This window comes from Streptomyces asoensis, from assembly GCF_013085465.1.
GTDB lineage: Bacteria > Actinomycetota > Actinomycetes > Streptomycetales > Streptomycetaceae > Streptomyces > Streptomyces cacaoi_A.
Genome location: NZ_CP049838.1, coordinates 8066226 through 8181568 on the forward strand (window position 1 = coordinate 8066226; position 115343 = coordinate 8181568).

Sequence of the window (115343 nt, forward strand, 5' to 3'; positions counted from 1 at the left end):
GACATGGACGCGATGTGAAGGTCGTGTCCCGTTCCGGGTGACCCCCGGGACCGCCGGAAAACCTGGACGGGTGTTTGGCGTGGGGAGTCCGGGGCAGGCGCGCCACAGTGCTTCGGACCGGAGGCACGTCCGTGGGAGGCGCGACTTCGCGACCCCCGGCGGCCCGGTCGGGCTGCTGTCGCGTTTCCCCGGTGACCGGCCAACCCAGAGCACTTCCAAGGGAGTTGCCACACCCCATGCCGAACAGAGCAAACGCGAAGCGCCATCCGCACGACGACGCCCCCGACACCGCCGACGCCTTCCGCAGGCTCGCCACCCTGCCCCCGGGGCCCCAGCGCGACACGCTCCGCTCCCAGATCGTCGAGGCCTGGCTGCCCATGGCCGACCGTCTCGCCGGCCGCTTCCGCAGCCGCGGCGAGGCCTTCGACGACCTGCGTCAGGTCGCCGCGCTCGGCCTGGTCAAGGCCGTCGACCGCTATGACCCCGAACTCGGAAACGCTTTCGAGAGCTACGCCGTCCCCACCGTCACCGGTGAGATCAAGCGGCACTTCCGCGACCACATGTGGACCCTGCACGTGCCGCGCCGCGTCCAGGAACTGCGCAACCGGGTGCGCTTCGCGAGCCAGGAACTGGCCCAGACCGTCTCCGGGCGGCGGCCCACCGTCGCCGAGATCGCCGAGCGCGCGCAGCTCAGCGAGGAGGACGTCCGCACCGGGATGGCGGCGCTGGAGAGCTACACCGCGCTGTCGCTGGACGCGGAGCTGCCGGGCAGCGAGGACGGCTACTCGCTGAGCGAGGTGCTGGGGGCGGCGGACCCGGCGCTGGGCACGGTCGTCGACCGGGAGTCCGTCAGGACCCGGCTCGCCGCACTGCCCGAGCGGGAGCGGGCGATCTTGTACATGAGGTACTTCGAGGACATGACGCAGAGTCGGATCGCGGAGCGGCTGGGCATCTCACAGATGCATGTGTCCCGGCTGATCAACCGGTGCTGCAATCGGTTGCGGGAACAGGTTCTGAAGGACGTGGTGTAGCAGACGTGGTGTAGCAGGAGCACGCCGGCCCGGAGGCGTCGGCGGTCACCCGGTTGGTGGTCTGTGTCCCGCCAATGGCGTCCGGCCGCGCGCGGCCGGCGGGTCCTCGGGCTCTGATGGCTGTGGGGCGGCAACGCCCCGCCCGCAGCCGTCGGCCGAAGGAACCGTCCCATGCGTCGCACCGCCCACATCCTCTCCGCCCTCGCCGTGGCCGGCGCCGCCCTGGTCGCCGTCGGTCCGGCGGCGTTCGCGGACCCGGCGGCGGAGGTCAGCCCGGGCAGCGTCGCCCCGGGCGGCAGCGTCACCGTGTCCGTCTCCTGCGGTCCCCTCGGCACCACCGCGCCCGAGAGCCTCGACGCCACCTCGCAGGCCTTCGCCGAGGGCACCGTCAAACTGACCAAGGTCCCCGGCGCCGCCGGCGCCCAGTCCGGGACCGCCTACCGGGGCACCGCCCGTATCGCGCCCGCCACCGACCTCGAGGTGAGCCCGGAGGCGGTCGGACCCGACGCCGCCTGGACCGTCGACGGCACCTGCCCGGCGGCGCCCGGCGGACAGGGCAAGCCGTGGAGCGCGACCCTGGACGTCGCGCGTGGCGCACCGCAGCCGTGCGGGTCGGCGTCCGCCGCGTCCTGCGCCACCGGCCGGCCGTGTCCGCCGGCGCAGGGCACCTCCACGGAGCACACCGACACCTGCCGCACCGGCCAGCCGTGCCCCCCGCCCGAGCCCGAGCCCGAGCCCGAGCCCCAGCCCCGTGTCACCGAATCCCACGAGGACGGCTGCGCCCCCGCCACCGTCGGCCACGGCGTTCAGGCCGGTGAGGGCGGTGCCTTCACCGACTCCGTGCCCGCGCTCGCCGCCGGTGGTCTGCTGATCGCCGGCGCGCTCGGTGCCGCCGTGCACCGGCTGTGCCGCCGGGACCCCGAGGGCGGCGTCTGACCCGCCGGAGAGCCGGCCCGGCCCGCGCTGTGACCGGCGCAACGCGCGGGGACGGCCATGAGGGAAGGTCCCACGGGGTACTCAGAGCCCAGGGGCACGATCGGCCCCGTACGAGCGTCCGGCCCCGCAGGGCCGCCGGGCCCCGTACGGGACGTGACACCCCGCCCGGTCCACGACGACGTCCGACGACCGGGTACGGCACAGCGCCGCGGGCACCACACCCGGCACGGCACCAGGACCGGAGGCAGGGCACCAGGAACAGGCAGAGCACCAGGGACGGACTGCGCGGAGGACGACATGCGGCGGACGGGAGCGGAGGACCACGGGCCCGTCCGCTACGGCCCGCCGCTGCCCTCGGACGGCCTGCCGGTGCTGCCGGAACTCGTCTCGGTACTCGCCCGGGCCGCCGGCCGCGCGGAAAGCGAGCCGGTCGGCGGCGGCCCCGCCCTCCTCGACGCCGCCGGCGGCTACTGGGAGCGGCGCGGGACCCCCGCCGAGCCGGGACGCCTCGTGGCCGGGCCCGGCGCCCCCGCCCTGCTGCTCGCGCTGACCGCGGCCCTCGGCGGCGACGTCCTGGTGCCCCGGCCCTGCGCGGCCTGGTGGGCGCCGTACGCACGCCTGTTGGGAAGGCCCGTCTTCCATGTGGCGACGCCCGCCGAGTGCGGCGGCGTCCCGGACCCCTACGCCCTGCTGGAGACCGTGCGCCGGGTGCGCGCCGAGGGCGGCGATCCGCGGCTGCTGGTGCTGTCCGTCGCCGACGACCCCACCGCGACCGTGGCGCCGCCCGAGGTGCTCCACGAGGCGGTGGAGGCCGCCGCGGGCGAGGGCCTGCATCTGGTCAGCGACGAGACCTGGCGCGACACGCTGCACACCCCGCAGGACACCGTGCTGGTCAGCCCCTCGGAGATGCTGCCCGAGCAGGTCACCGTCGTCAGCGACCTCGCCGGTGCGCTGCTGCCCACCGGCTGGCCGGCGGCCGTCGCCCGGTTCCCCGACTCGGCCACCGGCGACGACCTGCACGCGCGCGTGCTCGATGTCCTCACCGCGCTCGGCGCGCGCGTGGCCGCACCGGTCGCCGCCGCGGCCGCGTACGCCCTGGCCGAGCCCGAGCCGGTCGCCGCACGCGTCGCCGCCGCCGTACGTCTGCACGCGCGTGTGGCGGACGCGGTGCACGCCACCGTGGTCGCCGCGGGTGGCCTCGCCCTCCCGCCCCGGGCCGGTCGTCACCTGTACGTCGATCTCGGCCCGCTGCGCACCGCGCTCGCCGCGCACGGCGTCGGCGACGCACAGGACCTGGAGGACTTCCTCTCCGCCCGGCTCGGGATGCCCGCGCCGGGCGGACACCGCTTCGGGGACGAGCTCGGGGCACTGCGCGTCCGGCTGTCCACCGGCATGCTGCTGGACGGTACGGACGCGCAGCGCACGGAATGCCTCACGTCACCCGCACCGTTGGAACTGCCACACGTGCAACGCGCGTTGATGCTCTTGAGGTCGGTCTTCGACGATCTCCGTGACGACGCTCAGCGATGGGAGCCTCCTCGATGACGCAGCAGTCCGAGTCGACCACCACCGGCACCGTGACCACCGAGGACGCCGACGCCCCGGCTCCCGTGTCCCCGGCCCCCGTGTCCCCGGCTCCCGTGTCCCCGGCTCCCGTGTCCCCGGCTCCCGTGTCCCCGGCTCCCGTGTCCCCGGCTCCCGTGTCCCCGGCTCCCGTGTCCCCGGCTCCCCTGTCCCCGGCCCCCCTGTCCCCGGCCCCCCTGTCCCCGGCCCCCCTGTCCCCGCTCGCGCCCCCCGCCCCGCCGCTCGCCGAGCCCCGCCCACCGGGGGAGCGGCGGGTGTGGCCGCGGACCTTCCACGACCGGCTGACCTCACCGCTGCCCGACCTCAAGGCCTTCGCCCGGTTCGCCCGTGAGGGTTCCGTGCGTCCCGGCAGGGACGGCCTCGCCGACATTCCCCTGCTGCCCTTCGCGCCCGCCCCGCTGCCCCGGGTGGACGCCCGTACGATCGCCGTCTCCTGGGCGGGCCACGCCAGTTGGGTGGTGAGCGTCGGCGGCCTCACCGTCCTGACCGACCCGGTCTGGTCGCGCCGTATCCTCGGCACCCCGGCCCGGATCACCCCCGTGGGCGTCCCCTGGGAGGAGCTTCCGCGCGTCGACGCCGTCGTCATCAGCCACAACCACTACGACCACCTCGACGCCCCCACGCTGCGCCGGCTCCCGCGCGACACACCCGTGTTCGTGCCGGCCGGGCTCGGACGCTGGTTCCTGCGCCGCCGGTTCACCCGGGTCACCGAGCTGGACTGGTGGGAGGCCGCCGAACTCTCCGGCGTCCGCTTCGACTTCGTGCCGTCCCACCACTGGTCCAAGCGCTCCCTCACCGACACCTGTCACTCCCTCTGGGGCGGCTGGGTGCTCACCGCCCCCGACGGACAGCGCGTCTACTTCGCCGGGGACACCGGCTACGGCCACTGGTTCTCCCGCATCGGACAGCGCCACCCCGGCATCGACCTCGCCCTGCTGCCCATCGGCGCCTACGACCCCCGCTGGTGGCTCAGTGACGTCCACTGCGACCCGGAGGAGGCGGTCCGCGCCACTCTCGACCTCGGGGCGCGGCGGATGGCCCCGATGCACTGGGGCACGTTCGTGCTGTCCGCCGAGCCCGTCCTGGAGCCCCTCACGCGCGTGCGTGCTGCCTGGGAGAAGGCGGGGCTGGACCGGGACGACCTGTGGGACCTGCCGGTGGGAGGCGCACGGGTACTGGAGTGACAGACACGGGTACCGGAGTGGCACGAGTACCGGAGTGGCACGAGTACCGGAGTGGCACGGTCGTACGGGTACCGGAGTGGCACGGGTACCGGTGTGACTCGGGTCCGGCGTCCCGCGATTGCCGGACCGGCACGGGCGCCGGACGGGCAGGGCTCCCGGGCTAGGCGGCCCTGGTTCCCCGGACCCGGCGCCACAGGCTCGGGGCCGCGCCGATCACCACGGTCAGCGCGACCGCGGCGACCACGCCCTCCCACGGCTCGGGGAACAGCGAGCCGCCGAGGATCCCGATCAGCTGGTAGGTCACCGCCCAGGCCAGACAAGCCGGGAGATTGCCCCGCATGAAGCGGCGCAGCGGCCACTTCGCCATCAGACAGGCCAGCATCACCGGTATCCGGCCCGCCGGCACCAGCCGGGACAGCACCAGTACGGCCGTGCCGTGGTGGGCGAGCTTGTCCTGCGCCTGCTCCAGCCGCTCCTCGGGGGCCCGCGAGCGGATCGCCTCCAGCCAGCGTGAGCCGTTCTTCGACCGCATCCCGCGCCGCCCCAGCCAGTACAGCGCCGCGTCCCCGCAGAACGCCGCGAGCGACGCCGTCAGGAACACCATCGCCAGCGCGAACGGCACCGTCTGATGGACGGCGACCGCCGCCGCCGTACTCACCAGCGCCCCCGTCGGCACCACCGGCACCAGCGCCCCGATCAGCACCAGCAGGAACAACGACGGATAGCCGAGGGCCTGCTGCGTGGCCTCCGTCGGCACGACCGTCACGGTCGCGGCGAGCCACCATTTCACCGGGAGACCTCCGGGCGCACGCTCTCCCCGTGCCCGAGCCGGTGCACCGCCACTCCCGGCGCACGTTCCGCCGCGAGCCGTACGAACTCCTCGCCGGGGGCATGGAATTCATGGGGGCGCACGGCGTCCATGCCGATCGGCCAGTACGTGCCGTAGTGCACAGGCACCGCGGTGCGCGGCGCCAGCCGGACCAGCGCCTCGGCCGCGCGCCCCGCGTCCAGGTGCCCCTCGCCGAGGTACGGCCCCCAGCCGCCCACCGGCAGCAGCGCCACGTCGACCGGCCCGACCTCCTTGGCCATGTCGTCGAACAGGCCGGTGTCCCCGGCGAAGTACGTCCGGGCCTCGCCCTCGACGACGTACCCGAGCGCGGGGGAGTGGTGCCGTCCGACCGGCAGCCGGCGTCCGTCGTGGCGCGCGGGCACGGCCCGTATCCGCACGTCGCCGACGGTGGTCTCGTCCCCCGGCGCCATCTCGCTCAGCCGCAGATGCCGCAGCCGGCGCAGCCCGGGGACGGCGCGCGGCGCGCCCCGGGGCACCAGCAGGCGCGTGCCCGGCGCAAGGCGCGCCAGCGAGGGCACGTGCAGATGGTCGGCGTGCAGGTGGGAGACGAGCGCCACGTCCGCGCGCCAGGCGCCGGGCGGGGGCAGCGCGCCCCGGCGGCGGCGCAGATGTGCGAGGCGGCGCGCGAACAGGGGGTCGGTGAGCACACGTACGTCCGAATCCTCGACCGTGCAGGTGGCGTGCCCCCACCACGTGATCTCCACCGCCACCTCTTTGCCTCCTTCGCGCGACTCCCCGAAGCCTACGGGCAGGAGTAGGGTCGGCGGCGAAACCCGGAGGTGAGGGGGACGCCATGGGACCGGTGCGGGTCATGCGGGTCACGGCGATCGCGAGTCTGACGCCGCTCGAGGAACTGGACGCCGATCCCTTCCTGGTGGACTCCCGCAGCCAGCACGCGATGTGCGCGCGGTGGGCCGCGGAGCGCGGCTACGTCGTCAGCCGGGAACTGCTGGTCCGCGGGCTGCGCGCCGACCACTGCGTGCTGTGGGACGGGATCCGGGCCGGCGTCGACCTGTTCGTCGCGCCCAGCCGCCGGGTGCTGGAGAGCGCGCTGTCGTCCGTGGAGGAGTTCTCCGCGGAGTGCGCGCGGCGCGGTGTACGGGTGGAGACCGTCGGCAGCGCCGAGCCCGCCTACGACGCGCAGATGAAGGCCCGGGTGCACCGGCGGCTGTCGATGCCGACGGCCGGCTACGACGGGCGGTAGCCGCGGGGTGCCTGTCACCGCGATATGACAGGGTGGAGGGCGGCCCCCGGGCGTCGGGGCCGGAACGCGAGGTGTACGGGGCGTGCGAGGGGTGCGGTGGCGGCGGGCTGTCAGCCAGGCCGGGCGGAGCGTCGCGGTGTGGGGCGTCTCCACGCTCACGATGCTGGTGCTCGCGGGGATCCTGCCCGACTTCCGGCTCCAGTCCGCCGACGGCGCCAGCGCCACCACCATCGCCATGACCGCCGCCGTCGGCGCCGGGGTGTTCGGTGTGCTGTCGGCCCTGGCCTGGCCCCTGCTGGTGCGCCTGCTGCTGCTCGTACCGGCGCTGGTCCTCGGCCTGCTGGTGTTCTTCCTCAACGGCTCGCTGCTGCTGCTCGCCCTGCGTCTGAACCCCTCCGGGCAGAGCGAGGCCGCCCCGGAGACCGCCGTGATCGTCGCCGCCGTGATGTCCGCCGTCGCCTCAGCGACGGGCGGCGCCCTGGCCGTACGCGACGACGACGCCTACCGCCGCCGGCTGTACCGGCTCGCCGACCGGCGCCGGAGAGGCGGCGCAGCCTGCCCCGCCACGCCCGGCACCGTCTTCCTCCAGCTCGACGGCGTCGGCCACGACGTGCTGGCCGCGGCGGTGCGCAAGGGGCTGATGCCGACCGTCGCCGGATGGCTGGGCAGCGTCCCGCAACAGGACCGTGGACAGGGCCGCGCCGCAAGCGGCGCGCCCCGCCCCAGCCACCGGCTCATCTCGTGGCACACCGACTGGTCCAGCCAGACCGGCGCCAGCCAACTCGGCATCCTGCACGGCAGCAACCACGACGTGCCCGCCTTCCGCTGGTACGAGAAGGACACCGGGGAGGTGATGGTCTGCAACCGTCCCACCAGCGCCGCCGAACTCCAGCGCCGCGCGGTCGAACGCACCGGCGACGGCGGGCTGCTGTCCGCCGACGGCGCGAGCCGCGGCAACCTCTTCAGCGGCGGCGCGGACGAGCAGGCCCTCGTGCTGTCCATCGCCACCCGCCGGCGCAGCCGGGAGACGCGGTCCCGGGCCGGCTACTTCGCCTACTTCTCCGACCCGGCCAACGCCGTGCGCACCGCGCTGTCGTTCGTCGCCGAGGTCGGCCGCGAGACGGGCCAGTCCACCCGCGCCCGGCTGCGCAGGGAACGCCCACGCGTCGGACGCGGCGGCCTCTACCCGCTCGTCCGCGCCTTCGCGACCGTCGTCGAACGCGACGTCGTGGTGGCCGCCGTGATGGGCGACATGCTCGCCGGCCGCACCGCCGTCTACGCCGACCTGGTGGCGTACGACGAGGTCGCGCACCACTCCGGGCCGCTCGGCCGGGACACCGAGCAGGTCCTCGGCCGCCTCGACCGGGCGCTCGCGCTGCTCGAGAACGTCGCCGAGCACGCCCCCCGCCCCTACCGGATCGTCGTCCTGTCCGACCACGGCCAGAGCCCCGGCGAAACGTTTCACGCCCGCTACGGCCTCACCCTCGGCGACCTGGTGCGGGCCGGCTGCGGGCTGGCCGTGTCGCGCAAGGCCGAACGCACCCACAGCGGCGCCGAGGCCCGGGCGGCCGTCCGCGCGGCGCTGCGCCGGCCCGTCGAGGAGGGCGGCGAACGCCACCGCCCGGCCGGCCGCCGCTCGGAACCGATCGTGCTGGCCTCGGGCAACCTCGGCCTGATCTCCTTCCCGGACGTACCGCACCGGATGAGCAAGGAGGAGATCGACGCCCGCCACCCCGCCCTGCTGACCACCCTCGCCAACCACCCCGGCATCGGCTTCCTCCTCGTCCGCAGCGAGGAGCACGGCGGGGTCGTCCTCGGCGCGTACGGCGCGGAGATACCGCTGGACCAACTCGACCGGACGCCCGGCCCGCTGGCCGCCTTCGGGCCCGGAGCCGCCGACGCCGTGCGCCGCACCCACTCCTTCCCGCACACCGCCGACATCATGGTCAACTCCTTCCACGACCCGGCCGACGGCGAGGTCCTCGCCTTCGAGGAGCAGATCGGCTCCCACGGCGGCCTCGGCGGCGCCCAGGCCAGACCGTTCCTGCTGTCCCCGCTCGCCCTGTCCGCGGCCGTCGAGGACGACGAGGAGTTGATCGGCGCGGAGCAGGTGCACCGCGTCCTGCGCCGCTGGCTGCGCGAGTCCAACGGGCCCCAGGTACCGCTCGAGACGGCACCGGAGGAGCGCGCCGCCTGAAATTCGGCTGCGCCGGGGGAGTCGTACGCACACACTGTCCGTACTGATCCGTTCGTCCGGATCCCGCGCACTCGCGCGCCCTTCCCGCATTCTCCCGAGGAGCCTTCCTTTGCAGGCTGCCGTCACGGTCACGCCCTCCCGTATCCCCGAACTGCTCCTCGGCCTCGCCACCGTGCGGCCGGTGTTCCTCTGGGGCGCCCCCGGTATCGGAAAGTCCTCCCTGGTCAGGGACTTCGCCGAGTCGCTGGGGCTGGAGTGCGTGAGCCTGCTCGGTACACAGCTCGCGCCCGAGGACCTGATCGGCGTACCCCAGATCCGGGACGGGCGGTCGGTGTTCTGCCCGCCGGAGGCCATCGCCCGTGACGAGCCGTACTGTCTGTTCCTGGACGAGCTGAACGCGGCCACGCCCGACGTCCAGAAGGCGTTCTACTCCCTCATCCTCGACCGGCGGATCGGCAACTACGAGCTCCCCAAGGGCTCGATCGTCATCGGCGCCGGGAACCGGGCCACGGACAACGCGCTCGCCCGGCCCATCGCCTCCGCGCTCGTCAACCGCCTCACCCATGTCCACCTCGAGGCGTCCGCGAAGGACTGGCTGAAGTGGGCCGCGGCCAACGACATCCACCCCTGGGTCGTCGACCACCTCACCGACCGGCCCGACCATCTGTGGTCCAAGCCGCCGAAAACCGAGGAACCGTTTTCCACCCCCCGCTCCTGGCACATGCTCTCCGACGCGCTGCACTCCTTCGGGCCCGACCTCGACGAGGACACCCTCACGGTGCTCGCGCACGGCACGCTGACGCCCACGCACGCCACCGCCTTCCGCGGCTACGTCAAGATCGTGCGCAGCCGGTACGGCATCGAGGCCATCCTCAAGGGCGAGGCCCCCTGGCCGCGCCGGGTCGAGGACCGCGACCTGCTCTACTACCTCGCCGACTCGTTCCGCGGCCGGCTCGTCAAGGAACTCCCCGCCGTCCGGGAGCACATGTCGGCGAAGGGCCGGCAGACCGCGTACCGCGCCAAGTCGCTGCTCGTGCAGCTCGCCGAGATCTCCGTCGAGGTCGCGCAGACCGTCATCGCCTCCGACACCGACGGCAACCCGGTGCTGCCCGCCTGGTTCCTGGTCGAGGCGGCCCGGGACATGCCCCGTCTCGTGGAGGCACGCCGGTGAAACGTGAGGACCGCGACAAGAAGAAGCGGGATCTCGCGGCGGAGGCGTTCGAGTCCGGGAGGCTGGCGCTGCGCGGCAACCCGGCGCTGGCCGCTGTCGACTTCGACATCTGCCGCCGCGAGGAGTGCACCATGGCTCCCCGCGACGGACTCGTCCGCGCGGACTCCAACGGCACCCTGCACGCCCATCCCACCCGGATCGCCGATCCCGCCGCCTGGGCCTGGTCCCTCGCGCACGCCGCCCTCCACCTCGGCTTCGGACACCTCCCGGCCTCCCCGCGCGAGCGCGCCCAGCCCGACCGGTACGACCTCGCCGCGCGCTGTATGGTCGTCAACCGTTTTCTACTGACGTTTCCGGTCGGCCGCGCCCCCGACGAGCTGCCGTCGTCGTACCCGGGCGGCGACGAGGAGCAGCTCGCCGCCCGCTGGCGGCGCAGCGGACTCCCGGCCGCCTACGAGCACTGCGGCACCGCGGGGACGGCCGCCGACCAGGTGCTCGTGCGCTGGACCTGGTCCGGGCGGCAGATGCCGGACTGGCCGCTGGCCTTCGCCACCGCCCTGACCCGGACCGTGTCCGCCGCGATGGACATGGCGGGCGGCCGCCGCGACTCCCTCGGCGGTGAAGTAGCCCCCCGGCGGCCCTGGGAACGCGCGCTGAGCTGGTTCGTCTCGTCCTACCCGCTGCTCGGCGGCCTCGCGGCCGGCATCAAGCTCGTCGCCGACGCCGAACTCGCCCGCGCGCACGGCATCTCGATCGCCGCCGTGAACGCGGAGGCGGGCGAGATCTACATCAACCCGCTGCGCCGCTACGAGGACGAGGAGTGGCGGTTCGTCCTCGCCCACGAGATGCTGCACGCCGCCCTGCGCCACGGCGACCGCTGCGGCACCCGCGACCCCTACCTCTTCAACGTCGCCTGCGACTACGTCATCAACGGCTGGCTGCGCGAGATGCAGGTCGGCACCATGCCCGAAGGGCTGCTGTTCGACGCGGAGTTGGCGGGCCTGTCCGCCGAGGAGGTCTACGACCGCATCACCGTGGACCTGCGCCGGATGCGTCGACTGGCCACCCTGCGCGGCAAGGGACTCGGCGACATCCTCGGAGCCCCGCTCGGCCCGCCCTGCGACTACGTCGACCTCGACGGCTTCTACCGCCGCGGCCTCGCCCAGGGCCTCGACCTGCACCAGCGGCAGGAACGCGGCTTCCTGCCCGGCGGGTTGGTGGAGGAGATCCGGGCACTCAGCCACCCGCCGCTGCCCTGGGACGCCCGACTCGCCCGCTGGTTCGACGAGTTCGTGCCGCGCCCCGAGCCGGTGCGGACCTACGCCCGCCCCGCGCGCCGGCAGGCCTCCACGCCCGACATCCCGCGCGCCGGCCGCTGGTTCCCGCCCGAGGAGATCGCCCGCTGCACCTTCGGCGTAGTCCTCGACACCTCCGGCTCCATGGACCGCACCCTGCTCGGCAAGGCGCTCGGCGCCATCGCCTCGTACGCCGAGGCCCGCGACGTCCCGGCCGCCCGGGTCGTGTTCTGCGACGCGGCCGCGCACGACGCGGGCTATCTGCCGGTCACCGAGATCGCCGGCCGGGTCCGTGTGCACGGCCGCGGCGGCACGGTCCTCCAGCCCGGCATCGACCTGCTGCACCGCGCCGACGACTTCCCGCCGGGCGCGCCGCTGCTCGTCATCACCGACGGCTGGTGCGACGTGCTGCGGGTACGGCGCGACCACGCGTACCTGATCCCACAGGGTCGTCGACTGCCGTTCACCGCGCGGGGGCCGGTGTTCCGGGTGCGGTGACGCGGAGTGTGATCGGATGGGGCACGGAAACCCGTGCAACGGGAACCCCATGCAGAACCCCATGCGAAAGGAAGAACCGTGGCTACCACGCGCTCCGCACACACGGTCTGGGAAGGCAACCTGCTCGAGGGCAACGGGGTCGTGACCTTCGACTCCTCCGGCATCGGTCAGCAGCCGGTGTCGTGGCCTTCGCGCGCCGAGCAGGCGAACGGCAAGACCAGCCCGGAGGAGCTGATCGCCGCCGCCCACTCCAGCTGCTTCTCCATGGCGCTGTCGCACGGCCTGGCCGGCGCCGGCACCCCGCCCACCAAGCTCGTCACCTCGGCGGACGTCACCTTCCAGCCGGGAGAGGGCATCACCGGCATCCACCTGACCGTGGAGGGCACCGTCCCCGGTCTCGACGACGACGCGTTCGCCGCCGCCGCCGAGGACGCCAAGAAGAACTGCCCGGTCAGCCAGGCGCTCACCGGCACGACCATCACCCTGTCGGCCAAGCTCGCCTGAGTCCGCCGCGTCGGGTCCGGGGCGCGGGAGCCGTACGAGGCCCCCGCGCCCCTTCGTGCCGCCCGGCCCTCGCCGGGCCGGGCCGGCCCGGCTCAGACGAGTCCCGTCAGCCCCCTGATCGCGGACTGCGCCCACTCCTGCGCCCCGAACGCCGTGCCGGCCGCGAGGCCGGTCGCGACGGGTGCCAGGGCTCCCTTGAGCATGGTCACCGAGCGGCGGAGCCTGCCCGGCTCGGGCGACTCCGGGCCGGTGATCTCGGCGAGGACCTCCTGGGCCGCGCTCTCGGCGTCCGCGCGCTCCTGGTCGCCGAGACCGGCCGCGGGCAGCTGCCGGAGCAGCTCGGTCACCAGCGTCGCGAGCGCCTCGTGGCCCGGGGCGACCGTGCTGTTGAGCTGCTGGTTCTGGGTGACCGTCTCGTTGTTCCAGGCGAACTGGGAGCCCGACACGGCCCCTTGGAACACCGGACCGTCGTAGTGGTGCTCCTGTTGCGGGTCGTTCATCGGCCGACTCCGTCCTGATCGCTCTCGTTGCTCTGATGGGTCTGCTGCTGGATGACGTTGGTGTTGTTCCACGCCAACTGGGCGCTGTGGACCGCCTCGACGAAGACCGGGCCGTGGTAGTGGTTGACGATCGTCGGCGGCGGGGCCGGCTCCGTGATCTCCCTGACCGGCAGCGACGTCCGGAGCGAGACCAGCTTGACGCGGCCGTTGTGCTGCACGGCCACCCCCGTCGTCCCGGTCACGGCACAGCCCGCCAGCCGGCCGCCGCACGCGTCGTCGCAGCGCACTCCCGTGGCCGCGCAGTTCTCGAAACGGCTGTCGGCGACGTCCAGATACGCGGAACCCGTGCCGCACAGGCCGTACGACTCCGCGCCGGTGACGGTGAGGTTCCGCGCGACGAGCCGCGCCGTGCCGAACGCCAGGGCCCCACCGGTGCTCACGGCCGAGACCTCGCTGTCGTGCACGTGCAGCTGCGCCTCCTCGCCGGCGCCGAACCCCAGCAGCCCGCGCTCCGCCGACACGCCCCTCAGTGTCACCCGGGACTGACCGACGGCGGCCACGGCGGCCATGTCGAAGTCGAGGATCTTCGCGTCGGTGAGCTCGGCCGTCGTACCGCCGTTGCCCCGCGTCTCCAGGCCGAACGGGCAGCGCTCGACGCGGACCTGCGCGAACTCGGCCTTGCTCTCGTCCCAGACCCGCAGCGCGACGCCGGTCAGGTCATGCACGTCGACGCGGGTGAAGTGGCCTCTGGCCTTGTCGGTGACGGCGATGCCGACATTGCCCGCCGAGACGCGGCAGCCGGTCACCCGCGGGGCGCCGCCCCGGGTCGACAGCACCGCGACGTTTCCCGCGCCGGTGATCTCGCAGTCCTCGAACGTGCCACGGCCCGAGTCCTGGACGTGGATGCCGGTGTCGCGGCAGTCGGCGAACACACAGCCGCGCACCGTCGGGTCGGCGCCGCTCGCCACCAGGATCCCGTTCTCGGCGTCGGTGACGCGGGTGCCGTGCACGGAGCCCCGGGACTGCTCGATGAAGGCCAGGCCCGCCATGTGCGTGGCGACGACCGTGCACCCCTCGACGGTCAGCTCCGCCCGTGTGTCCGCCATGACGGCCGCCTGCTCGGCACCGGTGACCTCGCACCCGACGAGGTGGGCCCAGGCGTCGCTGACGCGTACGCCGTGGATCCGGCTGCCGTCGAACCGGCTGTCCCGGACCAGCACCCGGGCGTTCTCGATCACCGCGAGCGCGTTGTCGGCGGCGTCGGTGAACCGGCACCGCTCGACATGCCCGCCGGCCCCGGCGAAGACGGTCCGGCCGTACCGGAACTCGCTGTCCGTCAACGTCACGGACGTGCTGGGCCGGGCGTGCGCACAGACCCCGTTGTGCGCCCGGATCGCCACCCGGTCGAGGGTGAGGCTTCCCGCGTGGCAGTCGACGACGCCGGCGTCGGCGTCCCGGCCGACCAGAACCAGGCCGCGGACGACGACCGACCCCGAGACGTCGAGCACGGTGCCCCGGGGAACGCTCACCACCACGGAGCCTGCGTCACCGAGCGCGGCCAGCTCGATCTCGCCCCGGACGGAGAGCCGTTCCTCGTAGTGGCCGGGGGTGATCTCCACTCGGGCGGCCCGGCCCCGCGCGGTCGCGGCGCGCAGCGCGGATCCGATGTCGGGGTGGGTGCCACGACCCCCGTGCGGCGCGACCACGTACCTCTTGACCATGCCTGCTTCCCCCGCAGCGCCCGCCCGTGACGAATCGTCGACTCCCGGTCACCGATGCTACCGGAGGGGGCGGTGGCGTCGGGGGTGCAGGCAGTGGCCTTCACCCGACCTCCCACCGGCCGGGGACGCGCCCCGGTACCGGCTCAGGGCTTGCGGGCGACCCCCGCGTACACCGGCACGATGCCCTCCGCCTGGACCGCCACGTCCTCCGGCTCCGGGCGCCAGCCGGAGACCGGGATCACGCCCGGTCCGAGCAGCTCCAGGCCCTCGAAGAAGCGGGCGAACTCGGCCAGGGAACGCGGGTAGAAAGGGGTTCCACCGCGCCGGAAGTTCTCCGCGGCCTTCTCGATGGCCACGGGGTTCAGATCCGGGGTGACCTGGGAGAGGATCAGCCAGCTGCCCGGCGCGAGCGCGGCGACGTACTTCTTCAGCAGGCCGTGCACGTCGTCGCCCGCCGGGTCGTCGCTCAGGTAGTGCGTGAGCGCCACCAGCGACAGCGCGATCGGGCGCGTGAAGTCCAGGGTGTCGGCGGCCCGGTGCAGCAGCGTGTCGAGGTCGCGGACGTCGGCGTGCGCATACCGGGTGGAGCCCTCCGCCGAACCGTGCAGCAGGGCCTCCGCGTGCCGCAGCACGATCGGGTCGTTGTCCGCGTACACGACCTTGGACTCCGGGGCCACACCCTGCGCCACCTGGTGCAGGTTGGGCCGGGTGGGGATGCCGGTGCCGATGTCGAGGAACTGGCGTATCCCGGCCTCGGCGGCCGTGCGGACGGCCCGCTGCATGAACCGGCGGTTGGCCCGCGCCCCTCGCAGCACCGTGCCGTCCACGGCGAGGATCCTGCGGGCCAGCTCCTCGTCCACGGGGTAGTTGTCCTTGCCGCCCAGCCACCAGTCGTAGACGCGGGCCGGATGCGGCCTGCTGGTGTCGATGCGGGCGGGTGCCTGCTCGGCCTCGGATCCGGTCATGCGGGTCTGCTCCTCTTGGTCTCGGAAGGAAGCTCGGGGTGACGGGGCGTGCTCAGAGGCTTGCGCGGGCGTCCCGCAGGATCTTCTTGGTGTGCTGCGCGGACGCGGCATGCGTCGTCATGTGGTCGAGGACCTCCAGATGCGCGGAGACCTCCTTGCGATCGTCGAGGTACAGAGCCCCGGTCAGGTACTCCGTGACGACCATGTCGGGCAGTTCGGGCTCGGCGAAACGGAACAGTGAGAACGGCGCGGACGTCCCCGGATGCGGGCCGGCCGCGAACTCGGAGACCTGGAGGGTGATCCGGTCGCGCTCGGCGAACTCCACCAGCCTGTCGAGCTGTTCGGACATCACGGCGGCGTCCACGCTCACCGGACGGCGCAGCACCGTCTCGTCCATCACCACCCACAGATGGGGCGGGTCGTCGCCCTCCAGCAGCCGCTGGCGCGCGAGGCGCAGCGCCACATGCCGCTCGATCGACTCGGGGGTCGTCTGCCCGACGGTCCCGGCCTCCAGCACGGCGCGCGCGTAGGCCTCCGTCTGGAGCAGCCCGGGTACGAAGTGCGGCTCGTACGAGCGGATCAGCCGGGCCGCGCCCTCCAGGCTCACGTACAGGCTGAACCACTCCGGCAGCACGTCGTGGTAGCGCTGCCACCAGCCGGGCCGGTTCGCCTCCTCGGTGAGCGAGACGAACGCCTCGGCCTCCTCGTCGCCGACGCCGTACGTCTCCAACAGCACCTGTACGTAGGGGACCTTCAGCGCGACGTCGGCCGTCTCCATGCGCCGCACGGTCGCCGGGGCCACGCGCAGGGCGCGGGCCGCCTCCTCGCGGCCGAGGCCGGCCGCCTCACGCAACTCCTGGAGCCGCCTGCCCAGTACCACCTGGCCCACCGTGGGTGCGGGCCGTCGCTCACTCACCCCACGTCTCCCCTATGCGTCGAGACACGCGGGCCAGTGTGTCATGTTCGGGCATCGCGATCACCGGAACGGAGTCGAACATTCATCTGGATTTGTGCCTGAGGCATCGTCAGTTGATCAGTGAGTGGAGGTACTTGACCGTGGCCGGATCCGCCGGGAGAAACGTCTCGATGGCCAGCTCCGCGACCGTCACGTCCATGGGGGTGTTGAAGGTGGAGACGGACGAGATGAAGGAGAGGACCTGTCCCTCGTGCTCGATCCGCATCGGCAGCGCGAAGTGCGGCACGGGATCCGCCGGTTCGTCTGCCGGGCCGCCTTCCGTGGACCGCCCGCTCTCCGCCACCGGGTAGGCGGCGACCTCCTCGTAGAGCTCCCGCAGCGGTGCCGATCGATACAGGGCGACCTGTCGCTCCATCTGCGCGAGCAGATGGCCGCGCCACTCACGCAGGTTGCGGATGCGCGGTGCGAGACCCTGCGGGTGGAGGGTGAGACGCATCGCGTTGAGCGGGGGCGCGAGCAACGACTCCGGGACGCCGTCCAGCAGCATCGTGATCCCGCGATTGGCCGCCACCACGTCGTACCGCGCGTCCATCACCAGCGCCGGATACGGCTCGTAGCCCTGGAGCAGCCGCTCCAGGCCTGCGCGCAGCGCGTCCAGCGCCGGGTCGTCCAGCGGGGTCTGCGGGTAGCGCGGGGCGTAACCGGCCGCCAGGAGCAGCGCGTTGCGCTCACGCACCGGCACGTCGAGGTGCTCGGCGAGCCGCAGCACCATCTCCTCGCTGGGCCGGGACCGGCCCGTCTCGACGAAGCTGATGTGCCGGGCCGAGGAGTCGGCGCGCAGCGCCAGCTCCAGCTGACTCATCCGCCGCCGCTCCCGCCAGACCCGCAGCAGCGGGCCGACGCCCTGACCGGCGGGGGCGGCGGAGTCGGCGTTCGTACCGGGCGAGACAATGGTCATACGTAGGACCGTAGTTGAGGAGCGTGTGGATGAACGACTGGCGGAAGTCCTCCCTGGAGTCGACGGCGGTGTACCGCGCCCGGGTACGGGGCTGCCTCCTCGGCGGGGCGCTCGGTGACGCCCTCGGTTACGCGGTCGAGTTCTCCTCCCTCGACCAGATCCGAGCGGCCCACGGACCCAGGGGCCTGACCCGGCTCGTGCCCGACGGCGAGGGCGTGGTCGGCCGTGTCAGCGACGACACCCAGATGACCCTGTTCACCGTCGAGGGCCTCCGTACGGCGGCCAGGAGGGCCCGGCTCAAGGGGATCGGCGGGGCGGAGACCGCCCTGGTACGCCAGGCGTACGGACGCTGGCTCGAGACCCAGCAGCGGCCGGGGCCGGCCGACGGGGTCGAGAGCGGTCTCCTCGCCGAGCGCTGGCTGTACGCCCGCCGCGCCCCCGGCAACGCCTGCCTTTCCGGGCTCGCCCAGAATCACGTTCCCGACCCGCGGGCCGAGCTGAGCGGCGCGCCCGGGCCGGTCAACCCCGGCTCCAAGGGCTGCGGCACCGTGATGCGCTCGGCACCCTTCGGTCTCGCCCACCCCTCCGCCGACTTCGCCTTCGGCATGGCCGCCCGCTGCGCCCAGACGACCCACGGCCACCCGACCGGCTACTACGCGGCCGGGGCGCTGGCCGCGATCGTGGCGTACCTGACGCGGGGGGAGTCCGTCGAGGGCGCCACCCTGCGCGCCCTGCGGCTGCTCGGCCGCCACCCCGGCCACGAGGAGACCTCGGCCGCCCTGAACCAGGCCCTCGACCTGGCCGCCGAGCGCGATCCGAGCCCCGAGAAGGTGGAGCGGCTGGGCGCCGGCTGGGTCGCCGAGGAGGCCCTCGCCATCGGGGTCTACGCGGCGCTGGTCACGCACCGGGTGGAGGACGCCCTGCTCCTGTCCGTGAACCACTCCGGCGACAGCGACTCCACGGGTTCGATCTGCGGCAACATCCTGGGCGCGCGGCACGGCGACGGCGGGCTGCCGCACGAGTGGCTGGAGCAGGTGGAGGGCCGGGCCGTGATCGCCGCGCTGGCGGACGACCTGGCGGCCGAATGCCTGCGCGACTGAGCCGAGAGCCGTCCTTCTGACCAGGGCCGTCACGGCTTTCCTGTGGCACGCTGGACAGGTACGCGACATCAGGAAGGGAGCCGTGCCATGGCCGTCGAACCGCTGTCGCAGAAGGAGATCGAGGACCGGCTGTCCGAGCTGCCCGGCTGGTCCCTGGACGGTGACCGCCTCACCCGCGTCTACCGGCTCGACTCCCATTTCGCCGCGGCCTCGCTGGCCGTCCATGTCGCGCGGATCCAGGACGAGCTCGATCACCACTCCGAGCTCACCCTCGGATACAACACGGTGTCCCTCGCCGTGAACACCCACAGCGCGGGCGGCTCCGTCACCGACCTCGACGTCGAACTCGCCCGCCGGGTGGAGGCCGCGGCCCCCGCACACGGAGCGCGCTGACCCGCGTGACCTGTGCTGACCTGTGCTGACCTGTGCGACGGACGAGGCGGGAGGGGCGGGCGGTGCGGGACTGTACGAGCAGGGGTGCGGCGGTCACGGAAGGGGGAGCGCGGGTGCTGGACTACGACGAGGAAGCCGAACGCTACGACGCCTGGCGCGGCGGCGAGCCCAGGGCGGCGGCCGCCGCGGAGGGCGTCCTCGGTCTCGTACCGGCCCGGGCGCGCAGCCTGCTGGACGTGGCCTGCGGCACGGGCATCGTCACCCGGCGCCTCGCGGCCGGGCGGCCCGGCCTGCGGGTGACGGGTCTGGACCGGGCGCCCGCCATGGTCGGCCACGCCGCCGCCCGGTTGCCCGGAGCGGTCGTCCTCGCCGACGGCCGCCGACTCCCCTTCCAGGAGGGGGAGTTCGACGCCGTCAGCAGCGTGTGGCTGCTGCACCTCGTCGAGGACCCCACGGACGCGCGGCGGATCGTCGCCGAGTGCGCCCGGGTGCTGCGGCCCGGCGGGGTGTACGTCACCACGGTCGACAAGGGCGCCTCCCACAACGTGGGCAGCGACATCGATGTCGTGCTGTCCTCGCGCCCGCAACGCCCGGCCTCCGACACCGCGGCGCTGGTGGCGTCGTACGCCGTCGAAGCCGGCCTGGTCCCGGCCGGGCAGGCCCGTTTCGCCGGGCGGGGGCAGGGCCGCAGCCCGCGCCGGGCCATCGCGGACCTGCGACGCGGCTGGTTCGTCACCCTGCCGCCCGGTCACCCCCTCGCCGACGAGTTCGCCGCCCGCCTCGCGGCCCTGCCCGACCAGGACCGGCCCCGCGCGGACCCCGCGTTCACGCTGAGCGCGTTTCGGAAACCGTTTCCCGGCCCGTTTCCCGGTTCGTTTCGGGACGGGTGAAGTCCATGACCCAGTTGGTCAGCCAGGTCTCCCCGCCGTCCAGCGAGAAGGCCTGCTCCCAGCGGGCGGAGGTGTCGCACACCCCGGACCAGACGAACCGGGCCCGCACGTCCTTGCCCTCGTGCGTGTCGTCGCCGTAGAACTCACCGCGGTCGCGGCCGCCGCCCTGGTTATCGTCGGCGTCGCCGAAGCCGCCGATCACCGGTGGGAACAGCCTGCCGCTCCGGCTGGACGACCAGTTCAGCGACCACTGGCCGCTCTCCGGGTCGAAGAGCCTCAGTGTCAGCCCCTTCGTGCCGAGGTGCGGCATGTCGATCTCGTCGATGTTCGCGGCCCCGTCGAACAGCGGCCGGCAGCGGGCTGTGGACGGGAACTCCTCCCAGTCGCTGTCGGGGTCGAGGAAGTCGGTACGCCGGCGGTGCTGGACCTCCCACACGCCGTGAAGGAAGTCGAAGTCGTGCGGGCTGCTCATGAGCGGTCTCCCGTCGTTCCCTCGGGCAGGGAATCGGTCAAGTAGGCGTCGAGGTCCGGTACTTCGGGAGCGGGGCGGGCAAGCATGTGCCGCACCCACGCGTCCCGTTCGTGGAGGATCGGCGGCAGTTCCCAGACGCAGCCGATCCAGGGCCTATCGATCGTGACGAAGTGGCTCGGGTCGTCGTCCGGGCAACCGAGCACCGACTGGCCCGCGGCCGCGCCCCGGAAGTGCAGGACGTTGTCCCACACCCAGCTGTAGGCGTTGAGATAGGCGCCGTCGTCGCCACCCCGGTGCAGCACGACGAAGGTGGCGGGCGGCGTCCCGTCCGGCGCCGGCAGCAGTTCGGGAAGGATCGCGTACGCCGCCTTCTCCACCTCGGGCGCGATGCCCGCCGGGTCGGACGTGACGTGGTAACGCTTGATCCACCGGCCCGCCACCTCGATCGGCGGGGGCGCCGTGAGCAGCTTCTCCACGAAGGGGAGCATGGGGGAGAGGGAGAGGGAGAGGGAGGGGGAGGGGAAGGGGGAGGGAGAGGAAGAGGGGGAGGGAGAGGAGGAGGGGGAGGAAGGGGCGGGGAAACGCGGATCGTGGGAAACAGAGGTCATGGGCAGGACGCTAGGCCCGCTTCACTGACATCCTGTGTCAGTGAAGTCCAGCCGACTCGTGTCGATCCTGCTGCTGCTCCAGACCCGGGGCCGGATGACCGCCGCCCAGCTCGCGCAGGAGCTGGAGGTGTCGGTGCGTACCGTCTACCGGGATGTGGAGGCACTGGGCGCGGCGGGTGTCCCGCTGTACGGCGACGCCGGTCATGCCGGCGGCTACCGCCTGCTCGACGGTTACCGCACCCGCCTGACCGGACTGACCGCCGACGAGGCGGAGGCCCTCTTCCTCGCCGGCGTCCCCGGTCCCGCCGCCCAACTGGGCCTCGGTCCGGTCCTGGCCGCCGCGCAGCTGAAGGTCCGCGCCGCGCTGCCGCCGGAACTACGGACGCACGCGGACCGGATCAGCGGCCGCTTCCACCTGGACGCGCCCGGCTGGTACACGGATGCGGGGACGGACGAGACGCCGTATCTGTCGGCGGTCGCCGACGCGGTGTGGAACAACAGGATTCTGTATATCGTATACCGTCGCTGGCGTGAGCCCACCGACGTCGAACGCCGGCTCGAACCCTACGGCCTGGTCCTGAAGGCGGGACGCTGGTACGTCGTGGCCGGCCCGGGCCCGCGCACCTTCCGGGTCGACCAGATCCTCGAACTCGCCGCCTCCGACGAGGTGTTCACCAGGCCGGACGACTTCGACCTGGCCGCCCACTGGACGGCGTACCAGCAGGGCTTCCACGAGCGCTTGTACAAGGACAAGGCGGAGGCGGTGGTGCGACTGGCCCCGGGGGTGACCCTCGCCCGTGCGGTGCGACTCGACGGACCCGCCGGGGCGGACGGCTGGACGGTGGCCAGGGTCCCCATCGAGTCCGTCGAGCACGCCCACGCCGAATTCCTGCGCCTGGGCGCGGACATCGAGGTGCTCCAGCCGCCGGAACTGCGTGAACGGATCGCCCGGACGGTGACAGAACTGGCCGCGGTGTACGGCAACTCGCCTGTCAGCGGCGGCAACTGAGAGACGGAACCCATCCGTCCCTCCCAGGAGGTACGTCTCGTGCAGCACCCGCATCCGCACCCGCATCCCCATCCGCACCCGGAGCCTCACCCGCACGCGGATCCCCCTCCGCACAAGCACCGCAGACGAAGGGTCGTCCTCTCCGCGCTGGCCGCCACCACGGCCCTGGTCGGCGCCGGCCTGACCACGCTCGGCGCAGGCACGGCCGAGGCCGCCACGGCCCGCCAGGTGGAGGCCCTCGACCGGGGCGTCGTCAGCGTGCACACCGACAGCGGCAACCTGGTCAGCTGGCGCTGGCTCGGCACCGACCCCGACAGCGTCTCCTTCAACGTCTACCGGGCCGGCACCAAGGTCAACTCGGCCCCGGTCACCGGCTCCACGAACTACTTCCACTCCGGCGCCCCGTCTCAGGCCGACTACACGGTGCGCGCGATCGTGAACGGCGTCGAACAGGCCGACTCCGTCCACGCGATCCAGTTCCGCACCGGCTACAAGGACGTCCCCATCACCCCGCCGGCCGGCGGCACGACCCCCGACGGCGTCGCCTACACCTACGAGGCCAACGACGCCTCCATCGGCGACCTGGACGGCGACGGCGCCCTGGACATCGTCCTGAAGTGGCAGCCGACCAACGCGAAGGACAACTCCCAGTCGGGCTACACCGGCAACACGATCGTCGACGGCGTCAAGCTCGACGGCACCCGCCTGTGGCGTGTCGACCTCGGCCGCAACATCCGCTCCGGCGCGCACTACACACAGTTCCAGGTGTACGACTACGACGGCGACGGCAAGGCCGAGATCGCCATGAAGACGGCCGACGGCACGGTGGACGGCGCGGGCACGGTCATCGGCAGTTCCTCCGCCGACTACCGCAACTCCAGCGGCTATGTGCTGTCCGGCCCCGAGTACCTGACCATGTTCAACGGCCAGAGCGGCAAGGCGATGCAGTCCGTCGACTACGTCCCGGCCCGCGGCACGGTCTCGTCCTGGGGCGACTCGTACGGCAACCGCGTCGACCGCTTCCTTGCGGGAACCGCTTACCTGGACGGTTCCCGACCCTCGCTGATCATGGCACGCGGTTACTACACACGTACCGTGATCGCCGCCTGGGACTGGCGGAACGGCGCCTTCACCCGCCGCTGGACCTTCGACACCAACTCCTCCACCAACACCGGCAAGGGCTACGACGGCCAGGGCTCGCACAGCCTCTCCGTCGGTGATGTCGACGGCGACGGCAAGGACGAGATCGTCTACGGCGCGATGGCGGTCGACGACAACGGAAACGGCCTGTGGACCACGAAGACGGGACACGGCGACGCCCAGCACCTCGGCGACCTCGACCCGTCGCACGCCGGCCTCGAGTACTTCAAGGTCTCGGAGTCGACCGGCCAGCCCGCAGAGCTGTACATCAACCCCGCGAACGGCACGGTCAACTGGCAGACGGCCGCCTGCTGCGACAACGGCCGCGGAGTCGCCGGTGACATCTGGGCGGGCAACGACGGCGCCGAGGTCTGGTCGGCCTCCGACACCTCGATCCGGGACGAGGCGGGCGCGACGAAGGGCCGCGAGCCGTCCTCCGTCAACTTCCTCTCCTGGTGGGACGCCGACCCCGTCCGTGAACTCCTCGACGGCACCCACATCGACAAGTACGGCACGTCCTCGGACACCCGTCTCCTGACCGGCTCGGGCGTCCACTCCAACAACAGCACCAAGGCCACTCCGTCGCTGTCCGGCGACATCCTCGGCGACTGGCGCGAGGAGGTCATCTGGCCGACCAGCGACAACACGGCCCTGCGCATCTATTCGACGCCGCTCGAGACCACGACACGCATCACGACCCTGCTCCACGACACGATGTACCGCACAGGCCTGGCCTGGCAAAATACTGCATACAACCAACCGCCGCACCCGAGCTACTTCCTCGGCAACGGTATGCAGACGGCACCCCGCCCGACGGTCTACACGCCCTGAGTGAGCGAAGGGTGCGCGTCCCGGTCCCCGGGGCGCGCACCCACGGTCGTCAGCTCACCGTGCAGCTCTGCTCACCCAGTCTGAACGCCGCCGGTTTCGTGTTCGATCCCGACCAGCTGCCCGTGAAGCCGAAGCTCACGGACGAACCGGCGGCCACGTTGGCGTTCCAGTTCACGTTCTTCGCCGTCACCGTCGAACCCGACTGCGTGTAGTCGGCGTTCCACAGTTGGGAGACGGTCTGGCCGTTCGGGAAGGCCCAGTTGAGGTTCCAGCCGGACCAGGCGCTCGTGCCCGTGTTGGCGAGCTTGACGTCCGCCTGGAAGCCGCCCGACCACTGGTTGGTGATGGTGTACGTCACCGCGCAGGCGCCGGTGGGCGTGGGGTCCGTGGGATCTGTCGGGTCCGTGGGATCCGTACCTCCGTCCCCGCCGCCGGTGTCGGAGGTGTCGCCGTAGATGACACCCCGGCCGTTCGTCGAGATGTAGACCCGCCCGTACACCCTCGGGTCGCCCGTGATCGCCGCTCCCGTCCAACCCCACTGGTGGACATCGTCGTTGATGCGGGTCCAGGTCACGCCCTTGTCCGTCGAGCGGAAGATGCCCCGCACTCCGGCGATCTTCGCGCTGGTGTAGAGGGTCTGGTACGACGCGCCCGCCGCCGCCTTGCCGAACCCGATCGTGTCGGCCTGCTCGACGCCCGACAGCTTGGTGAAGGTCGTGCCGGAGTCCGTGGAGTGCCACAGCCCGTACGCACCGTCGCTCGCCCCGCCCGCCAGCCAGACATCACCCTTCGTGCCCGGCAGCGCCTTGAAACGCACACTGTCCCCACTGGGCAGACCGGTCGCCGCGGACCCGGTGAAGGTCGCTCCGCCGTCCGAACTCACGTAGAACCTGCCCGACTTGAAGCCGTAGAAGGTCTTGGGGTCGACCCGGTCGGACTCGACGATCGCACCGGCCGGGATCCCGCTCGACGCCTGCCACGAGGTGCCGAAACCGGCGGTGTACTGCACGCCGGCGCCCGCCGGGCTCCAGACGAAGCGGCTGCCGTCCGCCGCCGCGGCGACCGTTCCGCCGCCGCTGACCCCCGAAGGGTCCGTCCCCGCGAACCAGTTGGCGCCGTTGTCCGTCGAGAACGCCACGTGCGGACCCGAGTCCAGGTTTCCGACGCGCACCACGGTGTTCGGGTTCGTCTCGGCGTAGTCCAGGCTCGTCGTCGACGTGAAGTTCGGGGAGGTGAACATCATCGACGGCACCTTCGTCAGGTCCGTGTGGCGGAAGCCGCCGATGTCGCCCAGCGCGCTGAGCAGAGGAGCGCCGGTCGGTGGCGAGGCGATGTCCAGGACCGCCGTCTCCTCCAGCCCCTGCACCATCGGCTTGATGGTGAACTGGCCCCCGCTGTCCCAGTTGGCCAGGTTCTCCGTGCCGTAGATCGTCGCACCCGTGCCGTACATCATGCGGCTGGAGTTGAACGGGTCGATCTCCAACGCCTCGGTCATCCAGCCGAGTTTGGGCGTCTGCTCCGGCGGCGACGGGTTGGCGCCCCAGGTCAGCCACGGCGACGACGAGACATCCATCGTGTACCGGTTCGCGCGGTTGGGGTACGACGTGTAGTCCCACGCCTTCGTCCAGGTGCCGCCGCTGTCCGTCGAGCGGAAGATCTGGGTGTCCGGCCACCAGGAACTGTAGGCGGTGGCCATGACGGTGCCCGGCTTCTGCCGGTCGATCGTCAGCCCGCTGAAGCCGTAGTACGTGTCGGCCTCCGCCACCGGACTGATGTCCGTCCAGGTGCCGGTCGCCGTCGCGTACCGCCACAACCGGCCCTTGCCGCCGTCGTACGGCCCGCCCTTGTCGCTGTATGCGATATACAGATAGCCGTTGACGGTATCCAGTACACCCTTGTGTGCCAGGTATCCCGTCGGCTGCCCGGCCAGCCGCGTCCACGTCGCGCCCGCGTCCGTCGACCGGTACACCGCGTTGTCCTTGTCCGCCACCCCGACGTAGATCGTCTTCGTCGCGGTGCCGGACGTCCCCGTGGACTCGTCGAAGGTGACCCAGACGATGCCCTGGTTGTCGGAGGCGTACCCGCTGGTGTCGGTCGGATCCTGCTGGTAGTTGCCGACGTTGGGGAAGTTCGTCACCTGCGACCAACTGACTCCCGAGTCCGTCGACCGCCACAGGCCCTTACCGCTCGGCGCGCCCAGATACAGCACGCTGTTCCTGTTCGGGTCGACCGCCAGCCTCTCGCCCATGCCGCGGCCGGGCATGTTGCCGCCCAGCTTGTAGGGCAGGTCCGTCTTCTGCCAGCTCGCGCCCCGGTCGGCGGAGCGCAGCACGGCCCCGTTGCCCGGATCCCAGCTGTTGGTGTACGTGCCGACCGCCGCGTACACCTTGTTGGGATCGACGGAGTCGGAGGCCAGGCTCACCACGCCCGTGTGCCCCCAGTCCGCCCAGCCGACCGAGTCCAGCAGCGGCGTCCAGGTCTTGCTCGACTCCTGCCAGCGGTACGCGCCGCCGATGTCGGTGCGCGCGTAGGCGAGGTTCTTCTCCTTGCGGTTGAAGACGATGCCGGGCACGAAACCGCCGCCGTCCACCCGGGCGTTCTTCCAGGTGTACGACTCTGCGGCCGGCGTCGTCCGCGGGCTGCCGTCCGCGGCCAGTACGGGCGGACTGCCCGCGATCAGGCCGGCGGCGAGCGCCGACACGGCCATGAGAATGCGGGTTCTTCGCACGGTGGGGGTCCTTCCTCGCGAAGCCATGTGTGCGGGGGATACGGGACGTGCGACTGCCGGGCGGCCCCCTGTGCGGGTGGGGGCCGCCCGGCCTGGGCCCCGTCGTCAGGTGACGGGGCCACGTACGCGGAACCTTCGAGCCACTCCGGCGAGGGGCGGGTGTCACCCCGCGCTCCCGAGCCCCGAAGGGGCGACCAGGGCGCGGGGAACTGCGCGACCAGCCACATCCGGCCCGCAGACGAACCCCGCCATACCCGCGGAGCGCTCAGCGGGGGCCTATTCGAGAAGCTCCGCGTACGAGCCCATGGCCAGGGCGATGTCCGCCTGGGCCCAGAAGCGGTGGTACGTGAACACGGGCGCGGCTCCGCCCGCGAGATAGCTCTCGATCTTCGACCAGGCCGGGTCGTTCTTGTAGAAGGACCGCAGCGAGGCGAAGGTCGAGGAGGAGTTGATCGTGTCGCCGTTCGGCATCTTGCCGCTGAAGGTGCTCGGGACGTACACGCCGTCGTCGAAGCGGTTGTAGTCGGCGCGGGTCTCCGGGACCGCGATGCCGAGGGCGTCCTGGTTGTTGGCCCACATACCGTCCAGGAGCGCCTTCGCGGTCGTCTTCGCCTCCGTGTCACCGGACTTGGCGGCGTAGTACGTCAGCGTCTTGGCGTACGCGGCGGCCACCCCGACGTCGTTGGTGTAGTCGGCGACGGTGACGTGAAGCCCCGTGTTGGCGCCGGGACTTGAGGCGTTCCAGGTGTCGGGCTGGCCCGACCACTGGAGCGTGGAGGGGATCAGGAAGGTGCCGTCCGGGTTGATCGTGGTCTTGGACAGCGCCCAGTCGACCCACTTGTCGAGGACCGCCTTGGCGCTCGCGTTCCCCGTCTGCTGGTAGTACTCGGCGACCCGCTCCATCGACCACGCCTGGAAGCCGAACCACTGGTTGGACGGCGGGTCGTGATAGACGGGCTGCTGGTCGTAGTACATGCCGTAGAACGTCGACGGGCCGGTCGGGGGAGTCGCGTAGCGGCCCGCCCAACTGTTCGTCGCCCCGCCCGCGATGGCGCCTTCGCTGGACTGCAACCAGCGGTAGAACTCCAGCTGCCGGGACAACGACTTCGCCCAGTCCGCCTGACCCGTCGTCGACTTGGGCTTCAGGTCGGCGTAACTGCTGAGCGCGTAGGCGGCCAGCGGGTTCTGGTAGCCGCCGTGGGTGTGACTGGACCCGATGCGCCAGGCCCAGCCGGCGCTGGTGTCCGTGGCGCCGCCCCAGGCGTAGTACCAGGACATCAGGTAGTGCGAGGCGTCCTTGCCGGTGCCGGCCGCGCAGGCGGTCGGTCCGACGCAGTTGCCGATCTTCTTGAAGTACTTGTCGTACATCGAGTAACGCAGGTAGTCGCCCATCTTCGCGGCCTTGCCGACGGTCGCGGAGACGTCACTGCCCTTGCCCTGCGCCTCGGCCCAGACGTCCGCCCAGTACGCGGCCTGCACGGCCCGCGCGTCGGCGTCCGGGGCGTTGGTGAACTTCCACTGCTTGGCATAGGAGGCGTCGCCGGTGAACAGGTCCAGATACCCGTTCGTGCCGCCGTACTTGAAGGCGTCGCAGGTCGGCTGCGGCACCGTCTCCCACACCGACTCCTGCGAGCCGCGCTGGAAGGTGTTGATGTACGACGGGCCGGTGTCGGTCGGGCCGGCCTCGCACTTGCCGGGCGCGTTGCCGTAGCCGTAGGTGTTGTCGACGTCCTGAAGCCAGTGCATACCGTAGACGTCGTCCGTACCGTATGCAGTCTTCAGTTCACCGGCTATGGGATCCGATCCCACGGACACACCGGTGTCCAGCTTCGCCGGATACTCGTTCGGCGTGTCCAGCTCGGGTGCGTACGTCGCCGGCTTGGAGGCGTTGTAGAACGAGTTGGTCGGCTGGTCGGCGTGGGTGGGGATCATGTACTTCTCCATGATGTCCCAGGCGCCGTTGAACTTGGTCCAGTCGCCGGTGATCTTCCCGTACATCGCCTGGAGCCAGAGAAGGTAGCTATAGGCCTCGGAGGTCGTCTCGTGCCCCTGGTCCGGGGCCTCGACGATCAGTGTCTCGACCGAGTGGTACGGGATGCCCTCGGGGGAGAAGTAACCGTTTGCCGGGTTGGTGATCTTGCCGTAGAGGTCGAGGAACCGGGCGTCGTACGCCTTGGTGCCGGCGATCTCGGTGGCCGTGACCGAGGCCTTCGCGTGCCCGGTGGCCGTCGACTCGAAGGTCGCGGCGCCCGTGCCGGAGGCGTTGGCCGTGATGGTCACGTTCTGGGCGGTGCTCCAGCTCGACGGCGTGAAGGTCAGGCTCGCGCCGCCCGTCACCGTCAGGCCCGTGTTGCCGGTGGTGCGGGCGGTCGTGACGGTCACATTGGCCGAAGGCTGGGTCGACAGCTTCAGCGAGTAGGTGCCCGTCTTGCCCTGCTGCACGGCGAGTTGGTTGGTGGAGGCGACCACGGCCGGCCCCGAGGCGACCGTGATGCCGACCGGGGTCGACGACGCCGACGCGCCCAGGCTGTCGTACGCCTTGGCGACGAGGGAATGGCTGCCCACGGACAACCCCGTGGCGGACAGGGTGTACGGCGAGCTCGTGTCCGTGCCCAGCAGGGTCGTGTCGTCATAGAACTCGATCTTGCTGATGGTCGCGTTGTCGGCGGCCGCGGCGGTCGCCGCGAGCGGCACCGCGTCCCCCTGCGTGTAGACCGCGCCCGCGGTCGGGCTGGTCAGCACGGTGACCGGCGGCTGGTGCGCGCCGACACAGGTGGTGCCGTTGACCGCGAAACTCGCGGGCGCGGCGTTCGTCCCGCTGTAGGTGAACTGGGCGCCCGTGCCGACCGCGGCTCCGGCGGCGATCGTCCCGTTGTACGAGGCGTTGTTCACCGTGATCTGCTGACCGGACTGCGACCAGCTGCCGTTCCATCCGTTCGTCAGCTTCTGGTTGCCCGCGTAGGAGTACGTCAGGGCCCAGCCGCTGATCGGGTCGGTGCCCCGGTTGGTGAGGGTCAGGTCTGCGGTGAACCCTGAACCCCAGTCATTGGTCTTGTAGTCCACGCTGCACTGAAGTGCGGCCGCCTGGGCGGGAGTTGTGCTCGTGCTCAGCATGGCGAGGGGAAGCGCGAGGGCCGCCAGGGCGGCGGTCCACAGGCGCCGCGCCCCGCGGCGTCTGCGTGAGGGATCCATGGTGCTGGTTCCTCCTTGCGGCTCGGAGAAGTGGGGGAGGAGCAACAAGCCTTGAACCAGTGGGAGCGCTCCCATAGTGAGGATGGGGGTGGGAAGGGTCAAGGTGCTTGAAGAGTCGAAAAGATTCGACGACGGATGTTGAGGGAAAGTCAGTGACGCCTCTGTTCTTTGCCAGCACTTGGCGCTAGCTTCGAGACACCAGTGGGAGCGATTCCATCAGTCGACGCGTCCGTTCACGACGCGCCTGATCTGCAAGGAGTCGCTCATGCGACACCCCCCGCGTTCAGTACTTTTAGCCGTCGCCGGCACGGTCGCCCTCGTTGCGGGCGCCCTGTTACCGGTCGTCACGGCGCAGGGAGCCGTGCCCGTGTGCACGGTGGAGTACTCGGTCACCGGCCAGTGGGACGCCGGCTTCCAGGGCGCCGTGAAGATCACCAACAACGCGACCGCGCTGAGCAGTTGGAACCTCACCTTCGACTTCGCGGACGGCCAGAAAGTCACCCAGGGCTGGAGCGCCAAGTGGTCCCAGTCCGGCAACACCGTCACCGCCGCGAACGAGAGCTGGAACGGCTCCCTGGGCACCGGCGCAAGCGTCAGCGCGGGCTTCATCGCCTCCGGTTCGAAGACGAACGCCGCACCGACGACGTTCAAGCTCAACGGCACGACCTGCAACGCCGGTACCGAACCGACCCCGACGCCCACCCCCACCACGCCACCTACGACGGACCCGCCGGACACCGGTGACGAGCCGCCCGCACTCCACGTCTCCGGCAACAAGCTCGTGGACGCCGACGGAAACACCCGCCGTCTGCTGGGCGTGAACCGCTCCGGTGGCGAGTTCATGTGCGTACAGGGGCGCGGCATCTGGGACGGACCGGTCGACGACGCCGCCGTCGAGGCGATCGCCGACTGGAACGTCGACACCGTGCGCATCCCGCTCAACGAGGAGTGCTGGCTGGGCCTTTCGAACATCAACTCCGCCTACGGCGGCACCAACTACGTCAACGCCGTCAAGGACCTGGTGGCCCGCGTCGAGGCGCACGGCATGACGCCGATCGTCGAACTGCACTGGAACTACGGCCAGTACACGGGAAATTCGGCCGGCTGCTCGGATGTGCACGCCAGCTGCCAGAAGCCGATGCCGGACATGCAGTACACCCCGTCGTTCTGGACCTCGGTGGCCAACTCCTTCAAGAGTGACCAGGCCGTCGTGTTCGACCTGTTCAACGAGCCCTACCCGGACCGCGCCACCTCCACGACCACCCAGGCGTGGCAGTGCTGGCGGGACGGCGGCACCTGTCCCGGCATCGGGTACGAGGTCGCCGGTATGCAGGATCTCGTCGACTCCATACGGGCGACCGGCGCCAGGAACGTGATCCTGGCCGGCGGGCTCGCGTACTCCAACGACCTGAGCCAGTGGCTGACGTACAAGCCCACCGACCCGACCGGCAATCTCGCCGCCGCGTACCACGTCTACAACTTCAACACCTGCGCGAACGAGAGCTGCTGGAACTCCACCCTCGCCCCCGTCGCGGCCCAGGTGCCGCTCGTGGCAGGGGAGATCGGGGAGAACACCTGCTCACACGGTTTCGTCGATCAGGTCATGAAGTGGTTCGACGACCGCGGCCTGTCGTACCTGGGCTGGACCTGGAACACCTGGGACTGCTCCACCGGCCCGTCCCTGATCTCCGGCTACGACGGGACGCCCACGGCGTACGGCGCCGGCCTGCGCGACCATCTGCGCGCACTCAACGGATAGGCGCCACCGGACCGATCAGCCGGACGATCAGCCGAGTCGGGCCGCCGGGCCGAAACCCGCTCTGGTCGACCGCAACTGACCACCGATCAGAACCACCGAAGGAAACGGACACCACCCGCAACCGAGAAGGAACCCGCACTCATGAGCCGTAGCAGAACAGCGGTACTCGCCGCGCTGGCGCTGGTCGCCGGCGCCTCCGGGACGGCGCTCGCCGTCGTCCCCGGCGATCCGGGCATCGCCGCCATCCCGTGCAGCGTCGACTACAAGGTGCAGAACGACTGGGGTACCGGCTTCACCGCCGCCGTCACCGTCACCAACAACTCGGCCGCGAAGTCGAGTTGGTCGGTGAAGTGGGCGTACGCCGGAACCCAGAAGGTCACCAACGGGTGGAACGCGAAGGTCACCCAGTCCGGTACGGCGGTCACCGCCAACAACGAGACCTACAACGGGACGCTGGCGACCGGCGGTTCGGTCAGCTTCGGATTCCAGGGCACCTACAGCGGCACCAACGCGATCCCGACGACGTTCACCCTCGACGGCGTGACCTGCAACGTCGACAGCGGTACGGGTGGCCCCACCGACCCGGGCCCGACCGACCCCGGCACCCCGTCCGCCAAGGTGGACAACCCCTACTCCGGCGCCAAGGTGTACGTGAACCCCGAATGGTCGGCGAAGGCCGCCGCCGAGACGGGCGGCAGTCGCATCTCCAACCAGCCGACCGGAGTCTGGCTCGACCGTATCGCCGCCATCAGCGGAGTGAACGGCGGCATGGGTCTGCGCGCCCACCTCGACGCGGCCCTCGCCCAGAAGGGCAGCGGCGAGGAGGTCGTCCAGCTGGTCGTCTACGACCTTCCCGGACGTGACTGCGCCGCCCTCGCCTCCAACGGCGAGCTCGGCCCGACGGAGATCGACAAGTACAAGACGCAGTTCATCGACCCGATCGCGACGATCCTCGCCGACAGCAAGTACGCCGGCCTGCGGATCGTCACCACCATCGAGATCGACTCGCTGCCCAACCTCGTCACCAACACGGGCAGCCGGCCCACCGCCACCGCGGCCTGCGACACCATGAAGGCCAACGGCAACTACGTGAAGGGTGTCGGTTACGCGCTGGACAAGCTCGGCGCGATCCCCAACGTCTACAACTACATCGACGCCGGTCACCACGGCTGGCTCGGCTGGGACGACAACTTCGCCCCCTCCGCCCAGCTCTTCTACCAGGCGGCCACCGCCGAGGGCGCGACCGTCGACGACGTGCACGGCTTCATCACCAACACGGCGAACTACAGCGCTCTGAAGGAGAACAACTTCACCATCAACGACTCGGTGGCCGGCAAGTCGGTCCGTGAGTCCAAGTGGGTGGACTGGAACCGGTACGTCGACGAGCAGTCGTACGCCCAGGCCTTCCGCAACCAGCTGGTCACCGCGGGCTTCAGGTCGAACATCGGCATGCTGATCGACACCTCCCGCAACGGGTGGGGCGGCAGCGCCCGGCCCGCCGGTCCGGGTGCGACGACCAGCGTGGACACCTATGTCGACGGCGGCCGTTACGACCGTCGCATCCACATCGGCAACTGGTGCAACCAGTCCGGCGCCGGCCTCGGCGAGCGCCCGCAGGCCGCACCGGCCGCCGGGATCGACGCGTACGTGTGGATGAAGCCGCCGGGCGAGTCCGACGGTTCCAGCTCCGCCATCGCGAACGACGAGGGCAAGGGCTTCGACCGGATGTGCGACCCCACGTACACGGGCAACCCGCGCAACGGAAACAACCTGTCGGGCGCCCTGGCGAACGCGCCGCTGTCCGGGCAATGGTTCTCGGCACAGTTCCAGCAGTTGATGCAGAACGCGTACCCGCCGCTGTAGGTCGGTGGGCCGATACGCGAGTCGCTCCGCACGGCAGTGAGGTGAGGCGACGGTGATCCGTCGGGGTCGGTGGTCGGCCCTCCCGGGCCGGACCGACCCCGGCGGTCGCGAACTCCACCGGCGAGCAGTTCCTGTCCGGTCGCTCCAGCTCGTCGGGAGCGGCCGGACAGGCGCGATCCGGCTTGCCGTCAGCATCCCGTTTTTTGCCGCACCGGCAACAAAGGTGGCCCCGGACCGGTGCGTCGGCGCACGCTGACGGCACACCGGACGAGAGGCTGACACCATGGCGCACCACCCGCACGAGTCCCACGGCGACCAGCACGCCCCGGGCCAAGGCCACACCCCCGGCCCTGCGCATGGCCACGACCACGGTCACGGCGACGGCACCGACATCGACTGGGCCGAGATGGCCCCGCATCTCGAAGCCCAGGCCGAACTGTTCACGCCCCTGTACGAGCGGGCCCTGTCCTGGCTCGGGAAGGAGGTGACCGAGCCGGGGCTGATCGTGGACGTGGGCAGTGGCCCCGGGGTCGTCTCCTGTCTGTTCGCCGAGACGTTCTCCGGTGCGCGGGTCACGGCGGTCGACGGTTCCGCGCCACTGCTGGAGCGGGCGCAGCAGCGAGCCGACCGGCTCGGGTTCGGCGACCGTTTCGACACCTTGGCCGGTGAACTCCCCGATGTGCTCACCGATTTGGACTACCCGGCCGATCTGCTGTGGGCCAGCCGCAGTCTGCATCACCTGGGCGACCAGCGCGCCGCTCTGGCCGCCTTCGCGGAGCGCCTCGCGCCCGGCGGCACGCTGGCGATCATGGAGGGCGGTCTGCCGGCCCGGTTCCTGCCGCGAGACCTCGGCTTCGGGCGACCCGGCCTGGAAGCACGGCTCGACGCGCTACAGGAGGAGTGGTTCGCGCGGATGAGGGCCGACCTGCCCGGCTCCGTCGAGGAGGCCGAGGACTGGACGGCGTTGCTCGGCGCGGCCGGTCTGAAGCATGCCCGCTCCCGCAGCTTCCTGCTCGATCTGCCCGCGCCCGCCTCCGACCGGGCCCGCGCCTACATCGCCGCGTTCCTGTCGCGGCTGCGGGACGTCTTCGGTGACACCCTCGGCGCCGACGACCGGGCTGTGCTGGACCGGCTGCTCGACCCGCAGGACGAGGCGGGCGTGCACCGCAGGACGGACGTGTTCGTGCTCGCGGCGCATACCGTGCACACGGCGGTGAAGCCGGTCCAGTAGACGGCCCGGTGGTCAAGTCGGCCTGACAGGACTTGACTTGGAGAGCGCTCCAAGTGATGGACTGCGTGCCGCGCACCGTACGTCGAGCAACGAGCAACACAACCCAGCCGACGTACGCGGCCAGCACGCGCAGCCGACGCAATGGGGGGGGCACACCATGAGCAACGTATCGGGCACTTCGGATTCTCCGGTCGCACTGATCACCGGCGGTGGCAGCGGTATCGGCGCCGCCGTCGCGCGACAGCTGCTGGACGCCGGGTACCGGGTCACGGTCACCGGCCGCGGCGAGGAGCGGCTGCGCTCCTTCGCCGCGGAACTCGGTGAGCCGAAGGGGTTGCTGACGGTGGCCGGGAACGCGGCCGACTACGACTGTGTACAGTCGGCGGTCGACCGTACGCTCGAGGCGTACGGTCGACTGGATACAGTCGTCGCCAACGCGGGGACCGCCACCCATGACTCGGTCGCCGAGGGTGACCCGGCCGGGTGGACCGACATGGTCCTGACGAACGTACTCGGCCCCGCGCTCCTCATCCGGGCGTCGATCGACGCGCTGAAGGAGTCCCGGGGACGGATCGTGCTGGTCGGCAGTGTCGCCGGCTTCGTGCCCACCCCGGGCAACCTCTACGGGGCGACGAAGTGGGCGGTGACCGGCCTCGCGGAGAACACCCGCCGCCAGGTCACCGAGTGGGGTGTCGGCGTGACGCTGATCGCGCCCGGCCGGGTGGAGACCCCCTTCTGGGACAGTTACGGCAGCCTGCCGCCCGGGCACCTGCTGACCGCCGACCAGATCGCCGACTCCGTCGTGTGGGCCATCGGGCAGCCGGCGGGCGTCGACATCAACACCGTCGTCGTACGACCGATCGGGCAGCCCAACTGACGAGCCTGCCGACGCGTCGAGGGCGCCCCCCCCGAGCGGGGGGCGCCCTCGACGCGTGCGGGGAAACTCAGCCGACGTCGAACGTCGCCGGGTCCGGACCGATGCGCCGGTCCTCGTTGAGGGCGCTGATCGCCGCCAGGTCCTCGGTGTCCAGGCTGAAGTCGAACACGTCGATGTTCTCCTTGATCCGCGACGGCGTCACGGACTTCGGGATCACGACGTTGCCGAGCTGGAGGTGCCAGCGCAGCACGACCTGTGCCGGGGTGCGGTTGTGCTTCTGGGCGATGGCCACGATCGCCGGGACCTCGAGGAGGCCCTTGCCCTGCCCGAGCGGGGACCAGGCCTCGGTGGCGATGCCCTGCTCCGCGTGGAACTCGCGCGAGGCGTGCTGCTGGAGGTGCGGGTGCAGCTCGATCTGGTTGACGGCCGGGATGACCGACGTCTCGCCGATCAGCCGCTCCAGATGCTCGGGCAGGAAGTTCGACACGCCGATGGCCCGCACCCGGCCGTCCGCGAGGAGCTTCTCGAACGCCTTGTACGTGTCCACGTAGCCGTCGCGGGAGGGCAGCGGCCAGTGGATGAGGTACAGGTCCAGGTAGTCCAGGCCGAGCTTCTCCAGCGAGGTGTCGAACGCGCGGAGCGTCGAGTCGTACCCGTGGTCGCTGTTCCAGAGCTTGGTGGTGACGAAGATGTCCTTGCGGGGCACGCCGGAGGAGGTGATGGCCTTGCCGGTGCCCTCCTCGTTGCCGTAGATCGCCGCTGTGTCGATGCTGCGGTACCCGGCCTCCAGCGCGGTGGCGACCGCCTGCTCCGCCTCGTCGTCCGGCACCTGCCAGACACCGAAGCCCAGCTGGGGCATCTCCACGCCGTTGTTGAGGATGATCGGGGGGACCTTGCTGCTCACGAGCTCTTGATCCTTCGGTTGTCCGTCAAAGTGGTACTCCCATCGTCAACGATCACGGCGAGTGATGCATTCCTGACCCCCGAATTCGTCTCGGGAGCCGGTTTCGAGAGCCCGCCTCGCCCGTGTCGGGAGCACGTCGGAAACGTGTTTCACGCCGCCGTCGGAAACCTTACGAGCGGTACAGCGCGTCGACCTCGTTCGCGTAAGCGTTTTCGATCGCTTTGCGCTTCAGCTTCAGCGACGGGGTCAGCAGTCCGTGCTCCTCCGTGAAGGGCTGGGCGAGGATGCGGAAGGTGCGGATCGACTCGGCCTTCGAAACCAGCGTGTTGGCCGCTACGACGGATCGGCGCACCTCCGCCTCCAGATCCGGGTCGCTCACCAGCTCGACCGGCGTCAGCTGCGGTTTGTTGCGCATCTGAAGCCAGTGCTCGACGGCCTCCTGGTCGAGGGTGACGAGGGCGGCGACGAACGGCCGGTCGTTGCCGACGACGATGCACTGGTTGACCAGCGGATGATCACGTACCCGCTCCTCCAACAGCCCCGGCGAGACGCTCTTGCCGCCGGAGGTCACCAGGATCTCCTTCTTGCGGCCGGTAATGGTGAGGTAACCGTCTTCGTCGAGTGATCCCAGGTCGCCGGTGGCCAGCCAGCCGTCGTGCAGGGTCTCGTCGGTGGCCTTGGGATTGTTGAGATAGCCCTGGAACACGTTTCCGCCGCGCAGCCAGATCTCGCCGTCGTCCGCGATGTGCACGGTCATGCCGGGGATGGCCTGGCCGACCGTGCCGTACCTGGTGCGTCCGGGGGGGTTGGCGGTCGCGGCCGCCGTCGTCTCGGTCAGGCCGTAGCCCTCGTAGATCTGCACCCCCGCGCCGGCGAAGAACAGGCCGAGCTTGCGGTCCATGGCCGAGCCGCCGGACATGGCGTGCCGCACCCGGCCGCCCATCGCCGCGCGCACCTTGGAGTAGACGAGCTTGTCGAACAGCTGGTGCTGCATACGCAGACCCGCCGAAGGGCCGGGCCCGATGCCCCACGCCTTCGCCTCGACCGCCTCGGCGTAGTTCACGGCCACGTCGACGGCCTTCTCGAACGGTCCCGCCTTGCCTTCCCGCTCCGCTTTGCGGCGGGCCGCGTTGAAGACCTTCTCGAAGATGTACGGCACGGCCAGGAAGAACGACGGTCTGAAAGCGGCCAGGTCGGGGAGCAGGGCGGCCGCGTGCAGCTGGGGCTGGTGGCCGAAACGGACCTTGCCGCGGATCGCGGCGATCTGCACCATCCGCCCGAAGACGTGCGCGAGCGGCAGGAACAGCAGGGTCGCCGCCTCGTCGCCCTTCTTGGAGTGGAACACCGGCTCCCAGCGCTCGATGACGGTGTCCGCCTCGAACATGAAGTTGCCGTGCGAGATGACACAGCCCTTGGGCCGGCCCGTCGTACCCGAGGTATAGATGATCGTCGCGGTCGAGTCGGGGGTAACCGCTTCCCGGTGCCGGTGCACCACGTCGTCCTCGATGGCGGCGCCGGCGTCGTACAGCTCCTGCACGCAGCCCGAGTCCAGCTGCCACAGCTGCCGCAGTCGGGGGAGGCGGTCGATGACGGTGGCGATCGTCATCGCGTGGTCCTCGTGCTCGACGATCGCGGCCGTGCACTCGGCGTCGTAGAGCATCCAGAAACACTGCTCGGCCGAGGAGGTCGAGTAGACCGGTATCACCTGGGCGCCGATCGTCCACAGGGCGAAGTCGAAGAGCGTCCACTCGTAGCGGGTGCGGGACATGATCGCGACGCGGTCGCCGAAGCGGATGCCCTGCGCGAGGAGACCCTTGGCAAGGGCGAGGACCTCGTCGCGGAACTCACCGGCGGTCACGTCCCGCCACTCGCCCCCCTCGTCCTTGCGGCCGAGAGCGACGTAGTGCGGGTCCTCCTGGGCGTGCCGGAACACGACGTCGGCCAGACCGCCCACCGGCGGTGCCAACGCCAACGGAGGGTTGGTGAACTCGCGCAAACCCGCACCCCGCTTCTCATGGCCGCACAGCGCCGTGAAAGCTACCCCACCCGGCGACGGGAGGGGAGGGGGGCGGAAAACGAGTGATGCTCTCGTCTGCGCTGGTCAGTGCCGGAAAATGGGCTCACATGGGGAAGGGTCGGACAGAAAACTGACGGAAGAGTAAGTTTCGGCACCGTAATCTCCACCGAATCTGCCCGTACCGCTTACTCTGCCCGCGCCTTCCGAGGCCCGTCACCGCCCGCGCCGCTCAACCCCTGCCGAGATCACGGGCGGGGGCGCCGTCACGGCCGGGGAGCCGCCCCTTCCTTCGACAGCGCGGTCGTATCCGTTTCCGTCGTTCCGGCCACGGCCACGCGCGGCGGCCTGACCAGGACGAGGACGAGCGCCGCGGCGACCAGGCCCGCGCAGCCCGCCGTCACCAGCGCCGCGTCGAGCCCGGAGGCGAACGCGGACCGCAGGGTGTGCTCGGAGAACGTGCCCCGCAGCGCACCGGCGCCACCGCCCGCCAGCGCGTGGGAAGCGTCGTGCGGGAGGGTGTCGGTCATCCGGGAGGTCACCACGGTGCCGAAGACCGCCACCCCGAGGGCGTACCCGAGCTGCCGAACGGTGTTCACGGCTCCGCCCGCCATGCCGGCCCGCGCCGGTTCCACCGCGGCCAGCGCGGCCCCTGCGACGGTAGGCGCGACGAAACCGGTTCCTATGCCCACCAACACGAACCCGGGCACCAACGCCGTCCAGTCCGAACCGGCGCCGAGCACGGCCTGGCAGAAACAGCCCGCGCCGATCAGCAGGAGTCCGCCGCCGATGGTCAGCCGCGCAGGAACGCCGTGGAACCGCTTGCCCACCACGACCGCCGTGACCATGGCCGCCACCGTCATCGGCAGCAGCGTGAGTCCACCGCGCACCGGACTCATCCCCAGCAGCGTCTGCATCCAGATGGACAGGTACGGCGTCACTCCGAACGCCACGCCGTTGAAGGCGAGCGCGCCCACCATCACCCCCACGAACGCGGGCCTGCGCAGCAGCGACAGGTCGAGCAGCGGATGCGCCGCCCGCCGCTCCGCCAGCACGAAGCACACCAGCGCGAGTGCGGCGAGCCCGAACGAGGTCAGCGTCGCCGACGCCGTCCAGCCGTCCTCACCGGCCCGCACGACGGCGTACGCCGTCCCGCCCGCGAAGACCGCGAAGGTCGCCGTGCCCGCCCAGTCGACCCGCATCCCGCGCGGCCCCCTGGACTCCGGCACCGCCTTCAGCGTCAGCCACACCGCGACCACACTCACCGGCAGGTTCACATAGAAGATCCATCGCCAGCCGGGCCCCTCGGCCAGCAGCCCGCCCAGCACCGGCCCGACCGCCGCGGCCGCGCCGCTCACCGCGCCCCACACGCCGAGGGCAGCCGACCGTTGTCGGCCCTGGTAGACCGAGCCGAGCAGCGGCAACGTCGTCGCCAGCATCGCGGCCGCTCCCACCCCCTGAAGTGCCCGAGCGGCGACGAGGGTGTCCGGCCCGCTCGCCAGCCCGCACAGCAGCGACGCCGTCGCGAACACCACCACCCCCACCACGTGCGCCCGGCGGCGCCCCAGGATGTCGGCGGTGGCCCCGGCCCCCAACAGCAGCGCGGCCAGCGCGAGCGCGTACCCGTCGACGACCCATTGCAGATCGCTCAACGAGGCGTGCAACGCCCGCGCCATGTCCGGCAGCGCCACGATCACGATCGTCACGTCCAGCAACAACATGAACGTGCCCAGGCACACCGCTGTCAGCGGCCCCCATGTGCGCATGTCCCACTCCTCGATATTTCCTCTGCGATGGATGCGAAGCGCTCCGTACGATGGACGAGACGCGGCCGATCACCGTGGTATCCGGTGCGCTGTCGACGGAATCCGACGGAGAGAGGTCGGTGGAGATGGAATTCCACGCCCACGGCACGCTGGACGGACTGGACCTCCGGTTGCTCGCGGCGCTGGAGGTGGACGGGCGGGCCTCCTTCAGCAAGATCGGCGGGGTCCTGGGCGTCTCGGACCAGACGGTCGCGCGTCGCTACCGCCGGCTCAGCGCCGAGGCCGGCCTGAGGGTCGTCGCCGTCCGGGACGCGGAACGCCTCGGCCAGGACCAGTGGATGCTGCGCCTGCGCTGCGTTCCCGACAGCGCCACGGTCATCGCCGACGCGCTCGCCAAACGCCCCGACACCTACTGGATCGGGCTGGGCTCAGGCGGCACCGAGATCGTCTGCATGACCCGGCCCCGCCATCCCGGCGACCACGACGACCTGCTCCTCGGCAAGCTCCCGCGCACCCCGAGCGTCGTGGAGATCCGCGCCCAGCAACTCCTCCACCGCTTCTACGGCGGGCCGACCGGTTGGTTGCGGAAGTTCGGTGTACTGGACAAAGAGCAGATCGCTGTCCTCACGCCGCGCCACGAGGCGAACGCGACGGCGGGGCCGGCCCGTATCGAACCCGAGGACGAACCTCTGCTCGCTGTGTTGGAACGCGACGGCCGCGCCACCTATCCCGAACTCCAACGCGCCACCGGCCGCTCCGAGTCCGCCGTCAAACGCCGCCTGGCCGCACTGCTCGCTTCGGGTGCCGTCTACATCGACGTCGAGTACCACTCCGAGTTCCTCGGCTACCCCCTCGCCGCCGTCCTGTGGATCACCACGGCGCCCGCCGCCATGCACGCGGTCGGGCAGGCGCTCGCCACCCACGACGAGATCGCCTTCGCCTCGGCCACGGCCGGCCCCTCCCACATCGTCGTCACGGCGGTGGTTCGGGGCACGGCGGGCCTCTATGCCTACCTCAGCGGGCCTCTGGGGCGCCTGGAGGGCGTCCAGCACGTGGAGACGACGCCGTTCATGCGGCGGGTGAAGCAGCTGACGTATCAGCAGGCTGGGCGGTAGGCGGTAGGCGGTAGGCGGTAGGCGGTAGGCGGTAGGCGGTAGGCAGTGGGCGTAGGGGCGGGCTGCCGTCGTCGGTATGTGGAATTCGGTATGCAATATGCGACACATTGCATACCGGACACGGCATGCCGCATGCCGCATGCGGTGTGCCGGACATTCAGCCGGCGCCGCCTCCCGGCAGGTCGAGCCGTCGACCGGGTCCTGTCACCCGTCGGTGCAGCCGGTCGCCGCCCGCCAGGATCGCCGCCGCCAGTGCGTCCGCGGCACCCTGGGCCGAGGTGCGTCTGCGCCCGTGCACCAGCACGAAGTCGACCTGCCCCAGCTCCGGCAGCCCAGCCCGTTCCGGGATCCGCACCAGGCCCGGCGGGATCAGGCCTCGCGAGTGGGCCATCACGCCGAGGCCGGCCCGGGCCGCCGCGATGAGGCCGTTGAGGCTGCCGCTCGTGCATACGATCCGCCAGGCCCGCCCCTGACGTTCCAGCGCTTCCAGGGCCAGGGCGCGGGTGATGCCAGGAGGCGGGAACACGATGAGCGGGACCGGGCGGTCGGCGTCCAGACGCAGCCGCTCAGCGCCGATCCACACCAGGCCGTCGTGCCACACCAACTCCCCCCGAGGATCCTCGGGGCGTCTCTTGGCCAGCACCAGGTCCAGTTTCCCGGCGGCGAGCTGCTCGTGCAGGGTGCCCGACAGTTCCACCGTCAGTTCGAGGTCGACCTCGGGATGGTCGTAGCGGAAGCCCTCCAGGATCTCTGGCAGCCGGGTCAGTACGAAGTCCTCGGAGGCGCCGAAGCGCAGCCGGCCACGCAGCCGGGTGCCGGTGAAGAACGCCGAGGCCTGCTCGTGGACGTCCAGGATCCGGCGCGCGAACCCGAGCATCGCCTCGCCGTCCTCCGTCAGCTCCACGGAGTGCGTGTCCCGGGTGAACAGCGCCCGCCCGGTCGCGTCCTCGAGGCGTCGTACGTGCTGGCTGACCGTGGACTGACGCAGTCCGAGCCGCCGCGCGGCCTGCGTGAAGCTCAGGGTCTGGGCGACGGCGAGGAAAGTACGCAGATGGGAGGGCTCGTACACGCCCGCCACAGTAGCCCTTCAGCGCTTTGTTATCGCGATGTGTGATGACAGTGAAAGCGGTATACCGGATTCCCGATCACGATACGGAGGAGGACGATGGGGAGGGGCTCTCCGAGCCCCTGCGCACGCCCATCGAACCGCACGTGGAGCACCGTGAAACGCCTGCACTGGCCGAGTTGGATGCCGGTCGACCCCTACATCCTGCTGTTGCTCGGCACCGTCGGGTTCGCGGCGCTGCTCCCGGCGCGCGGTGCCGCCGCCGACGTGGCCTCGGGCGCTTCCACGGCCGCGATCGCCTTCCTCTTCTTCCTCTACGGTGCCCGGCTCTCCACCCGCGAGGCGCTGGACGGGCTGAAGCACTGGCGGCTCCACGTGACCGTCCTGGCCTGCACCTTCCTGATCTTCCCGCTGCTGGGCCTGGCCGCGCGCGGCCTTGTTCCAGTGCTCCTCACCCACCCGCTCTACCAGGGGCTGCTCTTCCTCACCCTCGTGCCGTCGACCGTCCAGTCGTCGATCGCCTTCACCTCCATCGCCCGGGGCAACGTGCCCGCCGCGATCTGTGCGGGCTCCTTCTCCTCGCTGGTCGGCATCGTCGTCACCCCGCTGCTCGCGGCGGCCCTGCTCGGCAGCAGCGGCGGTGGCTTCTCCGCTGACTCGCTGGTCGAGATCGTGGTGCAACTGCTCGTGCCGTTCGTCGCGGGACAGCTGCTGCGCCGTTGGATCGGCGGGTTCGTCACCCGGCACAAGAAGGTGCTCGGGCTCGTCGACCGAGGCTCGATCCTCCTGGTCGTCTACACGGCGTTCAGCGAGGGCATGGTCCAGGGCATCTGGCACCAGGTGAGCGCCGTACGGCTGGGTGGGCTGCTCATAGTCGAGGCCGTGCTGCTCGCGGTGATGCTCGTCCTGACCTGGTACGGCAGCAAGGCGCTGCGGTTCAACCGCGAGGATCGCATCGCCATCCAGTTCGCGGGCTCCAAGAAGTCCCTCGCCTCCGGGCTGCCGATGGCAAGCGTCCTGTTCGGCGCGCATGCGTCCCTGGCGGTGCTGCCGCTGATGCTCTTCCATCAGATGCAGCTGATGGTGTGCGCGGTCATCGCCAAACGCCGGGCGAGGGATCCGCTGGAAGCGTCCCGGGAACCTGTCGACGAGAGGGCGCCGGCAGCGGCGTCGTGAGATTGTCGCCGGTCGCCGGTCGCCGGTCGCCGGTCGCCGGTCGCCGGTCGCCGGTCGCCGGTCGCCGGTCGCCGGTCGCCGGTCGCCTGTAGACAGTCGGCGGCGGTCCGTGGGCGACAGTATGCAATGTGCGGTCGACCGCGTCCGGGCTTCCGTCGACCTCAGCTCACGGCACCAGAACGACCTTGCCCAAATTGGCCCGTGACTCGATCGTCGCGTGCGCATCGGCGGCGTCCTCCAGGGCGAACTTCTTGTGCACGACCGGCTTGAGCGCCCCGTCCTCGAACAGGTGCCACAGTTCTCGGCGCCACCGCTCGTACAACTCCGGCTTCCCGCGTGCGATGTGGGCCATCTGGAAGCCGATCACGGACTTGGCGCCCACCAGCAGGTCGTACGCCTGGATCGTCCCGCCGCCGGAGCTGTACGCCACGAGTCGTCCGCCGGGCGCGAGGGACGCGATGGCGGGCGTGAGCAGCTCGCCGCCGACCGCGTCGAGGGCGTAGTCGACGCGGACGCCCCAGTCGTCCTGGTCGTAGGTGACCACGTCGTCGGCGCCCAGTGCCCTCACGAAGTCGGACTTCGCGGGGTCGGACACGGCGCCCACGACGCGGGTCGCGCCGCGTGTCCGTGCGAGCTGCACGGCGAGGTGGCCGACCCCGCTCGCCGCGGCGGTGACGAGGGCCGCCTCGCCGGGTTCGGGTCGCGCGGCGGTGAGGGCACCCAGCGCGACCAGGCCGCTGCGCACCAGGGCGACCGCGCCGACCGCGTCGGCGTCGTCCGGGACGGGGGAGGCCATGACCTCGTGCAGGAGCGCGAAGTCGGCGTAGCCGTGGCCGAAACACAGGCCGGTCACGCGCTCGCCGGCCCGGAATCGGGTGACCCCGCCCCCGACGGCCACCACCTCGCCGGCGAGCTCGCCCCCGAGCGGAATCGGTTCCGCGGCCTCCGCGACCTTACGGACGACGGGGAGGGTGACGCCTATCGCCTCGCAGCGCAAGAGGAGTTCGTCGGGACCCGGTTCGGGGACAGGCACCTCCTCCAGGAACAGGGGGCCGCCGGTGGAGCCGTATCGGACGCGGCGCATCGCACCTCCAGAACTCGTTGGGAGTCCCAACGGTATCCGGAGTTTCATTGGGGCGTCCAATGAATTATCGGTAGGGTGTGACCATGCCCGAAGCGCCCCTGTCCGCCATTCGCTCGTTGCCCAGCTGGCTCCTGGGCCGGGCTGCCGCCCGGGGTCGCGCCCTGGTGGCCGAAGCCCTCGCTGTCGAGGGCATCAAGATGTGGCACCACGTGGTGCTCTCCGCCGTTCGTGACCTCGCCCCTGTCGCCCAGGCCGACCTCGGCCGCAGTGTCGGACTGGACCCGAAAGACCTGGTCGGCATCCTCAACGACCTACAGTCCGCGGGACTCGCCGTGCGCGAACCGGATCCGAACGACCGCCGGAAGAACGCGGTGTCACTCACCGAAGAGGGGCAACGGGTGCTCCGGCGCTGCGAGAAGGCTGCCCGGGAGGCGAACGAGGCGCTGCTCGCCCCGCTCTCCGCCGCCGAACGCGACCACTTCATGGGAATGTTGATCCGGATTTCCGGTACGGAAGGCTGACGGCGGATAACGTTCCGTCATGACCGAAGCTCTCCCACTCGTCCCCGCGCGCAGCGCCCTCGTCCTCGTCGATCTGATGGACCGCATCGTCGCGTTGCCCCTGGAGCCCCGCAAGGGAACCGAAGTCCTGTCTGTCGCGGAGGAGTTGGCTGCGGCGTTCCGCTCGGCCGGCGCGCTCGTCGTGCTCGTCCGCGTCGAACGCCCCGGCGTCGCCGAGCAACCGCCCGGCAGCGGGTTGGTCCAAGGGCTGCACCAGGACGGCGACTTGGAGATCGTCAAGCGGACGATCGGCGCCTTCCAGGGGACCGGCCTGGACGATCGACTCCGCGAACACGGTGTGACGACCCTCGTGTTCGGCGGCATCGCCACCAACCTCGGTGTCGAGTCCACGGCTCGTGCCGCCGGCGACCTCGGTTACGAACTGGTCTTCGTCGAGGACGCGATGTCCGCTCTCACCGGGGCCGAACACGAGGCTTCGGTAAAGCTGGACTTCCCTCGACTGGGGACCGTGGCGCGCGCGACCGACGTGCGATTCACGAGCGACTGAGGCGGGGCCCCTGCGGCGCAGGGGGCGCTCCCCGCCGGCCGGGGCCCCGCCGCCGTGCCGCGGGGAACCGGGTCAGCCCTGGGCGGCCGCGGTCCGCAGGGTGATGCGGTCCTCACCCGCGTACACGTTCATGGAACTGCCCCGCAGGAAGCCCACCAGCGTCAGCCCGGTCTCCGCGGCCAGATCCACGGCCAGGGAGGAGGGCGCCGAGACCGCCGCGAGCACCGGGATGCCCGCCATCACGGCCTTCTGCGCCAGCTCGAACGAGGCCCGCCCCGACACCAGCAGGATCGTCCGCGACAGGGGTAGCTCCCCGCTCTGGAGGGCCCGGCCGACCAGCTTGTCGACCGCGTTGTGCCGCCCCACGTCCTCGCGTACGTCCAGCAGCTCGCCGTCCTCGGAGAACAGGGCCGCCGCGTGGAGCCCCCCGGTCCGGTCGAAGACTCGCTGGGCCGCGCGAAGCCGGTCGGGGAGGCTCACGAGCAGTTCGGGTGCGATCCGGAGCGGGGGAGTGTCGGCGATGGGCCAGCGGGCCGTCGTGCGGACCGCGTCCAGGCTCGCCTTGCCGCACAGACCGCAGGAGGAGGTGGTGTAGACGTTCCGCTCGAGGGTGATGTCGGGCATCGTCACGCCGGGGGCCGTCCGCACGTCCACGATGTTGTAGGTGTTGGAGCCGTCGACCGTTGCGCCCGCGCAGTAGACAATATTCAGTAGATCGGATGCGGCGGCCAGTACGCCTTCGCTGACCAGGAAACCGGCCGCCAGTGCGAAGTCGTCACCGGGCGTGCGCATGGTGATGGCCAGCGGCTTGCCGTTGAGCCGGATCTCCAGTGGCTCCTCGGCGACCAGGGTGTCCGGCCGGGCGGAGACCACCCCGTCCCTGATGCGGATCACCTTGCGTCGTTCGGTGACTCGTCCCATGTCGTGATCAGCCCCGGTTCTGTACGTGCTGGTAGCCGAAGCGGCCCTTGATGCAGAGATTCCCGTGGGTCACCGGGTTGTCGTGCGGTGAGGTGACCTTCACGATCTCATTGTCCTGCACATGGAGCGTGAGGTTGCAGCCCACCCCGCAGTAAGCGCATACGGTCGTGGTCTGTGTCTGAACTGATTCGTCCCAGTTTCCGGCCACTCGCCGGTCGTACTCGGACTTGAACGACAGCGCTCCGGTCGGGCACACCTCGATGCAGTTTCCGCAGTACACGCACGCCGAGTCGGTCAGCGGGGCGTCGTGCTCGACGGCGATCCGGGCGTCGAAACCACGTCCCGAAACAGAGATCGCGAAGGTGTTCTGCCACTGGTCACCGCAGGCGTCCACGCACTTGTAGCAGAGGATGCACTTGTCGTAATCGCGTACATACAGATCGTTGTCGATCTTCGGTTCCTCGTTCAGCCGGGCCGCGGCGGGGCCGAAACGATCCGGCTTCGCGTCGTACTCCTTGATCCATCCCGCAACCATTGGTGTCGTGGACAGGTCGACCGAGGACGCGAGCAGCTCGAGAACTATCTTGCGACTGTGCCGGGCGCGCTCGGTGTCGGTGCGAACCTCCATGCCGGGCTCCGCCCTGCGCGAGCACGCCGGCACCAGGGTCCGAGAGCCCTCGACCTCCACGACGCAGACCCGGCAGGCGTTCTTCGGGGTGAGCGTGTCGCCCTGGCACAGGGTCGGGACGTCCTTCCCGGCGGCCCGGCAGGCGTCGAGGATCGTCGATCCCTCGGGAACCCTGGCCTCCTGCCCGTCGATCGTGAACTCCACCAGCCGACGCGGCACCCCCAGCGCTATCGCGGTCATACGGCGGCTCCTGTGCGGACGGTCGCGGTCATTCGTACGCCCCCAGACGGTCGATGGCGGATTCCACGGCGTTCCACGCGGTCTGGCCCAGGCCGCAGATCGAGGCGTCCCGCATGGCGCGGCCGACCTCGCGCAGCAGGGCGATGTCGTCGGCGGCGTCGGCGCCGGTCCGCTCCACGATCCGGTGCAACGCCTCCTCCTGCCGCACGGTCCCGACCCGGCAGGGCACGCACTGCCCGCACGACTCGTCCCGGAAGAACTCGGCGATGCGCAACAGCAGTCGGGGCATCGGGACGGTGTCGTCGAAGGCCATCACGACCCCCGAACCGAGCGTCGTGCCCGCCTCCCGGGTGCCCTCGAAGGTCAGCGGGACGTCCAGGTCGTCGGGCCGTACGAAGCCGCCGGCCGCGCCGCCGAGCAGTACGGCACGCAAGTTCTCGCGGACCCCGGCGAGAGCGAGAAGTTCACCCAGCGTCGCTCCGAAGGGGAGTTCGTACACGCCGGGGTGCTCGACGGTGCCCGACACGCAGAACAGCTTGGGGCCGGTGGACCTGGGCGTGCCGATCGCCGCGTAGGCCGGAGCGCCCATGGTGAGGATCGGCAGGACGTTGACCAGTGTCTCCACGTTGTTCTCGACCGTCGGCTTGCCGAACAGGCCCTTCTCCACGGGGAACGGAGGCTTCGAGCGGGGCTCGCCCCGGTACCCCTCGATGGAGTTGAACAGGGCCGTCTCCTCGCCGCAGATGTACGCGCCGGCGCCCCGCCGGATCTCGATGTCGAAGGCGTAACCCTGGCCGAGGATGTCATCGCCGAGGAGACCGCGAGCGCGTGCACAGTCGACCGCATATTGCATACGGTGCAGGGCGCGCGGATACTCGCCGCGGAGGTACAGGTACCCCTTGTGCGCGCCGACCGCGTACGCCGCGACCGTCATCGCCTCCACCAGCGCGTACGGGTCGCCCTCCATGAGCACGCGGTCCTTGAAGGTGCCCGGCTCGGACTCGTCCGCGTTGCACACCAGGTAGTGCGGATGGTCGGGCTGGGACGCCGTGGCCTGCCACTTGCGGCCGGTGGGGAAGGCGGCGCCGCCGCGACCGAGCAGGCCGGAGTCGGTGACCTCGCGGATGATCCCTGAGGGACCGAGCGCGAAGGCGCGGCGCAGGGCCGTGTAGCCGCCGTGAGCCCGGTAGTCGTCGAGCGACGACGGATCGACCACGCCGACCCGGTTCAGCAGGATCAGCGACGGGTCCCCGGCCTGGGGCACCGCGCCCGCCGCAGGCCGCTCCTCGGGCGCCGAGTCGGGGGCGCTCGCGGCGAGTACGGCCGCCTCGACGCTCGCCGGCGCCGACACCGCCGTACGCACCGGATTGCCCGCCTTGACCGCGAGCGCGGCCGGGGCGCGCTCGCACAGGCCGAGGCAGGGGCTGCGCTCGACGGACACCCCACTGCCCACCCCCAGGCGTGACTCGATCCCGGCACACAGTCCGGAGGCGCCCGCGGCGGCGCAGGCGAGGTCTGTGCACACGTGGAGCACGGTGGCCGGCCGTGGCTCGACCGAGAACATCGCATAGAAGGTGGCGACGCCGTACGCCTCCGCCGGGGGCACGGTCAGGCGGCGGCACAGGTAGTCGAGGGCGCCCTCGCTGATCCAGCCGATTCGGTCGTTGATCGCGTGCAGCCCCGGTAGCAGCAGGTCGCGACGGTCCCGGGCCTCGCGTCCGCCCCGCGCCCACCGCAGGTCCGCGTCGGAACGGTCGGCGCCCTCCCACGAGGACTGCGGTGGGCCGAACAGGGCGTCCACGGCCGCCCGTTCGTCGTCCGTCGGTTTGCTGTCGCCGAAGTGCAGGTCCACGACATCACCTCACGTAGGTCGGGGCCGGGAGCTTCTCGATCCGGATCGCCGACGCCTTGAACTCCGCCGTCCCCGCGATCGGGCAATTCGCCTCGATCGTCAGCTGGTTGGTGTCCACCTCGTCGGGAAAGTGCATGGTCATGAAGGCGAGCCCGGGCCGCAGGGCGGTGTCGATCCACACCGGGGCGACCACGGACCCGCGCCGTGAGCTCACCCTGACCTCCTCGCCGACGACGATCCCGTAGTGCTCGGCGTCCTCCGGGCACAGCTCGACGTACTCGCCGCGTCGTAGGGGAGAGGCGAAACTCCCGCTTTGCACACCGGTGTTGTAGGAGTCGAGTCGCCGCCCGGTCGTCAGTCTGATCGGGTACTCCTCGTCCGTGAGGTCGACCGGCGGATCGTGCTGGACGATCCCGAACGGCGCGCGCCTGCCTCGCCGTTCCGGCTCCCTCTCCCACAACCTGCCGTGCAGATGGGCGGGTTCGATGCCGTCGGTGCTCGGGCACGGCCATTGGATGCCCTGATGCTTCTCCAGCCGGTCGTACGTCATCCCGTAGTGGTCCGGGGACACCGACCTGAGCTCGTTCCAGACGGCCTCGGCGTCCGCGTACTTCCATTCGTGACCGAGCCGTGTCGCCAGGTCGCAGAGGATGTCGATGTCCTCGCGCGCCTCGCCGGGCGGCGTCACGGCGCGCCGTACCCGCTGAACTCGCCTCTCACTGTTGGTGGTTGTGCCGTCGGTCTCCGCCCAGCCTGCTGTGGCGGGCAGTACCACGTCCGCCAGCTCGGCGGTCTTCGTGAGGAAGATGTCCTGCACGACGAGGAAGTCGAGGGACCGCATACGGCGTACGGCCTGCTCGCTGTCCGCCTCCGACTGGGCCGGGTTCTCGCCGATGCAATAGACCGCCTTGAGCGAGCCTTCCTCCATCGCCTCGAACATCTCCGTGAGGTTCAGTCCGTAGTGCGGCTGGATGACGGTGTCCCAGGCCGACTCGAACCTCAGCCGGGCATCGGGGTCGAGGATGTCCTGGAATCCGGGGAGGCGGTTGGGGATCGCGCCCATGTCGCCACCGCCCTGGACGTTGTTCTGCCCGCGCAGGGGCTGGAGGCCGGAGCCGTAGCGGCCCACGTGCCCGGTCAGCAGCGAGAGGTTGATGAGCGCGCGCACGTTGTCCGTGCCGTTGTGGTGCTCGGTGATGCCGAGGGTCCAGCACAGTTGGGCACGCTCGGCGCGGGCATAGGCATGCGCCAACTCCCTTATGGCAGCGGCCGGTACGCCTGTCACCTTTTCCGCGAGGGACAGTGTCCAGGGTTCCACGAGCGCCTTGTACGCCTCGAAGTCGCTGGTCGCGCGTTCCACGAACGCCTCGTTGGCGAGGCCCGCGTGGATGATCTCGCGGCCGATGGCGTGCGCCATCGGGATGTCCGTGCCGACGTTGAGTCCGAGCCAGCTGTCCGCCCACTCGGCGGTGGACGTCCGGCGCGGGTCGACCGCGTACATCCGGGCGCCGTTCCTGACCCCCTTCAGCACATGCTGGAAGAAGATCGGATGCGCGAAACGCGCGTTGGACCCCCACATCACGATGACGTCGGTGTGCTCGATCTCCTCGTACGACGACGTCCCGCCGCCGGAGCCGAAGGCGGCCGACAGGCCGGCCACGCTCGGCGCGTGGCAGGTCCGGTTGCATGAATCGACGTTGTTGGTGCCCATGACGACCCGGGCGAACTTCTGCGCCACGTAGTTCATCTCGTTGGTCGCGCGGGCACAGGAGAACATGCCGAACGCGCCGCGGTTGCGCTGGAGGCCCCGCGCGGTGCGCTCCAACGCCTCTTCCCAACTCGCCTCGCGAAAAGGTTCGTTGCGGGAGTCCCTGATGAGCGGTCGGGTGAGCCGGGTGTAGGTCTTCGGGGTCCGGTCGCGTTTCCTCATGCGTGCTCCCCAGCGATCATGCGGCGCTCCTCAGTGCGAGCAGGTCCGAGATGGCGTGCACGGTGCGCAGGGTGGGCACTTCCACGCCGGTGATCTCCGCCAACTCGACGACGGCCGCCAGGAGTACGTCGAGTTCGAGCGGCTTGCCGCGCTCCAGGTCCTGGAGCGTGGAGGTGCGGTGATCGCCGACCCTCTCCGCGCCCGCGAGCCGACGCTCGATCGAGACGCCCACCTCGCAGCCCAGGGCCTCGGCGACCGTGAGCGTCTCGCGCATCATCGTCTCGATGACCTGGCGGGTACCGCCGTGCAGGCACATCTGCCGCATGGTGGCGCGGGCCAGCGCGCTGATCGGATTGAAGGAGATGTTGCCCAGCAGCTTGAGCCAGATGTCGTTGCGCAGAGCCGGTTCCACCGGGCATTTCAGCCCGCCGGCCTGCATGGCCTCGCTGAAGGCCAGACAGCGGGTCGAGACACTGCGGTCGGGCTCACCGACGGAGAACCGGGTTCCTTCCAAGTGGCGTACTACGCCCGGCCCTTCGAGCTCGGTGGCCGCGTAGACCACGCAGCCGACGGCCCGTTCGGGCGCGATCACCGCACTGACCGCGCCGTCCGGATCCACACTCTCGACACGCAGCCCGTCGTAAGGGCCGTCGTGGCGGTGGAAGTACCACCAGGGGATGCCGTTCTGGGCGGCGACCACCGCGGTGGAGTCGTGCAGCAGGGGCTCGATCAGCGGCCCGCACGCCGCGTACGAGTTGGCCTTGAGGCCCAGGAAGACGACGTCGACCGGGCCGATCTCGCCCGGGTCGTCGGTGGCGTGGGCGCGGGCGGTGAAGTCGCCGCGAGGACTGAGCACCCGCACCCCGTCCCGCCTCATGGCCGCGAGATGCGGTCCACGGGCGACGAGATGCACGTCGGCGCCGGCGCGGTGGAGCGCTGCACCGACGTAGGCGCCGATCGCACCGGCGCCGAGGACTGCGACTTTCATTGCGAGGGAGCTCCGTTCGGTCGAGGGTACCGAGGAACTGTCGAATCCTGTCGACGAAATATTGTCTACAGTATGGAGGTTGGGGCGGCAAGAGTTCGCGCAGCGTCCGAGACGGTTCGCAGCAAGCCCCGGGGGCAGCGTCGGAAGGAACGAGGCCCCGGGAACGGCTTTGGAAGCGGTTACGGAAACCGGTCGGTCCGACCGTTCGGCGCAGCCTGAATACCGTTCACCGCATACTGTCGACGCGCCGCCTTTTCAACGCCCGCACCGGTTCCTACCGTTCAGGACTCATGAGTCCCCCTGTCGCACCGGCCGGCTGGAGCCGCTGGCTCGTCCCCCCGGCCGCTCTCTCGGTCCATCTCTCCATCGGCCAGGCCTACGCGTGGTCCGTGTTCAAGCCACCGCTGGAATCCGCGCTCGGCCTCAGCGGCACCCAGAGCGCGCTCCCGTTCCAGCTCGCCATCGTCATGCTCGGCCTGTCCGCCGCCTTCGGCGGCACGCTGGTCGAGCGCAACGGACCGCGCTGGGCGATGACCGTCGCCCTGGTCTGCTTCTCGTCCGGCTTCCTGATCTCCGCGCTCGGAGCCGCCACCGAGCAGTACTGGCTGATCGTCCTCGGCTACGGCTTCGTCGGTGGAATCGGCCTCGGTATCGGTTACATCTCTCCCGTCTCCACCTTGATCAAGTGGTTCCCGGACCGGCCCGGTATGGCCACCGGCATCGCCATCATGGGCTTCGGCGGGGGCGCGCTCATCGCCTCGCCCTGGTCGGCGCAGATGCTGGAGTCGTTCGGATCCGACAGTTCCGGCATCGCCCTCGCGTTTCTCGTACACGGGCTTTCGTATGCGGTATTCATGACGCTGGGTGTCCTGCTGGTGCGGGTACCGCGCAGCGCGCAACCGGCGGCGGGCGGGCCCAGTGCCGTCGAGGGTGTGCAGGTCTCGGCGAGCAGGGCGGTGCGCACTCCGCAGTTCTGGTGCCTGTGGGTCGTGCTCTGCATGAACGTGACCGCGGGTATCGGCATCCTGGAGAAGGCCGCCCCGATGATCACGGACTTCTTCGCCGACACCTCCACCCCGGTCTCGGTGTCCGCGGCCGCCGGCTTCGTCGCACTGCTGTCCGCGGCGAACATGGCGGGCCGGATCGGCTGGTCGTCGACCTCCGACCTGATCGGCCGCAAGAACATCTACCGGGTGTACCTGGGCGTCGGCGCCCTGATGTACGCCCTCATCGCGCTGATCGGGGACTCGTCGAAACCCCTGTTCGTGCTGTGCGCGCTGGTGATCCTCTCCTTCTACGGCGGCGGTTTCGCGACGATCCCCGCCTATCTCAAGGACCTGTTCGGGGCCTACCAGGTCGGCGCGATCCACGGGCGGCTGCTCACCGCCTGGTCCACCGCGGGCGTGCTCGGTCCGCTGATCGTGAACTGGATCGCCGACCGCCAGGAGGACGCCGGAAAGCACGGCTCGTCCCTGTACACCCTGTCCCTGTTCATCATGATCGGGCTGCTGGCCGTCGGCTTCGTCGCCAACGAACTCGTCCGGCCCGTCCACGCCCGCCACCACCACGTCCCCGCCCAGAGGGAGGCCGCCGATGTCGAACGACAGCAGCCCGAGTCCGCAGCCTGACCGGCGGCCACTGATCGCCCTCGCCTGGCTGTGGGTGGGCGCACCGCTCGCCTACGGGCTGTACGAGCTGGTACAGAAGGCGACGCAGCTGTTCACTAAGTAGCCAGGTAACGGCGTTTCTCGGGGGCGGGTGTTCGGCGGGTATGCGTTCTGCGGTTGCTCGGGCGTCCGAGGGCTATGGGGAAGCCGACAACCCGGGAACCGGTTTCCTGTCGCTTCACGCGCCCTCGTACCCGTGAGTCACTGATCAGACTGGTGGGTCCCTACCCAAGGCAACGAGGGGACCCCCCAATGAACGGCTCGCGCATCGCCGCCGTCGGCCACTACCAGCCCGCCAAGGTGCTCACCAACGAGGATCTGGCGAGCCTGGTCGACACCAGTGACGAGTGGATCAGGAGCCGGGTGGGCATCCGCACGCGCCACATCGCCGGCCCCGACGAGCCCGTGGACGAGCTGGCCGCGCACGCCGCCGCCAAGGCGCTCGCGGCGGCCGGCCTCGCGCCGAGTGACATCGACCTGGTGCTGGTCGCGACCTCCACGGCCGTCGACCGCTCGCCGAACATGGCAGCCCGGGTCGCCGCCCGCCTCGGCATCCCGCAGCCGGCCGCGATGGACGTCAACGTCGTCTGCGCCGGTTTCACCCACGCGCTGGCCACCGCCGACCACACCGTCCGGGCGGGCGCCGCGACCCGTGCCCTGGTCATCGGCGCCGACAAGATGTCCGAGGTGACCGACTGGAGCGACCGCACGACCTGCGTGCTCGTGGGCGACGGAGCGGGCGCGGCCGTGATCGAGTCCTGTCCCGACGGTGTGGAGCCCGGCATCTCACCGGTGCTGTGGGGCTCGCTGCCCGAGATGGGGCACGCGGTGCGTATCGAGGGGCAGCCGGCGCGGTTCGCGCAGGAGGGGCAGAGCGTCTACCGCTGGGCCACCACCCAGTTGCCGCCGCTGGCGCGACAGGCCTGCGAGCGGGCGGGTCTCACCCCCGCGGACCTCGCCGCCGTCGTCCTCCACCAGGCGAACCTGCGCATCATCGAACCCCTCGCGCAGAAGATCGGCGCCGTCAACGCGGTGGTCGCGCGTGACGTCACCGAATCGGGTAACACCTCCGCCGCCAGCATCCCGCTCGCCTTCTCCAAGCTCGTCGAGCAGGGCGCCGTCTCCACGGGGGACCCGGTACTGCTGTTCGGCTTCGGCGGCAATCTGTCGTACGCGGGACAGGTCGTGCGCTGCCCGTGAGCGGGGGTGGGACGCGATCTCGGGTGGATTCCTGCGGGTGGGGCGCGGCGTAGTGTGACGCGATCGACTGTGCCCGGCTCTGGCTACTGTGCGCCGTAGACTGTAGACGAAAGACAATCGATACTCGGCTGTAGACAGTCGATCGGCTGCGGACAGCCGAGTACGTCAATCGATATGTGGCTTTCCGGTTGCAGTTGCCCGGTGTTGCCCAGGAGGGGGACCGACCGATGTTGTCGACAGGACTGCCGCAGGGCGCGGTGCCCAAACTCGAACGCCCCGGCCCGCTGCGCGACCGCGTCTACGAGGCACTGCTCGAACTCATCACCACGCGCGCCCTCCAGCCCGGCCAGCACCTCGTCGAGAGCGAACTCGCCACGCACCTCGGCGTCTCACGGCAACCGGTGCGCGAGGCGCTCCAGCGGCTGAACACCGAGGGATGGGTGGACCTCAGGCCCGCCCAGGGCGCGTTCGTGCACGAGCCGACCGAGGAGGAGGCGGATCAACTCCTCACCGTGCGCACGCTGTTGGAGGCGGAGGCCGCGCGGCTCGCCGCAGCGCACGCGGACAAGGCCGGCATCGAAGCCCTGGACGAGATCCTGGCCCAGGGCATGCTGGCCGTGGCCGGTGACGACGTGGACACCGCAGTCGCTCTGAACGCCCGCTTCCACGCGAAGATCATCGAGCTCGCGGGCAACGCGGTACTCGCCGAACTCGCGGCCCAGGTGGACCGCCGGGTGCGCTGGTACTACACGCCGATCGCCCGGCAGCGCGGCAACCAGTCCTGGATCGAGCACCGCGACCTGATCGCCGCGATCGCCGCCCACGACGAGCAGTTGGCCACCCGGTTGATGCGTGAACACACCGAGCACACCCGGCGCTCGTATCACGACCGCCCCAAGTCCTGAGCCCTCTTGGGATACTTGTCTCACTGGGCTTCGACCTGTTTTGGGTGCGTCTGCTCCGTCCTTTGTCCTGTGAGTGGAGAAAGTTGACGGCAATCCGTGCACAGCTTCTTCCCAGGTTCGGTAGGCGCTGCTACGTTCCCTTCGAAAGCCCGACACTGGTGGCCGAACTGAGGCGGGGAGGGGCTCGTGAGACGTATGACGGCACGACCCGCGAACGCCCACCAGGCCCGTCTGCTCAAGCTGTTGCGGGACGGCGGCCCCAACTCCCGTGCCCAACTGGGTGATCAGGTCGACCTGTCGCGGTCCAAGCTGGCCGTGGAGGTGGACCGGCTCCTGGAGACGGGTCTGGTCGTGGCCGACGGACTCGCCGCGTCGCGCGGCGGCCGCCGCTCCCACAACGTCCGGCTCAACCCCGGGCTGCGCTTCCTCGGCGTCGACATCGGCGCGACCTCGGTCGACGTCGCCGTCACCAACGCCGAACTGGAGACCCTCGGACACCTCAACCAGCCCCTCGACGTACGTGAGGGTCCGGTCGCGGTCTTCGAGCAAGTCCTGTCCATGGCCGCGAAGTTGAGGGCGACGGGACTCGCCGAGGGCTTCGACGGCGCCGGCATCGGCGTACCCGGGCCGGTTCGTTTCCCCGAAGGCGTGCCGGTGGCACCGCCGATCATGCCCGGCTGGGACGGCTTCCCCGTGCGGGAGGCGCTCAGCCAGGAGCTGGGCTGCCCGGTGATGGTCGACAACGACGTGAACCTCATGGCGATGGGGGAGCAGCACGCGGGCGTCGCCCGCACCGTCGCCGACTTCCTCTGCGTCAAGATCGGCACCGGGATCGGCTGCGGCATCGTCGTCGGCGGCCATGTCTACCGCGGTACGACCGGCAGCGCGGGCGACATCGGGCACATCCAGGTCGTGCCCGACGGCCGTCCGTGCGCCTGTGGCAACCGGGGTTGCCTGGAGGCCTACTTCAGCGGCGCGGCCCTGGCCCGGGACGCGCTGGAGGCGGCCCAGCAGGGTCTCTCGGCGGAACTCGCGGCACGGCTGGCGACGAACGGCGGCCTCACCGCCGTCGATGTCGCCGCCGCGGCGGCCGCGGGAGACGCCACCTCCCTGGAGATGATCCGTGAGGGCGGCAACCGTGTCGGCCAGGTCATCGCCGGACTCGTCTCGTTCTTCAACCCCGGCCTGGTGGTGATCGGCGGCGGGGTGACCGGCCTCGGTCACACCCTGCTCGCCGCGATCCGCACCCAGGTGTACCGCCAGTCGTTGCCCCTGGCGACCGGCAACCTGCCCATCGTTCTCGGGGAGTTGGGCCCCACCGCCGGTGTCATCGGCGCGGCCCGGCTGATCAGCGACCACCTTTTCTCACCCGCGTAAGCCGCTACCCGGCACGGTCTCAGCAGCACAGCGTGCCGCTGCGCCCTGCCCTGCCCTGCCCCGCTCCGCCCGTCCCGCCTGTTCTGCCCTGAGAACAACGACTTGTTCTGCCCTGACTCCGGCCCGCACGTCCGCCGAGGGGAACCCACATGGCAACAGAACCACCCCTGCTCAGCATGTCCGGCATCACCAAGTCCTTCCCCGGAGTACGGGCGTTGGACGGCGTAGACCTCGCCGTCCAGGCCGGTGAGGTGCACTGCCTGCTCGGCCAGAACGGTGCCGGGAAGTCCACCCTCATCAAGGTTCTGGCCGGCGCCCACCAGCCCGACGACGGCGTCATCTGCTGGCAGGGCGATCCCGTCACCCTGCGCTCCCCGATCGCCGCCATGCGCCTCGGCATCGCCACCATCTACCAGGAACTCGACCTGGTGGAGCACCTGTCGGTGGCCGAGAACGTCCACTTGGGACATGAACCCACGGCCGCCGGATTCGTCGTACGGGGCAAGGTGGCGCGCGCCTCAACGAGTGCTCTGCTGAAGCGGCTTGGGCATGCCGAGATCGACCCCGCCCGGTCGGTGGGGGAGTTGTCGGCGGCACAGCAGCAGATCGTCTCCATGGCGCGGGCGCTCTCCCACGACGTACGGCTCATCGTGATGGACGAACCTTCCGCAGCGCTCGACCCCGACGAGGTCGACAATCTGTTCCGTATCGTCGGCGACCTGACCGCCGACGGAGTGGCCGTCGTCTACATCTCGCACCGGCTGGAGGAGATCCGCCGCATCGGCGACCGCGTGACCGTACTGAAGGACGGCCGCGCGGTGGCGGGTGGGCTTCCGGCGAAGACGACACCGACCCGCCAGGTCGTCGCGTTGATGACGGGGCGCAACGTCGAGTACGTCTTCCCCGAGCGGCCCTCGGGTGACGTGGTCGCCGCGACGGACAGTGCCAGGGGCGTGGCCGGCGTCGGCGCCGGGTCTGCCGACGGGACGCCGGTGCTGGAAGTGCGAGGGCTCGTCAGAGAGGGTGAGTTCGCGGCCCTCGACCTGACCGTGCGGCCCGGAGAGATCGTCGGGCTCGCCGGACTGGTCGGCTCGGGGCGATCGGAGATCCTGGAGACGATCTACGGAGCGCGGAAGCCGAGCGCCGGTCAAGTCCTCGTCGACGGACGGCCGTTGCGTCCCGGCAGTGTGCGGGCGGCCGTACGGGCCGGGCTCGGACTGGCCCCCGAGGAACGCAAGGCGCAGGCCCTGCTGATGCTGGAGTCCGTCACCCGCAATGTCTCCGTCTCCTCCATGTCCCGCTTCTCGCGCGGGGGTTGGATCGACCGGCGTGCCGAACGGGGAGCGGCGCGGGCCGCGACGCGTGAGCTGTCGCTGCGCCCCGACAATCCGTCCGTCCCCGTGCGCACGCTGTCCGGCGGCAACCAGCAGAAGGCGGTCCTGGCCCGCTGGCTGCTGCGTGGCTGCCGGGTCCTGCTCCTCGACGAGCCGACGCGCGGCGTCGACGTCGGCGCCCGCGCCGAACTGTATACAGTCGTCCGTCGACTGGCTGACGAAGGCCTCGCCGTGCTGTTGGTCTCCAGCGAGGTGCCCGAGGTGCTCGGCCTCTCCGACCGCGTGCTGGTGCTCCGCGAAGGCCGCGTCGTCCACACGGCGCCGGCCCGTGAGCTGGACGAACACCGCGTACTCGATCTCGTCATGGAAGGAAGCCCGGCGTCATGACGCAGCCCGTCTCCCCACCGCGGGACAGCACCGACAAGGTGCCGCAGATCCCGCTCCCCACCTGGCGCACCGTAATGGCCCGCGCCGACGTCCGTACCCTCTCGCTGCTCGGCGTGCTCGCCGCGCTCATCGTGATCGGCGGGATCACCAAACCGGACGAGTTCCTCGACACCCGCAACCTCCAGCTCGTCCTCACCCAGGGGTCCGTGATCGGCGTCGTCACCGTCGGTATGACCTTCGTCATCACCTCCGGGGGCATCGACCTCTCGGTCGGTGCGATCGTCGCGCTGGCATCGGTGTGGGCGACCACGGTCGCCACCCAGGAATACGGTTTCGCGGGCATTCTCTTCACGGCGGTGATCGTCGGACTGGGCTGTGGCCTGGTCAACGGTCTGCTCATCGCGTACGGCGGGATGGTGCCGTTCATCGCGACGCTCGCCATGCTGGCCTCCGCCCGCGGACTGGCCCTCCAGATCACGGACGGCCGGACGCAGATCGTGACCGTGGACGGCGTCCTCGACCTGGGAGAGCGCGACGCCTATGTGCTCGGTGTCCCGCCGCTTGTGATCGTCTTCGCGATCGTGACGGTCATCGGCTGGTTGGTGCTGAACCGCACCACGTTCGGCCGCCGCACGGTGGCCGTCGGCGGTAACGCGGAGGCTGCCCGGCTCGCCGGCATCGACGTACGCCGCCAACGGCTGTACCTCTACCTGCTGTCCGGCCTGTGCTGCGGCATCGCCGCCTTCCTGCTGATCATCCTGTCCGGCTCGGGACAGAACACCAACGGCAACCTCTACGAACTCGACGCCATCGCGGCCGCGATCATCGGCGGCACGCTGCTCACCGGGGGGCGCGGCACCATCACCGGCTCCGTGCTCGGCGTACTGATCTTCACCACGATCACCAACATCTTCGCCCTGAACAACCTACAGAGCGACGTCCAGCAGATCGCCAAGGGCGCGATCATCGTCGCCGCCGTGCTGGTCCAGCGCCGTACCGCGAGCACGACCTGAGGAAAGGGTTCACCGTCATGCCAGAGCCGACACCGTTCACGAACCGCTTCACCAGTCGCAGAGGAATGCTCTTCGGGGCCGCCGCCGTCTCGGCAGGCACCTTCCTCGTGGGTTGCACCAGCAATGACTCCAAGGACGAGGAACCGGCCGCGAACGACCAGCCGGCCGCCGACGACAAGCCCGGCAAGCAGGTCACCATCGGCTTCGCCGGACCGCAGGCCGACCACGGCTGGCTCAACGCCATCAACGACAACGCGGAGAGCCGCGCGAAGAAGTACTCCGACGTGACGCTGGAGATCACCGAGGGCTCGAACGACACCGCCCAGCAGATCGGCCAGATCGAGACCCTCATCAACAAGAAGGTCGACGTCCTGGTCGTGCTGCCCGCCGACGGCAAGGCCCTCACCCAGGTCGGCCTGAAGGCGATGCGCGCGGGCATCCCCGTCGTCAACCTCGACCGGATCTTCAACACACCGCAGGCGTACCGGTGTTGGGTCGGCGGCGACAACTACGGGATGGGTCTCAACGCCGGGCACTACATCGGGGAGAAACTCAAGGGAAAGTCCGACGCCCGCGTGATCGAGCTGGCCGGTCTGGACAACCTGGAGCTCACCAAGCAGCGCACCCAGGGTTTCGACGACGCCCTGAAGAACTACCCCAACATCAAGAAGGTCGCTCGGCAGGCCGCCGAGTTCACGGTCGAGTCGGGGCAGGCCAAGATGGCCCAACTGCTCCAGGCTCAGTCCAAGTTCGACGCGCTGTGGAATCACGACGACGACCAGGGTGTGGGCGCGCTGCGCGCCATCGAGCAGGCCGGACGTGACGACTTCCTGATGGTCGGCGGCGCGGGTGCCCTTGCCGCGTTCCAGGCGATCAAGCAGGACAACGGTGTCCTGAAGGCAACCGTTCTCTACCCGCCGACCATGGCCGCCTCCGCCATCGACCTCGCCCGCGCGCTCGGCCAGGGCAAGGGCGTCGGCGGTCTCGCCGAGTACGAGATCCCCGCCTCGATCACCCTCTACTCGGCGGTCGTCGACAAGACCAACGTCGACCAGTACATGTCCACAGGCTTCAAGTAGGGCGTGCTCTGTCCGGGGGCGGTCGCACGCCACGGGGTTCGGCCGCGGGGCGCGGGCTATCGGCTACGGAATACGAAGTACGAGCTACGGGATTCGGGATACGGGCGACGAGCCGGAGGCAACAGGCTCTGTGCGCCGGGTGTTCTGCCGAACGGCCTGAACCGCAGGCGTGATGCGGGACCACCGACCTCCGTCGCGCTCGCCCGGGCTCCGCACGGCGCGGTCGCAGTCGTCGGCTCTGCCTGTAGGTGCCCACCGGGTCCGGGTTCGGTGCCACCGCCCCTTGGGTCGCATCCACCGCATCCACCGCATCCACCCCATCGACCAGGGAAGGCCCGACCCCAACGAGCCTGCCGCGCCCCAGCAAGCCCCTGTCCGAGCCGAACCCGCCCACTGGACGGCATCAGCCCCGTCCGGCGGCACCAGCTCCCCCTGGGCATGCGCCGGACGGCCCGGGCCCTCGTGCCCGACGGCGTCCCACCCCCCACCGTGCCACGACGACGAGGAGGACAACCGTATGGAACAGCCGCAGCAGTCAGCAGGACCGGAGGCGGGCAAGCAGCCGCTCCGTGTGGGGATGGTCGGTTACGCGTTCATGGGCGCTGCCCACTCCCAGGGCTGGCGCACCGCGGGCCGAGTCTTCGATCTTCCCCGCCGTCCGGTCCTCGCCGTGATCTGCGGCCGCGACCCCTCCGCCGTGCGGGCGGCGGCGGACCGGCACGGCTGGGCGGCGACCGAGACCGACTGGCGTGCTCTGATCGCCCGGGACGACGTCGACCTCGTCGACATCTGCACCCCCGGCGACTCCCACGCCGAGATCGCAGTGGCGGCGCTGGCCGCCGGCAAGCACGTCCTGTGCGAGAAGCCCCTCGCGAACACCGTCGAGGAGGCCGAGACCATGGCACGCGCCGCAGAAGCCGCGCACACGCGGGGCCAGTTGGCGATGGTCGGCTTCAACTACCGCCGGGTCCCGGCCACCGCCCTGGCCCGGCGGATGGTTGCCGAAGGCCGGCTGGGGACGCTGCGCCACGTCCGCGTGACATACCTCCAGGACTGGCTGGTCGACCGCGAGTTCCCACTGACGTGGCGACTGCGCAGGGAACTGGCCGGCTCCGGCTCGCTCGGCGACCTGGGCGCGCACATCGTCGACCTCGCACAGCACCTGGCGGGGGAGCGGCTCGCGGGAGTCTCCGCGATCACCGAGACCTTCGTACGGCAGCGACCGCTGCCCGATGGTCCGACGAGCGGCCTGAGCGCGCCCTCCGCCGTCGGCACCGGCACGGTCACCGTGGACGACGCCGCCCTGTTCACCGGTCGCTTCACCTCCGGCGCGCTCGCCTCCTTCGAGGCGACCCGGTTCGCCACCGGACGCAAGAACGCCCTGCGCCTCGAACTCAACGGTGAACGCGGCTCGTTGGCCTTCGATCTGGAGCGCCTCAACGAACTCTGGTTCCACGACGCCACCGAACCCAGCACGCACGCCGGCTTCCGCCGCATCCTCGTCACCGAACCCGACCACCCCTACCTGAACGCCTGGTGGCCGCCGGGCCATGGGCTCGGCTACGAGCACACCTTCGTCCACCAGGTCCGCGACCTGGTGCACGCCGTCGCCGAGGGCAGCCGCCCCGAACCCTCCTTCGCCGACGGGCTACAGGTTCAGCGCGTCCTGGCGGCGGTCGAGGAGAGCGCCGAGAAGAACTCCGTCTACACCCCGATAGCGGACTGAGGACCAAGGAGGGCCTGGAGCATGCCGCGTACGTTCACACTCTTCACCGGCCAGTGGGCCGACCTGCCCCTGGAGGAGGTCTGCCGCCTCGCTCGCGACTTCGGATACGACGGGCTGGAACTCGCCTGTTGGGGCGACCACTTCGAGGTCGACAAGGCACTCGCGGATCCCGGGTACGTGGAGTCCCGCCACCAACTTCTCGACAAGTACGGGCTGAAGTGCTGGGCCATCTCCAACCACCTGGTGGGGCAGGCGGTCTGCGACGCCATCATCGACGAACGCCACCAGGCCATCCTGCCCGCCCGCATCTGGGGCGACGGCGAACCGGAGGGCGTCCGGCGGCGTGCCGCCGCCGAGATCGCCGACACCGCCAGGGCCGCGGCCGCCTTCGGTGTCGACACGGTGATCGGCTTCACCGGCTCCGCCATCTGGCATCTGGTCGCCATGTTCCCGCCCGCGCCCGAGTCGATGATCGAGCGGGGCTACGAGGACTTCGCCGAGCGCTGGAACCCCATCCTCGACGTCTTCGACGCGCAGGGAGTGCGGTTCGCGCACGAGGTCCACCCCAGCGAGATCGCATACGACTACTGGACGACCGTACGCACACTGGAGGCGGTCGACCGTCGACCGGCTTTCGGCCTCAACTTCGACCCGAGCCACTTCGTGTGGCAGGACCTCGACCCGGTCGGCTTCCTGTGGGACTTCCGCGACCGCATCTACCACGTGGACTGCAAGGAGGCCCGCAAGCGTCTGGACGGCCGCAACGGACGACTCGGCTCCCACCTGCCCTGGGGCGACCCGCGGCGCGGCTGGGACTTCGTCTCCGCCGGCCACGGCGACGTCCCCTGGGAGGACGTCTTCCGCATGCTGCGCTCCATCGACTACCAGGGCCCGATCTCCGTGGAGTGGGAGGACGCCGGCATGGACCGGCTCCAGGGCGCTCCCGAGGCCCTCGCGCGCCTCCGGGCCTACGACTTCAAGCCGCCGTCCGCGTCCTTCGACGCGGCCTTCGGCAACTGAGCCGGCCGAGCAGACCGAGGTAACCGAGCTCCCCACAGGCTCACCTGACTGTGCATCCGTTTCCGGGATGACGGCGCATCCCGGCATTCGCACCCGCCCGTACAACCAGCCCCACTCTGGAGGCATCCGTGCACGGGAACGACCCCACCACCGGCACCCGCAGAGCAGAGACCCACAGACGACGTCCATCGCTGCGCAGAGCCATCGCCCTCCTGAGCGGCGCCCTGCTGGCCGGCGCGTCGCTCACCCTCGCCGCACCCGAGGTCGGCGCAGCCGTCGCCGCCCCGCTGGTCGCGGCCGAGGACTTCCAGCAGGTCACCCTCGCCAAGGGCGAGGCGGAGGTCGGCGAGCCCATGTCGCTCGCCGTGCTGCCCGACCGCTCCGTCCTGCACACCTCACGCGACGGCGAACTCCGGCTCACCGACGCCGCCGGCAACACGCGACTGGCCGGCAAGCTCGACGTCTACTCCCACGACGAGGAAGGCCTCCAAGGCATCGGGGTGGACCCGGAGTTCGCGGCCAACCGCTTCATCTACCTCTACTACGCACCGCCGTTGAACACTCCGGCGGGCGACGCCCCCGAGACCGGAACGGCTGCCGACTTCGCTCCCTTCGACGGGGTCAACCGTCTCTCCCGCTTCGTGCTCGGGACGGACGGGACGCTCGACGTCTCGAGCGAGACGAAGATCCTCGACGTACCCGCCTCACGCGGCCTGTGCTGCCACGTCGGCGGCGACATCGACTTCGACGCGGCAGGGAACCTCTACCTGTCCACCGGCGACGACAGCAACCCCTTCCAGTCGGACGGCTTCACGCCCATCGACGGGCGCGACAACCGCAATCCCGCCTTCGACGCCCGCCGTTCCGCCGGCAACACCAACGACCTGCGCGGCAAGATCCTGCGCATCAAGGTGAACGCCGATGGCTCGTACGCCGTCCCGGACGGCAACCTGTTCGCGCCCGGCACGGACCGGACACGGCCCGAGATCTACGCGATGGGTTTCCGCAACCCGTTCCGCTTCAGCGTCGACAAGGCCACCGGCATCCTCTACGTCGGCGACTACGGCCCCGATGCCGGTGCGGCCGATCCGGCTCGCGGACCGGCCGGTCAGGTCGAGTTCGCACGTGTCACCGGCCCCGGCAACTTCGGATGGCCGTTCTGCACGGGCGACAATGATCCGTATATCGCATACGATTTCGCGACGGGTGTATCCGGTGCGCCCTTCGACTGCGCCGCCCCGAAGAACACCTCGCCGCACAACACCGGCCTCACCGACCTGCCCCCGGCCCAACCCGCCTGGATTGCGTACAACGGCCCGTCGGTACCCGAGTTCGGTGACGGTTCCGAGTCCCCGATGGGCGGCCCCGTCTACCACTACGACGCCTCGCTCGACTCGCCGGTGAAATTCCCGGAAGCGTACGACGGGAACTTCTTCGCCGGGGAGTTCGGCCGACGCTGGATCAAGCGCATCGTCAGTGACGCGAACGGCGCCGTGCAGTCGATCAACGCCGTCCCGTGGACCGGTACCCAGGTGATGGACATGGCGTTCGGGCCCGACGGGGCGTTGTACGTCCTCGACTACGGCACCGCCTGGTTCGGCGGTGACGAGCACTCGGGTCTGTACCGCATCGAGAACGCCACCGACGGCCACTCCCCGGTCGCCCAGGCCACAGCCGATCGCACCTCGGGACAGTCCCCTCTGAAGGTACGTTTCTCCTCCGCCGGCACGACCGACCAGGACGGCGACGAGCTCACCTACAGCTGGGACTTCGGCGACGGCGGCACCTCGACGGCGGCCGACCCCACGCACAAGTACAAGAAGAACGGCACGTACACCGCGACCCTGACCGCCGAGGACGGCTCCGGCCGTACCGGCAGCGCGAGCGTGCAGATCGTCGTGGGGAACACGGCACCGAAGGTGGTGCTGGAAACGCCGAAGGACGGCCAGTTGTTCAGTTTCGGTGACGCGATCCCGTTCAAGGTGAGGGTCACCGACCCGGAGGACGGCAGGGCGATCGACTGCTCCAGGGTCGAGGTCACGTTCGTCCTCGGCCACGACAGCCACGGCCACCCGGTGACCTCGGCAAACGGTTGCACCGGCACCCTCCAGACCAGCGCCGACGGCGGCCACGACGAGGATGCCAACATCTTCGGAGTCCTCGACGCCGAGTACACCGACGGCGGAGGCGGCGGCCAGGCCCCGCTCACCTCGCACGACCAGAACGTCCTTCAGCCCCGCCACCGCCAGGCCGAGCATTTCGGTGACTCGTCCGGCGTCACGCTCATCTCCAAGGACGTCGCCCACGGCGGCAGGACGGTCGGCGACATCGACAACGGTGACTGGATCTCCTTCACGCCGTACGTCCTCGGCAACGCCAAGAAGATCACGGCACGTGTTTCCTCGGGCGGCGCGGGCGGAACGCTGGAGATCCGCGCCGGCTCGCCGACCGGCACCCTGCTCGGCAAGGCCACCGTCCCGGTGACCGGCGGCTGGGAGACCTTCCAGGACGTCAGCGCCGACCTGTCCCGCACCCCGCGCGGCACCACCACGCTCCACCTCGTCTTCAAGGGCGGCTCCGGCGCTCTCTTCGACGTGGACGACTTCACCTTCACGACCGGCTGAGAGGAGGGCACGTGATGCATGCAACCCGCCGACTGGCCACCGTCGTCGTGGGAGCGGCGCTGCTCCTCGGCAGTGTCTCGGGCCCGGCCGCCTCGCACTCCGGGGACAGCGGGAGCAAGGGCAGCGGAAAGGGAAACAGCGGGAAACGGTTGCTGGTCTTCTCCAAGACGGCCGGTTTCCGGCACGACTCGATCCCGGACGGCGTCGCGGCGGTGCGGGAGCTCGGCGCGACGGGCGGCTTCGGAGTCGACGCCACCGAAGACGCGGGCGCGTTCACGCCGGGGAACCTGCGGCGCTATGACGCCGTCGTCTTCCTGTCGACGACCGGGGATGTCCTGGACGCCGCACAGCAGGCCGCCTTCGAGGGCTACATCCGGCACGGCGGCGGCTATGTCGGTGTCCACGCGGCGGCCGACACCGAATACGACTGGGAGTTCTACGGCGGCCTCGCCGGCGCCTGGTTCCAGTCGCACCCGGCGATCCAGCCGGCGACGGTCGACGTCGAGGACCGGGCCCACCCCGCGACCTCGGGACTCGCCGGCACCTGGAACCGCACCGACGAGTGGTACAACTACCGTTCCAACCCGCGCGAGCGGGCCCACGTCCTGGCCTCGCTCGACGAGCAGTCGTACACGGGCGGCACCATGAACGGCGACCATCCGATCGCCTGGTGCCAGAAGTATCAGGGCGGCCGCGCCTTCTACACCGGGGGCGGCCACACGAAGGAGTCCTACGCGGATCCTGCATTCCGTGGACACCTACTGGGCGGCATACTGTATGCGGTCGCCGATGTCCAGGCCGACTGTCGACCGGAGAACGGATACCGTCCACTCTTCGACGGCACATCCCTGAACGGCTGGCAGCAGGCCGGCCCCGGCTCCTTCACCCTCTCCGACGACGGCACGCTGACGTCGACGGGCGGAATGGGTCTGCTCTGGTATGCCGGTCGGAGCTTCGGGGCGTACTCACTGAAGCTCGACTGGAGGACCACAGCCGCCGGTCCGAGCGACCCCGGCGACGACAACTCCGGTGTGTTCGTGGGCTTCCCGCCGTCGGACGACCCGTGGTCCGCCGTGAACAACGGCTACGAGATCCAGATCGACGCCACCGACGTCCCCGAGAAGACCACCGGTTCGGTCTACGGCTTCCGGTCCGCCGACCTGAAGAAGCGGGACCGCGCGCTGAACCCGCCGGGGGAGTGGAACACGTACGAGATCCGGGTGGAGGGCGAACGCCTGCGCGTCTGGCTCAACGGCGTGCAGATCAACGACTTCACCAACACCGACCCGGCGCGGAGTCTGCGCGACGGACACCTCGGTCTCCAGAACCACGGAGCCGACGACCAGGTGTCCTTCCGCGACGTCCGGATCAAGGAACTGCCCGGTCAGGGCGACTGAACGGCGGCGGGCGGGGGACGCCGGACCCCCGCCCGCCGTCACCACCCCGATCCATCACCGCGCCGAACTCCCCAGCCCTCTCGGCCCGTTCGTCTTCCTTCCTCCCTCCCTCCCCCCTCCCTCCCTTCCTCCCGCCTCGTTCTCCGGGGTTCGCGCACGACAAGGAGGCTGCCCATGTCCGCGTCCCTTTCCCGTCCCCCGCGCGTCGGCGTCTGGCTGATCGGGGCCCGCGGTTCCGTGGCCACCACCGTGGTCGCGGGGTGCGCCGCCGTCACGGCCGGCCTGCACCCGCCGACGGGCCTGGTCACCGAGACGCCCGCGTTCGCCGACAGCGGCTTGCCCACCTTGTCCTCCCTCGTCTTCGGCGGACACGACACGACCGACTGCCCTCTGCCCAAACGCGCTGAGCAACTCGCGGCCGGAGGAGTCCTCCCGGCAGGCCTCCCCGCGGCGGTCGAAGCCGAACTCGCCGCCGCCGACCGGGAGATCAGGCCCGGAGGCCCTGTTCCGGGGGACACCCGTAGCGACGAGCGGCTGATCAGCGAGTTCGCCGCCGACCTACGCGACTTCGTACGCCGGTGCGGTCTCGCGCGTGCGGTGGTGGTGAACGTGGCCTCGACCGAACCGGCGGCGACCGGCTCCGCGCTGCCGCCGAGTTCCCTCTACGCGGCCGCGGCCCTGCGAGCCGGCTGCCCGTACGTGAACTTCACCCCGTCCACGGGATTGCACCACCCGGGGCTGGCGCCCGTGGCGGAGGCGAGCGGGCTGCCGTACGCCGGCCGGGACGGCAAGACTGGGCAGACACTGCTGCGCTCCGTCCTGGGGCCGATGTTCGCCCAGCGGGCGCTGGCCGTCCGGGCCTGGTCCGGCACCAACCTCCTGGGCGGCGGTGACGGAGCGGCCCTGGCCGACCCGGCCGCCGCCGAGGCGAAGAACGCGGGCAAGGAACGCGTCCTCGCCGACACTCTCGGCACCACTCCCGAGGGCCGGGTCCATATCGACGACGTCCCGGTACTGGGGGACTGGAAGACCGCCTGGGACCACGTCGCCTTCGACGGCTTCCTGGGCACCCGCATGATTCTCCAGACCATCTGGCAGGGCTGCGACTCCGCGCTCGCGGCACCCCTCGTCCTCGACCTGGCCCGCCTCGCGGCCCGGGCCCACGAAGCCGGCCTGTCCGGCCCGCTCAGCGAACTCGCCTTCTTCTTCAAGGACCCCGTGGGCGAAGCGCCGTCGGCCTTGGCGGAGCAGCACGCGCAACTGGAGCGGTTCGCCCGACGGCTGGGGGGCGGCGGGGGTGTGGGCGGCGAGAGCGCCGAGACCGGCGAACGGGAGACGCCCGGGGGACGGCACGATCGCGCGACGAGGTCAGGCGAGGAGACGGGATGAGCGAGGGCGGAGCGGTGCGTGGAGCTGAGGGGCGGGCGGCCGCGGCGGCCACCGTGCCGGACGGGGGGAGGGCGGCGGAGGCCGGCACGTCGGGCGGTTGTGTGGCTGCGGAGGCCGGTACGTCGGACCGGAGGGTGGCTTCGGAGGCAGGTACGTCGGACCGGAGGGTGGCTTCGGAGGCCGGTACGTCGGACCGGAGGGTGGCTTCGGAGGCCGGTACGTCGGACCGGAGGATGGCTTCGGAGGCAGGTACGTCGGATGGGCGGGCGGCTGGGGAGACAGGTACGTCGGGAGGGCTGGCCGATGGGGTGGTCGGCGCCTCGGAGAGGAACCGCGCTCGCGTGCGGGCCTGGGCCGAACTGCTGCGACTGCCCGCCCTGTTCACGGTCCCCGGCGACGCGCTGGCGGGCGCCGCCGCGCTCACCGCGCGCCCCGACCACCGGACCCTGCTCGCCATCGGCTCCTCCCTCTGCCTGTACGAGGCCGGCATGGTTCTCAACGACTGGGCGGATCGCGCGGAGGACGCCGTCGAACGCCCCCACCGCCCTCTCCCCTCCGGCCGGGTGAGCCCCACCGCCGCCTTCACGGCGGCCTGCGCCTTCACCGCCGCCGGCCTAGCCCTGGCCACTCGGGCAGGCCGCCCGGCCCTGACGGTCGCGGCTCCGCTCGCGGCCACCGTCTGGTCCTACGACCTGGCCCTGAAGCACACGCCCGCGGGCCCGTTCGCCATGGCCGCCGCCCGTTGCCTGGATCTCCTCCTCGGCGCCGCGGCCACCGCAGGACGCGCGCGCCCGGCCCTTCCCTCCGCCGCGCTCCTGGCCACGCACACGCTCGCGGTCACGACCCTGTCCCGCCAGGAAACCCGCGAGGGCACGCCGACGGCAGCCCTGGCAGCTCTGGCCACGACAGGCGCACTGACCTGGCTGTTGCAGCGTCGACCGACACCCGGCCTGCCAACGAAACGACGGTCACCTGACGGGCAGTTGCACGGTCATCATGGGAGGTCAGGGCCAGGGCCAGGATCCCCACACCCCCTGCCCGCGCCGCTGACCGCAGCGCTCGCCGCCACCTACGCCACCACCACGGCCCGCTCCTACCTGCACGCCTCCCTCAACCCGTCCCCTCCTCTCACCCAACAAGCTGTCGGCGCCGGCATTCGCGGCACCATTCCCCTCCAGGCCGCTCTCATCGCCCGCTCGGGAGCCACCGCCACCGCGCTGCTCACAGCAGCCCTGGCACCGGTCGCCCGGAGACTCGCGAGGCGGGTGAGCATCACGTGAAGCCCGGACCTACGAGCCGCGAGAGCGGCCCCAACGAGAAGACCTCGAACGCCATCACCCCGCACCCTCCCTCGCCTTCACTCCCGTCTCCGCCCCCGCCCCCGCGCTCGCTCCCGCTCCCGCTCCGCTTCGGCTACGGCACGAACGGCCTCGCCGATCTCCGCCTCGACGACGCCCTCGCCCTGCTCGCCGACCTCGGCTACGACGGCGTCGGACTGACGCTCGACCACATGCACCTCGACCCGTTCGCCCCGGACCTCGCCGTCCGCATCCGACACATCGCGCACCGACTGGACGCCCTCGGGCTGGACGTCACCGTCGAGACCGGCGCCCGCTATGTCCTGGACGCGCGCCGCAAGCACGGCCCCTCCCTCCTGGATCCGGAGCCGGACGATCGCGCCCGCCGCGTCGACCTGCTGCTCCGCGCCGTCCGGATCGCCGGTGATCTCGGTGCGCATGCCGTCCACTGCTTCAGCGGAACCCTCCCGCCAGGCACGGCGGCGGAGACCGCGTGGCAGCGCCTCGCCGAGACTCTCGCCCCCGTCCTGGACGCCGCCGCGTCCGGCGGCACCCCCCTCGCCATCGAACCCGAACCCGGTCACCTCCTGGCGACTCTCGCCGACTTCCACCGGCTCCGCCTGGCCCTGGACGGCCCGGCGTCCCTCGGCCTCACTCTCGACATCGGCCACTGCCAGTGCCTCGAGCCGCTCCCGCCCGCCGACTGCGTACGCGCCGCGGCGCCCTGGCTGCGGCACGTCCAGATCGAGGACATGCGCCGTGATGTCCACGAACACCTTCCCTTCGGGGACGGCGAGATCGACTTCCCGCCCGTCCTCGCCGCTCTCGCCGACACCGGCTACCGCGGGCTGACAGTGGTTGAACTGCCCCGCCACTCCCACGCCGGCCCCCACTACGCCGAAGCCTCCCTCCCCTTCCTCCGCCGCGCGGCGGCATCCGCTCAAGTCACCGTCACCGTCACCGACCACGCCGATCCGAAGTCGCCCTCCTCCCCAGTCCCGAGCCGCCCGTCCCGGGCGGCGAATCTGCCCGTCGCGCCACCTGGCGAGCCCTCCGCCATCCGAGAAGGGAGCACTCCATGACCCACCCTCACGCCGCCCTGGCGACCCCGGAAGCGGAACACGCGGGCACCACCCTGGCCCGCACTCCTCTCGACGCCCTGCACAGCCACCTCGACACCCACCTCGAGGCGACCGCCCGCGTCTGGTTCCGCCGGGCTCTCGACGAGGCCGCCGCCCACCCGGGCACTCATGGGCCCATCTCGGTGTGGGAGTTGCGCCTCGCCGAGGCCGGTCGCCGTTGCGGCAGCCGTTACGCCGACGCCGCCCGCGTGCTCATCCTCCGCGCGGCCCGCGCCGACCCGGCGTCCCTGGCCCGCGTCTATTTCCAGGGCACCGCCGAAGAACGTCGAGCGGTCCTGCACGCGCTGCCCCACCTCGTGTCCGGGCCCGACGCCCTCCCGCTGGTCGAGGACGCCCTGCGCACCCATGACACCCGGCTCCTCGCGGCCGCCGTCGGCCCCTACGCCGCCCGTCACCTCGATGCGCACGCCTGGCGCCACGCCGTCCTGAAATGCCTCTTCGCCGGAGTGCCCGTCGACGAGGTGGCGGGCCTCGAACAGCGCGCCCGCGCCGACGCCGAACTCGCCCGCATGCTCGTCGACTACGCCACCGAACGCACCGCCGCGGGCCGCCCCGTCCCGCGCGATCTGCAACGCGTCCTGACGCTGACCGATCCGGCGGCTCTGACCGATCCGGCGGCTCTGACCGATCCGACGGCTCTGACCGATCCGGCGGCTCTGACCGCAGCCGACCCGGACGCACCCACCCCACACCTCCACCGCGCGGACCCCCCTGGCGCGGGCAGTCCCCGCCGCCCGGCCCACCCCCACGGCAAGGAGTCCTGATGCGCATCTTCGATCCCCACATCCACATGACCTCGCGCACCACCGACGACTACGAGGCGATGCACGCGGCCGGTGTCCGCGCCGTCGTCGAGCCGTCCTTCTGGCTGGGACAGCCGCGCACCTCGACCGCCTCCTTCCTCGACTACTTCGACTCCCTTCTCGGCTGGGAACCGTTCCGGGCCGCGCAGTACGGCATCGCCCATCACTGCGCGCTCGCCCTCAACCCCAAGGAGGCCAACGACCCGCGCTGCGCCGCCGTCCTGGAGGAGCTGCCGCGCTATCTCGTCAAGGACCACGTCGTGGCCGTCGGCGAGATCGGCTACGACTCGATGACCCCCGCCGAGGACACCGCCCTGGCCGCCCAGCTCCAGCTGGCCGCCGACCATGCCCTGCCGGCCCTCGTGCACACCCCGCACCGCGACAAGCTCGCCGGACTGCGCCGCACCCTCGACGTCGTCCGTGAATCCGCCGTGCCGCCGGACCGGGTCCTGCTCGACCACCTCAACGAGACCACCGTGAAGGAGGCGAAGGACGCCGACTGCTGGCTGGGCTTCTCCGTCTACCCCGACACCAAGATGGACGAGACCCGCATGATCGGGATCCTCCGCCTGTACGGGCCGGAGAAGGTCCTGGTGAACAGCGCCGCGGACTGGGGCAGGAGCGACCCGCTCAAGACCCGAAGGGTCGCCGACCTGATGCTCTCGGAGGGCTTCACCGAGGACGACGTCGATCTCGTCCTGTGGCGCAACCCCGTCGCCTTCTACGGCCTCAGTGGCCGCCTCGCCCTTGAGGTGACCGCCCCCGACGCCACCCACGAGGGCAATTCCATCCTGCGCGGAGGGGAGTGAGCGATGCGCTTCCGTCACCCCGACGGCACCACCGTCCACCTCGCCTACTGCACCAACGTGCACCCCGCCGAGACCCTCGACGGCGTCCTCGCCCAACTCCGCGACCACTGCGAACCCGTCCGGCGCCGCCTCGGCCGTGACCGGCTCGGTGTCGGGCTGTGGCTCGCCAGGGATGCCGCCCGGGCCCTGGACACCGACCCGTCGGCCCTGCGCGGCCTGCGCACCGCACTCGACCGGCGTGGCCTCGAGGTCGTCACCCTCAATGGTTTCCCGTACGAGGGTTTCGGCGCCGAAGAGGTCAAGTACCGTGTGTACAAGCCGGATTGGGCCGACGCTGAACGCCTCGAGCACACCACCGCACTGGCCCGTGTCCTCGCCGGACTCCTCCCCGACGACGTCACCGAAGGCACCATCTCCACCCTCCCGCTCGGCTGGCGCACCGCCTGGAACGATGCACGGGCCGCGACGGCCCACTCCGCCCTGCGCACCCTCGCCGAGCGCCTGGACGCGCTGGAGGAGCTGACCGGCCGCTCCGTCCGGGTCGGTCTGGAACCGGAACCGGGCTGCATCGTCGAGACCACCGCCGACGCCCTCGCCCCGCTCACGGCCGTCGGCCACCCCCGGATCGGTGTCTGCGTCGACACCTGCCATCTCGCCACCTCCTTCGAAGACCCGCACACCGCGCTGGACGCGCTCGCCGAAGCCCGCGTCCCCGTCGTCAAATCCCAGCTGTCAGCCGCCCTGCACGCAGAGCACCCCCGTCTCCCCGCCGTCCGCGAAGTCCTCACCGCGTTCGACGAACCGCGCTTCCTGCACCAGACCCGCACCCTCACCGCCACCGGCCTGCACGGCACCGACGACCTCGGCGAGGCCCTCGTCGGCACCGCTCTGCCCGACACCGGACCCTGGCGCGCACACTTCCACGTCCCGCTGCACGCGGCCCCCGCCGCGCCCCTCACCTCCACGCTCCCGGTACTCCAAGCCGCGCTGACCCGCCTGGTCGGCGGTCCGCACCCGCTGACCAGGCACCTCGAGGTCGAGACCTACACCTGGCAGGCCCTCCCGCCCGAGCTGCGGCCCCGCGCCCGAGCCCAGCTCGCCGACGGCATCGCCGCCGAACTCGCCCTGGCACGCGACCTCTTGACCGACCTCGGCCTCAAGGAGCTCCCATGAGCAGCGCGGCATCGGCCGGCGCCGGGCCCCAGGACCGGCCCGGAGCCCACGCCCACGTCCCTGCCCCCAAGGTGCCTGTTCCCCTCCTCGTCCTCGACGTCGTCGGTCTCACCCCCCGTCTGCTCGATCACATGCCCCATCTCAAGACCCTCGCCCAGGCGGGCTCCCTGGCACCGCTCGGGACCGTCCTGCCGGCCGTCACCTGCGCCGCGCAGTCCACCTTCCTCACCGGCACGCTCCCGGCGGAGCACGGCATCGTCGGCAACGGCTGGTACTTCCGCGAGCTCGGCGACGTACTGCTGTGGCGGCAGCACAACGGTCTCGTCGCGGGCGACAAGCTGTGGGACGCCGCCCGGCGGGCGTACCCCGGCTACACGGTCGCCAACATCTGCTGGTGGTACGCCATGGGCGCCGACACCGACTACACCGTCACCCCCCGTCCGATCTACTACTCCGACGGCCGCAAGGAACCCGACTGCTACACCCGGCCCCCGGCCCTGCACGACGAACTCACCGAGAAGCTCGGCACCTTCCCCCTCTTCCACTTCTGGGGACCGGGCGCCGACCTGGTCTCCAGCCGCTGGATCATCGACGCGACCCGCCACATCCTGCGCACCCGTAACCCCGACCTGGCCCTTTGCTACCTCCCTCACCTCGACTACGACCTCCAGCGTTTCGGCCCCGACGACCCGCGCTCCCTCCGGGCGGCCGCCGTCCTGGACGCTGCCATGGCGCCCCTCCTGGCCGACGCCCGGACGCAGGGCCGTACCGTCGTCGCGCTGTCCGAGTACGGCATCACCCGGGTGAGCAGGCCCGTCGACATCAACCGTGCCCTGCGCCGCGCGGGCCTGCTCGAGGTGCACACCCAGGACGGCATGGAGTACCTCGACCCGATGGCGTCCCGTGCCTTCGCGGTCGCTGATCACCAGCTCGCCCACGTCTATGTACGCCGTCCCGAGGACCTGGAGGTCGCCCGGGCCGCGCTCACCGGACTGCCGGGCATCGAGCTGATCCTCGACGACGAGGGGAAAAAGGCGCACCACCTGGACCACCCGCGCTCCGGCGAACTCGTCGCCGTGGCGGAGCCGGACGCCTGGTTCACGTACTACTACTGGCTCGACGACGCCCGCGCGCCCGACTTCGCACGACTCGTCGAGATCCACCGCAAACCCGGCTACGACCCGGTCGAGCTGTTCATGGATCCGCTCGACCCCTATGTGAAGGTCAAGGCGGCCACCGCCCTGGCGCGCAAGAAGCTCGGCCTGCGCTACCGCATGGCGGTGGTGCCCCTCGATCCGTCACCTATTCGCGGCAGCCACGGCCGCCTTCCCGCGAGCGACGACGACGGTCCGCTCCTCATCTGCTCCACCCCCCGTTCGCTCGGCGACCGCGTCGCGGCCACCGACGTGAAAGCACTGCTGCTCCAACTGGCCGGTCTGTGCTGACTGGTTGCCGACTGGTCACAAGTGAAGCACTCACCACTGACAACGCCCTCCGATCCCGAGGAGTTCCAGACATGAGCCGCATCTCCGACATCGACCCCGAACTCACCCACCGCCTGACCAGACGAGGCATGCTCGGCGTCGCCGCGGGAGCCACCGCGGCCGCACTGCTGGGGGCCGCCGCCTCGCCCGCCGGCGCGGCACCCGCCACCGGCACCGACGCCTCCGCCACCGGCCGCGGCCGTCCCGTCCTGCCCCCCGGCCGGCTCGGCATCCAGCTCTACAGCCTGCGCGACAAGGTCTCCACGCTGGGCTTCGCCGCCGTCTTCGCCGAGTTGAAGAAGTACGGGTACGACGAGGTCGAGTTCGCCGGCTACACCCAGGGCTCCGCGGGCCCCATCACCCTTGCCCAGCTCAAGCGGCTGGCACGCAACCACGGCCTGACGCCGATCGGCAGCCACGTCGGCTACTACGCCAGTGACCCGAACGCCTACACCTTCGCCCAGAACCTCACCAAGGTCCTCGACGACGCCCAGGCCCTCGGCCTCAAGCACATCGGCACCGCCTCCGGCCCGTTCCGCTACGGCTCCACCGTCGACGCGTGGAAGCGCGCGGCCGAGGAGTTCAACACGTACGGAGCGGCGGCGCGGGCCCGCGGCATGAAGTTCTACCAGCACAACCACTCCGACGAGTTCGGCTTCGCGACCGACAACCCCAAGGTCCGCCTCTACGACGTACTGCTCGCCGAGACCGACCCCGACCTGGTGTTCCTGGAGATGGACATCTTCTGGGCGTACGCCGGCCAGTTCCGTTTCTCGAAGCGGGCCGACGGTACGGCCGCGCCCTTCGAGCCGCTGGACTACGTACTGAGGCAGCCGCATCGCTATCCGCTCTTCCACGTGAAGGACGGCGTCAGTGACCCCTCGAACGAGTTCGGGTACCGGATGACCGACGTCGGGGACGGCGACATCGACTACCAGCGGTTCATCTCCGCCGTCACCCGGCTGCGAGGTGAGCGGCCGGCCCACCACTGGCAGGCCGAGCACGACAACCCGGTCGAGTCGTTCGCCTTCGCACGGAAGTCGAGTGCGCACCTGCACTCGTTGCGCGAGAAATGCTGAGCACCCGGCGCGACATGCGCTGAGCGTGCGCACGCGCGCGTGGAGGCCCACCCCGGCAGGTGACGGGGTGGGCCTCCACGCGCGCGTGCGTCGTCAGCCCGCGGGCCGCCGCCGAACAGACCGCTGATCAGCTCGCGAGGGGATCTGCCGTCAGGTCAGGCCGTTTCCTCGCCGAGCGGATGCGGGTTGGGGACGATCCGACGACCGGCCGTCGGCCTGCCGGGTGCCTTCAGGAAGATCGCCAGTACCGCGGAGGCGAGCCCGATACAGCCCGCCAGGACGAACGCGCCCTCGTAGTCCCACACGCCGACCACGATCGAGCCGACTCCGGAGCCCACGAGGCCCGAGACGAGCTTGGAGCTGTAGACCATGCCGTAGTTGCTGGCGTTGTTGTTCTCACCGAAGTAGTCCGCGGTCATCGCGGCGAATAGCGGGAAGATCGCGCCGCCGCCGAAGCCGGACACCATGGAGCAGAACAGGAAGAACGGCATGCTGCCCATCTGGCCGGAGACCAGCACACCGAACTGCGCGGTACCGAGCACGAGGCAGACGATGATCAGGGTGTGGCGGCGTCCGTAACGGTCGGAGATCCAGCCGATGATGCCGCGCCCGGTGCCGTTGACGATCGCCTTCAGGGACATCGCCGTGGCCACGATCCCCCCGGCGAAGCCCATGTCCTTGCCGAACGGCACCTGGAAGGCGATACCGAAGATGTTGATGCCGGCCGTGCACAGCAGACAGAACCACATCATCCACAGGACGGGTGTACGCGCTGCCTCCTTGGGGGTGTACTGCTTCACGGCCGGCGGGTTCTTCTGAAGCGCCCGGCGGATCTTCGGGTCGTCGGTGAGCGTGAGCGGGTCGACGTGCGCCGGCCACCAGTTCTTCGGCGGGTCCTTGAAGAACCACCCCGCGAACGCCACGACGGAGCAGCAGACGAGGCCCACCGCCACCAGCACGCCCTTGTAGTTGCTCAGGTCCATGTACGACGTGAACAGGAACACAAAGGGCACCGAGCCGTAGGCGAAACCGCCGTTGACCATGCCGGTCTTGCCGCCCTTGCGCTCCGGGTACCACTTGCCGACCATGTTCACGCAGGTCGCGTAGACGAGGCCGGCGCCGATGCCGCTGCACATGCCGAAGCCGAGATAGGCGACGGTGACGTGCGGCGCGTACGCGAGGGACAGATAGCCGAGGACCGTGCCCAGCGCGCCGAGCATCATCGCGTACCGCGCGGGCAGTCTGCCGCTCTCCCGCAGTTGCCCGGCCGGGAAGGCCACGGCCGCCTGGAAGAACACCCAGGCGCCCATCAGCCAGAAGATGTGCCCACTGCTCCACAGGTGGGCATCGTGCAGTGTGTCCTCGGCCGACGTGAACGCGTACTCCGAGGAGCTGATGCCCAGCATGCCCATCCAGGGAAACAGCACCATGGTCCAGCGTGGTCGCCCCATGATGTCCCGGTCGCTCTCGCCGATCCGGTACACACGGCCGTTGCGGTCGGTCACCTCCCGGTAGGGGAGGGACGTCGAGTAGTCGGTGGTTGTCATGTCGCTCAGCACCCCTTGCGTCGAAAGTTCTGGCCAGCGCCCCCTGTCCAATGCCTTTCGTGTGCGCTCGGGTCCCGGGGCCGGCCGACGCGCACCGTCGGCCGACCCCGCGCCTGGGTCACGTCATGAACCGCCCCCCAACAGCCCTGCCGCACGCGCCCACCGGTACTTGGCGCCGAGTACCGCCACCGGCTGCTCGGTCGTGTACGGGTAGGCCACGACGCCCCGTTCGTAGAGGTACTGGCAGGCCTCCTCGACCTCCACGTCACCCGCGAGCGACGCCACGACGGGCTTCTCCACGCCGCGTTCGCGGAACTCGCCCACCACGCGCGCGGTGAGCTCCGCGAAGACCATCGGAGGAGTGACGATCGTGTGCCAGTAGCCGAGCACCAGCGCGTGGATGCGCGGGTCCTCGAGCCCCAGCCGGAGGGTGGCCTCGTACGTCGACGGCGGCTCGCCCCCGGTGATGTCGACCGGGTTGCCCGCCGCCCCGAAGGGCGGGATGAACGCGCGGAACGCCGTGTCCAGGTCCGGCGGGATCTCCATCAGGGTGAGGCCGTTGTCGGTCACGGCGTCCGACAGCAGCACACCGCTGCCGCCCGCGCCCGTGATGATCACGATGTTGTCCCCCTTGGGGGTGGGGAGGACCGGCAACGCGCGCGCGTACTCCAGCATGTCGTTCAGCCCCGGCGCCCTGATGACGCCCGCCTGCCGCAGGATGTCGTCGTAGACGGCGTCGTCGCCCGCGAGTGCCCCGGTGTGCGAGCCGGCCGCCTTCGCGCCCGCCGCCGTACGGCCCGCCTTCAGGACGACGACCGGCTTCTTCGGTACGGTCGCGCGCGCGGCCTCGACGAAGGCGCGGCCGTCCTTGAGGTCCTCCAGGTGCATCGCGATGCAGTCGGTGTGCGGGTCCTCGCCGAACCAGGTCAGCAGGTCGTCCTCGTCCAGATCCGACTTGTTGCCCAGCCCGACGATCGCCGACACTCCCGTCTTCGTGGTGCGCGCGAAGCCCAGGATGGCCATCCCGATGCCACCGGACTGCGAGGTCAGCGCGACCCCGCCCTTGACGTCGTACGGCGTGCAGAACGTGGCGCACAGGTCCTGCCAGGTCGAGTAGTAGCCGTAGATGTTCGGCCCGAGCAGCCGGACGCCGTACCGCTCGGCGATCGCCACGATCTCGTCCTGGAGCGCGTGTTCCCCGGTCTCCGCGAACCCGGAGGGGATCAGCACCGCGTTCGGGATGTTCTTGCGTCCCACCTCCTCCAGGGCCGAGGCCACGAACTTGGCGGGTATCGCGAAGACCGCCACATCCACCTCTCCGGGAACGTCGGTGACACTCTTGTACGCCTTGCGGCCCAAGATGTCATCGGCCCGGGGATTCACCGGATGGATGTCCCCGGCGAAACCGCCGTCGACGAGGTTGCGCATCACCGAGTTGCCGATCTTGCCCTGCTCGTTGGAGGCACCGATCACGGCGACGGACCGCGGCTCCATCAGACGGCGCATCGAGGTGAGGATCTCCGCGCGCGTGTAGCGTCGACGCGCCTTGACCGGCGTGTCGGAAAGGATCACGCGGATGTCCGCGGCGATCGCGCCCTCGGCCGTGGCGATCACCGGGTTGAGGTCCACCTCGGCGATCTCCGGGAAGTCCGCGACCAGCTGGGACACCCGGCGGATCTGCTCGGCGACCGCCCACCGGTCCACCCCGGCCTGCCCGCGCACCCCGCGCAGGATCTCCGCCGCCCGGATCGAGTCCAGCATGGACAGCGCCTCGTCGGCTTCCACCGGAGCCAGCCGGAAGGTGACGTCCTTGAGCACCTCGACGAGCACCCCGCCGAGCCCGAACGCCACGACCTTGCCGAACGTCGGATCGGTGACCGCGCCGACGATGACCTCCTGGCCCTTCGGCAGCAGTTCCTGGATCTGTACGCCCTCGACCCGGGCCCCGGCGTCGTACGCGCGCGCGTTCTCGACGATCCGGTGGAACGCCGCCCGTACGTCCGACGCCCCCTCCACCCCGACGATCACGCCGCCGGCGTCGGTCTTGTGCAGGATGTCCGGCGAGACGATCTTCATCACCACGGGGCCGCCGAAGCGCGCCGCGTACGCGACGGCCTCCTCGACGTCCCTCGCCAGTTCCTCGCCGGGTACGGCGATCCCGTACGCGTCGGCGATCACCTTGCCCTCGGGCGCGGTCAGCGCGGTCCGCCCGTCGCCACGCACCGAGTCGAGCAGCGCACGCACCCTGAGCATCCGGTCCTCGGCCATCATGTCAGATCACCCCGTTCGACTTGAGCAGGCGCAGCTCCTCGTCCCCGAGGCCGAGTTCGCCGACGTACACCTCTTCGTTGTGTTCGCCGAGCAGCGGTGAGCCGGTCACCTCGACGGGGGAGTCGGAGAGCTTGAGGGGGCTGCCGACGGTCACGAACTCGCCGCGCCGCGGGTGCGGTACGCGGACCACCATCTCGTTGGCGACCAGCGACTCGTCCTCGATGATCTCCTTGGTGGACAGGATCGGCCCGCACGGGATGTTGTGGGCGTTGAGCCTCTCCAGCACCTCCCACTTGGGCAGTGTCGAGGACCACTCCTCGATCAGCTGGAACATCTTGCCGAGCTTGGGCAGCCGGGCCTCGGGCGTCGCCCACTCGGGGGCGTCGGCCAGCTCGGGCCGGCCGATCAGCTCACTGAGCGGCTGCCAGCCGACGGGCTGCACGATGACGTACACGTAGTCGTTGGGGCCGCCCGGCGCGCACTTGACCGCCCAGCCGGGCTGCCCGCCGCCGGACGCGTTTCCCGATCGGGGAACCTCGTCGCCGAAGTCCTCGTTGGGATATTCAGCGAGCGGTCCGTGTGCCAGGCGTTGCTGGTCCCGCAGTTTCACCCGGCACAGGTTGAGTACGGCGTGCTGCATGGCCACGTTGACCCGCTGCCCGCGCCCGGTGTTCTCCCGCTGGTACAGCGCCGCGAGAATCCCCGCCACGGCGTGCACACCCGTCCCCGAGTCCCCGATCTGGGCTCCCGTCGCCAGCGGCGGCCCGTCCTCGAATCCGGTGGTCGACATCGACCCGCCCATGGCCTGTGCGACGACCTCGTACGCCTTGAAGTTGGTGTACGGGCCGTCCCCGAACCCCTTGATGGAGGCATAGACGATCCGCGGATTGATCTCCTGGATGCGGTCCCAGGTGAACCCCATGCGGTCGACCGCGCCCGGACCGAAGTTCTCGACCATGACGTCGGAGCGCCGGATGAGCTCGGTGAGGATCTCCTTGCCGCGTTCGGTCTTGGTGTTGAGGGTGATGCTCCGCTTGTTGCAGTTGAGCATCGTGAAGTAGAGGGAGTCGACGTCCGGGAGGTCGCGCAACTGCTTGCGCGTGATGTCACCCGACGGCGCCTCCAGTTTGACGACGTCCGCGCCGAGCCAGGCGAGCAGCTGGGTCGCGGACGGGCCGGACTGGACGTGCGTCATGTCGAGGACGCGGATGCCTTCGAGAGCCTTGGCCGTTGTTCCTGTCGTGGGGGTCATGGGGGGCACCTCACTTGTACATCGTCTGGTTCATCGTTCCGGGGGCGTAGGCGTCCGGGTCGACCCAGACGTTGATCAGCGAGGGCTTCCCGGACTCGCGGGCGCGTCGCAGCGCGGGGCCGATGTCCGCGGGGTCGCGCACCTCCTCGCCGTGACCGCCCAGCATCTGCGCGAACTTGTCGTAGTGGACGTCGCCGAGGGTGTTGCCGACCCGCTCGCGCTCGAGGCCGTACTTGGCGGCCTGGCCGTAACGGATCTGGTTCATGGAGGAGTTGTTGCCGACGATCCCGACGAAGGGGAGGTCGTAGCGCACGAGGGTCTCGAAGTCCCAGCCGGTGAGCGAGAACGCGCCGTCGCCGAAGAGGGCGACGACCTCCTTGTCGGGCCGTGCCTGCTTGGCCGCCAGCACGAAGGGGACGCCGACGCCGAGGGTGCCCAGCGGACCCGGGTCCATCCAGTGGCCCGGCGACTTGGGCTGTACGACCTGGCCGGAGAAGGTGACGATGTCGCCGCCGTCGCCGATGTAGATCGAGTCCTCGGTGAGGAAGTCGTTGATCTCGCTCACCAGGCGGTAGGGGTGGATGGGGGAGGCGTCCGACCGCAGGTGCGGCAGCCGCTTGTCGATGGCGCTCCGCTCGGCCGCGCGCAGCTCGTCGAGCCATTCCTTGCGCTTGGACGCACCCCCGTTGATGCGCCCGGAGGCGGCCTCGGTCACCGACTTCAGCACCAGTGAGGCGTCGCCGACGATCCCGAGGTCGATGTCGCGGTTCTTGCCGACGGTGCGGTAGTCGAGGTCGATCTGGACGACCGTCGCGTCCGGCGACAGCCGCTTGCCGTACCCCATGCGGAAGTCGAAGGGCGTGCCGACGATCACGATGACGTCGGCGCCCGAGAAGGCGTAGCGGCGGGACAGCTGGAAGTGGTGCGGGTCGCCCGGGGGCAGGGTGCCGCGGCCGGCGCCGTTCATGTAGGCGGGGATGTTCAGGGTGCGCACCAGCTCGATGGCGGCCGCGGTGCCCCGGGTCGTCCAGACCTGGCTGCCCAGCAGGATCGCGGGCTTCTCGGCGTGCACGAGCAGGTCGGCGAGCTTGTCGACCGCCTCGGGGTCGCCGGCCGAGCGGGTCGAGGCGCGGTAGGCGCCGGGCCGCGGCACCCGGGCCTTCGCCGCCGGCACCTTGGCGTCGAGGACGTCGCGTGGGATCTCCAGGAAGGCGGGGCCGGGCGCGCCGTGATAGCACTCACGGAACGCCATCGACACCATGTCCGCCGCGCGCGCCGTGTCCGGTACCGCCGCGGCGAACTTGGTGATCGGCGTCATCATGTCGACGTGCGGCAGGTCCTGGAGCGACCCCATCTTGTGCTGGGTGAGCGCCCCCTGGCCGCCGATCAGCAGCATCGGGGACTCCGCGCGGAAGGCGTTGGCGACACCGGTGACGGCGTCGGTGGTGCCGGGTCCTGCCGTGACGACCGCGCAGCCGGGCTTGCCGGTGATGCGCGCGTAGCCGTCGGCGGCGTGGGCGGCGACCTGTTCGTGGCGTACGTCGACGACTTCTATGCCCTCGTCGACGCAGCCGTCGTAGATGTCGATGATGTGGCCGCCGCACAAGGTGTAGATGCGGTCGACCCCCTCTGCCTTGAGTGCCTTGGCAACGAGATGACCACCGGAAATCAGGTCCTGGGTGTCGTCGGGCATGGCGAAGTCCCGTCCCTTCGTAGGGGGTGGAAGGCTCTCGCGGTACATTGCATACAGTCGACGAATACTGTATGAAGCTTGTTATCCCGCATCCGATGGGTGGTGTCCAGGGGGCGTGCGGCACTTTCGGTCATCGGAGTTCGGCCTCGGGACGGCTCGGCGGACTTCGGATTCGACTTCACAGACGGGAGCCGAGATGGACCTGTACGAACACCAGGCAAGGGAACTCTTCGCGGAACACGGCATCGCGGTCCCCCGGGCCGAGGTGACCGACTCGCCCAAGGAGGCGCGCGAGATAGCTCGTCGGCTCGGTGGGCGAGTGGTGGTGAAGGCCCAGGTCAAGACGGGTGGCCGGGGCAAGGCGGGCGGCGTCGGGCTCGCCGCCGATCCGGCCGCGGCCGAACTGACGGCACGACAGATCCTCGGCATGGACATCAAGGGGCACACGGTCGGCACGGTGATGCTGGCCCAACCCGCCGACATCGAGACGGAGTTCTACGTCTCCTATGTGCTGGACCGCGCAGCCGGCCGTTTCCTCGCGATCGCCTCCGCCGAGGGGGGCATGGAGATCGAGGAGGTCGCCGCCACCCGGCCCGCGGCGGTCGCCCGCATCCCCGTAGACCCGGCGGAGGGCGTCACCTCGGCGAAGGCCGGCGAGATCGCCGCCGCGGCCGGACTGCCCGCGCAGACCGCGGACGTACTCGTCCGGCTGTGGCAGGTGCTGATCCGGGAGGACGCCCTCCTCGTCGAGGTCAACCCGCTCGTCCGCACCCGGCAGGGGCAGATCCTCGCCCTCGACGGCAAGGTCACCCTCGACGACAACGCGTCCTTCCGGCAGTCACGTTGGGGTGCTCAGGCCGCGGAGCACGGGGACCCGCTGGAGGCGGCGGCCGCGGCCAAGGGCCTCAACTACGTGAAACTGGACGGCGAGGTCGGCATCATCGGCAACGGCGCAGGACTCGTCATGTCGACCCTCGACGTCGTGGCGGGCTGCGGCGCCCGCCCGGCCAACTTTCTCGACATCGGTGGCGGCGCGTCCGCCGAGATCATGGCCGACGGACTGTCGGTCATCCTCTCCGACCCCGCCGTGAAGTCGGTCTTCGTCAACGTCTTCGGTGGCATCACCGCGTGCGACGCGGTCGCCGAGGGCATCGTGCGCGCCCTGGACGCCGTACGGCTGACCAAGCCGCTCGTCGTCCGGCTCGACGGGAACAACGCGGCCCGGGGGCGGGCGATCCTCGACACCCACCGGCATCCGCTGGTCCAGCAGGCCACCACCATGGACGGCGCCGCCCGCCGTGCCGCCGAACTCGCCACCGCAGTCTGAGGAGACGACACCATGGCCATCTACCTCACCAAGGAGAGCAAGGTCCTCGTCCAGGGCATGACCGGTGTCGAGGGTATGAAGCACACCCGGCGCATGCTCGCGGCCGGCACGAACATCGTCGGCGGCGTCAACCCGCGCAAGGCGGGCCGGGCCGTCGACTTCGACGACCGTGCGGTGCCCGTCTTCGGGTCGGTCGTCGACGGTATGCAGTCGACCGGCGCCGACGTCACCGTCGTCTTCGTGCCGCCCGCCTTCACCAAGACCGCCGTCATCGAGGCAGCCGACGCCGGGATCGGTCTCGCCGTCGTCATCACCGAGGGCATCCCGGTCCATGACTCCGTCGCCTTCACCACCCACGCCGCGGCACGCGGAACGCGCGTCATCGGCCCCAACTGCCCCGGTCTGATCACCCCCGGCCAGTCCAACGCGGGCATCATCCCGGCCGACATCACCAAGCCGGGCCGCATCGGCCTGGTCTCCAAGTCCGGCACGCTCACCTACCAACTCATGTACGAACTGCGTGACATCGGCTTCTCGACCTGCGTCGGCATCGGCGGCGACCCGGTCATCGGCACCAGCCACATCGACTGCCTGGCCGCCTTCGAGAAGGACCCCGACACCGAACTCGTCGTCCTCATCGGCGAGATCGGCGGCGACGCGGAGGAGCGAGCAGCCGCCTACGTCCGCGAGCACGTCACCAAACCCGTCGTCGGCTACGTCGCCGGCTTCACCGCTCCCGAGGGCAGGACCATGGGGCACGCGGGCGCGATCGTCTCCGGCTCCTCGGGGACCGCGCAGGCGAAGAAGGCGGCGCTGGAAGCGGCGGGGGTACGGGTGGGCGCCACGCCGACCGAGACCGCGCGTCTCGTACTCGCCGTACTGGACGAAGGAGCCTGACCCGACCGAAGGGTGACGTGCCGTCACCTCACGCAGCCGCCGTGCCTCGCCGGCGTCTCCGTAGCCATGCACCACCCCGCCCCCGACTGTGCACCGAGAGCGGAGCAGCCCAAATGGCAACCACCCTCACCCTCAAATCCGGAACCTCCTGGCCCGACACCTGGCAGCGGTGCCTCTCCGTCGCCCCCGAGGCCTTCCGCGACGACCGTGTCCTCAACCTCTGGAACGCCTCCTGGCAGGCCGACGGCCGTACGCTGCCGGCCACCAGCCCGGTCGACGGCAGCCCGATCGCCGGCCCGCCCCGACTGGACGGGGTCACCGCCCACCAAGCCGTCCGCGCCGGCCTGGACCAGCACCGCGCCTGGCGGCACGTCCCGCTGGAGGAGCGGCGCGCCCGCATCGCCGCCACCCTCGACGCCCTCGCCGAACACCGCGAACTCCTCGCCGTCCTCCTCGTCTGGGAGATCGGCAAGCCCTGGCGGCTCGCGCAGGCCGATGTCGACCGGGCCGTCGACGGCGTGCGCTGGTACGTCGACGGCATCGAACCCATGCTGGACGGGCGGGCACCGCTGGACGGCCCGGTATCCAACATCGCGAGCTGGAACTACCCGATGAGCGTGCTCGTTCACGCATTGCTGGTACAGGCACTGGCAGGCAACGCGGTCATCGCCAAGACCCCGACCGACGGCGGTGTCGCCACTCTGACACTGGCCTGTGCGCTCGCCGCACGCGAGGGCGTCCCGATCACCCTCGTCAGCGGCAGCGGCGGCGAGCTGTCCCAGGCGCTGGTCCGGGCGCCCGAGATCGGCTGTGTCTCCTTCGTCGGCGGCCGCGACACCGGCGCCGCGGTGGCCACGGCCGTCGCCGACCTCGGCAAGCGACACATACTCGAACAGGAAGGACTCAACACCTGGGGCATCTGGAACTACTCGGACTGGGACACCCTCTCCGCGGTCGTGCCCAAGCTCTTCGACTACGGCAAACAACGGTGCACGGCGTACCCGCGATTCGTCGTCCAGCGCGCCCTGTTCGACGAGTTCCTGGCGGCATACCTCCCGGCGGTGCGCACGCTGACCCTCGGGCACCCGCTCGCCGTGGACAAGCGTGACGACCCGTATCCCCGGCTGGACTTCGGACCGGTGATCAACGCGGCCAAGGCCAAGGAACTGCACGACCAGATCGCCGAGGCCATCGACCGGGGCGCGGTCCCGCTGTACCGCGGCAGGCCGGCCGAGGCCCGTTTCCTGCCCGGCCAGGACACCTCGGCGTACGTCCAGCCCGTCACGCTCCTCGGACCACCGCCGTCCTCTCCGCTGCACCACGCGGAGCCGTTCGGGCCGGTCGACACCATCGTCCTGGTCGACACCGAGGCGGAGCTGCTGGCCGCCATGAACGCGTCCAACGGCGCACTCGTCGCCACGCTGTCCACGGACGACCGGAGCACCTACGACCGGCTGGCCCCGCAGATCCGCGCGTTCAAGGTCGGCCACGGCACAGCCCGCTCCCGCGGGGACCGCGACGAGCTCTTCGGCGGTTTCGGCGCGTCCTGGCGGGGCGCGTTCGTCGGCGGGGAGCTGCTGGTGCGCGCGGTGACACAGGGGCCGGCGGGGGAGAGGCTGCCCGGGAACTTCCCGGACTACCAGCTGATGCCCTCTGTCGGCTGATGCCCCGACCGCACACGTCCGGCCGGGTCCCGCAGGTCAGGGCAGGTCCGGCAGGTCGGGCCAGGGGAGCGTCCCCACGGTTCGATCATCAGTGCAGCGGACGATCAGTGGTTGGTACGGACCGATATTCTCGGGGCATGGTGAGTGATCGAGAAGCGCAGTCCGGGCCCCAGGAGTACCGGCTCGGCCACCTCCTCCAGCACGCACAGGCCAAACTGGCCAGGAAGTCCGCGGAAGCACTCGTCCCGTACGGGGTCGACGGCCGCGAGTTGGCGGTCCTGGTCGTGCTCGCCGATGAAGAAACGTTGTCGCAGGCCGAGGCGGCGGGCCGGCTCGGCGTCGATCGCACCACGATGGTGGCGCTCGTCGACGGCCTGGAGGACCACGGCCTGGTGGAACGGCGGCGCGACCCTCAAGACCGCCGCCGGAACATCGTCCGGCTCACGGACGCCGGTCTGGTCTGCCTGGAGCGGGCCGAGGAGGCGCGCCGGGCCGCGGAGCGCCGGTTCCTCGCCCCGCTGGACGAGCAGGCGGCGGCCGCGTTGCTGCGGGCGCTGCGGATGCTCGTCGTCGAGGAGCCGACGGTGAAGTGATCGTCCGGTCACCCGGTGTGAGGTGCCCGCGCGGCGGTCCCGTCACCCGTGCGGCCAGCGGATATGCAGGTGAGAGGCACCGCGAAAGCTTGGTATTGTTGTGCCTGTCGCCGCGGGGAGAACTCACGCAGCGGCAACACCTTGTCCGGGTGGCGGAATGGCAGACGCGCTAGCTTGAGGTGCTAGTGCCCTTTATCGGGCGTGGGGGTTCAAGTCCCCCCTCGGACACTCTCACTCTCCGTACCGAGCGACTTCCGCTCGGTGAGCGGCCAATTGCCCGCATTCGGCGTTCTGCCGGATGCGGGTTTTGTTGTTTCCGTAACCCTTGGCTCCGGAATGTCGCGGAAGCCCGTTTATCGGTTGTCCCGTCGGGCTGTGCGCCATCCCGCTTGCGGGGTCACTTCCCGGTCACTCCGCCGTTGCTTGCCGGCATCGCTGACGATCCGTCAATGTTCACCTCAGTCAGCATATTGACGGTCTGTGACTCCATCTTGTGGTGATACGATCACGCTCGCTTGTAGAGCGGGCGGATGGGTGCAAGACGACATCTCCGACTACGGGGACAGTCCGGGCGGTCACCCGTCAATGCGGGCGGTCCGCCGGTCCACCCGCGTTGACGGGAATTCAGCAACTGGCCGTCAGTCGCCTGAAGAGAGTCTTATGACGCATTACATACAGAACCCGGTACTCTGGGCTCTCCTCGTGGCCGTACTCGTCGCAGTCGCCCTCATTGTTCGCCAGCGCAGGGCGGCGCGTGCCTTGAGGCAGGAGATCGCGGGGCTCAGGTCTCACTACTCCGCGTTGGAAAACGAGTACGCGCAATCCGTAGAGGCAGCTCAGGAACAAGCCGAAGAGGCTACGAAAACGGTCCTCAAGTCCGCGATGCGGACCCTTCAGGGCCTTGCCGCGGAACAGCAGTTGATTGTTTCCCGGCTTCAGAACAAATATGGCGAGTCGGTCATCCTCCAGGACCTCCTGGAGATCGACCACACGAACTCGCAGTTCGGTCGGCGGGCCCAGTCCATCGCCGTTCTCTGCGACGGCTGGCTGGGGCGCGCACGTGATGTCGCGTCCGTGTACGACGTGGTACGCAGTGCGCAGGGCAGGGTTCGCCATTACCGGCGGGTGGAAATTCTCTCGCAGGTCGACTTCGGCATCACGAGCCGTGCGGTCGAACCGGTCGCACTGGCCCTCGCCGAACTGCTCGACAACGCCACGAGCTATTCCAGCCCGGACACCGTCGTCGAAATCAACATTCGTACCGTGCCCAAGGGTATTTGCATCGTCGTCGACGACGCCGGTGTCGGTATGAATGACGAAGAGCGCGCCCGTGCCGACAAACTCCTGTCGAGCCAGCGGGTCTCGGGTGTTTCCGCACTCGGCAACCCGCCGCAGTTCGGTTTCGCGGTGATCGGTGTGCTCAGCGAGCGCTTCGGCTTCGAGGTGTCGGTGGACTCCACCTCCCCCTACGGAGGCGTCCGGGCGGTCCTCCTCCTGCCGCACGACCTGCTCACCAACGCGCCCGAGCAGAAGGAACCGGCTCCGGTCGTTCCCGCCGCCGCCGCCCCGGCCCGCAGCGGCCCCGAAGGCGGGCTTTCCACCAGCACCACCGCCGACGGCCTGCCGAAGCGGCGTCGCAAGCGGCCCATGGCCATCGTGCCCGGCAGTGCGTCCGCGTCCACTCCCGCCCGCACGGGCGCCGAGACGGCGGCGATCATGGGCGCCTTCCAGCGAGGCACCCAGTCGGGCCGGGCCACGCCTGCGAGTCCCGCGGAAAAGTCGAGCAGCACCCGTGGTGCTGGCAGCGAAGGGCATGAGGTCTCGTGAACGACGATCTGTCATGGATGCTTGACAGTGCCTTGGAGATACCTGGGGCCCTGCACGCAGTCCTGATCTCCGCGGACGGCCTGCTGATGGCGCGGACGCAGGACTTCGACAAGGACGACGCGGACCGGGTGGCCGCCGCGATGAGCGGTGTGCAGTCGCTCAGCCGCTCGCTCGCGTTCTTCTGCGAGGACCCGCAGATGGGGTGGCGTCAGACGCTGGTCGAGTTCGACGGGGGATGGGTCTTCCTGATCTCCGCCGGCGAGGGTGCCTACCTCGGCGTCTCCGCCTCGCCGGACGTCGACATGGCGGACATCACCTTCCGGATGCAGCAGCTCGTCGGCCAGCTCGGCAAGGCGCTGACGACACCGCCGCGCGAGAACCTCGGCGCGCGGTCATGAACGGCTTCGACGAACTGGAGCCGCAGACGCCGGAGTTAGTGCGTCCGTACGTCATCACCAAGGGACGCGGGCTGCCCGACGAAGGGCAGATCTCCCTCATCACCCTGGTCACGGCGGCCGCCGATCACGAGCAGCGGCCGACCCGTCTGTCCCCCGAGGAACAGAACCTGTTGGACCTGTGCTCGGCCGGCTACCTGTCGGTCGCCGAGATCGCCGGGCACACCCAACTCCCCCTGGGCGTGGTGAAGATCCTCCTCGCCGCCCTCACCGAAGGCGGCTACCTCATCACCCGCCCGCCCGTGCAGCGGGCTCCGCTCGCCGACCGGGACATCCTGGAGGAGGTGCTGAATGGTCTCAGGGCCAAGTTTGGATGAGCAGGCCTACGTCCGCGACGGGGCCACGCAGACGGCGGTGAAGATCCTCGTCGTCGGTCACTTCGCGGTCGGCAAGACCACGTTCATCGGAGCGATCTCCGAGATCGAGCCGCTGACCACCGAGGAGACGATGACTCGGGCAGCCGAGTCGGTCGACGACCTCAAGGGAGTCCAGGGCAAGACCACCACCACGGTCGCCATGGACTTCGGCCGTCTGACCATCAGCGACCGTGTCGTGCTGTACCTGTTCGGAACGCCGGGCCAGCAGCGTTTCGTGCAGATGTGGGAGGACATGGCGCGCGGTGCCCTCGGCGCGCTGGTGCTCGTGGACCCCGAGCGGCTCGCGGACTCCTTCGCCGTGATCGACCTGATCGAGCAGTACGGACTCGACTACGCCATCGCCGTCAACCACTTCGACGGCGCCCCCCTGCGGGACGAGATGGCTCTGCGCGACGCACTGGATTTGCTCGACGACACCCCCGTCGTCACCTGCGACGCGCGAGACGAGCGGTCGTCGGCGGATGCGCTGATCACCCTCGTCCGCCACCTCCAGGACCGTGCACACTAGGAGCAGACATGGACCAACCCACCGCACCCGTGCCCCCGCCCGGGTGCCCGGCGCATCAGGCCGGCGGCAAAGTGCCGCTGTACGGGACGGAGTTCGCCGCCGACCCGCAGGCCTACTACACCTACCTGCGCCACTTCGGGCCGACCGCGCCGGTCGAACTCGCTCCGGGCGTCGAGGCGACCCTCATCACGGACTACGCCTTCGCCCTCCAACTGCTCCAGGACTCCGGCGCGTTCCGCAAGGACGCGCGCCGCTGGCGTGACCTCAACGAAGGACAGGTCCCCCCGGACAGCCCGGTCGTGCCCCTGCTGTCGTACCGGCCCAACGCCATGTTCAGTGACGGCGCCGAGCACCTGAGGCTCCGTCAGGCGATCACGGACAGCATGGCGCGCGTCGACTCGCGCAAACTGAGCCGGACCACCGAGCAGGTCTCCAACTACCTGATCTCGCAGTTCGGTTCGCGCGGCTCGGCCGACCTGCTCGGCGACTACGCCAAGCAGCTGCCGCTCTTCGTGTTCAACGAACTCTTCGGCTGCACCGCCGACATCGGCGACCGCGTCGTGTTCGGCATCACCGGCATGTTCGACGGCGTGAACGCCGAGCAGGCGGTCGGAGTCATGTTCGGGGCCATCGGCGAACTGGTGGCCCTCAAGCGGGCCAAGCCGGGCGACGACGTCCCTTCCTGGCTGATGGAACATCAGGCCAAGCTCACCGACGAGGAGTTGGTCCACCAGATCGCGCTCCTGCTGGTGGCCGGCAACGAGCCGCTGCGCAACCTCATAGGCAACACCCTGCACCGGCTGCTCACCCACGACGCGTACGCCCACCAGGGCGGTCTGATCGACGAGGCGATCGACGACACGCTGTGGGAGAACCCGCCGATGCAGAACCTCGCGCCGCACTACCCGGCGTCCGACATGGAGTTCGCCGGTCAGAAGCTGCACGCCGGTGACCTGGTCATGGTCAGCTTCGCCGCGGCCAACACCGGCCCGGCACTGACGGCGGCCCGCCAGGCGGGCAGCAACCGCGCCCACCTGGCGTGGAGCGCGGGCCCGCACGCCTGCCCGTCCAAGGAGCCGGCCCGGCAGATCACCGTGACGGCCATCGAGAACCTGCTCAACAGGCTTCCGGACGTCGAACTCGCCGTACCGTCGGAGAGTCTGACGTGGCGGCCCGGTCCCTTCAACCGGGGTCTTACCGTGCTGCCCGCCAAGTTCACCCCGGTGCAGAACGTGCACAGGCCCGCCCCGGCACGCAAGGAAGCACCCGTGCGTCAGGAGCCGACCGCGACGGGAGGCAGGGGTGAACGCGGGGGTGTGTGGAGCCAGTTCCTCAACTGGCTGACGAGGTGATTCACGCAACATCCGTCAACTCTCCACCACTGCATGACGATTCAACCTCAGGGGTAGTGAGGAACGCGGCATTCCGTGTTGCTCACACACCAGAGGAGGTGTCGTGGACCACATATCCACCGACGCCGTTTTCATACAACATCCGACCGTCGTGCACCCCTTGATACCCGCCTCACCAGGCGGGTATCTTCTTGCCCGCCTATTCCCCGGAGGAGAGGCCCGATGACCGCCGTCGGTCCCGAGGCTCCGGGCGCTCCGGACCCGGAGACGCTCGGCGGTCACACGGCACGTCAGCTGCTGAGACTGGGCGAGATCGCGGGGCTGTCCGGAGCCGACTCCAAGGTCTACGCGCGCACACTCGTCGAGGCCTTGGGTCCCGTCGCGCAGCGGCCCCTGAAGCTGCCGCCGCCCAGCCGCAGCTTCCTCTCCGACGACCACACCCCGGTGGAGTTCTCCCTCTCCTGCGAACCGGGCGCGGCGCCGATCCTGCGGGTACTGCTGGAGCCGGGAGCCGGCGCCGGCGACCTGGTCGAAGAGGGCCGCACCGGTCTGCGGGTGCTGCGCGAGATGGGGCGGCGCTGGGGCTTCGCCACCGACCGGCTCGACGAGCTGGCGGACCTGTTCTTCCCGTCCTCACCGGAAGGCCCCCTGGCGCTGTGGTGCGCGCTGGAGCTGCGTCCTGGTGGCGTCCCCAAGGTCAAGGCCTATCTGAATCCTGCGGCATCCGGGGAGAGACGTGCCGCCAAAACGGTACGGAAGGCGTTAAAACGACTCGGGTACCGGGAGGCGTTCGACGCGCTGCCCGAAGGTGACCGTCACCTGTTCTTCGCCCTGGACCTGGGCGACTGGACGGATCCACGGGCCAAGGTCTACCTCGCGCACCATGACCTGTCGGCGGCAGAGGCGTGCACCCTGTCCCGTATGGACGGCGGGCCCGGCCGCGCGGAGATCGAGGAGTTCTTCCGCATCGCGGCCGGGCCCGACACCGACGGCGACGCCGTCGGCCTCGGAGGTGGAGCGGGTGCCGGAGCCGGGGAGGGGGCCGGGGGAGGAGGGGAACCGCGGCTCGTGCGCCGGCCCGTCCAGACCTGCCATGCCTTCACCGACACGGGGAACGGTCTGCCGAGCGGATTCACCCTCTACATCCCGGTGCGGGACTACGCCCGGCACGACGGTGAGGCCCTGGACCGGGCGACGGCGCTGCTCGGCCACTACGGCATCGACCCGGCACCGGTGCTGCGCGCCTCCGCCGCCGTCACCTCGCGGCGGCCGGAGGACGGTGTGGGGCTGGTCGCCTACCTGGGCCTGGCCCATCAGCAGGGCCGTCAGCCCCGGGTCATGACCTACCTCTCCTCGGAGGCCTACGAGGTCCGGCCGCCGACGGCTGCGCTCCCCGCCGTTCCCCTGTCCGCCGCCGCCCTGTCCACCGTCTCTCTGCCTGCCGCGGCCGTGACCGGAGGGTAGTCGCCCGCCGAACCTGCGGGATCAGCGCCGTCCACAGACCGCGGGGACCCCGTACAGCGGGGTACCTGTAAAACACCGGCACCCGTAGAACAGGCACCCGTAGAACAGCGGCATCCGCAGAACCAGCGGTACAACAGCACCCGCGGAACAGAACCTCGGGGGGAGCCGTACGCCGACGTCGTCGAACCGCTCCCCTCGTCCCACGAGAAGTGCACGCGTGAGCCGCCCAGACCGCCCGGGCGGCCTCTCGGCGCATGACGCCGGCTCCGGTGCCTGACCCGCATCGTCGCTGACGGATCGTCACTCGTTGCGTAGTTCCTCCAGGTAAGGCGCCACATCGACTTGGATCGACGCGCCCTGCGTCTGGCCGTACTGGCCGGCGATGCCCCCCAGATATGTGCCGATCTCCTTGCGCATGACGTCCGGCTCCGGCAGGGTCGCCTTGCCGGCGACGACCCGGGCGACCCATCGCGCCTGAGCCTCCACGAGCCGGGTGATGGAGCCGTGTGGGCGGACCAGGCCGATGAAGTGCAGACCGGGATGGTCGGGCGCGACCACCCGCTTGTACAGCTCGACCGAGCCCTGCGGGCCGATCGGGCAGCCCGGCGGCAGGAAGGGATAGGCCATCCGGTACCCGGTGCAGTAGACGATCACGTCGGCGGGCACCGATGTGCCGTCGGCGAAGACCACCCGGCCGTCGTCGACGAAGTCGATCGCGGGCTTGGGGACGACCCCGCCGTGGCGTATGCGGGTGAGGATCTCGTCGGAGATGGTCACGGCCGAGGCGAAGACCGGGTGGTCCGGCTCGGGCAGGCCGTAGTCCGAGAGCTTGCCGCGGGCGACGAGCAGGGCCTGCTCGATGAACCGGCGCTGCTCCGCCAGGGACATGGTCGTCCACCACGGTGCCTCGGCGACGTCGTCCAGGGGTATGCCGAAGAGCTGCTTGGGCAGGATGTGCAGGCCTCGGCGCACGGAGAGGACGGTCTGCGCTGCGTACCGGGAGAGGTCGGCGGCGATGTCCACCGCCGAGGCGCCGAGCCCCACGACGACGACATTCCGTCCCGCGTAGTCGCTGCCGTCACGGTAGTCCAGCGCGTGGAGAATCGTTCCATTGAAGGTCTCGGAACCCGGCACGGGAGCGGGCAGGACCGGCTCGGTGTTGTGCCCCGAGGCGACGATCACCTGGGTGAAGTCCCGTGTGGTGCGCGTGCCCTGGGCATCCCGGCTGACGACCGTCCAGGAACCGTCGGCCGTCCGGCGCACCGACTCGACGGTCGTCTCCAACTCGATGTGGTCCAGCAGGCCGGCCCACTCGGCGAAGGAGCGCAGGTAGTCGGCGAGTTGGCTGTGCCGGGGGTAGACGGGATACCCGGCCGGCATCGGATGGTCGGCGTAACCGGTGAGCTGCTTGTTGGTGTTGAGGTGGAGCGACAGGTAGCCCGGACCGCGTTCGCCGGCCCCCGGCTGCCGCCAGAGCCCGCCGACGTCGGATGCCTTCTCGAGGCAGACGAAGTCGAGGCCCTCGGACTTCAGGGCGTGCGCCATGGCCAGCCCGGACAGACCCGCACCGATCAGACACAGGCTCACACGTTCCCCCACGGAATCGACACCATCCTTTCGCGCACGGGCAGTTGAATGCCCGTTCGGCACTCTCTCCACGCGCCGCGCACCAGCGACAAGGATCACAGGCGAGATCTCCGGGCCGAGGTGGCGGGAGGAAGGGGGACGGGTAGCGGGGACGTCGTGGGGCGAGCCGCCCACTCCGGGGCGAGTCGCTACTCGCGAGCGGAGGCCCACAGCCCCCGCACATGCCCCAGATGGCGTGTCATGACCGCGTGCACGACCCGCTCGTCGCGGGACAGCAGGGCGTCCAGCAGCTCAAGGTGCTCTTCGGCGGAGGCCAGCAGACGGCCCGAGGCGGAGAGCGCGGTCAGGCCGTACAGCCGCGCCCGGCCGCGCAGTTCGCGGACGACCTCGACCAGGTGGGCGTTGCCGGCCAGTGCGAGCAGGCCCAGGTGGAACCGGGTGTCGGCCTCGACGTAGGCGATGAGGTCGCCCGCCACCGCCGCGGCGACGATCTCCCGGGCGGCCGGCCGCAGCGCCTCCAGGGACACCGGGTCGGCGGTCGTCGACAGCGCCACCACCGTGGGGATCTCGATGAGGGCGCGGACGTGGGTGTACTCGTCCAACTGCTGGTCGGAGACCTCGGTGACCCGGAACCCCTTGTTCGGGACGGCATCGACCAGGCCCTCCTTCGCCAGGTCGAGCATCGCCTCGCGCACGGGTGTCGCCGAGACACCGAAGCGGGCGGCCAGGGTCGGCGCCGAGTAGACCTCGCCGGGCAGCAGTTCACCCGCGATCAGCGCGGCCCGCAGGGCATCGGCGACCCGCTCGCGGTAGCTGCTCCGCCGACCGCCGAGCACGGGGAGGGTGGGTGCCGATGCGGGTGTCGACGCGGGTGTGGCGGGTGCGTCGGGTACGGCGGGTGTCTGGCTGCTGGTGGGCCGGGCGGCGGCCATGGTGGGTCTCCTCGGTGCGGACTGTGCCATCTCACTCTGAACCAGTGCACTGTGCCATGTCACGTCTCACCCCTGCCTGCGACGCCTGCTGCCTACGACGTCGGCCGGCTGCGGTGTCGTCAGAGTACGAAGCCCGCCGGGAACGGGTCCGTCGGGTCCAGAAGGTACTGGGCCGTCCCCGTGATCCAGGCACGGCCGGTGAAACTGGGCAGTACCGCCGGGCGGCCGGCGACTTCCGTCGTGCCGAGGAGCCGGCCCGTGAAGCGGGTGCCGATGAAGGACTCGTTGACGAACTCGGTGTGCAACGGCAGTTCACCCCGCGCGTGCAGTTGCGCCATGCGGGCGCTCGTCCCCGTACCGCAGGGCGAGCGGTCGAACCAGCCAGGGTGGATGGCCATCGCGTGCCGGGAATGACGGGCGGTGGCACCGGGTGCGTACAGGTGGACGTGGTGACAGCCACGGATGGAGGGGTCTTCGGGGTGTACCGGCTCCTGCTCGGAGTTGATCACCTCCATGAGTGACAGGCCGGCGCGCAGGATGTCGTCCTTGCGTGCGCGGTCGAAGGGCAGCCCGAATTCCTCCAGCGGCAGGATCGCGTAGAAGTTGCCGCCGTACGCCAGGTCGTACGTCACCGTACGGCCGTCGGGCAGCGTGGCTCTGCGATCCAGCGCGACCGCGAAGGAGGGGACGTTCCGCAAGGTCACGGATGTGGCCGCGCCGTCCTCGACCGCCACCTCGGCGACGACGGGCCCGGCCGGGGTGTCCAGCCGGATGGTGGTGACCGGTTCGACGACCTCGACCATGCCCGTCTCTACGAGTACCGTCGCCACCCCGATCGTGCCGTGCCCGCACATCGGCAGATAGCCCGAGACCTCGATGTAGAGGACGCCCCAGTCGCAGTCCGGTCGGGTGGACGGCTGGAGGATCGCGCCGCTCATGGCGGAGTGGCCCCGCGGCTCGTTCATCAGCAACTGCTTGATGTCGTCGCGGTGTTCACGGAAATAGAGCCGCCGCTCGTTCATCGTCGCGCCGGGGATGGTCCCGACCCCACCGGTGATCACCCGGGTGGGCATGCCCTCGGTGTGCGAGTCGACGGCGTGCAGGACGAGCTTGCTGCGCACGAAGTCCCCTACTCCCTTTCGAAGTTGAGCGGTTCGGTCATTACGCCAGACCGGCCGCGACGGCCTTCTCGGTGGACGCGCGGACGGCCGCCTCGTGGTCCGGCAGCAGCGGGACCCGTGGTGGGCGGCAGCCACCGCCGTGGCGCCCCACGACGTCCATCGAGAGTTTGATCGCCTGGACGAACTCCACCCGCGAGTCCCAGCGCAGCAGCGGGTGAAGCTGACGGTAGAGGGGGAGCGCGGTGGTGAGATCACCGGCGACGGCCGCCCGGTACAGCTCCACCGAGGACCTCGGCAGCGCGTTGGGGTATCCGGCCACCCAGCCCTTGGCGCCGGCCACGGCCAGTTCCAGCAGCACATCGTCGGCACCGATCAACAGGTCCAGCTCCGGCGCGAGTTCGGCGATCCGGTAGGCGCGGCGGACGTCGCCCGAGAACTCCTTGACGCCTTGGACATGGCCCTCGCCGTGCAGCCGGGCCAGCAGTTCGGGGACGAGGTCGACCTTGGTGTCGATCGGGTTGTTGTACGCCACGACCGGCAGACCCGCCCCGGCGACCTCCGCGTAGTGGGCCACGACGGCTCGCTCGTCCGCGCGGTAGGCGTTGGGCGGGAGCAGCATCACCGCCGCGCAGCCCGCTTCGGCCGCCTGCTCGGTCCAACGGCGGGCCTCCGCCGAGCCGTAGGCGGCGACGCCGGGCATCACCCGGTCCCCGCCGATCGCGGCCACCGCGGTCTCCACCACCCTGGCGCGCTCCTCGGGCGTGAGTACCTGGTACTCGCCCAGGGAGCCGTTGGGTACGACGCCGTCACAGCCGTTCGCCACCAGCCAGGCGCAGTGCTCGGCGTACCGGTCGTAGTCGACGGAGAGGTCGTCGCGGAGCGGGATCGCGGTGGCGACGAGGACGCCATGCCAGGGGCGGTGTGGGGAGGTGACGGGAGCAGGGGGAGTGGTGGGGGCGGTGTGGGCGGTGGAGGCGGCCATGCGGCGAGTCCCTTCGTGTGTGGCGTGTGACATATCACTGTGGGGCCGTGGGATCGGCCGGGGCGGCGAGCACCCCCAGGGGTACGGGGCGGGCCAGCAGTCGTCGTGCCGGAGTGAGCGTGCAGCCCGCGACACCGGCCACTCCGGGCTCGCACATGCGGCCCTGGCACCAGCCCATTCCGGCCCGGGTCAGCAGCTTCACGGTGCGCAGGTCACCCGCGCCGAGCGCGCCGACGGCCTCGCGGACGGCGCCGGCGGTGACCTCCTCGCAGCGGCACACGACCGTCTCGTCGGTGACCTGCTCCGTCCACCGGACGGGCCGGGCGGCATACGCGGCGTCCAGTGCCGCGAAGAACGACCGCAGCCGGGTACGGGCCCGCGCGGCCGGGGCCCACTCCCGCGGGTCGGGGACGGTGTCCGTCAGCCTTGCCGCCGCCGACCGTCCGGCGATGTGCCCCTCGGCGAGCGACAACGCCGAGCCGCCGATCCCCGTGGCCTCGCCGGCGGCCCAGACGCCGGGGACGTCGGTGCGCTGTTCGTCGTCGACGCGAACGCTCGGCCCGTCGAGGCGGCAGCCGAGCCCCTCCGCGAGGTCGGTGTGCGGCAGCAGGCCGTGGCCTACGGCGAGGGTGTCGCAGGCGATACGTCGTTGTGTGCCGGGCGCCGGTCGGCCTTCGGAGTCCAGCGCGGCGACGGTGACGGCCTCCAGCCGCTCGGTACCGTGCGCCTCCACCACAACATGACGGGTCATCACTGAAACGCGCTGACGCAGGAGTTGGGCCGCGCACACGGCCCCCTCTGCGAGCTTCGCGGGGGCGCCTGCCCAGGTCCGCGCCCGACGTGTGAAATCCCTCGGACCGGCCGACTCCACCAGGGCGACGACCTGGGCGCCCGCAGCCGCGAGGCCGGTGGCGACGGGGAGCAGCAGAGGGCCCGTGCCGGCCACGACCGCCGTACGGCCGGGCAGGACGAGCCCGCCCTTCAGCAGTGCCTGGGCGCCGCCCGCGGTGACCACGCCGGGCAGTGTCCAGCCGGAGAACGGCAGGACCTTCTCGTAGCCGCCGGTCGCCAGCAACACCCCGTCGGCGCGGACCGCGACGGACTCCTCCTGCTCCGGACCGATCAGCGCGTGCACGGAGAACCCGCTCGATTTCCTTTCCACGCACCACACATGACGATCACTCAGGTGAGTGATGCGGCCGGCGGCGAGGTGGGTGTCGAGCCCGGCACGCAGTCGCTCCCAGGTGCGCCACTGGTGATGGAGGGCCTGTGGGCGCCGCGCGCCGAGCCCCTTCGCGGGCTGCCGATAGAACTGCCCGCCCGCCTCGGTGGCGGAGTCGATCAACACCACCCGCACGCCACGGGCAGCGGCTGCCAGGGCGCCGGCGAGGCCGGCCGGTCCCGCGCCGATCACCGCCAGCACCGGGCGGTGCTCAGTCATCGTGGCCCGTCCCCTCGTGACCCGCTCCCTCGTGGCCCGTCCCCACCTGCGTGCGGACGTCGGCGCCCGGCACGGCCGCTACCAGACAGGCCCGTTGGCCGGGGCGGCCGTCGACGGTCACCAGACAGTCGAAGCACACGCCGATCCCGCAGAAGACCCCGCGCGCACGCCCCTCGCCCCGCGTGGTGCGCCAGGCCGTGACGCCGGACGCCCACAGTGCGGCGGCGATCGTCTGACCGGGCAACGCCTCGATCTCCCGGCCGTCGAAGGTCACGGTGAACGGGGCGCCGGGGCGGGCCCGGGTCAGCTTCAGGGGGTTCACGGCGTGGCCTCCTCGGCGCAGCGGTCAAGGTGGTCGGGGCGGTCGAAGCGGTCGGGGCGGAACGGTGTCAGGTCCAGCTCCGGGCGTCGGCCGGTGAGGGTCTGCGCGATCAGGTGACCGGTGCCGGTCGCGAGCCCGATGCCCGCGCCCTCGTGCCCGCAGGCGTGGAACAGCCCGGGCACACGAGGGTCGGGCCCGACGGCGGGCAGATGGTCGGGCAGGTAGGGGCGGAAGCCGAGGTAGGTGCGCATCGCCCGTACGTGTTCCAGGAACGGGAACAGGCGCGTCGCGCCCGCCGCCAGGGCGCGTACGACCGGCAGCGAGAAGGACCGGTCGAAGCCGACCCGTTCACGGCTCGCGCCGATCAGCACGGGCCCGGCGGCGGTCCCCTCGACGACCGGTGAGGTGTGCAGGGCGGCCGAGTCGCTCGCCACGTCGGCCACGTAGTCGGCGGCGTACACCTTGTGCCGCACCCGGCGCGGCAGCGGTTCGGTGACCAGGACGAAGCCGCGGCGGGGGAGTACGGGCAGCCGGACCCCCGCCAGCGCGGCCACCTCGGCCCCCCAGGTCCCGGCCGCGTTCACCACGGCCGGCGCCAGGATGTCGCCCCGGTCGGTACGTACGCCCCGTACGGCACCGGCGGTGTCGCGCAGTACCCGTGTCACCGTGCGACCCGTCTCCAGACGCGCACCCGAGGCCCGTACGAGGTGGGCTGCGGCCAGGGTGGGCATCACCTGGGCGTCCTGCGGGTACAGCACGCCGCCCGCGAGACCGTGTGCCAAGTACGGCTCCAGTGCGTGGAGTTGATCCGCCTGGACATGGACCGCCGACACCCCGGCCGTGCGCTGTCCGGTCGCCAGATCCGTCAGGGCGGTGAGCGATTCGGGCGTGGAGGCGACGACGAGACCGCCCTTGGGTTCGTACTCGACGGCCGCGCCCAGCTCTTGAGCCAGCTCGCCCCACAACCGAGCCGACAGCAGGGCCAGTCGGAGTTCGGGTCCGGGCTCCTTGTCGGAGACGAGGAGATTCCCCTCACCCGCGCCGGTCGTGCCGCCGGCCACCGGACCCCGGTCGACCAGGATCACGTCCAGTCCGGCACGGGCCGCGTACAGCGCGCAGGCGGCACCCACCATGCCGGCGCCGACGACCACGACGTCACCGCTCGGTCGCTTGGTCACACCAGTAATATGTCACATAGTGCTGAGCGGAGGAAGAAGGCCGGAGCAGGGAGGCACACTCGGCCGAACCGGTGCGCTCAGTCGAACTCGCTGGGCTCCGGCGCCGGTGTACGGCCTTCCCGTACGTCCTTGAGTCGTGTGGTGCCGTGGCTGACCGCGTCCTCGGTGCTGTCGTGGTCCGCTCCGTCGGTACCGCCGTTGGTGACCGTGATCGCGTCGTCCCCGACCCGTACGACGGCGACGTCCAGGGTGAGGGTGACCGGGGTGCCGCCGGAGGGGCCGGCCACCGTCACGGTGAGGCCCTGCCGGGTGTCGCCGGCCTTGGGCAGGGAGGCCTCGACGACCTGCACGGTGCGGGTGGAGCCGTCGGAGGCGACCGCGTTGAACTGGTCGCACGCGGTCGGCAGGGTTTTGAGCCAGTCGAACGACTGGTCCAGGCTGGCCGGTTGGTAGGCGGCGACCTGGTAGAGCAGCCGGGAGTTGCCCTCGGTGAAGCCGGTGAGCGCCGACGGGCCGGGCGGGGGTCCCAGGAGGTCTTCGTCGTAGAGCCCGTCGAGCAGGCGCTGGCAGTCCGCCGCCTGCGTCTTGCCGGTGAGGAACTGGGCGGCGTCGACCGTGCCGATGAGCAGCCGGTTCCGCCAGCTGGCCGCGGTCTTCACCTGCGTCCAGTTGTCCTCGAGGTCTCCCGCGGTGATCAGCGCCGTCTGTGCGCCGGCCGAGGTGAGCGGAGTGATGGTGGGGGACGCGGTGGCGGTCCGTTCGCCGGCGGACGAGGTCGCGGTGCTCGCGTCGGTCGACGCGCTGTCGTCCCCGTCGTCGGAGCAGGCCGCCGTGGCGAGCAGCGTTCCGACGGCCAGGGCGACGGCCAGCACCCGGGTCGGACGGCCGGGACGCGTCGGCCCCGCCGGACCGGACGGCCCGGCGGGACGGGGTGGGGTGGACGGGCGGGACGACAGACGAGGGCTGGTCACGAATACCTCCTGAGGACGGTTCGGGGACGGGGCGGGGCGGGGCCGGTCCCCGCGTGGGCGCGCCCCGGGCGGGTTCCCGAGGGATTCCTCTCGTCGACCTGGGTGCTTGCCGGGCACCCCGTGGGCTCTACTGCTGCTACCTCTGCCCCTACACGGCACCACCGGCCGGGCCGCTCGACCAGCGCACTGATCCGTACGGGTGAAGCGGCGGGCGGGACGGGTCACGGGGTCGAGCACGGGCGGAGCAGGCCGTCCGGCCGGAAAATGCGAGGTGGGCCGGGCCGGAGCCGGGGCATCATGGCGGTCCTGCCACCCGGCCACGGGGGCGGATGATCACCATCAGGGAACGACCGGGGGCACCTGTGACCGTCACCAACATCCTGCTGTCCGGAATCGTCGGCTCGACCGCCTACGGGCTCGCCCACGAAGGCTCCGACGTGGACCGCCTCGGCATGTTCGCCGCCCCCACCGAGGACCTGCACGGCCTGCGCCGGCCGAAGGAGTCGCACGTCAGCACGGCACCCGACCGCACCCTGCACGAGGCCGCGAAGTGGTGCCGGCTGGCCCTCGGCGGCAACCCGACCGTGATGGAACTCGTCTGGCTGCCGGACGAGTTGTACGAGGTGCGGACCCCGCTCGGCAACGAACTCATCGCTCTCCGCGAGACGTTGCTCAGCGCCCGCCGGGTCCGGGACGCCTATCTCGGCTACGCCACGCAGCAGTTCCGGAGGCTGCGGAACCGCAGCGAAGGCCCCCTCACCGCGGACACCCGCAAACGAACCGCCAAACACGCCCGTCACCTCAAACGACTGTGCACCCAGGGCTACGAGCTGTATGCCACCGGCCGGTTGACGATCCGCGTCGACGACCCCGAGAGCTACCACAAGTTCGGTGAACAGGTCGCGGCCGATCCCGAAGCCGCGATGCCGCTGCTGCGCGGCTTCGAGGAGGCGTTCGCCGAGACGCGCAGCGTGCTGCCCGAACAGCCCGACGAGACGGCCGCCGACGCGTGGCTGCGCCGGGTGCGGAGGCAGTTCTACCCGGCGACGCAGGCCACGCCCGTGTGACCGACGGACGCCCTCCCGCCGCGCCGGGAGGCGGAGCCGCGCCGGGACAGCCGCGGGACGAGTGCGATAAATCGCGTGCGGAGCGGGCCCGTTCGCTCCTACACTCGCCAGGACCGAGCGCGGCCCACGACACGGGCAGCGCGGTACCGAGACGAACGAGGGGAGCCCGGCCATGCGTGACCACACCGCTGTCGTCGCTCCCCGCTCCCGCTACGAGGTGATCCTCGTGTCTCCGTCCGTCCGGTGCTCGCTGCGCGGCCGGCACCGGAAGTCCTGACGGACGCCTGACCACCACAATGCGTCGCTGATGTGCCGTATCTGACGGCACATCAGCGCATTGCCACGTCGACCATGCACCTCGGCGTTCGTCCGGAAATCGCGCTGCCCGTCTCGGAAACACCCCGAAAGGCCAAGGGCCGTGCGCAACCACCTCGACCGTCATCTCTCCGCCGTGCGCAACCTGGGCATCCTCGCCCATGTCGACGCCGGCAAGACCACCGTCACGGAGCGGATCCTGTATGCCACCGGGACCACGCACAAGCGCGGCGAGGTCCACGACGGCACGACCATCACCGACTTCGACCCTCAGGAGCGCGACCGTGGAATCACCATCTTCGCCGCGGCCGTCAGCTGCGACTGGGACGGTCACCGCATCAACCTGATCGACACTCCGGGGCACGTCGACTTCGCCGACGAGGTGGAGCGATCCCTGCGGGTGCTCGACGGGGCGGTGGCGGTGTTCGACGCCGTCGCGGGCGTGGAACCGCAGAGCGAGTCCGTGTGGCGGCAGGCCGACCGGCACGGCGTACCGAGGATCGCGTTCGTCAACAAGCTGGACCGGGTGGGCGCCGACCTCGATGCCGCGGTGGCGTCGATCCGGGAACGGCTCCATCCGGTCCCGCTGGTCGTGCACCTGCCGATCGGCACGGAGGACGGCTTCACCGGCGTCGTCGACCTGCTGCGCATGCGGGCTCTGACCTGGAGCGACGGCGGCGGGACGGCCGTCGAGGACGTCGTACCGGAGGATCTTCGCGAGGAGGCGCTGCGTCGGCGCCGCCTGCTGGAGGAAGCCGTGGCGGAGCGGCACCCGGCCGCCCTGGAGGAGTTCTGCGACCGCGAGACACTCTCCGCCGAGACCCTCTCCAGTACCCTGCGCGAGCTGACCCGCACGGGCGACGCAGTGGTCGTGCTGTGCGGCTCGGCCTACCGCAATCGCGGGATCGAGCCGCTGCTCGACGCCGTCGTCGCCTATCTGCCGTCGCCGTTGGACGTGCCGCCGGTATGCGGTATGCCTGGTGGCGCCGCCGGTATGCGAAATACCAAGGGCGGTATGCGTGACGCCGTCGACGGTATGCACGGCACTGTCCACGGTATGCACGAAGGTGCCGACACTCAGCGCGAGACTGCCGACCGTATACAGGATGCCGTCGGCGAACAACGACCCGCCGACCCCACCGCACCGTTCGCGGCGCTCGCGTTCAAGGTCGCCGCGACCCCCACGGGCCGGCTCACCTATCTGCGGGTGTACTCGGGCACGATCGAGAAAGGAGACGCGGTATGGGAGTCCGGCGCGCGGCGCATCGAGCGGATCGGCCGGATCCTGCGTGTGCAGGCCGACCGGCATGCGCAGCTGGAGCGCGCGGTCGCCGGGGACATCGTGGCCGTGATCGGGCTGAAGTCGGCCCGTGCGGGTTCGACGCTGAGCGCGCCGGGGGCACCGGTCGTTCTCGAACCGCCCGGGGTCGCCGACCCGGTCGTCTCCGTGGCGGTCGAGGCACGCACGAGCACCGACGCCGACCGGCTGGCCTCGGCACTTGCCCGGCTGGCCGAGGAGGACCCCTCGCTGGTCGTCCGGACCGACCCGGAGACGGGTCAGACGGTGCTGTCGGGCATGGGTGAACTGCACCTGGAGGTAGCGGTGGAGAAGATCCGTCGCAGCCTCGGTCTGGAGGTCAACGTGGGTCGTCCGAGGGTGACCTACCGCGAGACGGTCGCCCGTGGAGTGTCCGGCCGGGTCTTCCGGCATGTCAAACAGGACGGTGGGGCCGGGCAGTTCGCGCAGATCGTGCTCGACGTCGAGCCACTCGGCGCGGACGAGACGGGGGGTGCTGCTGAAACCGGTTTCACGTTCCGATCGACCGTCGTCGGAGGACGGGTGCCGCAGGAGTACGTCCGTGCGGTCGAGGCCGGCTGCCGGGACGCCCTCGCCGAGGGCCCCGTGGGCGGGCACCCGGTCACCGGGCTGCGGGTCACCCTGACCGACGGGGCGACCCATGTGAAGGACTCCTCCGAGATGGCCTTCCGCACGGCCGGTCGGCTCGGGCTGCGGGAAGCCCTGCGCGGCTGTGCGATGGTCGTGCTGGAACCGGTTGTCGAGGTCACGGTAACCGTTCCCGAGGACGCCGTAGGCGGGGTCCTCGGCGACCTGGCAGCACGGCGCGGGCGGGTCACCGACTCGGCCGTGCGCGGCGGTTCGGCGGTGGTCACCGCCACCGTGCCGCTGGCCGAACTGTTCGGCTACGCGACCCGGCTGCGCAGCCGAACCCAGGGCCGAGGCACCTTCTCGGCCCGGCCGACGGGGTACGCCCCGGCGCCGGCGGTGGCGACGACGCGGTAGGCCCACGCCTTCCCGCGAGGTCGTAGGCGCAGGCCACCGTGTCGGTCCGTGCCACGAACACCTGGGCGTTCGTGGCACGGACCCGAGGCCGATGCCACCCTTCCGGCACATGGGGCGCCGGCCGCGGCCCGTCAGGTTCGTCGCCCCACCGGCAGATCAGGGATACGACACCACGGTCGACGGCACCGTCGACGTACCGGAAGTCGGCGCCCCGAGGTCGTTGATGACGTGCTCGTACTGGCCTTGGCCGCCCAGGGAGACCACCAGCAGGTCGTGGAACTTCACACCGGGTACGTTCGGGGCGGCGAAGCCGTGGTGCTGGACGATCGTCGGGTCGACGTTGTAGTAGCAGTAACTGCCCAGCCCCCAGCCCTCGTGCGCGGTGACGGCGGCGCCGACCTTGTAGGCGGCGTAACCCTTTACCGAGCCGTTCTGGATCGCCGCCTGGCTCGGCGCGTCGTAGGCCTTCTCGTTCTGGAAGAAGATCGTGCGGCCGCGCTGGCCGTTCCACTGCACGTCGTACTTGTTGAAGTGTTCCACGAACAGGCCCGTGGCCAGCACGTCGTGGCCGTTGACGACGACGCCGTAGTCGGCCCGGTTGGTCTCCCAGCCGACGCCCTCGCCATGGTCGGCGCGCCAGACCCAGGTGTGGTCGACGATCGTGTGACGGTTGTTGATCACCATGCTGGTGGTGGCCTTGCCGGCACCCGCCCCGCCGATCCGGACGAACACGTCCTGGACGGTGGTGGGGTTGGCGGAGTGGTCGCGCGATGCGCCGGACGGACCGACTTCCAGCAGGACCGAGGAGTTGACGGGTCCGGCGTCGACGAGGAAGCTCGCCAGCCGGACCCCGTCGACGTCGGCCACCTTCAGCGCGGTGACGCCGTTGTCCGGGATCAGGGTGGCGTAACCCAGGCCCAGCACGACGGTGTCGGCGCGGTTCACCTGAATCGGCCGGTCGAGGTGGTAGATCCCCGGTGTCAGCAGCAGGTTCAGGCCCTGCGCGAGCGCCTGGTTGAGCGTGGCGGCGGTGACGCCCGGCTTGGCGACGTAGAACCGCGACAGGGGCAGTGAGCTGCCGCGCGGTGTGCCGTTGCCCCACGTGACCCCGCGCGCGTTCGTGCGCTTGGCGGGCAGGAAGACGCGGAACGCGCCGGCGCCGTCGACGTACAGGAACGGCTTCTCCCGCGAGACCGGGGTGGTGTCGAGCGTGGTGTACGGCGGGTTGGGGAAGCTCTGGGCGGGGGCGCCCTCCACCCCGGAGAACACCATGTTCCACACGCCGTTGAGCCAGCTGCCGATCGCACTGTCCCGGGTGTACCACTGCTGCTGCGAGTACGGGCCGATCTCGCCTTCGATACGGCTGTCGGCGATGTAGCCGCCACTGGCCCAACCGTAGCCGGACGGGGCGAGGTTGAGGCCGCCGCGTATGTGCATCCGGCGGAAGGGGGCGGCCTGGGCGACCGCCCACCGGTTGGTGCCGCTGACCGGGACGAGCGCGAGGTTCTCCGCCGAACGCCAGAAGTTCTGCGTGGCGTTGCCGCCGAACCAGCCCGCGTCGACGGTCACGTCCCCGTTGATGGTCGTGTCGTCGGGGGAGAGGCCCAGGCCGGCGATCGAGGTGTAGAAGCCGAGTTGGGCGTTGAGGCCGTGGTAGGTACCGGGGCGGAACAGCAACGCGTGGCGCCCGGTGTCGAATTGGGCCGCCTCCTGTTGCCGGAACACCGCGTCCAGCCGGGCCTGGATGTCCGGGGTCGACGGGTCGAAGACGAGGACGTTCGGGCCGAGGTCGCCACCGCCCGGAAGGGCGCGCAACCGCTTTCCGCGCGGGGCGGCGGAGACCGGCGCGGCGGCGAGTCCGGCGAGTGCGGGGGCTGCCGCGACCGTGGCGGCTGCGGCGAGGACTGCTCTGCGGCGCACGGCGGGCGTCTCCGACGACGGAGTGTGGGGCATGGGCGGCTCTCCTCGGTCCAGGCCGCTCGAAGTGAACGGCTGATTTAAGGAAGTGAACGATCGTTGGCTTGAGAGCGCTCTCTCAGCGTTGAATGCTTCAACTACCTGAACGGGCGCGTCAAGTGGTGGGACCTGAGTTCCCCGGACTGTGCCGGAACTCTTGACGCGGCCCTCTTCCAGGGTTTAACTCACGTCCTAAATTAAGCCCTGATGACACCGGGAGCCGACCCATGCGCACCATCCGAGCCGCGGCCACAGGCGCCGTCGTCATGTCACTCGCCCTCGCGGCCACGGCCTGTGGAGGCGGCACCTCGACGGACGGCGGAGGCTCCAACGACTCGCCGAAGACCCTGACGTACTGGGCCTCGAACCAGGGCGCGAGCATCGAGGTGGACAAGAAGGTCCTCCAGCCGGAACTCGACAAGTTCGAGAAGCAGACCGGGATCAAGGTGAAGCTGGAGGTCGTCCCCTGGTCGGACCTGCTCAACCGGATCCTCACGGCGACCACGTCCGGCCAGGGCCCCGACGTCCTCAACATCGGCAACACCTGGTCGGCCTCGCTCCAGGCCACGGGCGCGCTGCTGCCCTGGGACGAGGCGAACCTCGCGAAGATCGGCGGCAGAAACCGTTTCGTCGATTCCGCGCTCGGCTCGACCGGAGCGGAGGGCAAGGACCCGGCCGCGGTGCCGCTGTACTCGATGGCCTACGCCCTCTACTACAACAAGCAGATCTTCGCCGACGCCGGCATAGCCCAACCGCCCGCCACCTGGGCCGAGTTGGTGGCCGACGGCAAGAAGATCCAGGCGAAGGGCAAGCAGGTTCTGGGCGCCGAGGGCGCGAACGTCTCGGAAAACGTCCATCACGTCTTCGTCTTCGCCAAGCAGCACGGCGCCGACTTCTTCGCCGCCGACGGAAAGCCCGACTTCACGTCCGACGGCGCGGTCGCGGCGGTCAAGCAGTACGTCGACCTGATGGCGAAGGACAAGGCCATCCCGCAGGGCAACGCCGAGTACGCGCAGAACCAGTCCGTGAGCGACTTCGCCAAGGGGAAGACGGCGATGCTGCTGTGGCAGTCCGCCTCCTCCAACCTCAAGTCCCAGGGCATGAGCGAGGACAAGTACGGCATCGCCCCGGTGCCCGTGCAGTCCGGCACCCCCGGCACCGGCGCCCAGGTCAACTCGATGGTCGCGGGCATCAACCTGGCGGTCTTCAAGAACACCGACAACCTCGACGGCGCCACCGAGTTCGTGAAGTTCATGACCGGCGACGAGGAGCAGAAGATCCTCAACAAGGCCTACAGCACCATCCCGCCCGTCGCCTCCGCCCAGTCGGACGCCGGGTTCAACTCCGCCGCGAACGCGGTCCTGAAGGACACCCTCGCCAAGAGCGCCGCCGCGCTGCCGCAGGTCGCCGACGAGTCCCAGTTCGAGACCGTGGTCGGTACGGCCGTCAAGGAACTGTTCGCCGACGCGGCCGCCGGCCGCCCGGTGACCACCGAGTCGGTCAAGGCCAAGCTCGCCAAGGCCCAGCAGCAGATGCCGACGAAGTGAGCCGGACGAAGTGAGCCAGATGACCACCACAGCCGAGGTCGAAAAGCCTCGCGCAGACCCTGGCACCGGCCGGGCCCCGCGCCCGCGTCCCGGCCGGATCCGCCGTATCGGACTGCCCTACCTGCTGCTCCTGCCCGCTCTCGTCCTCGAACTCCTCGTCCACCTCGTGCCGATGGCGATCGGCATCGTGATGAGCTTCAAGGAGCTCACCCAGTTCTACATCCGTGACTGGGGCACGGCTCCCTGGTCCGGCCTCGACAACTACCGGGTGTCGGTGGACTTCGACGCGCCCGTCGGCGAGGCCCTGCTGCACTCCTTCCTCGTCACCGTCGGCTTCACCTTGCTCTCGGTGGGCCTGTGCTGGCTCATCGGCACCGCGGCGGCGATCTTCATGCAGGACACCTTCCGCGGCCGGGGGCTGCTGAGGGCGCTCTTCCTGGTGCCGTACGCCCTGCCGGTCTACGCGGCCGTGATCACCTGGGTCTTCATGTTCCAGCACGACAACGGCCTGGTGAACCACGTCCTGCACGATCAGCTGCACCTCACCGACAAGCCCTCCTTCTGGCTGATCGGCGACAACAGTTTCTACGCGTTGCTCACCGTGTCGGTGTGGAAGGGCTGGCCGTTCGCCTTCCTCATCGTGATGGCCGGCCTACAGAACATCCCCGGCGAGCTGTACGAGGCGGCCGCGCTGGACGGCGCGGGCATGTGGCAGCAGATCCGCCGGATCACCCTTCCGTCCCTGGGCCCGGTCAACCAGGTCCTGGTCCTGGTCCTGTTCCTGTGGACGTTCAACGACTTCAACACGCCGTTCGTCCTGTTCGGCAGGGCCGCCCCGGAGGCCGCGGATCTCATCTCGGTCCACATCTACCAAGCCTCCTTCGTGACCTGGAACTTCGGCACGGGATCGGCGATGTCGGTCCTGCTGCTCCTCTTCCTGCTGGCCGTGACGGGCGTCTACCTGGCCGTCACCTCGCGCGGACGGAGGGCTTCGCATGCGCGGTAACTCCCCTATGGCACCACCTAGTTCGTTCCTCTGGTCCCGACGGATCTTCCTCACCCTGCTCACCGGCTTCGTGCTGCTGCCGGTGTACGTGATGGTCTCCAGCTCTCTGAAACCCCTTGCCGACGTCACGGGCGAGTTCCGCTGGCTGCCCAGCGGTCTGACGATCCGCCCGTACATCGACATCTGGTCGACGGTCCCGCTCGCCAGGTACTTCGTGAACTCGCTGGTCGTGGCAGGCGCGGCGACGGTCTGCTCCGTGGTGATCGCCGTGTTCAGCGCCTACGCGGTAAGCCGTTACGACTTCCGTGGGAAACGGGCTTTCACGGTCACCGTGCTGTCGACGCAGATGTTCCCGGGCATCCTCTTCCTCCTCCCGCTGTTTTTGCTCTACGTCAACATCGGCAACGCCACCGGCATCGCGCTGTTCGGTTCGCGCGGCGGCCTGATCCTGACGTATCTGACCTTCTCCCTCCCCTTCTCCATCTGGATGCTGATCGGTTACTTCGACTCGGTGCCGCGCGACCTCGACGAGGCGGCGCTGGTGGACGGCTGCGGTCCGCTCGGCGCGCTCTTCCGGATCGTCGTACCGGCCGCGATCCCCGGCATCGTGGCGGTCGCCGTCTACGCCTTCATGACCGCCTGGGGCGAGGTGCTGTTCGCCTCCGTCATGACCAACGACACCACCCGCACGCTCGCCGTCGGACTCCAGGGCTACTCCACCCTCAACGACGTCTACTGGAACCAGATCATGGCCGCCTCGCTGGTCGTCAGTGTGCCGGTGGTGGCCGGCTTCCTGCTGCTCCAGCGCTATCTCGTCGCCGGGCTGACGGCCGGAGCCGTGAAGTGAGCAACCGCCCCGATTCCGAGAGGACTTCAGTGACCATCGACTTTGCCGCCCTGCCCCAGGACTTCCTGTGGGGGACCGCCACCTCGGCGTACCAGATCGAGGGAGCCGTGGCGGAGGACGGCCGTTCGCCGTCGATCTGGGACACCTTCTCGCACACTCCCGGAAAGATCGCGGACGACGACCACGGTGATGTCGCCTGCGACCACTACCACCGCTGGCGCGAGGACATCGGCCTGATGCGTCAACTCGGCGCCAACGCTTACCGGTTGTCGATCTCGTGGCCCCGGGTGGTGCCGGGCGGCGACGGTCCGGCGAACCCCAAGGGCCTCGACTTCTACGACAAGTTGATCGACGGCCTGTTGGAGGCGGGCATCACCCCGTCCGTCACCCTCTACCACTGGGACCTTCCGCAGGTACTCCAGGACCGCGGCGGCTGGCCCGAGCGCGAGACCGCGGAGCACTTCGCCGCGTACGCGTCGGTCGTCGCCGAGCGGCTGGGCGACCGCGTGACCCACTGGGCCACCCTGAACGAACCCCTGTGCTCGGCCTGGATCGGCCACCTCGAAGGCAAGATGGCCCCGGGCCTCACGGACCTGACGGCAGCCGTCCGTGCCTCCTACCATCTGCTCCTCGGCCACGGACTTGCCGTCCAGGCCATCCGGGCGGCGGTCCCGCGCGCCGAGGTCGGCATCGTCAACAACCTCTCCACCGTTCACCCCGCCACCGATCGCCCCGAGGACATCGCCGCCGCCCACCGCATGGACGGCCACACCAACCGCTGGTGGCTCGACCCGGTACACGGCCGAGGCTTCCCCGCCGACATGCGGGAGGTGTACGGCGTCGAACTCCCCGAACAGCCCGGTGACTTGAGGACGATCGGCGCACCGTTGGACTGGCTGGGCCTGAACTACTACTTCCCGGCCACGGTGAGCGACGACCCCAACGGGCCCGCCCCGCACGTCCGTTCAGTCCGCCGGGACGGTGTCCCGCGCACCGGTATGGACTGGGAGGTCGATGCGAGCGGCATCGAGACACTGCTGCTGCGCCTGACCGACGAGTACGGCGCGCGTCGGCTGTACGTCACGGAAAACGGTTCCGCGTACCCGGACATCGTCCGCCCCGACGGTACCGTCGACGACCCCGAGCGCCAGGCCTACCTGACCGGCCATCTCGCCGCCTGCGCCTCCGCCGCCCGCAAGGGCGCCCCCCTGGCCGGCTACTTCGCCTGGTCCCTGCTGGACAACTTCGAGTGGGCGTACGGCTACGACAAGCGCTTCGGCCTCGTCCACGTCGACTACCGGACCCAGGCCCGCACGATCAAGGGCACCGGACGCCACTACGCGGAGATCATCCGCCGCCACCGGGAAGGGGTGGCGAAGGCCGCCTGAGGGCGCGGGGCGCGGCGGGCGCGGGTGGGGGAGCGCGCGCCCGCCAGCCCCAGGTCCCTGAATGTCATGAGCGCGACATTCCTGTCACCTGTTTCCACCGAGGAGAGCCGCATGTCACCACGCACCGCTCGCACTCCCCGTACCCTGCTGACCGCCGTGGCCGCCCTGGCCCTGCTGAGCGCGGGTCCGGCCCTCGTGGCCCCGGCCGCGGCCGCGGCGCCCGCCGCCGACGCACCCGCCTGGGACGCCGACCGCGCCGCGGGCGCGTACGCCGTGAACCCGGCTGCCGTCACCGCCTCCGGCAGCGAGAACGGCGGTACGGCACCCGGCCTCGCCTTCGACGGCGACGGCGCGACCCGCTGGTCCAGCAACTTCGCCGACGACGCCTGGATCCGCCTCGACCTCGGCACGACCCTCCGCGTCGACCGGGTCGTCCTGGACTGGGAGGCCGCGTACGGCAAGCGCTACGTCCTGGAGGTGTCGAAGAACGGCACCGACTGGACGCCCTTCTACACGGAGACCGCGGGCACCGGAGGCTCGGTCACCGCACACACCCATCCCCAGGAGGTGACGGGCCGATACCTCCGCCTGCGCGGCCTGGAACGCGCCACGCCGTACGGCTACTCGCTCTACTCCTTCAAGGTCTACGGCGGCGAACCGGCCCCCGCCTCCACCTTGCGTACCAACCTCGCCCTGAACCACCCGGCCTACACCGACTACTACCAACACGCGGGAAATTCACCGGCGTTCGTCACGGACGGCGGCCATCCCGCCAACCTGAAGGACGACGCCACCCGTTGGTCGAGCGACTGGAACGCGGACCGGTGGGTCACCGTCGACCTCGGCGCGACGTCGACGATCGACACGGTCGAGCTGTACTGGGAAGCGGCCTACGCCGTCGACTACCAGCTCCAGGTCTCCGACGACAACCGCACCTGGCGTACCGTGTACCAGCCGTCCGCCGCCGAGGTCGCCACGCGCCGGGCGAACGTGAAGTCCCCGTCCGAGGCGGTCGGCGTGCACGACAGCGTGCGACTGCCGCAGCCGGCGACCGGACGCTACGTCCGGATGCTCGGCAAGGAACGCCGTTCCTTCTACAACCCGGCCCCCGCCACCGCCCGGTTCGGCTACTCCCTCTACGAGTTCGAGGTCTGGGGCACCGGCGGCAGCGCCTCCGCCGTCTACCCCGCCCTCCCCGGCGAGCAACAGGGCACCTACCGGACGACGTTCTTCGACGACTTCACCGCCACGTCTCTCGACCGCTCCAAGTGGCGTGTCGTACGCACCGGAACGGAGATGGGCTCCGTCAACGGAGAGGCGCAGGCGTACGTCGACTCGACCGAGAACCTCCGCACCGAGAACGGCGCCCTCGTCCTGCGGGCCAAGTACTGCAAGGGATGCACCCAGGCGGGCGGCGGCACCTACGACTTCACCTCCGGCCGCGTGGACACCAACACCAAGTTCGACTTCACCTACGGCCGGGTCAGCGCCCGGATGAAACTGCCCGTCGGCGACGGATTCTGGCCCGCTTTCTGGCTGCTGGGCAGCAACGTCGACGACCCGTCCGTGTCCTGGCCCGCCTCCGGCGAGACCGACATCATGGAGAACATCGGCTACGCCGACTGGACCAGCTCCGCCCTGCACGGCCCCGGCTACTCCGCGGACGGCAACATCGGCGCCCGCCAGACGTACCCGAACGGCGGCCGGGCCGACGACTGGCACACGTATGCCGTGGAGTGGACGCCGACCGGCATGCGCTTCTACGTCGACGACCGCCTCGTCCAGGAGACGACCCGCAACAAGCTGGAGTCCACCCGCGGGCAGTGGGTCTACGGCCACAACCAGTACGTGATCCTCAACCTCGCCCTCGGCGGCGCGTACCCCGCCGG

General features: G+C 70.6%; 92 protein-coding genes, 1 tRNA gene and 2 pseudogenes (1 of these 95 only partly in view). 61 read left to right on the top strand and 34 right to left on the bottom strand.

Translation table 11 applies throughout. From position 1 onward, the window contains the following. The first annotated feature begins 236 nt into the window (after positions 1-236). The 4 genes from G9272_RS36035 to G9272_RS36050 all read left to right on the top strand — a co-directional run bounded on the left by G9272_RS36035 (position 237) and on the right by G9272_RS36050 (position 4735). Entirely contained in the window at positions 237-1031 is a 795-nt protein-coding gene (locus G9272_RS36035; RefSeq protein WP_171400406.1) for an RNA polymerase sigma factor SigF, read from the top strand. Positions 1032-1202: 171 nt separating this feature from the next. Further along, positions 1203-1967, top strand: coding sequence for a hypothetical protein (locus G9272_RS36040; protein ID WP_171400407.1), 765 nt, complete (start codon positions 1203-1205; stop codon positions 1965-1967). Positions 1968-2264: 297 nt separating this feature from the next. Beyond that, entirely contained in the window at positions 2265-3512 is a 1248-nt protein-coding gene (locus tag G9272_RS36045) for an aminotransferase class I/II-fold pyridoxal phosphate-dependent enzyme (RefSeq protein WP_171400408.1), read from the top strand. Then, entirely contained in the window at positions 3509-4735 is a 1227-nt protein-coding gene (locus tag G9272_RS36050; protein WP_253268052.1) for an MBL fold metallo-hydrolase, read from the top strand. Before G9272_RS36045 ends, G9272_RS36050 begins: the two co-directional genes overlap by 4 nt. Positions 4736-4895: 160 nt before the next feature. Here G9272_RS36050 and G9272_RS36055 read toward each other — a convergent pair whose 3' ends face one another. After that, the gene (locus G9272_RS36055) at positions 4896-5525 is read right to left on the bottom strand and encodes a DedA family protein (protein WP_171400409.1); all 630 of its coding nucleotides are present in this window, start codon (positions 5523-5525) and stop codon (positions 4896-4898) included. Beyond that, positions 5522-6295: an MBL fold metallo-hydrolase gene (locus G9272_RS36060; protein WP_171400410.1), complete on the bottom strand. Its 774-nt coding sequence runs from the start codon at positions 6293-6295 to the stop codon at positions 5522-5524. Before G9272_RS36060 ends, G9272_RS36055 begins: the two co-directional genes overlap by 4 nt. An 83-nt stretch (positions 6296-6378) precedes the next feature. Here G9272_RS36060 and G9272_RS36065 point away from each other — a divergent pair, with 83 nt between their 5' ends. From G9272_RS36065 to G9272_RS36085, 5 genes are all read left to right on the top strand, one after another. Beyond that, positions 6379-6789 (top strand): hypothetical protein, encoded by a 411-nt coding sequence (locus G9272_RS36065; RefSeq protein WP_171400411.1) that lies wholly within the window; start codon positions 6379-6381, stop codon positions 6787-6789. A gap of 82 nt (positions 6790-6871) precedes the next feature. Continuing rightward, the gene (locus G9272_RS36070; RefSeq protein ID WP_171400412.1) at positions 6872-8986 is read left to right on the top strand and encodes a phage holin family protein; all 2115 of its coding nucleotides are present in this window, start codon (positions 6872-6874) and stop codon (positions 8984-8986) included. A gap of 109 nt (positions 8987-9095) precedes the next feature. After that, a complete protein-coding gene (locus G9272_RS36075; protein WP_171400413.1) occupies positions 9096-10157 on the top strand; it encodes an ATP-binding protein in 1062 nt (353 codons plus the stop codon). Further along, complete coding sequence (locus tag G9272_RS36080) at positions 10154-11950, top strand: vWA domain-containing protein (protein WP_171400414.1); 1797 nt, start codon at positions 10154-10156, stop codon at positions 11948-11950. Before G9272_RS36075 ends, G9272_RS36080 begins: the two co-directional genes overlap by 4 nt. 78 nt (positions 11951-12028) lie before the next feature. Next, positions 12029-12454 carry an OsmC family peroxiredoxin gene (locus G9272_RS36085; RefSeq protein ID WP_020125610.1) on the top strand — a complete coding sequence of 142 codons (426 nt, stop codon included), beginning with the start codon at positions 12029-12031 and terminating at the stop codon, positions 12452-12454. A 92-nt stretch (positions 12455-12546) separates the two neighbouring features. On the opposite strand, the gene G9272_RS36090 is transcribed toward G9272_RS36085, so the two are convergent. The 5 genes from G9272_RS36090 to G9272_RS36110 all read right to left on the bottom strand — a co-directional run bounded on the left by G9272_RS36090 (position 12547) and on the right by G9272_RS36110 (position 17514). After that, positions 12547-12954 carry a hypothetical protein gene (locus tag G9272_RS36090; protein ID WP_171400415.1) on the bottom strand — a complete coding sequence of 136 codons (408 nt, stop codon included), beginning with the start codon at positions 12952-12954 and terminating at the stop codon, positions 12547-12549. After that, a complete protein-coding gene (locus G9272_RS36095) occupies positions 12951-14675 on the bottom strand; it encodes a right-handed parallel beta-helix repeat-containing protein (RefSeq protein ID WP_171400416.1) in 1725 nt (574 codons plus the stop codon). The genes G9272_RS36090 and G9272_RS36095 overlap by 4 nt, the downstream gene beginning before the upstream one ends. A 143-nt stretch (positions 14676-14818) precedes the next feature. Further along, the gene (locus G9272_RS36100) at positions 14819-15640 is read right to left on the bottom strand and encodes an SAM-dependent methyltransferase (RefSeq protein WP_171400417.1); all 822 of its coding nucleotides are present in this window, start codon (positions 15638-15640) and stop codon (positions 14819-14821) included. A 52-nt stretch (positions 15641-15692) separates the two neighbouring features. Continuing rightward, positions 15693-16556 carry a helix-turn-helix domain-containing protein gene (locus tag G9272_RS36105; RefSeq protein WP_171400418.1) on the bottom strand — a complete coding sequence of 288 codons (864 nt, stop codon included), beginning with the start codon at positions 16554-16556 and terminating at the stop codon, positions 15693-15695. Positions 16557-16665: 109 nt separating this feature from the next. Further along, positions 16666-17514, bottom strand: a complete 849-nt coding sequence (locus G9272_RS36110; RefSeq protein WP_171400419.1) for a helix-turn-helix domain-containing protein — start codon at positions 17512-17514, stop codon at positions 16666-16668. A gap of 29 nt (positions 17515-17543) precedes the next feature. On the opposite strand from G9272_RS36110, the gene G9272_RS36115 reads away from it, so the two are divergent. The 3 genes from G9272_RS36115 (at position 17544) to G9272_RS36125 (ending at position 19897) form a co-directional block, all read left to right on the top strand. After that, positions 17544-18614 (top strand): ADP-ribosylglycohydrolase family protein, encoded by a 1071-nt coding sequence (locus G9272_RS36115; protein ID WP_171400420.1) that lies wholly within the window; start codon positions 17544-17546, stop codon positions 18612-18614. A gap of 87 nt (positions 18615-18701) precedes the next feature. Continuing rightward, positions 18702-19007 (top strand): 4a-hydroxytetrahydrobiopterin dehydratase, encoded by a 306-nt coding sequence (locus G9272_RS36120; RefSeq protein ID WP_171400421.1) that lies wholly within the window; start codon positions 18702-18704, stop codon positions 19005-19007. Positions 19008-19120: 113 nt separating this feature from the next. Further along, on the top strand, positions 19121-19897 hold the full coding sequence (locus tag G9272_RS36125) for a class I SAM-dependent methyltransferase (protein WP_171400422.1): 777 nt from the start codon (positions 19121-19123) through the stop codon (positions 19895-19897). Here G9272_RS36125 and G9272_RS36130 read toward each other — a convergent pair. Both G9272_RS36130 and G9272_RS36135 read right to left on the bottom strand, forming a co-directional pair. Continuing rightward, on the bottom strand, positions 19833-20369 hold the full coding sequence (locus G9272_RS36130; protein ID WP_171400423.1) for a hypothetical protein: 537 nt from the start codon (positions 20367-20369) through the stop codon (positions 19833-19835). The genes G9272_RS36125 and G9272_RS36130 overlap by 65 nt on opposite strands. Next, the gene (locus G9272_RS36135) at positions 20366-20857 is read right to left on the bottom strand and encodes a hypothetical protein (RefSeq protein ID WP_171402322.1); all 492 of its coding nucleotides are present in this window, start codon (positions 20855-20857) and stop codon (positions 20366-20368) included. The genes G9272_RS36130 and G9272_RS36135 overlap by 4 nt, the downstream gene beginning before the upstream one ends. A 160-nt stretch (positions 20858-21017) precedes the next feature. On the opposite strand from G9272_RS36135, the gene G9272_RS36140 reads away from it, so the two are divergent. Further along, the gene (locus tag G9272_RS36140) at positions 21018-21986 is read left to right on the top strand and encodes a helix-turn-helix transcriptional regulator (protein WP_171400424.1); all 969 of its coding nucleotides are present in this window, start codon (positions 21018-21020) and stop codon (positions 21984-21986) included. Between the two features lie 39 nt (positions 21987-22025). Beyond that, positions 22026-23957 (top strand): rhamnogalacturonan lyase, encoded by a 1932-nt coding sequence (locus G9272_RS36145; RefSeq protein ID WP_437184340.1) that lies wholly within the window; start codon positions 22026-22028, stop codon positions 23955-23957. Between the two features lie 49 nt (positions 23958-24006). Here G9272_RS36145 and G9272_RS36150 read toward each other — a convergent pair whose 3' ends face one another. After that, positions 24007-26685: a cellulose binding domain-containing protein gene (locus tag G9272_RS36150; protein WP_171400425.1), complete on the bottom strand. Its 2679-nt coding sequence runs from the start codon at positions 26683-26685 to the stop codon at positions 24007-24009. A gap of 276 nt (positions 26686-26961) precedes the next feature. Next, positions 26962-29877, bottom strand: a complete 2916-nt coding sequence (locus tag G9272_RS36155) for a glycoside hydrolase family 48 protein (protein WP_171400426.1) — start codon at positions 29875-29877, stop codon at positions 26962-26964. Positions 29878-30142: 265 nt separating this feature from the next. Between G9272_RS36155 and G9272_RS36160 the strand changes: the two genes are divergently transcribed. The 4 genes from G9272_RS36160 (at position 30143) to G9272_RS36175 (ending at position 35607) form a co-directional block, all read left to right on the top strand. Further along, complete coding sequence (locus G9272_RS36160; RefSeq protein WP_171400427.1) at positions 30143-31636, top strand: cellulase family glycosylhydrolase; 1494 nt, start codon at positions 30143-30145, stop codon at positions 31634-31636. A gap of 141 nt (positions 31637-31777) precedes the next feature. Next, positions 31778-33499 (top strand): glycoside hydrolase family 6 protein, encoded by a 1722-nt coding sequence (locus tag G9272_RS36165; protein WP_171400428.1) that lies wholly within the window; start codon positions 31778-31780, stop codon positions 33497-33499. A gap of 283 nt (positions 33500-33782) precedes the next feature. After that, positions 33783-34730: a class I SAM-dependent methyltransferase gene (locus G9272_RS36170; RefSeq protein ID WP_171400429.1), complete on the top strand. Its 948-nt coding sequence runs from the start codon at positions 33783-33785 to the stop codon at positions 34728-34730. A 157-nt stretch (positions 34731-34887) separates the two neighbouring features. Further along, the gene (locus G9272_RS36175; protein WP_171400430.1) at positions 34888-35607 is read left to right on the top strand and encodes an SDR family oxidoreductase; all 720 of its coding nucleotides are present in this window, start codon (positions 34888-34890) and stop codon (positions 35605-35607) included. Positions 35608-35674: 67 nt separating this feature from the next. Here G9272_RS36175 and G9272_RS36180 read toward each other — a convergent pair whose 3' ends face one another. The 3 genes from G9272_RS36180 to G9272_RS36190 all read right to left on the bottom strand — a co-directional run bounded on the left by G9272_RS36180 (position 35675) and on the right by G9272_RS36190 (position 40291). Next, positions 35675-36511 (bottom strand): aldo/keto reductase, encoded by an 837-nt coding sequence (locus G9272_RS36180; RefSeq protein ID WP_171400431.1) that lies wholly within the window; start codon positions 36509-36511, stop codon positions 35675-35677. Between the two features lie 169 nt (positions 36512-36680). Continuing rightward, positions 36681-38507 (bottom strand): AMP-dependent synthetase/ligase, encoded by a 1827-nt coding sequence (locus tag G9272_RS36185; protein WP_171400432.1) that lies wholly within the window; start codon positions 38505-38507, stop codon positions 36681-36683. Between the two features lie 284 nt (positions 38508-38791). After that, complete coding sequence (locus G9272_RS36190; RefSeq protein WP_171400433.1) at positions 38792-40291, bottom strand: MFS transporter; 1500 nt, start codon at positions 40289-40291, stop codon at positions 38792-38794. Positions 40292-40416: 125 nt separating this feature from the next. Here G9272_RS36190 and G9272_RS36195 point away from each other — a divergent pair, with 125 nt between their 5' ends. After that, positions 40417-41406 (top strand): Lrp/AsnC family transcriptional regulator, encoded by a 990-nt coding sequence (locus G9272_RS36195; protein ID WP_171400434.1) that lies wholly within the window; start codon positions 40417-40419, stop codon positions 41404-41406. 157 nt (positions 41407-41563) lie between these two features. Here G9272_RS36195 and G9272_RS36200 read toward each other — a convergent pair whose 3' ends face one another. Next, positions 41564-42475, bottom strand: coding sequence for a LysR substrate-binding domain-containing protein (locus tag G9272_RS36200; protein ID WP_171400435.1), 912 nt, complete (start codon positions 42473-42475; stop codon positions 41564-41566). 180 nt (positions 42476-42655) lie between these two features. Here G9272_RS36200 and G9272_RS36205 point away from each other — a divergent pair, with 180 nt between their 5' ends. Continuing rightward, positions 42656-43648, top strand: a complete 993-nt coding sequence (locus G9272_RS36205; RefSeq protein WP_171402324.1) for a bile acid:sodium symporter family protein — start codon at positions 42656-42658, stop codon at positions 43646-43648. Positions 43649-43814: 166 nt separating this feature from the next. Here G9272_RS36205 and G9272_RS36210 read toward each other — a convergent pair whose 3' ends face one another. After that, complete coding sequence (locus G9272_RS36210) at positions 43815-44732, bottom strand: quinone oxidoreductase family protein (protein WP_171400436.1); 918 nt, start codon at positions 44730-44732, stop codon at positions 43815-43817. 83 nt (positions 44733-44815) lie between these two features. On the opposite strand from G9272_RS36210, the gene G9272_RS36215 reads away from it, so the two are divergent. Continuing rightward, on the top strand, positions 44816-45253 hold the full coding sequence (locus G9272_RS36215) for a MarR family winged helix-turn-helix transcriptional regulator (protein ID WP_171400437.1): 438 nt from the start codon (positions 44816-44818) through the stop codon (positions 45251-45253). A gap of 19 nt (positions 45254-45272) precedes the next feature. Then, positions 45273-45800 carry an isochorismatase family protein gene (locus G9272_RS36220; RefSeq protein ID WP_171400438.1) on the top strand — a complete coding sequence of 176 codons (528 nt, stop codon included), beginning with the start codon at positions 45273-45275 and terminating at the stop codon, positions 45798-45800. A 72-nt stretch (positions 45801-45872) separates the two neighbouring features. Here the strand turns inward: G9272_RS36220 and fdhD are convergent, their stop codons facing one another. Genes fdhD through G9272_RS36245 form a run of 5 tightly spaced genes read right to left on the bottom strand, consistent with a single transcriptional unit; the run spans position 45873 to position 52359 of the window. Continuing rightward, a complete protein-coding gene (gene fdhD, locus G9272_RS36225) occupies positions 45873-46721 on the bottom strand; it encodes a formate dehydrogenase accessory sulfurtransferase FdhD (protein WP_171400439.1) in 849 nt (282 codons plus the stop codon). Positions 46722-46728: 7 nt separating this feature from the next. Continuing rightward, a complete protein-coding gene (locus tag G9272_RS36230; RefSeq protein ID WP_171400440.1) occupies positions 46729-47589 on the bottom strand; it encodes a 2Fe-2S iron-sulfur cluster-binding protein in 861 nt (286 codons plus the stop codon). Between the two features lie 28 nt (positions 47590-47617). Further along, a complete protein-coding gene (locus tag G9272_RS36235) occupies positions 47618-49441 on the bottom strand; it encodes an NAD(P)H-dependent oxidoreductase subunit E (RefSeq protein ID WP_171400441.1) in 1824 nt (607 codons plus the stop codon). A 4-nt stretch (positions 49442-49445) separates the two neighbouring features. Next, positions 49446-51371 carry a molybdopterin oxidoreductase family protein gene (locus tag G9272_RS36240; RefSeq protein WP_171400442.1) on the bottom strand — a complete coding sequence of 642 codons (1926 nt, stop codon included), beginning with the start codon at positions 51369-51371 and terminating at the stop codon, positions 49446-49448. Positions 51372-51387: 16 nt separating this feature from the next. Beyond that, entirely contained in the window at positions 51388-52359 is a 972-nt protein-coding gene (locus tag G9272_RS36245; protein WP_171400443.1) for a 2-dehydropantoate 2-reductase, read from the bottom strand. A gap of 290 nt (positions 52360-52649) precedes the next feature. Between G9272_RS36245 and G9272_RS36250 the strand changes: the two genes are divergently transcribed. The 21 genes and pseudogenes from G9272_RS36250 (at position 52650) to G9272_RS36345 (ending at position 77265) form a co-directional block, all read left to right on the top strand. After that, positions 52650-53987 carry an OFA family MFS transporter gene (locus tag G9272_RS36250; RefSeq protein ID WP_171400444.1) on the top strand — a complete coding sequence of 446 codons (1338 nt, stop codon included), beginning with the start codon at positions 52650-52652 and terminating at the stop codon, positions 53985-53987. After that, a complete protein-coding gene (locus tag G9272_RS36255; protein WP_171400445.1) occupies positions 53953-54090 on the top strand; it encodes an MFS transporter small subunit in 138 nt (45 codons plus the stop codon). The genes G9272_RS36250 and G9272_RS36255 overlap by 35 nt, the downstream gene beginning before the upstream one ends. A gap of 188 nt (positions 54091-54278) precedes the next feature. Further along, the gene (locus G9272_RS36260; RefSeq protein WP_171400446.1) at positions 54279-55226 is read left to right on the top strand and encodes a beta-ketoacyl-ACP synthase III; all 948 of its coding nucleotides are present in this window, start codon (positions 54279-54281) and stop codon (positions 55224-55226) included. Between the two features lie 227 nt (positions 55227-55453). Then, on the top strand, positions 55454-56131 hold the full coding sequence (locus G9272_RS36265) for a GntR family transcriptional regulator (protein WP_171400447.1): 678 nt from the start codon (positions 55454-55456) through the stop codon (positions 56129-56131). A gap of 195 nt (positions 56132-56326) precedes the next feature. Beyond that, positions 56327-57508 (top strand): ROK family transcriptional regulator, encoded by a 1182-nt coding sequence (locus tag G9272_RS36270; protein ID WP_171400448.1) that lies wholly within the window; start codon positions 56327-56329, stop codon positions 57506-57508. Between the two features lie 149 nt (positions 57509-57657). Continuing rightward, positions 57658-58422: pseudogene (locus G9272_RS46485) on the top strand (ATP-binding cassette domain-containing protein); the annotation flags it as partial. A 72-nt stretch (positions 58423-58494) separates the two neighbouring features. Further along, a pseudogene (locus tag G9272_RS46490) lies at positions 58495-59229 on the top strand (ATP-binding cassette domain-containing protein); the annotation flags it as partial. Continuing rightward, complete coding sequence (locus G9272_RS36280; protein WP_171400450.1) at positions 59226-60242, top strand: ABC transporter permease; 1017 nt, start codon at positions 59226-59228, stop codon at positions 60240-60242. The pseudogene G9272_RS46490 and the gene G9272_RS36280, both read left to right, overlap by 4 nt. Before the next feature lie 17 nt (positions 60243-60259). Further along, positions 60260-61321 carry a substrate-binding domain-containing protein gene (locus G9272_RS36285; RefSeq protein WP_171400451.1) on the top strand — a complete coding sequence of 354 codons (1062 nt, stop codon included), beginning with the start codon at positions 60260-60262 and terminating at the stop codon, positions 61319-61321. A gap of 517 nt (positions 61322-61838) precedes the next feature. Next, positions 61839-63047, top strand: coding sequence for a Gfo/Idh/MocA family protein (locus tag G9272_RS36290; RefSeq protein WP_171400452.1), 1209 nt, complete (start codon positions 61839-61841; stop codon positions 63045-63047). Positions 63048-63068: 21 nt separating this feature from the next. After that, positions 63069-64067, top strand: a complete 999-nt coding sequence (locus G9272_RS36295) for a sugar phosphate isomerase/epimerase family protein (protein ID WP_171400453.1) — start codon at positions 63069-63071, stop codon at positions 64065-64067. Positions 64068-64195: 128 nt separating this feature from the next. After that, complete coding sequence (locus G9272_RS36300) at positions 64196-66691, top strand: carbohydrate-binding protein (RefSeq protein WP_171400454.1); 2496 nt, start codon at positions 64196-64198, stop codon at positions 66689-66691. 14 nt (positions 66692-66705) lie between these two features. After that, positions 66706-68088, top strand: a complete 1383-nt coding sequence (locus G9272_RS36305; RefSeq protein WP_171402325.1) for a ThuA domain-containing protein — start codon at positions 66706-66708, stop codon at positions 68086-68088. Between the two features lie 174 nt (positions 68089-68262). Continuing rightward, the gene (locus G9272_RS36310) at positions 68263-69477 is read left to right on the top strand and encodes an inositol-3-phosphate synthase (protein ID WP_171400455.1); all 1215 of its coding nucleotides are present in this window, start codon (positions 68263-68265) and stop codon (positions 69475-69477) included. 233 nt (positions 69478-69710) lie between these two features. Further along, positions 69711-70757: an SCO3242 family prenyltransferase gene (locus G9272_RS36315; protein ID WP_171400456.1), complete on the top strand. Its 1047-nt coding sequence runs from the start codon at positions 69711-69713 to the stop codon at positions 70755-70757. Continuing rightward, positions 70754-71857: a sugar phosphate isomerase/epimerase family protein gene (locus G9272_RS36320; RefSeq protein WP_171400457.1), complete on the top strand. Its 1104-nt coding sequence runs from the start codon at positions 70754-70756 to the stop codon at positions 71855-71857. The genes G9272_RS36315 and G9272_RS36320 overlap by 4 nt, the downstream gene beginning before the upstream one ends. Further along, the gene (locus G9272_RS36325) at positions 71854-72681 is read left to right on the top strand and encodes an EboA domain-containing protein (protein WP_171400458.1); all 828 of its coding nucleotides are present in this window, start codon (positions 71854-71856) and stop codon (positions 72679-72681) included. Before G9272_RS36320 ends, G9272_RS36325 begins: the two co-directional genes overlap by 4 nt. Continuing rightward, complete coding sequence (locus tag G9272_RS36330; RefSeq protein WP_171400459.1) at positions 72681-73529, top strand: TatD family hydrolase; 849 nt, start codon at positions 72681-72683, stop codon at positions 73527-73529. Before G9272_RS36325 ends, G9272_RS36330 begins: the two co-directional genes overlap by 1 nt. A gap of 3 nt (positions 73530-73532) precedes the next feature. Continuing rightward, positions 73533-74702, top strand: a complete 1170-nt coding sequence (gene eboE, locus G9272_RS36335) for a metabolite traffic protein EboE (RefSeq protein ID WP_171400460.1) — start codon at positions 73533-73535, stop codon at positions 74700-74702. Then, complete coding sequence (locus tag G9272_RS36340) at positions 74699-76147, top strand: nucleotide pyrophosphatase/phosphodiesterase family protein (RefSeq protein ID WP_253268055.1); 1449 nt, start codon at positions 74699-74701, stop codon at positions 76145-76147. The genes eboE and G9272_RS36340 overlap by 4 nt, the downstream gene beginning before the upstream one ends. 71 nt (positions 76148-76218) lie before the next feature. After that, positions 76219-77265 carry a sugar phosphate isomerase/epimerase family protein gene (locus G9272_RS36345; protein WP_171400461.1) on the top strand — a complete coding sequence of 349 codons (1047 nt, stop codon included), beginning with the start codon at positions 76219-76221 and terminating at the stop codon, positions 77263-77265. A 155-nt stretch (positions 77266-77420) separates the two neighbouring features. Here the strand turns inward: G9272_RS36345 and G9272_RS36350 are convergent, their stop codons facing one another. The 4 genes from G9272_RS36350 to G9272_RS36365 form a co-directional block, all read right to left on the bottom strand. Further along, positions 77421-78812: an OFA family MFS transporter gene (locus G9272_RS36350; protein WP_171400462.1), complete on the bottom strand. Its 1392-nt coding sequence runs from the start codon at positions 78810-78812 to the stop codon at positions 77421-77423. A gap of 123 nt (positions 78813-78935) precedes the next feature. After that, on the bottom strand, positions 78936-81080 hold the full coding sequence (locus tag G9272_RS36355) for an acetate--CoA ligase family protein (protein ID WP_171402327.1): 2145 nt from the start codon (positions 81078-81080) through the stop codon (positions 78936-78938). A 4-nt stretch (positions 81081-81084) separates the two neighbouring features. Beyond that, positions 81085-82335: a formyl-CoA transferase gene (gene frc, locus G9272_RS36360; RefSeq protein WP_171400463.1), complete on the bottom strand. Its 1251-nt coding sequence runs from the start codon at positions 82333-82335 to the stop codon at positions 81085-81087. Positions 82336-82345: 10 nt separating this feature from the next. After that, a complete protein-coding gene (locus G9272_RS36365; RefSeq protein ID WP_171400464.1) occupies positions 82346-84028 on the bottom strand; it encodes a thiamine pyrophosphate-binding protein in 1683 nt (560 codons plus the stop codon). A 196-nt stretch (positions 84029-84224) separates the two neighbouring features. On the opposite strand from G9272_RS36365, the gene sucC reads away from it, so the two are divergent. The 11 genes from sucC (at position 84225) to G9272_RS36420 (ending at position 94492) form a co-directional block, all read left to right on the top strand. After that, positions 84225-85355: an ADP-forming succinate--CoA ligase subunit beta gene (gene sucC, locus G9272_RS36370; protein ID WP_171400465.1), complete on the top strand. Its 1131-nt coding sequence runs from the start codon at positions 84225-84227 to the stop codon at positions 85353-85355. A gap of 12 nt (positions 85356-85367) precedes the next feature. Further along, complete coding sequence (gene sucD, locus G9272_RS36375; protein ID WP_171400466.1) at positions 85368-86252, top strand: succinate--CoA ligase subunit alpha; 885 nt, start codon at positions 85368-85370, stop codon at positions 86250-86252. A gap of 113 nt (positions 86253-86365) precedes the next feature. Continuing rightward, a complete protein-coding gene (locus G9272_RS36380) occupies positions 86366-87916 on the top strand; it encodes an aldehyde dehydrogenase family protein (protein WP_171400467.1) in 1551 nt (516 codons plus the stop codon). A gap of 137 nt (positions 87917-88053) precedes the next feature. Further along, positions 88054-88509 carry a MarR family winged helix-turn-helix transcriptional regulator gene (locus tag G9272_RS36385; RefSeq protein WP_171400468.1) on the top strand — a complete coding sequence of 152 codons (456 nt, stop codon included), beginning with the start codon at positions 88054-88056 and terminating at the stop codon, positions 88507-88509. Between the two features lie 143 nt (positions 88510-88652). After that, positions 88653-88737, top strand: a tRNA-Leu gene (locus G9272_RS36390). A 432-nt stretch (positions 88738-89169) separates the two neighbouring features. After that, positions 89170-90336 carry a sensor histidine kinase gene (locus G9272_RS36395; protein WP_171400469.1) on the top strand — a complete coding sequence of 389 codons (1167 nt, stop codon included), beginning with the start codon at positions 89170-89172 and terminating at the stop codon, positions 90334-90336. Then, positions 90333-90734: a roadblock/LC7 domain-containing protein gene (locus G9272_RS36400; protein ID WP_020125671.1), complete on the top strand. Its 402-nt coding sequence runs from the start codon at positions 90333-90335 to the stop codon at positions 90732-90734. The genes G9272_RS36395 and G9272_RS36400 overlap by 4 nt, the downstream gene beginning before the upstream one ends. Continuing rightward, a complete protein-coding gene (locus G9272_RS36405; protein WP_171400470.1) occupies positions 90731-91108 on the top strand; it encodes a DUF742 domain-containing protein in 378 nt (125 codons plus the stop codon). Before G9272_RS36400 ends, G9272_RS36405 begins: the two co-directional genes overlap by 4 nt. Next, complete coding sequence (locus G9272_RS36410; protein WP_028806138.1) at positions 91083-91676, top strand: GTP-binding protein; 594 nt, start codon at positions 91083-91085, stop codon at positions 91674-91676. Before G9272_RS36405 ends, G9272_RS36410 begins: the two co-directional genes overlap by 26 nt. An 8-nt stretch (positions 91677-91684) precedes the next feature. After that, a complete protein-coding gene (locus tag G9272_RS36415) occupies positions 91685-93028 on the top strand; it encodes a cytochrome P450 (protein WP_171400471.1) in 1344 nt (447 codons plus the stop codon). Positions 93029-93250: 222 nt separating this feature from the next. Next, on the top strand, positions 93251-94492 hold the full coding sequence (locus tag G9272_RS36420; RefSeq protein ID WP_171400472.1) for a tryptophan dimethylallyltransferase family protein: 1242 nt from the start codon (positions 93251-93253) through the stop codon (positions 94490-94492). Positions 94493-94792: 300 nt separating this feature from the next. Here the strand turns inward: G9272_RS36420 and G9272_RS36425 are convergent, their stop codons facing one another. From G9272_RS36425 to G9272_RS36460, 8 genes are all read right to left on the bottom strand, one after another. Next, entirely contained in the window at positions 94793-96079 is a 1287-nt protein-coding gene (locus tag G9272_RS36425; RefSeq protein ID WP_171402328.1) for a flavin-containing monooxygenase, read from the bottom strand. 188 nt (positions 96080-96267) lie between these two features. Continuing rightward, on the bottom strand, positions 96268-97011 hold the full coding sequence (locus G9272_RS36430) for a GntR family transcriptional regulator (RefSeq protein ID WP_253268056.1): 744 nt from the start codon (positions 97009-97011) through the stop codon (positions 96268-96270). Positions 97012-97130: 119 nt separating this feature from the next. Next, a complete protein-coding gene (locus G9272_RS36435; protein ID WP_171400473.1) occupies positions 97131-98132 on the bottom strand; it encodes a proline racemase family protein in 1002 nt (333 codons plus the stop codon). A 40-nt stretch (positions 98133-98172) separates the two neighbouring features. Next, a complete protein-coding gene (locus G9272_RS36440; protein WP_171400474.1) occupies positions 98173-99114 on the bottom strand; it encodes a dihydrodipicolinate synthase family protein in 942 nt (313 codons plus the stop codon). 34 nt (positions 99115-99148) lie between these two features. After that, positions 99149-100555 carry an NAD(P)/FAD-dependent oxidoreductase gene (locus G9272_RS36445; RefSeq protein WP_171400475.1) on the bottom strand — a complete coding sequence of 469 codons (1407 nt, stop codon included), beginning with the start codon at positions 100553-100555 and terminating at the stop codon, positions 99149-99151. Further along, entirely contained in the window at positions 100548-100877 is a 330-nt protein-coding gene (locus G9272_RS36450) for a (2Fe-2S)-binding protein (RefSeq protein ID WP_171400476.1), read from the bottom strand. Before G9272_RS36450 ends, G9272_RS36445 begins: the two co-directional genes overlap by 8 nt. Then, positions 100874-102055: an NAD(P)/FAD-dependent oxidoreductase gene (locus G9272_RS36455; RefSeq protein ID WP_171400477.1), complete on the bottom strand. Its 1182-nt coding sequence runs from the start codon at positions 102053-102055 to the stop codon at positions 100874-100876. Before G9272_RS36455 ends, G9272_RS36450 begins: the two co-directional genes overlap by 4 nt. A gap of 77 nt (positions 102056-102132) precedes the next feature. Further along, on the bottom strand, positions 102133-102927 hold the full coding sequence (locus G9272_RS36460; protein ID WP_171402330.1) for a hypothetical protein: 795 nt from the start codon (positions 102925-102927) through the stop codon (positions 102133-102135). A 461-nt stretch (positions 102928-103388) separates the two neighbouring features. On the opposite strand from G9272_RS36460, the gene G9272_RS36465 reads away from it, so the two are divergent. Together G9272_RS36465 and G9272_RS36470 are read left to right on the top strand one after the other, a co-directional pair. Then, positions 103389-104093 carry a nucleotidyltransferase domain-containing protein gene (locus G9272_RS36465; protein ID WP_171400478.1) on the top strand — a complete coding sequence of 235 codons (705 nt, stop codon included), beginning with the start codon at positions 103389-103391 and terminating at the stop codon, positions 104091-104093. 418 nt (positions 104094-104511) lie between these two features. Further along, a complete protein-coding gene (locus G9272_RS36470) occupies positions 104512-106710 on the top strand; it encodes an elongation factor G (RefSeq protein ID WP_171400479.1) in 2199 nt (732 codons plus the stop codon). 156 nt (positions 106711-106866) lie between these two features. Here G9272_RS36470 and G9272_RS36475 read toward each other — a convergent pair whose 3' ends face one another. Next, a complete protein-coding gene (locus G9272_RS36475; protein ID WP_171400480.1) occupies positions 106867-108663 on the bottom strand; it encodes a coagulation factor 5/8 type domain-containing protein in 1797 nt (598 codons plus the stop codon). A 230-nt stretch (positions 108664-108893) separates the two neighbouring features. Between G9272_RS36475 and G9272_RS36480 the strand changes: the two genes are divergently transcribed. The 5 genes from G9272_RS36480 to G9272_RS36500 all read left to right on the top strand — a co-directional run. Continuing rightward, positions 108894-110213: an ABC transporter substrate-binding protein gene (locus G9272_RS36480; RefSeq protein WP_171400481.1), complete on the top strand. Its 1320-nt coding sequence runs from the start codon at positions 108894-108896 to the stop codon at positions 110211-110213. Between the two features lie 19 nt (positions 110214-110232). Beyond that, positions 110233-111219 (top strand): carbohydrate ABC transporter permease, encoded by a 987-nt coding sequence (locus G9272_RS36485; protein ID WP_171400482.1) that lies wholly within the window; start codon positions 110233-110235, stop codon positions 111217-111219. A 7-nt stretch (positions 111220-111226) separates the two neighbouring features. Then, the gene (locus G9272_RS36490) at positions 111227-112066 is read left to right on the top strand and encodes a carbohydrate ABC transporter permease (protein WP_171400483.1); all 840 of its coding nucleotides are present in this window, start codon (positions 111227-111229) and stop codon (positions 112064-112066) included. Between the two features lie 29 nt (positions 112067-112095). After that, a complete protein-coding gene (locus G9272_RS36495) occupies positions 112096-113454 on the top strand; it encodes a GH1 family beta-glucosidase (protein WP_171400484.1) in 1359 nt (452 codons plus the stop codon). Between the two features lie 111 nt (positions 113455-113565). Next, on the top strand, positions 113566-115343 hold the 5' portion of the coding sequence (locus G9272_RS36500; RefSeq protein ID WP_171400485.1) for a discoidin domain-containing protein. The gene runs 115 nt beyond the window's last position; the window shows 1778 of its 1893 coding nt (coding positions 1-1778); the start codon lies at positions 113566-113568; its stop codon lies beyond the right edge, outside the window.

Coding starts and splice junctions, on each gene's coding strand:
- G9272_RS36165 (WP_171400428.1), top strand. CDS start 31,778: ATGAGCCGTAGCAGAACAGCGGTACTCGCCGCGCTGGCGCTGGTCGCC.
- G9272_RS36050 (WP_253268052.1), top strand. CDS start 3,509: ATGACGCAGCAGTCCGAGTCGACCACCACCGGCACCGTGACCACCGAG.
- G9272_RS36195 (WP_171400434.1), top strand. CDS start 40,417: ATGGAATTCCACGCCCACGGCACGCTGGACGGACTGGACCTCCGGTTG.
- G9272_RS36475 (WP_171400480.1), bottom strand. CDS start 108,663: ATGCCCCACACTCCGTCGTCGGAGACGCCCGCCGTGCGCCGCAGAGCA.
- G9272_RS36035 (WP_171400406.1), top strand. CDS start 237: ATGCCGAACAGAGCAAACGCGAAGCGCCATCCGCACGACGACGCCCCC.
- sucD (WP_171400466.1), top strand. CDS start 85,368: ATGGCCATCTACCTCACCAAGGAGAGCAAGGTCCTCGTCCAGGGCATG.
- G9272_RS36110 (WP_171400419.1), bottom strand. CDS start 17,514: ATGACCATTGTCTCGCCCGGTACGAACGCCGACTCCGCCGCCCCCGCC.
- fdhD (WP_171400439.1), bottom strand. CDS start 46,721: ATGGGACGAGTCACCGAACGACGCAAGGTGATCCGCATCAGGGACGGG.
- G9272_RS36365 (WP_171400464.1), bottom strand. CDS start 84,028: ATGCCCGACGACACCCAGGACCTGATTTCCGGTGGTCATCTCGTTGCC.
- G9272_RS36240 (WP_171400442.1), bottom strand. CDS start 51,371: ATGAGGAAACGCGACCGGACCCCGAAGACCTACACCCGGCTCACCCGA.
- G9272_RS36160 (WP_171400427.1), top strand. CDS start 30,143: ATGCGACACCCCCCGCGTTCAGTACTTTTAGCCGTCGCCGGCACGGTC.
- G9272_RS36250 (WP_171400444.1), top strand. CDS start 52,650: ATGAGTCCCCCTGTCGCACCGGCCGGCTGGAGCCGCTGGCTCGTCCCC.
- G9272_RS36090 (WP_171400415.1), bottom strand. CDS start 12,954: ATGAACGACCCGCAACAGGAGCACCACTACGACGGTCCGGTGTTCCAA.
- G9272_RS36350 (WP_171400462.1), bottom strand. CDS start 78,812: ATGACAACCACCGACTACTCGACGTCCCTCCCCTACCGGGAGGTGACC.
- sucC (WP_171400465.1), top strand. CDS start 84,225: ATGGACCTGTACGAACACCAGGCAAGGGAACTCTTCGCGGAACACGGC.
- G9272_RS36395 (WP_171400469.1), top strand. CDS start 89,170: ATGACGCATTACATACAGAACCCGGTACTCTGGGCTCTCCTCGTGGCC.
- G9272_RS36190 (WP_171400433.1), bottom strand. CDS start 40,291: ATGCGCACATGGGGGCCGCTGACAGCGGTGTGCCTGGGCACGTTCATG.
- G9272_RS36040 (WP_171400407.1), top strand. CDS start 1,203: ATGCGTCGCACCGCCCACATCCTCTCCGCCCTCGCCGTGGCCGGCGCC.
- G9272_RS36245 (WP_171400443.1), bottom strand. CDS start 52,359: ATGAAAGTCGCAGTCCTCGGCGCCGGTGCGATCGGCGCCTACGTCGGT.
- G9272_RS36130 (WP_171400423.1), bottom strand. CDS start 20,369: ATGAGCAGCCCGCACGACTTCGACTTCCTTCACGGCGTGTGGGAGGTC.
- G9272_RS36430 (WP_253268056.1), bottom strand. CDS start 97,011: ATGGCCGCCGCCCGGCCCACCAGCAGCCAGACACCCGCCGTACCCGAC.
- G9272_RS36295 (WP_171400453.1), top strand. CDS start 63,069: ATGCCGCGTACGTTCACACTCTTCACCGGCCAGTGGGCCGACCTGCCC.
- G9272_RS36420 (WP_171400472.1), top strand. CDS start 93,251: ATGACCGCCGTCGGTCCCGAGGCTCCGGGCGCTCCGGACCCGGAGACG.
- G9272_RS36410 (WP_028806138.1), top strand. CDS start 91,083: ATGGTCTCAGGGCCAAGTTTGGATGAGCAGGCCTACGTCCGCGACGGG.
- G9272_RS36315 (WP_171400456.1), top strand. CDS start 69,711: ATGGCTTCGGAGGCAGGTACGTCGGATGGGCGGGCGGCTGGGGAGACA.
- G9272_RS36330 (WP_171400459.1), top strand. CDS start 72,681: ATGCGCATCTTCGATCCCCACATCCACATGACCTCGCGCACCACCGAC.
- G9272_RS36215 (WP_171400437.1), top strand. CDS start 44,816: ATGCCCGAAGCGCCCCTGTCCGCCATTCGCTCGTTGCCCAGCTGGCTC.
- G9272_RS36280 (WP_171400450.1), top strand. CDS start 59,226: ATGACGCAGCCCGTCTCCCCACCGCGGGACAGCACCGACAAGGTGCCG.
- G9272_RS36440 (WP_171400474.1), bottom strand. CDS start 99,114: ATGGCCGCCTCCACCGCCCACACCGCCCCCACCACTCCCCCTGCTCCC.
- G9272_RS36285 (WP_171400451.1), top strand. CDS start 60,260: ATGCCAGAGCCGACACCGTTCACGAACCGCTTCACCAGTCGCAGAGGA.
- G9272_RS36120 (WP_171400421.1), top strand. CDS start 18,702: ATGGCCGTCGAACCGCTGTCGCAGAAGGAGATCGAGGACCGGCTGTCC.
- G9272_RS36305 (WP_171402325.1), top strand. CDS start 66,706: ATGCATGCAACCCGCCGACTGGCCACCGTCGTCGTGGGAGCGGCGCTG.
- G9272_RS36380 (WP_171400467.1), top strand. CDS start 86,366: ATGGCAACCACCCTCACCCTCAAATCCGGAACCTCCTGGCCCGACACC.
- G9272_RS36325 (WP_171400458.1), top strand. CDS start 71,854: ATGACCCACCCTCACGCCGCCCTGGCGACCCCGGAAGCGGAACACGCG.
- G9272_RS36155 (WP_171400426.1), bottom strand. CDS start 29,877: ATGGATCCCTCACGCAGACGCCGCGGGGCGCGGCGCCTGTGGACCGCC.
- G9272_RS36175 (WP_171400430.1), top strand. CDS start 34,888: ATGAGCAACGTATCGGGCACTTCGGATTCTCCGGTCGCACTGATCACC.
- frc (WP_171400463.1), bottom strand. CDS start 82,335: ATGACCCCCACGACAGGAACAACGGCCAAGGCTCTCGAAGGCATCCGC.
- G9272_RS36385 (WP_171400468.1), top strand. CDS start 88,054: ATGGTGAGTGATCGAGAAGCGCAGTCCGGGCCCCAGGAGTACCGGCTC.
- G9272_RS36485 (WP_171400482.1), top strand. CDS start 110,233: ATGACCACCACAGCCGAGGTCGAAAAGCCTCGCGCAGACCCTGGCACC.
- G9272_RS36210 (WP_171400436.1), bottom strand. CDS start 44,732: ATGCGCCGCGTCCGATACGGCTCCACCGGCGGCCCCCTGTTCCTGGAG.
- G9272_RS36260 (WP_171400446.1), top strand. CDS start 54,279: ATGAACGGCTCGCGCATCGCCGCCGTCGGCCACTACCAGCCCGCCAAG.
- G9272_RS36405 (WP_171400470.1), top strand. CDS start 90,731: ATGAACGGCTTCGACGAACTGGAGCCGCAGACGCCGGAGTTAGTGCGT.
- G9272_RS36265 (WP_171400447.1), top strand. CDS start 55,454: ATGTTGTCGACAGGACTGCCGCAGGGCGCGGTGCCCAAACTCGAACGC.
- G9272_RS36445 (WP_171400475.1), bottom strand. CDS start 100,555: ATGACTGAGCACCGCCCGGTGCTGGCGGTGATCGGCGCGGGACCGGCC.
- G9272_RS36045 (WP_171400408.1), top strand. CDS start 2,265: ATGCGGCGGACGGGAGCGGAGGACCACGGGCCCGTCCGCTACGGCCCG.
- G9272_RS36355 (WP_171402327.1), bottom strand. CDS start 81,080: ATGGCCGAGGACCGGATGCTCAGGGTGCGTGCGCTGCTCGACTCGGTG.
- G9272_RS36230 (WP_171400440.1), bottom strand. CDS start 47,589: ATGACCGCGATAGCGCTGGGGGTGCCGCGTCGGCTGGTGGAGTTCACG.
- G9272_RS36345 (WP_171400461.1), top strand. CDS start 76,219: ATGAGCCGCATCTCCGACATCGACCCCGAACTCACCCACCGCCTGACC.
- G9272_RS36095 (WP_171400416.1), bottom strand. CDS start 14,675: ATGGTCAAGAGGTACGTGGTCGCGCCGCACGGGGGTCGTGGCACCCAC.
- G9272_RS36065 (WP_171400411.1), top strand. CDS start 6,379: ATGGGACCGGTGCGGGTCATGCGGGTCACGGCGATCGCGAGTCTGACG.
- G9272_RS36340 (WP_253268055.1), top strand. CDS start 74,699: ATGAGCAGCGCGGCATCGGCCGGCGCCGGGCCCCAGGACCGGCCCGGA.
- G9272_RS36255 (WP_171400445.1), top strand. CDS start 53,953: ATGTCGAACGACAGCAGCCCGAGTCCGCAGCCTGACCGGCGGCCACTG.
- G9272_RS36415 (WP_171400471.1), top strand. CDS start 91,685: ATGGACCAACCCACCGCACCCGTGCCCCCGCCCGGGTGCCCGGCGCAT.
- eboE (WP_171400460.1), top strand. CDS start 73,533: ATGCGCTTCCGTCACCCCGACGGCACCACCGTCCACCTCGCCTACTGC.
- G9272_RS36135 (WP_171402322.1), bottom strand. CDS start 20,857: ATGCTCCCCTTCGTGGAGAAGCTGCTCACGGCGCCCCCGCCGATCGAG.
- G9272_RS36310 (WP_171400455.1), top strand. CDS start 68,263: ATGTCCGCGTCCCTTTCCCGTCCCCCGCGCGTCGGCGTCTGGCTGATC.
- G9272_RS36290 (WP_171400452.1), top strand. CDS start 61,839: ATGGAACAGCCGCAGCAGTCAGCAGGACCGGAGGCGGGCAAGCAGCCG.
- G9272_RS36490 (WP_171400483.1), top strand. CDS start 111,227: ATGGCACCACCTAGTTCGTTCCTCTGGTCCCGACGGATCTTCCTCACC.
- G9272_RS36220 (WP_171400438.1), top strand. CDS start 45,273: ATGACCGAAGCTCTCCCACTCGTCCCCGCGCGCAGCGCCCTCGTCCTC.
- G9272_RS36170 (WP_171400429.1), top strand. CDS start 33,783: ATGGCGCACCACCCGCACGAGTCCCACGGCGACCAGCACGCCCCGGGC.
- G9272_RS36205 (WP_171402324.1), top strand. CDS start 42,656: ATGCCGGTCGACCCCTACATCCTGCTGTTGCTCGGCACCGTCGGGTTC.
- G9272_RS36115 (WP_171400420.1), top strand. CDS start 17,544: ATGAACGACTGGCGGAAGTCCTCCCTGGAGTCGACGGCGGTGTACCGC.
- G9272_RS36270 (WP_171400448.1), top strand. CDS start 56,327: ATGACGGCACGACCCGCGAACGCCCACCAGGCCCGTCTGCTCAAGCTG.
- G9272_RS36100 (WP_171400417.1), bottom strand. CDS start 15,640: ATGACCGGATCCGAGGCCGAGCAGGCACCCGCCCGCATCGACACCAGC.
- G9272_RS36480 (WP_171400481.1), top strand. CDS start 108,894: ATGCGCACCATCCGAGCCGCGGCCACAGGCGCCGTCGTCATGTCACTC.